At 70.9% G+C, this 82,582-nt stretch carries 74 protein-coding genes and 3 tRNA genes; 26 read left to right on the top strand and 51 right to left on the bottom strand.

Translation table 11 applies throughout. From position 1 onward, the window contains the following. Positions 1-288: 288 nt before the first annotated feature. The 5 genes from AC07FN_RS29175 to AC07FN_RS29155 all read right to left on the bottom strand — a co-directional run bounded on the left by AC07FN_RS29175 (position 289) and on the right by AC07FN_RS29155 (position 6,893). Positions 289-1,737, bottom strand: a complete 1,449-nt coding sequence (locus tag AC07FN_RS29175) for a sensor histidine kinase (RefSeq protein WP_478398495.1) — start codon at positions 1,735-1,737, stop codon at positions 289-291. Then, a complete protein-coding gene (locus tag AC07FN_RS29170) occupies positions 1,734-2,450 on the bottom strand; it encodes a response regulator transcription factor (protein WP_478398494.1) in 717 nt (238 codons plus the stop codon). Before AC07FN_RS29170 ends, AC07FN_RS29175 begins: the two co-directional genes overlap by 4 nt. A 195-nt stretch (positions 2,451-2,645) precedes the next feature. Next, a complete protein-coding gene (locus tag AC07FN_RS29165) occupies positions 2,646-4,781 on the bottom strand; it encodes an ArnT family glycosyltransferase (RefSeq protein ID WP_478398493.1) in 2,136 nt (711 codons plus the stop codon). After that, positions 4,778-6,031 carry a bifunctional glycosyltransferase family 2/GtrA family protein gene (locus AC07FN_RS29160; RefSeq protein WP_478398492.1) on the bottom strand — a complete coding sequence of 418 codons (1,254 nt, stop codon included), beginning with the start codon at positions 6,029-6,031 and terminating at the stop codon, positions 4,778-4,780. The genes AC07FN_RS29165 and AC07FN_RS29160 overlap by 4 nt, the downstream gene beginning before the upstream one ends. A 262-nt stretch (positions 6,032-6,293) precedes the next feature. Continuing rightward, positions 6,294-6,893 carry a CGNR zinc finger domain-containing protein gene (locus AC07FN_RS29155; RefSeq protein WP_478398491.1) on the bottom strand — a complete coding sequence of 200 codons (600 nt, stop codon included), beginning with the start codon at positions 6,891-6,893 and terminating at the stop codon, positions 6,294-6,296. Between the two features lie 56 nt (positions 6,894-6,949). Between AC07FN_RS29155 and AC07FN_RS29150 the strand changes: the two genes are divergently transcribed. Continuing rightward, positions 6,950-7,351: an SRPBCC family protein gene (locus AC07FN_RS29150; protein ID WP_478398490.1), complete on the top strand. Its 402-nt coding sequence runs from the start codon at positions 6,950-6,952 to the stop codon at positions 7,349-7,351. A gap of 49 nt (positions 7,352-7,400) precedes the next feature. Here the strand turns inward: AC07FN_RS29150 and mutM are convergent, their stop codons facing one another. The 8 genes from mutM to rsmD form a co-directional block, all read right to left on the bottom strand. Further along, positions 7,401-8,291: a bifunctional DNA-formamidopyrimidine glycosylase/DNA-(apurinic or apyrimidinic site) lyase gene (gene mutM, locus AC07FN_RS29145; RefSeq protein WP_478398489.1), complete on the bottom strand. Its 891-nt coding sequence runs from the start codon at positions 8,289-8,291 to the stop codon at positions 7,401-7,403. 53 nt (positions 8,292-8,344) lie between these two features. Then, a complete protein-coding gene (rnc, locus tag AC07FN_RS29140; protein WP_478398488.1) occupies positions 8,345-9,043 on the bottom strand; it encodes a ribonuclease III in 699 nt (232 codons plus the stop codon). Positions 9,044-9,105: 62 nt separating this feature from the next. Next, positions 9,106-9,288, bottom strand: coding sequence for a 50S ribosomal protein L32 (rpmF, locus tag AC07FN_RS29135; RefSeq protein WP_093262685.1), 183 nt, complete (start codon positions 9,286-9,288; stop codon positions 9,106-9,108). A gap of 2 nt (positions 9,289-9,290) precedes the next feature. Further along, positions 9,291-9,863, bottom strand: coding sequence for a YceD family protein (locus AC07FN_RS29130; RefSeq protein ID WP_478398487.1), 573 nt, complete (start codon positions 9,861-9,863; stop codon positions 9,291-9,293). A gap of 155 nt (positions 9,864-10,018) precedes the next feature. Further along, the gene (locus tag AC07FN_RS29125; RefSeq protein ID WP_478398486.1) at positions 10,019-10,753 is read right to left on the bottom strand and encodes a DivIVA domain-containing protein; all 735 of its coding nucleotides are present in this window, start codon (positions 10,751-10,753) and stop codon (positions 10,019-10,021) included. 197 nt (positions 10,754-10,950) lie between these two features. Next, positions 10,951-11,376: a guanyl-specific ribonuclease gene (locus tag AC07FN_RS29120; RefSeq protein WP_478398485.1), complete on the bottom strand. Its 426-nt coding sequence runs from the start codon at positions 11,374-11,376 to the stop codon at positions 10,951-10,953. 346 nt (positions 11,377-11,722) lie between these two features. Further along, positions 11,723-12,205, bottom strand: coding sequence for a pantetheine-phosphate adenylyltransferase (coaD, locus tag AC07FN_RS29115; protein ID WP_478398484.1), 483 nt, complete (start codon positions 12,203-12,205; stop codon positions 11,723-11,725). Between the two features lie 104 nt (positions 12,206-12,309). Continuing rightward, positions 12,310-12,870, bottom strand: coding sequence for a 16S rRNA (guanine(966)-N(2))-methyltransferase RsmD (rsmD, locus tag AC07FN_RS29110; protein ID WP_478398483.1), 561 nt, complete (start codon positions 12,868-12,870; stop codon positions 12,310-12,312). A 225-nt stretch (positions 12,871-13,095) separates the two neighbouring features. Between rsmD and AC07FN_RS29105 the strand changes: the two genes are divergently transcribed. From AC07FN_RS29105 to AC07FN_RS29085, 5 genes are all read left to right on the top strand, one after another. After that, entirely contained in the window at positions 13,096-15,150 is a 2,055-nt protein-coding gene (locus tag AC07FN_RS29105; protein ID WP_478398482.1) for a HelD family protein, read from the top strand. A gap of 87 nt (positions 15,151-15,237) precedes the next feature. Further along, on the top strand, positions 15,238-16,653 hold the full coding sequence (locus AC07FN_RS29100) for an alpha/beta fold hydrolase (protein ID WP_478398481.1): 1,416 nt from the start codon (positions 15,238-15,240) through the stop codon (positions 16,651-16,653). 1 nt (position 16,654) lies between these two features. Beyond that, complete coding sequence (locus AC07FN_RS29095; RefSeq protein WP_478398480.1) at positions 16,655-17,737, top strand: sensor histidine kinase; 1,083 nt, start codon at positions 16,655-16,657, stop codon at positions 17,735-17,737. After that, positions 17,734-18,387 carry a response regulator gene (locus AC07FN_RS29090; RefSeq protein WP_478398479.1) on the top strand — a complete coding sequence of 218 codons (654 nt, stop codon included), beginning with the start codon at positions 17,734-17,736 and terminating at the stop codon, positions 18,385-18,387. The genes AC07FN_RS29095 and AC07FN_RS29090 overlap by 4 nt, the downstream gene beginning before the upstream one ends. A gap of 402 nt (positions 18,388-18,789) precedes the next feature. Beyond that, positions 18,790-19,947, top strand: coding sequence for a cytochrome P450 (locus AC07FN_RS29085; RefSeq protein WP_478398478.1), 1,158 nt, complete (start codon positions 18,790-18,792; stop codon positions 19,945-19,947). On the opposite strand, the gene AC07FN_RS29080 is transcribed toward AC07FN_RS29085, so the two are convergent. Continuing rightward, a complete protein-coding gene (locus tag AC07FN_RS29080) occupies positions 19,948-21,372 on the bottom strand; it encodes a M28 family peptidase (protein WP_478398477.1) in 1,425 nt (474 codons plus the stop codon). Positions 21,373-21,504: 132 nt separating this feature from the next. On the opposite strand from AC07FN_RS29080, the gene AC07FN_RS29075 reads away from it, so the two are divergent. Continuing rightward, complete coding sequence (locus tag AC07FN_RS29075; protein WP_478398476.1) at positions 21,505-21,720, top strand: hypothetical protein; 216 nt, start codon at positions 21,505-21,507, stop codon at positions 21,718-21,720. A gap of 53 nt (positions 21,721-21,773) precedes the next feature. Here AC07FN_RS29075 and AC07FN_RS29070 read toward each other — a convergent pair whose 3' ends face one another. From AC07FN_RS29070 to AC07FN_RS29040, 7 genes are all read right to left on the bottom strand, one after another. Further along, entirely contained in the window at positions 21,774-25,151 is a 3,378-nt protein-coding gene (locus AC07FN_RS29070) for a pyruvate carboxylase (protein ID WP_478398475.1), read from the bottom strand. Between the two features lie 605 nt (positions 25,152-25,756). Next, positions 25,757-27,994: an ATP-dependent DNA helicase RecG gene (gene recG / locus AC07FN_RS29065; protein WP_478398474.1), complete on the bottom strand. Its 2,238-nt coding sequence runs from the start codon at positions 27,992-27,994 to the stop codon at positions 25,757-25,759. Positions 27,995-28,078: 84 nt separating this feature from the next. Then, complete coding sequence (locus AC07FN_RS29060) at positions 28,079-28,540, bottom strand: hypothetical protein (protein WP_478398473.1); 462 nt, start codon at positions 28,538-28,540, stop codon at positions 28,079-28,081. A gap of 99 nt (positions 28,541-28,639) precedes the next feature. Continuing rightward, positions 28,640-29,524 carry a lysostaphin resistance A-like protein gene (locus AC07FN_RS29055; RefSeq protein ID WP_478398472.1) on the bottom strand — a complete coding sequence of 295 codons (885 nt, stop codon included), beginning with the start codon at positions 29,522-29,524 and terminating at the stop codon, positions 28,640-28,642. 11 nt (positions 29,525-29,535) lie between these two features. Then, complete coding sequence (locus tag AC07FN_RS29050; protein ID WP_478398471.1) at positions 29,536-30,486, bottom strand: DUF1648 domain-containing protein; 951 nt, start codon at positions 30,484-30,486, stop codon at positions 29,536-29,538. A gap of 50 nt (positions 30,487-30,536) precedes the next feature. Next, entirely contained in the window at positions 30,537-30,875 is a 339-nt protein-coding gene (locus tag AC07FN_RS29045; protein ID WP_452618730.1) for a GntR family transcriptional regulator, read from the bottom strand. Between the two features lie 179 nt (positions 30,876-31,054). Continuing rightward, complete coding sequence (locus tag AC07FN_RS29040; RefSeq protein ID WP_478398470.1) at positions 31,055-32,605, bottom strand: DAK2 domain-containing protein; 1,551 nt, start codon at positions 32,603-32,605, stop codon at positions 31,055-31,057. A 288-nt stretch (positions 32,606-32,893) separates the two neighbouring features. Between AC07FN_RS29040 and rpmB the strand changes: the two genes are divergently transcribed. Then, positions 32,894-33,085, top strand: a complete 192-nt coding sequence (gene rpmB, locus AC07FN_RS29035) for a 50S ribosomal protein L28 (RefSeq protein WP_093262649.1) — start codon at positions 32,894-32,896, stop codon at positions 33,083-33,085. Between the two features lie 59 nt (positions 33,086-33,144). Here the strand turns inward: rpmB and AC07FN_RS29030 are convergent, their stop codons facing one another. Then, positions 33,145-33,732, bottom strand: a complete 588-nt coding sequence (locus AC07FN_RS29030) for an Rv1733c family protein (protein WP_478398469.1) — start codon at positions 33,730-33,732, stop codon at positions 33,145-33,147. 353 nt (positions 33,733-34,085) lie between these two features. Then, a complete protein-coding gene (locus tag AC07FN_RS29025; protein WP_478398468.1) occupies positions 34,086-34,760 on the bottom strand; it encodes a uracil-DNA glycosylase in 675 nt (224 codons plus the stop codon). 368 nt (positions 34,761-35,128) lie between these two features. Between AC07FN_RS29025 and AC07FN_RS29020 the strand changes: the two genes are divergently transcribed. Further along, positions 35,129-36,466 (top strand): MFS transporter, encoded by a 1,338-nt coding sequence (locus AC07FN_RS29020; RefSeq protein WP_478398467.1) that lies wholly within the window; start codon positions 35,129-35,131, stop codon positions 36,464-36,466. Positions 36,467-36,548: 82 nt separating this feature from the next. On the opposite strand, the gene AC07FN_RS29015 is transcribed toward AC07FN_RS29020, so the two are convergent. Then, positions 36,549-37,538 carry a thiamine-phosphate kinase gene (locus AC07FN_RS29015; protein ID WP_478398466.1) on the bottom strand — a complete coding sequence of 330 codons (990 nt, stop codon included), beginning with the start codon at positions 37,536-37,538 and terminating at the stop codon, positions 36,549-36,551. Between the two features lie 73 nt (positions 37,539-37,611). On the opposite strand from AC07FN_RS29015, the gene AC07FN_RS29010 reads away from it, so the two are divergent. Then, positions 37,612-37,845, top strand: a complete 234-nt coding sequence (locus AC07FN_RS29010) for an Lrp/AsnC ligand binding domain-containing protein (RefSeq protein ID WP_452618736.1) — start codon at positions 37,612-37,614, stop codon at positions 37,843-37,845. A gap of 92 nt (positions 37,846-37,937) precedes the next feature. Beyond that, entirely contained in the window at positions 37,938-38,591 is a 654-nt protein-coding gene (locus AC07FN_RS29005; protein ID WP_478398465.1) for a DUF3515 domain-containing protein, read from the top strand. Between the two features lie 319 nt (positions 38,592-38,910). Here the strand turns inward: AC07FN_RS29005 and AC07FN_RS29000 are convergent, their stop codons facing one another. Further along, entirely contained in the window at positions 38,911-40,002 is a 1,092-nt protein-coding gene (locus AC07FN_RS29000) for a D-alanine--D-alanine ligase family protein (protein ID WP_478398464.1), read from the bottom strand. A 96-nt stretch (positions 40,003-40,098) separates the two neighbouring features. Then, positions 40,099-41,511, bottom strand: a complete 1,413-nt coding sequence (gene pdxR, locus AC07FN_RS28995; protein ID WP_478398463.1) for a MocR-like pyridoxine biosynthesis transcription factor PdxR — start codon at positions 41,509-41,511, stop codon at positions 40,099-40,101. Between the two features lie 60 nt (positions 41,512-41,571). On the opposite strand from pdxR, the gene AC07FN_RS28990 reads away from it, so the two are divergent. Together AC07FN_RS28990 and AC07FN_RS28985 are read left to right on the top strand one after the other, a co-directional pair. Next, positions 41,572-42,234, top strand: coding sequence for a pyridoxamine 5'-phosphate oxidase family protein (locus AC07FN_RS28990; protein ID WP_478398462.1), 663 nt, complete (start codon positions 41,572-41,574; stop codon positions 42,232-42,234). Then, positions 42,231-42,656: a GNAT family N-acetyltransferase gene (locus AC07FN_RS28985; protein WP_478398461.1), complete on the top strand. Its 426-nt coding sequence runs from the start codon at positions 42,231-42,233 to the stop codon at positions 42,654-42,656. The genes AC07FN_RS28990 and AC07FN_RS28985 overlap by 4 nt, the downstream gene beginning before the upstream one ends. Before the next feature lie 84 nt (positions 42,657-42,740). Here AC07FN_RS28985 and AC07FN_RS28980 read toward each other — a convergent pair whose 3' ends face one another. The 4 genes from AC07FN_RS28980 to AC07FN_RS28965 form a co-directional block, all read right to left on the bottom strand. Beyond that, the gene (locus AC07FN_RS28980; protein ID WP_478398460.1) at positions 42,741-43,211 is read right to left on the bottom strand and encodes a cysteine dioxygenase; all 471 of its coding nucleotides are present in this window, start codon (positions 43,209-43,211) and stop codon (positions 42,741-42,743) included. Between the two features lie 417 nt (positions 43,212-43,628). Continuing rightward, complete coding sequence (locus tag AC07FN_RS28975; protein WP_478398459.1) at positions 43,629-44,747, bottom strand: cystathionine gamma-lyase; 1,119 nt, start codon at positions 44,745-44,747, stop codon at positions 43,629-43,631. A gap of 68 nt (positions 44,748-44,815) precedes the next feature. Beyond that, positions 44,816-45,823 carry an NAD(P)H-dependent glycerol-3-phosphate dehydrogenase gene (locus AC07FN_RS28970; protein ID WP_478398458.1) on the bottom strand — a complete coding sequence of 336 codons (1,008 nt, stop codon included), beginning with the start codon at positions 45,821-45,823 and terminating at the stop codon, positions 44,816-44,818. Continuing rightward, positions 45,810-46,586 (bottom strand): lysophospholipid acyltransferase family protein, encoded by a 777-nt coding sequence (locus AC07FN_RS28965; protein WP_478398457.1) that lies wholly within the window; start codon positions 46,584-46,586, stop codon positions 45,810-45,812. The genes AC07FN_RS28970 and AC07FN_RS28965 overlap by 14 nt, the downstream gene beginning before the upstream one ends. Positions 46,587-46,722: 136 nt before the next feature. Here AC07FN_RS28965 and cofC point away from each other — a divergent pair, with 136 nt between their 5' ends. From cofC to AC07FN_RS28950, 3 genes are all read left to right on the top strand, one after another. Next, positions 46,723-47,343: a 2-phospho-L-lactate guanylyltransferase gene (gene cofC / locus AC07FN_RS28960; RefSeq protein WP_478398456.1), complete on the top strand. Its 621-nt coding sequence runs from the start codon at positions 46,723-46,725 to the stop codon at positions 47,341-47,343. Between the two features lie 114 nt (positions 47,344-47,457). Beyond that, positions 47,458-49,737, top strand: coding sequence for an RNA degradosome polyphosphate kinase (locus AC07FN_RS28955; RefSeq protein WP_478398455.1), 2,280 nt, complete (start codon positions 47,458-47,460; stop codon positions 49,735-49,737). Between the two features lie 5 nt (positions 49,738-49,742). Continuing rightward, positions 49,743-50,720, top strand: coding sequence for an NUDIX hydrolase (locus AC07FN_RS28950; protein WP_478398454.1), 978 nt, complete (start codon positions 49,743-49,745; stop codon positions 50,718-50,720). A gap of 591 nt (positions 50,721-51,311) precedes the next feature. On the opposite strand, the gene AC07FN_RS28945 is transcribed toward AC07FN_RS28950, so the two are convergent. From AC07FN_RS28945 to leuC, 3 genes are all read right to left on the bottom strand, one after another. Further along, positions 51,312-51,974 carry an HU family DNA-binding protein gene (locus tag AC07FN_RS28945; RefSeq protein WP_478398453.1) on the bottom strand — a complete coding sequence of 221 codons (663 nt, stop codon included), beginning with the start codon at positions 51,972-51,974 and terminating at the stop codon, positions 51,312-51,314. Positions 51,975-52,206: 232 nt separating this feature from the next. Continuing rightward, complete coding sequence (leuD, locus tag AC07FN_RS28940; protein WP_478398452.1) at positions 52,207-52,809, bottom strand: 3-isopropylmalate dehydratase small subunit; 603 nt, start codon at positions 52,807-52,809, stop codon at positions 52,207-52,209. Positions 52,810-53,051: 242 nt separating this feature from the next. Next, complete coding sequence (gene leuC / locus AC07FN_RS28935) at positions 53,052-54,455, bottom strand: 3-isopropylmalate dehydratase large subunit (RefSeq protein WP_452618750.1); 1,404 nt, start codon at positions 54,453-54,455, stop codon at positions 53,052-53,054. Positions 54,456-54,543: 88 nt separating this feature from the next. Between leuC and AC07FN_RS28930 the strand changes: the two genes are divergently transcribed. Beyond that, positions 54,544-55,245 carry an IclR family transcriptional regulator gene (locus AC07FN_RS28930; RefSeq protein ID WP_165968088.1) on the top strand — a complete coding sequence of 234 codons (702 nt, stop codon included), beginning with the start codon at positions 54,544-54,546 and terminating at the stop codon, positions 55,243-55,245. Between the two features lie 708 nt (positions 55,246-55,953). On the opposite strand, the gene AC07FN_RS28925 is transcribed toward AC07FN_RS28930, so the two are convergent. From AC07FN_RS28925 to gltX, 7 genes are all read right to left on the bottom strand, one after another. Further along, a tRNA-Glu gene (locus AC07FN_RS28925) sits at positions 55,954-56,026 on the bottom strand. Between the two features lie 105 nt (positions 56,027-56,131). After that, positions 56,132-56,833: a DJ-1/PfpI family protein gene (locus tag AC07FN_RS28920; RefSeq protein ID WP_478398451.1), complete on the bottom strand. Its 702-nt coding sequence runs from the start codon at positions 56,831-56,833 to the stop codon at positions 56,132-56,134. 38 nt (positions 56,834-56,871) lie between these two features. Further along, positions 56,872-57,888 carry a GlxA family transcriptional regulator gene (locus AC07FN_RS28915; RefSeq protein WP_478398450.1) on the bottom strand — a complete coding sequence of 339 codons (1,017 nt, stop codon included), beginning with the start codon at positions 57,886-57,888 and terminating at the stop codon, positions 56,872-56,874. Positions 57,889-58,319: 431 nt separating this feature from the next. After that, a tRNA-Glu gene (locus AC07FN_RS28910) sits at positions 58,320-58,392 on the bottom strand. A gap of 33 nt (positions 58,393-58,425) precedes the next feature. After that, positions 58,426-58,497: transfer RNA gene (locus AC07FN_RS28905), tRNA-Gln, on the bottom strand. A gap of 175 nt (positions 58,498-58,672) precedes the next feature. Continuing rightward, positions 58,673-59,446, bottom strand: coding sequence for an HAD family hydrolase (locus AC07FN_RS28900; protein WP_478398449.1), 774 nt, complete (start codon positions 59,444-59,446; stop codon positions 58,673-58,675). A gap of 235 nt (positions 59,447-59,681) precedes the next feature. Continuing rightward, positions 59,682-61,178 (bottom strand): glutamate--tRNA ligase, encoded by a 1,497-nt coding sequence (gene gltX, locus AC07FN_RS28895; RefSeq protein WP_478398448.1) that lies wholly within the window; start codon positions 61,176-61,178, stop codon positions 59,682-59,684. A gap of 103 nt (positions 61,179-61,281) precedes the next feature. On the opposite strand from gltX, the gene AC07FN_RS28890 reads away from it, so the two are divergent. Beyond that, a complete protein-coding gene (locus AC07FN_RS28890) occupies positions 61,282-62,511 on the top strand; it encodes an FAD-dependent oxidoreductase (RefSeq protein ID WP_478398447.1) in 1,230 nt (409 codons plus the stop codon). A gap of 89 nt (positions 62,512-62,600) precedes the next feature. Here AC07FN_RS28890 and AC07FN_RS28885 read toward each other — a convergent pair whose 3' ends face one another. From AC07FN_RS28885 to AC07FN_RS28840, 10 genes are all read right to left on the bottom strand, one after another. After that, positions 62,601-63,383, bottom strand: a complete 783-nt coding sequence (locus AC07FN_RS28885; RefSeq protein ID WP_452637583.1) for a fumarylacetoacetate hydrolase family protein — start codon at positions 63,381-63,383, stop codon at positions 62,601-62,603. A 165-nt stretch (positions 63,384-63,548) separates the two neighbouring features. Further along, positions 63,549-65,183 (bottom strand): citramalate synthase, encoded by a 1,635-nt coding sequence (cimA, locus tag AC07FN_RS28880; RefSeq protein ID WP_478398446.1) that lies wholly within the window; start codon positions 65,181-65,183, stop codon positions 63,549-63,551. A gap of 225 nt (positions 65,184-65,408) precedes the next feature. Beyond that, positions 65,409-65,735, bottom strand: coding sequence for an ArsR/SmtB family transcription factor (locus AC07FN_RS28875; protein ID WP_478398445.1), 327 nt, complete (start codon positions 65,733-65,735; stop codon positions 65,409-65,411). Then, positions 65,732-66,175 (bottom strand): SRPBCC domain-containing protein, encoded by a 444-nt coding sequence (locus AC07FN_RS28870; protein WP_478398444.1) that lies wholly within the window; start codon positions 66,173-66,175, stop codon positions 65,732-65,734. The genes AC07FN_RS28875 and AC07FN_RS28870 overlap by 4 nt, the downstream gene beginning before the upstream one ends. Before the next feature lie 129 nt (positions 66,176-66,304). Continuing rightward, positions 66,305-67,348 carry a 3-isopropylmalate dehydrogenase gene (locus AC07FN_RS28865; RefSeq protein WP_478398443.1) on the bottom strand — a complete coding sequence of 348 codons (1,044 nt, stop codon included), beginning with the start codon at positions 67,346-67,348 and terminating at the stop codon, positions 66,305-66,307. Between the two features lie 215 nt (positions 67,349-67,563). Beyond that, positions 67,564-69,159: a phosphoglycerate dehydrogenase gene (gene serA, locus AC07FN_RS28860; protein WP_358575678.1), complete on the bottom strand. Its 1,596-nt coding sequence runs from the start codon at positions 69,157-69,159 to the stop codon at positions 67,564-67,566. A 357-nt stretch (positions 69,160-69,516) separates the two neighbouring features. Continuing rightward, positions 69,517-69,762, bottom strand: a complete 246-nt coding sequence (locus AC07FN_RS28855; protein ID WP_452617572.1) for a DUF397 domain-containing protein — start codon at positions 69,760-69,762, stop codon at positions 69,517-69,519. A gap of 173 nt (positions 69,763-69,935) precedes the next feature. After that, complete coding sequence (ilvC, locus tag AC07FN_RS28850) at positions 69,936-70,931, bottom strand: ketol-acid reductoisomerase (RefSeq protein WP_132484696.1); 996 nt, start codon at positions 70,929-70,931, stop codon at positions 69,936-69,938. A gap of 145 nt (positions 70,932-71,076) precedes the next feature. After that, on the bottom strand, positions 71,077-71,583 hold the full coding sequence (gene ilvN / locus AC07FN_RS28845) for an acetolactate synthase small subunit (RefSeq protein ID WP_478398442.1): 507 nt from the start codon (positions 71,581-71,583) through the stop codon (positions 71,077-71,079). Between the two features lie 139 nt (positions 71,584-71,722). Continuing rightward, positions 71,723-73,465: an acetolactate synthase large subunit gene (locus AC07FN_RS28840; protein ID WP_478398441.1), complete on the bottom strand. Its 1,743-nt coding sequence runs from the start codon at positions 73,463-73,465 to the stop codon at positions 71,723-71,725. Positions 73,466-73,964: 499 nt separating this feature from the next. Here AC07FN_RS28840 and AC07FN_RS28835 point away from each other — a divergent pair, with 499 nt between their 5' ends. The 4 genes from AC07FN_RS28835 (at position 73,965) to AC07FN_RS28820 (ending at position 77,716) form a co-directional block, all read left to right on the top strand. Continuing rightward, entirely contained in the window at positions 73,965-74,510 is a 546-nt protein-coding gene (locus tag AC07FN_RS28835; protein WP_478398440.1) for a PH domain-containing protein, read from the top strand. 331 nt (positions 74,511-74,841) lie between these two features. Further along, on the top strand, positions 74,842-76,686 hold the full coding sequence (gene ilvD / locus AC07FN_RS28830) for a dihydroxy-acid dehydratase (RefSeq protein ID WP_478398439.1): 1,845 nt from the start codon (positions 74,842-74,844) through the stop codon (positions 76,684-76,686). Positions 76,687-76,800: 114 nt separating this feature from the next. Beyond that, complete coding sequence (locus tag AC07FN_RS28825; protein WP_478398438.1) at positions 76,801-77,205, top strand: sigma-70 family RNA polymerase sigma factor; 405 nt, start codon at positions 76,801-76,803, stop codon at positions 77,203-77,205. Positions 77,206-77,278: 73 nt separating this feature from the next. Further along, a complete protein-coding gene (locus AC07FN_RS28820; protein ID WP_478398437.1) occupies positions 77,279-77,716 on the top strand; it encodes a hypothetical protein in 438 nt (145 codons plus the stop codon). 69 nt (positions 77,717-77,785) lie between these two features. On the opposite strand, the gene AC07FN_RS28815 is transcribed toward AC07FN_RS28820, so the two are convergent. Continuing rightward, a complete protein-coding gene (locus AC07FN_RS28815) occupies positions 77,786-78,565 on the bottom strand; it encodes a DoxX family protein (RefSeq protein WP_478398436.1) in 780 nt (259 codons plus the stop codon). A 112-nt stretch (positions 78,566-78,677) separates the two neighbouring features. Here AC07FN_RS28815 and AC07FN_RS28810 point away from each other — a divergent pair, with 112 nt between their 5' ends. The 4 genes from AC07FN_RS28810 (at position 78,678) to AC07FN_RS28795 (ending at position 82,454) form a co-directional block, all read left to right on the top strand. Further along, positions 78,678-79,643, top strand: coding sequence for an alpha/beta fold hydrolase (locus AC07FN_RS28810; RefSeq protein WP_478398435.1), 966 nt, complete (start codon positions 78,678-78,680; stop codon positions 79,641-79,643). 188 nt (positions 79,644-79,831) lie between these two features. Further along, positions 79,832-80,974 carry a PQQ-dependent sugar dehydrogenase gene (locus AC07FN_RS28805; protein WP_478398434.1) on the top strand — a complete coding sequence of 381 codons (1,143 nt, stop codon included), beginning with the start codon at positions 79,832-79,834 and terminating at the stop codon, positions 80,972-80,974. A 182-nt stretch (positions 80,975-81,156) separates the two neighbouring features. Then, positions 81,157-81,642, top strand: coding sequence for a hypothetical protein (locus tag AC07FN_RS28800; RefSeq protein WP_478398433.1), 486 nt, complete (start codon positions 81,157-81,159; stop codon positions 81,640-81,642). A gap of 59 nt (positions 81,643-81,701) precedes the next feature. After that, positions 81,702-82,454, top strand: coding sequence for an SDR family NAD(P)-dependent oxidoreductase (locus AC07FN_RS28795; protein WP_478398432.1), 753 nt, complete (start codon positions 81,702-81,704; stop codon positions 82,452-82,454). Positions 82,455-82,582: the final 128 nt, after the last annotated feature.

Raw genomic sequence — 82,582 nt, 5'->3', positions numbered from 1 at the left:
GATAGGTAATCACGTGGGGTCCTGGCTCTGCGGAAGACGATCTTGTGGTGAGACCTCTTCTACCAGGACCCCACGCCCACTCTCTTCAAACCCCCGGGCACACACCACCTCAAGACCTCAGCCCCCATCCCACTGAGATCACCTCAATGGAAATCGAAGGTCCGATTTCCAATTGAAATTGCGGAAGTGGAACCAGGGTTCCGCGATGCGGGACGGCACGATCGGTACCGGGACGTCCCGGGGCGTGGTGTCCCGGGACCTACCGGGGCGTTGTGTCCCGGGTGGCGGTCAGGTCAGGGGCAGGAGGAGGCGGAAGGTGCTGCCGCCGTCGGGGTTGGCGTGCAGTTCCACCCTGCCGTTGTGGGCCTCGGCTATCGCCGTCGTGATCGCCAGGCCGAGGCCCGTTCCGCCGGCGTCGCGGTGCCGCCCGTCGTCGACCCGGTAGAAGCGGTCGAAGATCCTCGGTGCGTGCTCAGGTGGGATGCCCGGGCCGGTGTCGGTGACCGAGATCAACGCCACCGGGGTGCCCGCCGGCAGCTCCGCGCCGGCCGCCGCGATCGCCCCTCCCCCGGCCGAACCCCGCGCGACGTCGACGGTGACCGGCGAGCCCTGCGGGGTGTGCATCAGGGCGTTGTTCACCAGGTTCGTCAGCACCTGGCGGATCCGGGGGCTGTCGGCGAGCACCCGCAGCGGGCGATCCCCGTCCCGCAGCTCGATCTCCCGCTCGGGGTCGCGTGCCCGCCCGTCCTGCACGACGTCCTGCACCAGCGGCACCACATCGACGTCGACCAGGTCTATGGTGCGTTCCCGGTCCAGCCGGGCCAGCAGCAGCAGGTCGTCGACGAGGCCGCCCATGCGCACCGCCTCGGACTCGATGCGCCGCATCATCATCCGCACGTCCTCCTCGCGGTGCTGATCGCTGCGCCGGTACAGCTCCGCGAAGCCCCGGATCGACGTCAACGGCGTCCGCAATTCGTGCCCGGCGTCCGCGACGAACCGCCGCAACCGGAGCTCGGAGTGCTCCCGCTGCTGCAACGCGTCCACCAACCGCCCGAGCATCGTGTTCAGCGCCGCGCCGAGCCGACCCGTCTCGGTGCGCGGGTCCTGGTCGGGCACGCGCCGGTCGAGCTGCCCGGCCGCGATGGCGTCGGCGGTGTGCTCGATCCGGTTCAGCGGCCGCAGGCTCAGCCGCACCGTCAGCGCCGCCGCGACGGCCAGCACGAGCAGCACCGCGCCGCCGACGACCAGCTCGATGACGATCAGCTGGCGCACGGTCGCCTCGACGTTCGCCAACGACAGCGCGAGCACCACGAACCGCCCGTTGGGCAGGCCGACCGTCCGCACCCGCCAGTCCGAGCCGCCCGCCCGGTCGGGCACGGTCTTGATCGCCGGGCCGTGCTGCGGATCCCGCAGCACCGGGCCGCCCTGGTCGGTCTGGGGCTGCCCGATCACGGCGCCGACCTGGCCGCCACCGGGATCGAACATCAGCACCCGGAACTCGGTGGGCAGATCGCCGCGTTCGAGCGCCGGGCCCGGTGGAGGCCGCAGCGGGTCCGGCGGCGCGACCAGCCCGTGCTCCCACGGCTCGGACAGCGCCGCCAGCCGGTCGTCGGTGCGCTCGACCAACGACCGGCTCAGCAGGGCGGTGCTGGTCACCCCCATCAGGAACAGGCCGACGACCAGCGCGCCGACCAGCACGAGCACCAGCCGCCCGCGCAGCGTCCGCAGCACCGTCATCGCTGCTCTGGCGGCAGGCGCAGCACGTAGCCGACGCCGCGGATGGTGTGGATCAGCGGCGGCGCGGCGGAGTCGACCTTGCGCCGCAGGTAGCTGATGTAGGACTCGACGATCCTGCTGTCCCCGCCGAACTCGTAGTTCCACACCCGGTCCAGGATCTGCACCTTGCTGACCACCTTCTCCGCGTTGATCAGCAGGTAGCGCAGCAGCTTGAACTCGGTCGGCGACAGGTTCACCAGGCTGCCGCCGCGGCGGACCTCGTAGGTCTCCTCGTCCAGCTCCAGGTCGTGGTAGCGCAGCCGCGAGTCGTTGGCCTGCGCGGGCTGCACCCGGCGCAGTATCGCGCGAAGCCGCAGCACCACCTCGTCGAGGCTGAACGGCTTGGTGACGTAGTCGTCGCCGCCGGCGGTCAGCCCGGCGATGCGGTCCTCGACGGCGTCCCGGGCGGTCAGGAACAGCACCGGCACGGCGTTGCCGTTGGCGCGCAGCTCGGAGGCGACCGAGAACCCGTCCCGGTCCGGGAGCATCACGTCGAGCACCACGATGTCCGGCCGGAACTCCACGGCGGCCCGCAGCGCGTCGGCACCCGTGCCCGCGCCGTGCACGTCGAATCCGCTGAGGCGCAGCGCCGCCGTCAGCAGCTCCAGGATGTTGGGCTCGTCGTCGACGACCAGGACGCGCGCGCTGTTGGTATCCGCCACGCCGTCAAGCATCGCCCACCTCCCTGGGAAAGGCCTGGAAGAAGTCTGGGAACCGGATGGGCCGGTGTTTCCGCAGGTGCGGTGCCGCGGGTGGTTCGGGTTGCTATAGCGCCCCGAACCGCTCACGGCACCTGACCAGGCAGAACAGTACCCGCCGCGGAGCTCCCCGGGGTGGGTGCGCGACTCGGCCGCGCACCCACCCGCGGGTCAGTTGCACCGGTAGAGCTGCACCGATGTGTCCGCCGCGCCTCCCCAGGCGGCCGGGTCGACGGGGGCGCAGTTCTGCTTCACCCACTCGTCGCGTTCCTGCCTGACCTCGCCGCCCGTCATGCCGCCGGGAGGCTGCGCGCCATCCGGTGCGCCGTCGCCCATGCCGTCCCGATCACCCGTGCCGCCGCGACGCGGCATGCCACCCGGGCCGCCCATGCCGCCGAGCTGGACGAAGCCGAGCTGACCGGTCCGCTTCCACTCGGTCAGCCGGGCCACCGACGGGGCCTCGTCGCCGCCGCTGAATCCGCCCATGCCGACCACGGTCACGTCCGATTCGATGATGTACGACGAGGCGCCCATCGAGCCGCCCTCCACCGCCAGCGGCACGTCGAGATCACCCGCATTGGCCTGGACGTAGTCGAGCATCTTGCGCTGCTCCGCGCTCAGCGACTCGCCGCCGCCCGCGCCGCCGACGAACAAGATCTGCCCTTGCTCGGCGCCGCCCGGCTCGACCGAGTTCTGCCCGCCGTCCTGGCTCTGCCCGTCCGGGGGCCCGCCGTCGCCACCCGCAGCCGGGAACCGCGTGGCGCCCGGTGGGCGCATGCCCGTCTCCGGCCCGGCCATCGGGTTCGTACCGCCCATGCCCTTCGGAGCGCTGACCGCGCCGATCGCCGACCACGCCGTCGGCACTGCCAGGGCCGCGGCCAAGCCCAGCACCAGGCCGCTCCTGGCCAGCGCCGCCTTGCCGCGCCGCCCGATCAGCAGCACGACCAGCGCGAGCACGCCCAACCCGGCGGCCGCGAACCCGGCCCACGCGTGCCAGCTCAGGTCGCGCGCGACGATGGCCACCGCCCACGCCACCGTGATCGCGACGCCGACCGGAAGCAGCAGCCACGCCTTGCCCTGCGGTTGGCGGTACCAGCGCCAGAACCGGACGACACCGGCCCCGGCGATCGCGCCGACCGCGGGCGCGAGCATCGTCGTGTAGTAGGGGTGCATGATGCCCTGCGCGAAGCTGAACATGATGCCGATGACCACCAGCCAGCCGCCCCAGAGCACCCAGCCCGCGGCCTGCTCCCGGTCCAGCGGCCGGCCGCCGCGCCACCGCCGCACCCCGGCGACCAGCATCGCGACCAGCACCAGCGCGCACAGCGGCAGCAGCCAGCTGATCTGACCAGCGAGCTGCTCGTTGAACAACCGCAGCAAGCCCGACGAACCGGAGAAACCACCGCCACCGCCCGAGGGTTGGAAACCACCGCCCGGCGGCTGGCTGCCGCCACCTGACGGCTGGAACCCGCCACTGGGCGGTTGAAAGCCCCCACCACCGCCGAAGATCCGCCCGAAGCCGTTGTAGCCGAACACGAGATCCCAGGCGGAACCGTCCTCGCTGCCACCGATGTACGGCTTCGGCGACGGCCACAGCGCGGTCGCGACGACCCAGAAGAACGAGCCGACCAGGACCACCCCGGCCGCCGCGCCCAGGTCCAGCAAGCGCCTCCCCCAACCGGCGCGGCTGCCGACCAGGTAGGCCGCGATGAAGGCGGGCAGCACCATCCACGCCTGCAACATCTTCGTCAGGAAGCCGCAGCCGACCAGGAACGCCGCCGACGCGACCCACCCGGTGGCCTTGCGGGACTCGAAGGATCGCGTCATCGCGTACGCGGCCGCCACGACCAGCAGGACGAGCAGCGTGTCCGGGTTGTTGTCCCGGTTGATCACCACCGTGATCGGGGTCAGCGCCAGCACCAGCGCGGCGATCAGCGCGGCGTGCTCCCCCGCCCACCGCCGGACCGCGCGGTGCAGCAGGAAGACCGCGGCGACCCCCGCCACCACCTGCGGGAACAGCACGGCGAACTGGTTGAACCCGAACACCTTCACCGAAAGCACCTGCAACCACAGGGCCATCGGCGGCTTGTCCACGGTGACCACGCCGGCCGGGTCGAAGGAGCCGAAGAAGAAGTTCTCGAAGCTCTGCGACATCGACTTCACGGCCGCCGAGTAGTACGAGTTCCCCCAGGACCCGCCGATTCCCCAGCAGTACAGCACCCCGGACAGCACGCAGATCGCGGCCAGCGAGATCCGCTGCCACGGCGCGGCCGCGCGCTGCGCGTTCGTCGCATCGACCGACATCATCCCTGTTCCTCTTCCTCCGGCAGTGCCGCGGGCCGGAAGACCCACGACCTCAGCAGCACGAACCGCAGCCCGGTTCCGATCATCGAAGACACCACGAGCACGAGAACTTCCAGCCACCGCGACGAATCCGGCTGCCAGGCGTCCAACCCGAGCAGCGCGCCGGAGGTGACGACGTAGTAGAGGGCGAACACGACCAGCCCCTGCAGGTGCACGCGACCGGACGAGCCCGCCCTGCCGAGGAAGGTGAACCGGCGGTTGGCCTCGGTGTTCCACAGCGTGGTGACGGTCAGCGCCGCCAGGTTCGCCAGCAGCGGCGGCCACCAGGAGCGCAGCAGGGCGTACAGGACCGAGGTGAGCACTGTGGACACCAGGCCGATCACGCCGAACGAAACCAGCTGCCACAGCAGGCCGTTCTCCCGCTTCGCCAGCACCGCCTGCGGGTGCGCGGCGCGCGGCGCGGGCCGCTGCGGCAGGCCGGGAACCTTCGCCGCGCCGGTGATCTTGGCGCGGGCCACCCGGACCAGGCCCGCGACGTCGTCGACGGCGGTCCGCACCACGTTGACCCGGGTGTCGACGTCCTCGACCCAGTCCACCGGCACCTCGTGCACCCGCAGCCCGTTGTGCTCGGCCAGCAGCAGGAGTTCGGTGTCGAAGAACCAGGAATCGTCGCTCACGTGCTTCAGCAGCGGCTTCACCACATCCGCGCGCGCCGCCTTGAAACCGCACTGCGCGTCGGTGAACCGGGCACCGTGCGTCCAGCGGATCATCTTGTTGTAGCAGCGCGAGATCAGCTCCCGCTTGCCGCCGCGGACCGTGCGGGCCCCGGTCGCCAGCCGGGAACCGATCGCCAGGTCCGAATGCCCGTTGACCAGCGGGGCGACCAGCGGGAGCAGCGCGTCCAGGCCGGTCGACAGGTCGACGTCCATGTAGACCACGACATCCGCGTCGCTGTAGCCCCACGCGGTGCGCAGCGCCAGGCCGCGCCCCTTGCGGTCCAGGTGCAGCACCCGCACGCCGTCCATCGAACGGGCCAGCTCGCGGGCGACGCCCAGCGTGCCGTCCGTGCTCGCGTTGTCGACCACCGTGATGGTCCAGGAGAACGGAAAACCTTCGGACAGGTGCTCGCGCAACACCTCCAGACATCCCGGGAGCGTTCGTTCCTCGTTGAAGACCGGGATCACCACGTCGATCGTCGCGGTCCGGCGAACCACGCGATGCGCGTCGACGCCGAGCTGCGGCACAGCATTCATCTCCCACCACCTCGTTTCCGGCGTCCATCAAGCCGGGGCGAGGTGCGAGTGCCGTGGAAACAGGCTGGGAAATCACTGGGAATCGGCGGCCGCGACCGGACCCGATCGCATTTCCGCAGCTCAGCCGGGCCCGTTCCGGCAACGATCAGCGGCCTTCCGGCAATTTTCCGAAGATTTCCCAGAAACGACCGCTCGCCGCAGGATCCGTCAGCGACCACTGTGGACGCCGAGTCCGCGGCCCGGAAGCTCCCGCCCGCGGAAGTCAGGACTGGCGGGCCCGGTGGGCGTTCACCTTGTGGCGGTTGCCGCAGCGCTGCATCGAGCACCACCGGCGGGAGCCCGGCCGGGAGGTGTCGAGGAAGAGCAGCGAGCAGTCGTCCGCCGCGCATTCCCGGAGCCGCTCGACTCGATCGCCGCCGAGCAGCTCGATGGCCTCGCGGGCCGCGGCGCCGAGGATCTGGCTGCCGGTGACGGGCGAGGCCCACCGCCGGACACCCGTCGCCGGGTCCAGCCTCGGCCGGGGCGGCGGTTCCGCGCTGTCGTTGACCACCTCCAGGTCGGCGCTCGACGGGCGCTCGCCGTGCGCCACGGCCTTCGCGACCGACCACATCGTGTCCCGGAACCGCTTGATGCGGCGGAGTTCGGCGGGCTGGATGCGGATGTCGTCGCCGGACAGCGGCGCGACCTCGGCCAGCCGCGAGCCTTCCAGCCAGCGCGCCAGATCCGCGGGCTCGTGCAGGATCTCGTAGCGCTGGTACGGCCCCGGCCCGCCGGTGATCAGCAGCTCCAGGCAGAAGCATCCGGCGTCGAACCGGAACCGTTCGCCGGTCACCGCGGTCAGCAGCCTTGTTCCCACCCGCATGTAACCACTATATTCGGTTCTCTTCCGCTTTAACCGGTTACATCGAGGACGGGGACATGATCGGGCAGACCAAGGACGCCGGCTTCCAGATCGGGGTCTCCAAGACCGTGCCCCACCTGCCGGAAGCGGTCTGGCGCTTCCTCAACAGCCCGGCGGGCATCGCGCTGTGGCTCGGCGCGGGCGCCACGCTGGAGAAGGGCGCGACCTACCGGACGGCGGACGGCACGACCGGCGAGATCCGCAGCCACCGCGAACTCGACCGGGTCAGGCTCACCTGGCGACCGGCCGACTGGGACCACGACACGACGGTGCAGGTCGCGATCGTGGGCAAGGGCGACCGCACGCAACTGCGCTTCCACCAGGAGTGGCTGGCCGACGCGGACGAGCGCGCCCGCCAACGAGACCACTGGCAGCGCACGATCACCGCCGTGATCACCGCCCTGGCAACGGAGCCGTGAGCCCTTGCTGGGTGGCGCTTTCGCGCGAAAACGCCACCCGACGAGCCTGTCAGAGGTGGGCGTTGCGGGGCTTGGGCTGGCACACCGGGCAGGTGTAGGACGAGCGGTTCATGAACGGATCGCGTCGCACCGACGCCCCGCACCGCGGGCACGGGTGCCCCGCCTGCCCGTACACCGCCAGCGACCGGTCGAAGTAGCCGGATTCGCCGTTCACGTTGACGTACAAGGCATCGAACGACGTGCCACCCGCGTGCAGCGCCTGCTGCATGACATCGGTGACGGCGCCGAAAAGCTCGCGGATCTTGGGCCGGGTCAGCGTCGCCGTGGGCCGGGCCCAGTGCAGCTTCGCCCGCCACAGCGCCTCGTCCGCGTAGATGTTGCCGACGCCGGACACCAGGCTCTGGTCCAGCAACGCCCGCTTGATCCCGGTGCGCCGCGTCCGCAACCGGTCGGCCACCGCTTCGAGGTCGAACACCTGCTCCAGCGGGTCGGGCGCGATGTGCGCCACCGGCTTCGGCAGCGCGATCCCGTCCACCTCGACCAGATCGGCCAGGTGCAGGCCGCCGAAGGTGCGCTGGTCCACGAACCGCAGCTCCGGACCGCCGTCGGAGAACCTCATCCGCACCCGCAGGTGCTTCTCGTCCGGGACGTCGCCGGGCTGCACGAGCAGCTGACCGCTCATCCCCAGGTGCACCACGAGCGCTTCGCCGCCGGACTCGGGTGCACCGGCCTCGTCGCCGAGCTCCAGCCACAGGTACTTGCCGCGCCGCCGCGCCGCGCTCAGGCAGCGACCAGCGAGCCGACCGGCGAAATCCTCCGGACCGGGCACGTGCCGGCGGACAGCGCGCGGATGCAGGACCTCGACGCCGGACAACGTCCGGCCGACAGCATGATCGGCGACACCGCGCCGGACGACCTCGACCTCAGGCAACTCGGGCACGAAAACATCTTCGACCACCCGCGCCGGACCCCGGCGCGCGGCCCCGGATTCCGCTACGCGGAAGGGGTCTCGGCGTCTTCGGTGGTCTGTTCGGAGAGCTGGCGCCAGGCCGCTTCGGCGGCCTTCTGCTCGGCTTCCTTCTTGGTGCGGCCATCGCCGCGACCGTAGGTCTGCCCGCCGACCGCCACGTAGGCGCTGAACTCCTTGCGGTGGTCCGGACCCTGCTCCTCGACCCGGTACTCGGGCACGCCGAGCCCCGCCGACGCGGTCAGCTCCTGCAGGCTCGTCTTCCAGTCCAGCCCGGCCCCGCGCTGCGGCGCCTCGGCCAGCAGCGGCTCGAACAGCCGGTGGACGACGCCGCGGGCGACGTCGATGCCCTCCGCCAGGTACACCGCGCCGAGCACGGCCTCCAGGCCGTCCGCGAGGATGCTCGCCTTGTCCCGGCCCCCCGTGAGCTCCTCGCCCCTGCCCAGCAGCAGGTACTCGCCCAGGCCGCCCTCACCGAGCCCGCGAGCGACGCCGGCCAGCGCGTGCATGTTGACCACGCTGGCGCGCAGCTTCGCGAGCTGCCCCTCGGGCAGGTGCGGGTGCTCGGTGTACAGGTGATCGGTGATCACCAGGCCGAGCACCGCGTCGCCGAGGAACTCCAGCCGCTCGTTGGGCGGCAGGCCACCGTTCTCGTACGCGTACGAGCGGTGGGTGAGGGCAAGGGTGAGCAGCTCGGCGTCGAGTTCGACGCCGAGCGCTGCCAACAGCGGAGCCCGATCGACCTTCCGGACCCGCGACTGCTTTCCCCCCACTGCGCGACCGCCGATCAGGCGGGCTGGACGATCTGGCGGCCGTCGTACTGGCCGCAGGCCGGGCAGACGACGTGCGGCAGCTTCTGCTCGCGGCAGGAGCGGTTGGAGCACTGCACCAGCGTCGGCGCCGAGGTCTTCCACTGCGACCGGCGGTGACGGGTGTTGGCCCGGGACATCTTGCGCTTCGGGACGGCCACGACTACTTCTCCTCCTCGGTCCCGCCGAGCCGCTCTTGCAGCGCAGCCCAGCGAGGATCAATGGTCTCATGCGTGTGATCCGGGGCGAGTTCGGCCCACTTCACGCCGCACCCGGAGCACAGCCCCTGGCAGTCCGGCGAGCACAACGGCGCCGAGGGCAGCGACAGCAACATCGCGTCCCGCACCACCGGTTCGAGGTCGATCAGGTCGTGCACGACCCGCTCCACCTCGTCGTCATCCGTGCTGACGTCCGTGGCGCTGTCCGGGTAGGCGAACAGCTCCCGCACCTCCACCTCGACCTCGTCGGAGATCGGGTCCAGGCACCGGACGCACTCGCCGGCCAGGGTGGCCACGGCGGTGCCGGACACCAGCACGCCCTCCACCACGGACTCGGCCAGCAGGTCGAGCTGCACCGGATCGCCCTCCAGCACCTTGATCATGTCCAGCCCGAACCCGGTCGGCGCCGGGGCACTGCGCGTGTAGGCACGGCTGCTGCCGGCCCGGTGGCCGACCTCCCGGGTGTCGATCACCCAGGGGCCGACGTGCGCGGCGTGCGCTGAATGGTTCTGAGACATCACAAGTTTCGGTGGTCAATTCGACAGGGCGGTGCGGCATAGGCGGATGAGAAACTGCGCATCATCCCCAGCCAGCTTTCCCAGGGTACGCGACACCCTTCCAGCCGCGACACCAGGGCCTTCCACCACCGAGGACGGGCCCGGTGGCGCGGAGATCAGTTGGCGCCGGTGTTGTTGCCGGCGTGCCACTCCTCGTAGTCGAAGGGGGCGCCCATCGGGCTGCGCAGCTGCTGGCGACCCTTGCCGACCGTGCGCAGCGTGCGGCTGAGCAGGTCCTCGAAGTCCGCGAGCCGGGAATCGACGTACGCGTCGCACTCGCTGCGCAGCCGCTCGCCGTCCTCGTTCGCCTCGTCGACGATGCGCTTGGCCTCGGCGTTCGCCGCCTGCACCACCTCGGTGTCGGCCACCAGCCGGGCCTGCTCCGCCTTGCCCTCGTGCACCGACTGCTCGTACGCGGCGCGGCCGGCCTGCACCATGCGGTCGGCCTCGCTCTGGGCGCGGCCGACGTACTCCTCGTACTCGCGGCGGCCCGCGGTCACCGCCTGCTCCGCCTGCGCCCGCGCCTCGGCCAGCAGCTCGTCGGCCTGCTCCCGGGCGTCGGCGAGCAGCTGCTCCGCCTCGGCGCGCGCCGAGCCGACCGTGCGGTCGGCCTCGTTGCGGGCGTCGGTGACCGACTTGTCGGCCTGCGCCGCCGCGGTGGACACCACCTCGTCGCGGTGGTCGAGCACGTCCTGGGCGTCGTCGAGTTCCTGCGGGATCGCGTCCCGCACGTCGTCGAGCAGCTCCAGCACGTCGCCGCGGGGCACCACGCACCCCGACGTCATGGGCACGCCACGCGCTTCCTCGACGATCGTGACCAGCTCGTCGAGCGCCTCGAACACCCGGTACACCTTGATCTCCCTGCCGTCGTAGCCGCCGCAGCGGCAAGCATCTCAGAACACCCGCAGCCGCCGATCACGGGTTTGTCCTGCTACCAGTCTGCCCGGGCCGGGCAGACTGGCGGGGGAAATCCAGTTCCGCGTGTCAAGCCCCCGAACGCGCTCGTGCGCGTCCCGGACGGCCCGGAACGCGCACGGCTCTCGGTGGACTACGCGTTGATGTTGGTCAGCTGGAAGCTGTCGTAGTGGTCCTGGGTGTAGAAGTACTCGCCGCCGTCGCCGACCACGAACCGGCGGGCGCCGCGGTCGTCGCTGCCGGGGGTCTTGACGGTGTACTCGTGGTAGTAGCCGCTGGCGCACTGCGGCAGGATGCCTTCCCGGTTCTCGAAGACCGTGCCGTCCTGCGGGTACGGGTAGGGGCCGCCCTTCTTGATCAGGTTGACCGTGTCGGTCGCCTCCTTCGGCAGCGCCGACAGGTCGACCTTCTGGAAGCCCGAGGTGTCCCCGCACGGCGCCTGCGCGACGGCAGCCGTCGGCGCGGCGGACAGGGCGCTCGCCTGGAACCCGATCAGCCCCACCACGGCGATCAGACCGGCCAACAGGACCTGGAGTGTCTTCGACGTGATCCGCTTCATGGTCGAGCACGCTACGTCGATGACGTGGTCACGCGCTGACGCTGACGTGAACCCGAAATGTCACGTGGCACCATCGTGGGACGCGATTGAGCCGATCGGCCCAACTGCTTTGTTTCCAAACTCGTTCTGCGTGGCGGTGCCGGTAGCAGAACCTCAGAGGCCTTCTCACTGTGGGATCCCCGACACACGTATGACCAATACGACGCGTCGGGGCTGTCCTCGCGAGAAAACCTCTGAGAACCCGCGGCGGTGCGAGTTGCGAGGGTGGGCTAAGCGGCTACGCCGCTTCGAAGACCCGCCCTACCGAACCTGACGCCACCACTCCAAAACGGTCTCTAAGCCGCGGTCAGTTCTGCTCGGCGAGCCGGTCGAGGAGCCGGCGCTCGATCGTCGGCGGCAGCAGGTTCGACACGTCGCCGCCGTAGGTGGCGACCTCCTTGACCAGCGAGCTGGCCAGGAAGCTGTACAGCGGGTTGGTGGACATGAACATCGTCTCGACCCCGGACAGCTGCTGGTTCATCTGCGCCATCTGCAGCTCGTAGTCGAAGTCGCTGACCGCGCGCAGGCCCTTGACGATCGCGCCGATGTCGTGCGCCTTGCAGTAGTCCACGAGCAGGCCGTGCCAGGCGTCGATGCGCACGTTCGGCCACTGGGCGGTGACCTCGCGCAGCATCTCCAGCCGCTCTTCGACGCTGAACAGGCTCTTCTTGTTCTTGTTGATGAGCACCGCGACGACGACCTCGTCGAACAGCTTCGACGCTCGCTCGATGATGTCCAGGTGACCGTTCGTCACCGGGTCGTAGGAGCCAGGACACGCGGCACGCCTCATGAGCTGGCACGTTAGCAGCAGGCAGGGGCTGCCCCCACGATCACGTGGCGCGGGTCACCGCATGGGTCGTGAGTGCGAAAACGGGCTCCAGCCCGGCTTCGCGCTCACGACTCCTCGTGCGCGGCCCAGTGGACGGCGGTGTCGCCGTAGCGCTTGGTGCGGAAGGCCCGCAGCGGCGGCGGCCAGCCCGGTTCGCCGCTGCGCACCGCGCGCTCGACGATGACGAGGCTGCCCGGCGCAGTCCAGCCGTTCGGGGCCAGCCCGGCCAGCACGCGCTGCAGCAGCTCGGGCGCGAGGTCGTAGGGCGGGTCGGCCAGCACCACGTCGAACGGCTGCGCCGTCGGGGTGCCGATCAGGGTCTCGGCCTTCGCCTGTTCCACCCGGACGTCGCGGAACCCGAGCGACGCGGCGTTGCGGCGCAGCAGCTGGGCGGCGCGCCGGTCGGATTCGACGAACGTGGCGTGCGCGGCGCCGCGGGAGAGGGCTTCGAGGCCGAGCGCCCCGGAGCCGCCGTAGAGGTCGAGCACCCGCGCGCCGGCCAGCTCGATGGCCGATTCGAGCGCGCTGAACAGGGCTTCCCGCACCCGCTCCGAGGTGGGTCTGGTGCCTCGCGGGGGCACGTCGATGCGCCGCCCGCCCACGCTTCCGGCCACGATCCGAGTCACCCGACCATCGTCGCGCACCCGCGTCCGACCGGTGCTCCGCGGGCCTGGCAAGCGGCACCGCGACGCAAAACGCCCGCCGGGCGCTCTCGCGCGGCGGGCGTTGGTGTTCGGCTCAGTTTACGCCTGGGTATTCGGGTTCTTAGCTCCTGGGAGCAGCAAGCAGCTGCCGCGACGGGCCGTAGGCTGATTGGTCTGCCCACTGCACCACACGGGAGAACGACACAGGTGTCCGAAGCGTCCACCAAGCAGGCCGAGATCGCGGTCGAGCAGCAGCACGTCGACCGGGTTTACGCCCGGCTCGACGAACTGCGCGCCGAAGCCGAGGCGATGCGCGACAAGAGCTACGAGTACGGCCTGGAGGCCACTCCCGAAGCGCTGAACGAGCGCGACGTGATGCTGTACCACGCGAACCGGACGCTGCAGGCGCTGAACGCCGAGTCCGAGGGGCTGGTGTTCGGCCGCCTGGACTTCGCCGGCGGCGACGCCGTGCACATCGGCCGGCTGGGCATCCGCGATCCGCAGTTCGACAACCTGCTGGTGGACTGGCGGGCCCCGCTGGCCGCGGCGTTCTACCAGGCCACTCCCGAGCAGCCGCTGGACGTCGTGCGGCGCCGGGTGATCCGCTCCTCCCGCGAGCAGGTCGTCGATCTCTCCGACGACCTGCTGGACCCGGACCGGGCGCCGGCGGACATGCGGGTGATCGGCGACGGCGCGCTGATGGCGGCGCTGACCCGGTCGCGCGGCGACTCGATGCGCAACATCGTCGCCACCATCCAGAAGGAGCAGGACGACGCGATCCGGGCGCCCGAGGGCGGGGTCACCGAGATCACCGGCGGCCCGGGCACCGGCAAGACCGCGGTGGCGCTGCACCGCGCCGCCTACCTGCTCTACCGCGAGCAGCGCCGGCTCGGCGGCCCCGGGGTGCTGGTGGTCGGCCCGTCCCCGGTGTTCATGTCCTACATCTCCCGCGTGCTGCCGTCGATGGGCGAGCACAACGTCGAGCTGCGGGCGCTCGGCGAGGTGCTGGACGGCATCGGCACGGCCAAGATCGACGATCCGCGCACGGCGGAGGTCAAGGGCTCCTCGCGGATGGTCAAGGTGCTCCGGCGGGCGCTGCGGCTGCCGCCGCCGGACGCCCCGGACCACCTGCAGATGTTCTACCGGGGCACGGTGCTGAAGCTGCAGGCCGACGAGCTGAAGCGGATCCGCCGCTCGCTGCACAACAAGGGCGGGCAGCCCAACCGGTACCGGATGCGCGCGGCCGACGCGCTGCTGGAAGCCCTGTGGCAGCAGGCGAAGCAGGCCGCCGACGAGGACTTCCAGCCCGAACGGGAGCGGCTGATCAGCGAGATCGGCGAGCGCATCGAGTTCCACCGGTTCCTGGTCGCGTGGTGGCCGCCGCTGTACCCGATGCAGGTGTTGCGCTGGCTGTCCGACCCGGCGCGGCTGTCCCAGGCCGCCCGCCGGTTGCTGTCGGCCGAGGAGGTCGACCTGCTGGCGAAGTCGTGGTCCGAGGTGACCGAGTGGACGGTCGCCGACATCGCGCTGATCGACGAGCTGCGGGTGCTGGCCGGGCCGCCGCCGAAGCGCCGCCGCACCGTTCCGGAGGCGGAGCAGTCGCGCCGCGCGGTCAACTACGACGAGTACGCGCACGTGGTGGTCGACGAGTCGCAGGACCTCTCGCCGATGCAGTGGCGCATGGTGGGCCGCCGCGGGCGGCACGCGAGCTGGACGATCGTGGGCGACCCGGTCCAGTCGTCGTGGCCCGATCCGGCGGAGGCCGCCGCGGCGCGGCAGGAGGCGTTGAGCGCGCAGCGCACGCACCGCCGGTTCACGCTGCGCACCAACTACCGGAACTCGGCGGAGATCTTCGCCGTCGCCGCCGACGCGGTCCGCGACCTGGTCCCGGCCGACGACCTGCCGGTCGCGGTGCGCACGACCGGCATCGAGCCGGCGGTGCGCGAGGTGGCCGCCGACGAGCTGCCGCAGGCGGCGCGGTCGGCCGCGGTGGAGCTGGTGGCGGCGGCCGAGGGCACGGTGGGCGTGGTCACCACGATGGCCCGCCGCGACGAGGTCCGCGAGTGGCTGTCCACTGTGGATGGGTCCGACTCGGACCGGCTCCGCGTGGTCGGCAGCCTGGAGGCCAAGGGCATGGAGTACGACGCGGTGGTGGTCGTCGACCCGGACGGCCTGGCCGCGGAATCCAGCACCGGCCGCCGGGCCCTCTACGTGGCGCTCAGCCGGGCGACCCAGCTCCTGACGGTCCTCAAGACGCCGTAGGAGCGGTCGCCTGAAACGACCGCTTGGCCCGCGAAGATCTATCGAAAGTTGGACGCCAGGCCACCGGGTTCCCGAAAGCCTGGGCGCATGAAGAAACTGCTCACCATCGTGCTCGGCGCGGGGCTGCTCGCGGCGGGAACGGTGCCCGTCGCGTCCGCCGAACCGGGGCCGTCCTGGCAGGACTGCGGGGACGGCCTGCAGTGCGGCCGGATCGACGTGCCGGTCGACTGGGCCGATCCCGGCGGCGACCGGATCGACCTGGGACTGGCCAGGCTCCCCGCGCAGGATCCGGCCAACCGCAAGGGCACGCTGCTGGTCAACATCGGCGGGCCCGCCCAGCAGATCTCGGTGCTGCGCCAGTCGAAGGCCGCCTTCGCCGACCTCACCCGGTGGTTCGACGTCGTCGTCTCCGACCCGCGCGGCTTCGAGGAGAGCGCCGGGGTGCGGTGCCCGGATCCGATGCCCATGCCGGAGAACGCGGAATGGGTGTTCCCGGACCAGGCCACCTACGACGCCTACGCCGCCGAGAACCGGCGCTTCGGCACCGGCTGCGCCGAAGCGGCCGGGCCGCTGGCGGGCAGGCTGAACACGTGGCAGGTCGCCCGCGACATGGACGCGATCAGGACCGCGTTGGGCGAGGAGGAGCTGAACTACTACGGCAACTCCTACGGAACGGTCTTCGGGCAGGCCTACGCCGAGTTCTTCCCGGACCGCATCGGCCGGATGTACCTGGACAGCGTCATGGACCACACCAACCGGTCCTGGCCCGCCTGGCTGCTGCCGCGCGCGAAGACCATGGAGGCGAACCTCGACCGCTTCGCGCAGTGGTGCGGCGCGGAACCGGCATGCGCGCTGCACGGCCGGGACGTGCTCCAAGTGTGGGACGAGGTGTTGGCGCGCGCCGAGCGCGATCCCATCCCCGCTCCCGGCGCCGGGCCGAACGCCACCGCCGGCGCGACGCTGATCGTCTCGCGCGCCAATCCCGGCTACGAGGGCCGGTGGCCCGAACTGGCCGCGTCGCTGCTGGAGGCGCACGCCGGTGACGCCACCAGATTCGCCAAAGCCCCCACCGGCGGGATGGATCCCGCGCTGAGCCGGATCATGTTCTGCGCCGATTTCCCGTATCCGACCGAGTACGGCGAGGTCAAGGCGCTGGAAACCGCTCTGCGGAGCCGAACTCCGCGAATCGGCTGGGCCACCGCGTGGCAGATGTCCTACCACTGCGCCGGTCTCCCCGCGACGGCGAACTTCCGGCCGCATCCGATCCGCCCGCACGGCCTCCCGCCGATCCTCATCGCGAGCGGCGAATACGACAGCACCACCCCGCCGCAGGACGCGCGCCGGGTGACCGCACAGCTCGACGGCGCCCGCTACCTGCCGGCCAAGGGCGCTCACGCGCTCTACCTCAGCGGGCACCCCTGCGTGCGGGACCGGGTGCACCGGTACCTGACCACCGGCGAACTGCCGCCGGAAGGCACCGCGTGCGGTGCTGCATCCTCTTGACATGCGCTACGTGCGGGAAATCCTGCTCATCGCGGGCGTTTCGGCCGCGCTGATGCTGGTGGCGTGCCTGGAGCGGCGGGTCCCCGTGGACCTGCCGCTGCTGGCCGCCTTCAGCATCGGCGTTTGCCTCCCGCTGCCGGCCCGCCGGGCGCTGCCGCTGACCGTCGCGGTGGCGTCCGCGGTGATCGCGCTGCTGGGCATGGCTTTCCTGCCGAACTGGCCCGGAATGCTCGTCGCGATGGGTGCGTTCTGCGCCGCCGTCTACCACCGGCCGCGAAACCCGTTGCTGGTGCTGGCGATCGCCACCTGCTGGTCGGTGGGCACGCTCCTGATCGCCGGCGGGCCGGTCCAGGTCTTCACCGCGACCGACCTGATCGTCATGGCCATTGCCCCGGTCGCCACGGGCTACGCGTTGCGGCTGCACCGCGAGCGGGCGGGCCAGGCGCTCCGGCTGCAGCGCGCCGAGTCGGACCGCCTGCTGGCCGAAGAACGGGCGTGGCTCACCAGGAACGTGCACGACAGCGTCGGCCACCACCTGACCGCGATCAGGTTGCAGGCCACCGCGACCCGCCGGGCGCTCGACGGGGCTTCGCCGGTCGCCGACCGTGCGCTGGGCACGATCTCGGAGCTCTCGCGGACCGCGCTCGGCGAAGTGCGGAACCTGCTGCGGGAATTGCGGGAGGAACCGGCCTGCGGTCAGCCGGGCCTGGCCGACCTGGACCGGCTCGCCGACCGGCTCTCCTCCCCGGAGCGCGAGGTCAGCCTGCACCGCACCGGCATCGCGGCCGCGCTGCCGCCGGCCGTCGACCGGACCGCGTACCGGGTGGTGCAGGAGGCCCTGACGAACGCCGCGCGCCATTCCGGTGCGGCGGAAGTCGTCGTCCACCTGCGGCGGGACGAGCGGAGCCTGCACATCGAGGTCACCGACGACGGCCCGCCGACCGCCGCGGGAGCCGAGGGCCAGGGCATCCGCGGCATGCGGGAACGCGTGCACCTGCTCGGCGGCACGCTGTCGGCGGGCCCGGCCGATCCGGGCGGCTGGCGGGTCGCGGCGGGACTGCCCGTGGAGAGGACGGACCGGTGACGATCCGGGTGCTGGTGGCCGACGACCAGGAGGCGGTGCGCGACGCGCTCCGCCTGGTCCTGGACGGCGAGCCGGACATCGAGGTCGTCGACGTGGCGGCCAACGGAGCCGAAGCGGTCCGGCTCGCGCAGTGGCGACGGCCCGACGTCGTGGTGATGGACCTGCGGATGCCGCACCTGGACGGGATCGCGGCGATCCGCCGGCTCATGGGCGCGCGACCCGCGCCGCGGGTGCTGGCGCTGACGACCTTCGACCTCGACGAGTACCTCTTCGGCGCGCTGCAGGCGGGCGCGGCCGCGTTCCTGCTCAAGGACAACGAACCCGACGTGCTGGTGGCCGCGGTCCGCGAGCTGCACCGGGGCCGGGGGCTGGTCGACCCGCAGGTCACCGGGCGCCTGATCAGCCGCTTCGCGGCGCTCTCGCCGCATCCGGCGACCCCGGAGCTGGACCGCCTCACGCCCCGCGAGCACGACGTGCTGCGGCTGGTGGCGCGCGGGATGAGCAACGCCGAAATCGCGGCCGCCTGCACGATCGAGGAAGGCACGGTGAAGACCCACGTGAACCGGATCCTGGCGAAGCTCGGCCTGCGAACCCGAGTGCACGCGGTGATCTACGCCTACGAACACGGCCTCGTCTCCCTCGACCGGTGAAAGCCTGCCTTTCCGGGGTTCCGGTGTTCCCGTTTTCCTCCTGCGCTGAATGGGAATTCCACACTTTCTCCAGAAGGTGCGCCGATCAGGCGGACTTGCTGGAAGGCGGGCGCGCCCGGGAGTAGCCTCGCCTTCGAACGCGGGGCGAATCCGCGTTGGGTCCGGAGAATTCGGCGGCGCGACCGCACTCAGGTCCGAACTTCGCACGAGTCCGAATTCGCTTCTTCCACCCGCGCGTCCGCACGCCACCGGTTCGGTTCATGCACCGCCTTCTGATCACGTGAGCGATGGGAGGTCCGCCATGTCCTACGTCCACTGAGAACAGTCGCGAAGCTGAGCAATGGTCGGTGCCTCCGCGAAGCACGGGAGGCACCGGCTTTCCAGTCGTGCCGAGGAGTGCCGATGACCGCTTCGCCCACCGACACCGGTGAGATCTTCCGCCCGCTGTCCCCCGAGATGCTCGCCGACCCCTACCCGGTCTACGCACGGCTGCGGGCCACCGACCCGGTGCACTGGCACGAACAACTGCAATCCTGGGTGCTGACCGGCCACGACGACTGCTCTCGCGTGTTGCGCGAGCCGACCGTCTTCGGGTCCGACCCGCGCCGGCTCGGGCTGCCGATCCCGGACTCAGTGATCAGCCTGCAGACGATGGACGCCCCCGAACACCCGGAAGTGCGGCACCACTTCGTGCGGGCGTTGCGCGGGCAGGACCTGGACCGCTGGGCCGCCGAGGTCCGCACGACCGCCGACGAACTGCTCCGCCGCGCCGCCGGCGGTCCCTTCGACTTCGTCGCCGACATCGCCGAACCGCTGGCGCTGCACGCGATGTGCCTACTGTGCGAGGTCCCGTACCCGGACGACGACCGACCGCTGCGCGGAGCGTCCCGAACGATGGTGCTCGGCATGGATTCCGGCCTGGACCCGCAACGCCGGGAACCGGCGCTGGCGGCCCGCGAGGTGCTCAACGACATCGTGGCGCGGTGGGTTTCCACCGCGCGGACCGGGCTGTTCGCCGGGTTCGCCGAAATCGGTTCGATCGACCGGCGACACCTGGTGAACTCGGCGAAAGCGGTGTTCGACGCGGGTTATTCCTCGACCAGCAACATGCTGGGCAACGTGGTGCACCGGCTGGTGCGCCGGCAACCGCTGGAAACGGGAAGACTGCGCGGGCTGGGCACCGACGGGGTCGCCGAACTCGGCCGCCTCGACCCGGTGGTGCAGGCGGTGAGCCGGTTCTGCCTGGCGGACGTCGAACTGGGCGGACGCCCGCTGCGGCGCGGTGACGTCGTGATCGCCATGCTCGGCGCGGCCAACCACGACCCGGCCGTCTTCCCGAACCCGGACGAGCCGGACCTCACCCGCCCCGCAGGCCCGAACCTGCTGTACGGGCGCGGCGCTCACTCGTGCCTGGGCGGACACCTCGCCAACCGGATCGGCGTCGCGCTGCTGCACGCGATGGCGGACGCATTCGATCGCATCGAACCGGCCGGAGCGGCGCGGCAACGCCCCACTGCCACCCAACGCGGCCTGGACGAACTGCCGCTGCGTGCGAGCTGATCAGCGCCCCGATTCGGCGCGGACGTCCGCGGCGTACACCGCGAACCGGCCGACTGCCCATGCCACCGCACCGGCGCTCTGCCGCATCGCATCCCGGTTGATGTGCGCCAGGTCGTCGCACGGCTGGTGGTAGCACGGGTCGTAGAACTGCCCCGCGGTACCGCCGAAGATCGCCGCCTCCTCCGGCGTCTTGATGCCGCGGATGCCACCGTGCGCCCCGCCCGAGGGCACCCCGGCCGCGATGAAAGCCTCGCTGTCGGACGGCATCGTGGCGAAGTCGGCGCTGAGCACGGGCGCGTGCTGCACGCGGTACCCCTGCGTCATCACGCCCTCCACCGCACCGGAACCGGGCGGCGCGCCCGGGCCCCCGGTGTCCGGGTGCTCGCTGTCGTCGCCGTCCATCACGAAGTGCGCGTGGTTGCCCGAGGCGAGCATCTCGAAGTTCAGGTACAGCGCGATGTCGCGGATCTCCTCCGGCGTGAGCGAGTCGACGTAGTGGTGCGACCCGACGTTGATCAGCTCCTCCGCGCCCCAGAACGCGAACCGGACCTTGTTCGGCACGACCTGCTGGTAGGGCGCGAGCCGCAACGCCGCCTGCAACACCGCCGCAGCGCTGGACCCGTTGTCGTTGACGCCCGGGCCGTCCTGCGCGCTGTCCAGGTGGGCACCGACCATCACCACGTTGCCGGCAGCGCCGCCGGCGGTCTCGGCGAACACGTTCACCGTCGTGCCGTACTCCTCGTGCCCGCGCAGATCCACTGTGACCGGTCGCCCCGCCTGGCCCGCTAGTTCCTCGGCGACGAGCTGCGTGACGTGCCCGACGGGGATCGCCGAATCCGGTGCGCGCAACCGCAGGACCGCCCACGGCGCGGGCGAAACGTCGTGCAGCACAAGCGCTGCCGCACCGGCCGCGCCGGCGGCCCGGGCCTTGTCCGGGGTGGTGCAACCGCCGGTGCGCACCAATGCGACCGCGCCTCGGACGTCGGGCGGGAAATCGGCGGCCTCGCAACCGGGGGTGGCGTCGTCGGCGGCGCCGAGCACGAACAGCGGCGCGGTGATACCGCCTTCCGGGGTGGACGGCGCGTACTGGGACATCAGGATGCGCACCGCCGATCCGTCCGGCGCGGTCAGACGCTCCACATCGGCGCGGAACCCGTGGTACGGCACGTCCTGGTAGGTCACTTGGTACCCGGCCGCGCGGAGCTGGTCGGTGAAGTAGCGCACCGAAGCGTCGTACCCGGGGGTGCCCGTAGCGCGGTTCCCGCCGTTGGCGGCGGCGATGCCGTCCAGCGCGGCCAGGTGCGCCACGCTTTCGTCGTCCCCTGCGGCGATCCGGTCGGCGAGCCATTCGCGGTCCACCGCACCTGCGCTCGGCGCCGTCGCGAGGACCAGCAACACCGCCAACGCAACACCCAGCCGTCTCATGCCGAACCTCCCGGATCAGTAACCGGATCATGGCACGGAGCCGATCTCCCCGGCAGCGACGAACGGACCAACCCAGCCCACCCCGTCCGGTCGACCCGAAAGACCAAGCTGACCCGCGAAACCGCGCGCCAGGTGGAGGCGAAGTACGCCGAGTGGGACCCGGTTCGCACCGACCCGCTGTTGATCGTCTTGGCCGGCAAGCTGGAAGAGGACCACACGGTCGCGTTCTACGACGCGCTCATCGTCGAAGCAGCGCTGAGAGCCGGGGCGACGAAGCTGCTCACCGAGGACATGCAGCACGGTCGGCGGTTCGGGAATCTCCTGATCGAGAACCCGTTCCGCCCCTGACACGCCGAGAGCGGGCCGCCTCCTGGGGAAACGGCCCGCTCTCGTGGTTCCGATCAGCCGAGTTCGATGATCAGGTCGCCGCCTTCGACCTGCTGGACCGCGCCAATCGCCAGGCGCTTCACCCGGCCGCCCTGCGGGGCCGTGATCGCCGCCTCCATCTTCATCGCCTCGATGGTGGCGATCGTCTGGCCCGACTCCACAGCGTCGCCTTCGCCGACCGACAGCGTCACCACGCCCGCGAACGGCGCCGGCACGTGGCCGGGGTTGGACCGGTCGGCCTTCTCCGCGACCGGCAGGTTCGTGGCCACCGAGCGGTCGCGGACCTGGATCGGCCGCAGCTGCCCGTTCAGGATGGCCATCACGGTGCGGATGCCGCGCTCGTCGGGCTCGCTGATCGCTTCCAGGCCGATCAGCAGCCGCACGCCCGGCTCCAGGTCCACCGAGTACTCCTCGCCCGCGCGCAGCCCGTAGAAGAAGTCCTTGCTGCGCAGCAGGGAGGTGTCGCCGTACGCCTCGCGGTGCTCGGTGAACTCCTTGGTGGGCTTGGCGAACATCAGCCGGTTCAGGGTGCCCCGGCGGTTCGAGACGAGCCCCTCGCGGTCCTCATCGGACAGTTCCGCGAGCTTGCGCACCGCGGTGCGGCCCGCCAGCGCGCGGGTGCGGAACGGCTCCGGCCAGCCCGCCGGCGGCTCGCCGAGCTCGCCCTGCAGGAACCCGATCACCGAGTCCGGGATGTCGAACTTGCGCGGGTCGGCCTCGAAGTCGGCCGGGTCCACGCCGGCGCCCACCAGGTGCAGCGCCAGGTCGCCGACCACCTTCGAAGAGGGGGTCACCTTGACCAGCCGGCCGAGGATCCGGTCGGCCGCGGCGTACATCGCCTCGATCTCCTCGAACTTGTCGCCCAGCCCGAGCGCGACCGCCTGGGTGCGCAGGTTCGACAGCTGGCCGCCGGGGATCTCGTGCTTGTACACGCGCCCGGTCGGCGACGCCAGGCCCGCCTCGAAGGGCTGGTAGACCTTGCGCACCGACTCCCAGTACGGCTCCAGGTCGCACACCGCCTGCAGGTCCAGGCCGGTGGCCTGCTCGGTGTAGTCGGTAGCGGCCACCACCGACGAGAGCGCGGGCTGCGACGTGGTGCCGGCCAGCGACGCCGTCGCGGCGTCCACCGCGGCCGCCCCGGCCTGGACGGCCGCCAGGTAGGTGGCCAGCTGGCCGCCCGGGGTGTCGTGGGTGTGCACGTGGACCGGCAGGTCGAATTCCTTGCGCAGCGCGGAGATCAGCTTCGCCGCCGCCGGCGGCCGCAGCAGCCCGGCCATGTCCTTGACCGCCAGCACGTGCGCGCCGGCGTCGACGATCTGCTCGGCCAGCCGCAGGTAGTAGTCCAGCGTGTACAGCTTCTCGTCCGGGTTGGACAGATCGGCCGTGTAGCACAGCGCGACCTCGGCGACCGACTTCCCGGTGGCCCGCACCGCCTCGATGGCCGGGCGCATCTGCTCGACGTCGTTGAGGGCGTCGAAGATGCGGAAGATGTCGATGCCGGTGTCGGTGGCCTCCTGCACGAAGTGCTCGGTCACCTCGGTCGGGTAAGGCGTGTAGCCGACCGTGTTGCGGCCGCGCAGCAGCATCTGCAGGCAGATGTTGGGCACCGCCTCGCGCAGCTTCGCCAGCCGCTCCCACGGGTCCTCGGCGAGGAACCGCAGCGCCACGTCGTAGGTCGCGCCGCCCCAGCACTCCAGGGACAGCAGCTCCGGCGTCAGCCGCGCCACGTGCGGCGCGACCGCGAGCAGGTCGCGGGTGCGTACTCGGGTCGCCAGCAGGGACTGGTGGGCGTCGCGGAAGGTGGTGTCGGTGACGCCGACGGCCTTGGATTCCCGCAGCCAGCGGGCGAAGCCCTCCGGGCCGAGCTCGGTGAGGCGCTGCTTGGAGCCGGCCGCCGGCGGCACCGACAGGTCGATCGCCGGCAGCTTGTGCACCGGGTCCGGGGTGGTCGGGCGCTCGCCGTTGGGCCGGTTGACGGTGACGTCGGCGAGGTAGTTCAGCAGCCGGGTGCCGCGGTCGGCCGAGTGGCGGGCGGTGAGCAGGTGCGGCCGCTCGCCGATGAACGACGTGGTGACCTTGCCCGCGGCGAAGTCCGGATCGTCCAGCACCGCCTGCAGGAACGGGATGTTCGTGGACACGCCGCGGATCCGGAACTCGGCGACCGCGCGGCGGGCGCGGGCGACGGCGGTGGCGAAGTCGCGGCCCCGGCAGGACAGCTTCACCAGCATCGAGTCGAAGTGCGCGCTGACGCTGGTGCCGGCGAACGCGGTGCCGCCGTCGAGCCGGATGCCCGCGCCGCCCGGCGAGCGGTAGGCGCTGATCATGCCGGTGTCCGGGCGGAACCCGTTGGCCGGGTCCTCGGTGGTGATGCGGCACTGCAGGGCCGCGCCGCGCAACCGGATCGCGTCCTGCGTCATGCCGAGGTCTTCGAGCGTCTCGCCGGCGGCGATGCGCAGCTGCGACTGCACCAGGTCGGCGTCGGTGACCTCCTCGGTGACCGTGTGCTCCACCTGGATGCGCGGGTTCATCTCGATGAACACGTGGCGGCCCTGCTCGTCGACCAGGAACTCCACGGTGCCCGCGTTGACGTAGCCGATCTTGCGGGCGAAGGCCACGGCGTCGGCGCAGATCCGCTCCCGCAGCCGCGGGTCCAGGTTCGGCGCCGGGGCGATCTCGATGACCTTCTGGTGGCGGCGCTGCACGGAGCAGTCGCGCTCGTAGAGGTGGATCACGTTGCCCGCGGCGTCGGCGAGGATCTGCACCTCGATGTGCCGCGGGTTGATGACCGCCTGCTCCAGGAAGACCGTCGGGTCGCCGAAGGCCGATTCGGCCTCGCGCATCGCGGCTTCCAGCGCCTCGCGCAGCCCAGCGGGGTTGTCGACGCGACGCATGCCGCGCCCGCCGCCACCGGCGACGGCCTTGACGAACACCGGGAACGTCATGCTCTCGGCGGCGGTGAGCAGCTCGTCGATCTCTCGGGACGGCGCCGAGGAGTCCAGCACCGGCACGCCGGCCTCGCGGGCGGCGGCGACCGCGGTCGCCTTGTTGCCGGTCATCTGCAGGATCTCGTGGCTGGGGCCGACGAAGGTGATCCCGGCTTCCCGGCAGGCGCGCGCCAGCTCGGGGTTCTCGGAGAGGAAGCCGTAACCGGGGTAGACGGCGTCCGCGCCGGCCTCCCGCGCGGCCTTGACGATCTCCTCGACGGACAGGTAAGCGCGGACGGGATGCCCAGGCTCGCCGATCTCGTACGACTCATCGGCTTTCAGGCGGTGCAGCGAGTTGCGGTCTTCGTGGGGGAACACCGCGACCGTGCCCGCGCCTAGTTCGTACGCGGCGCGGAACGCGCGGATCGCAATCTCGCCGCGATTCGCGACGAGGACCTTGCGGAACATGCCGGCTCCTCCTGGGCAGGTGTCGGTCGGTGTGAGCACCGTACCGCGAAAATTCCCCTAACCGGGAGAACCTCTCAGGTGATGGACACCTCGCTACCTTTATGACCTGCCCAAATACCCATTGATGCAAGGTCTAGACCAAAAGAAATCGGCGCTAATTTTTCTTCTGCCGAATTTTCGATCTCTTACTAGCGCTCAGGCGTGGCGCCCGCTCCGGACTGCCGCCCGATCGGCGGCCGGCGGACCCCAGAAGACCACAAGACCGTGGAGGGCGCTGAAAACCCGACCGCGACGCCGCACCGGGGAGCCACCGATGCCACCGCGCCCTCACGTTCTCGACACCAGGGCAGCCGACGTCCACGCCCAGACCGCCACCCTGCGGGCCCGGCCGAGCGCCCGGGCAGGGCTGCGCACGGTGGCCCCTTGTTCCTCTCCATCGACCACCGGGAACAACCGGCCACTCGACGCCCCAAGCCCCGCACCTGACCCCGGCGCTGACACCGGCACGGCCCGCATCGCATCCCCGAGGCGAACGGACCGCTCACCTCACCAACCGAAGCGAACGGACCATTCACCTCACCAACCGAGACGAACTGGCCGTTCGCTCAGGTCTTCTCCAGGTACTCCGCGCGTTCGGCGTCGACGACCTCCGCGACCATCCGCGCCAGACCCGGGTGGTTCCGCAGCTGCGGGTCCTCGCCGACCACCCGGTCCGCCTCCTCACGGGCCTGGGCGATCACGTCCTCGTCGCGCAGCAGCGACAGCATCTTCAGCCCCGACTTCCGGCCCGACTGCGCCGCGCCGAGGATGTCGCCCTCGCGGCGCAGTTCCAGGTCCAGGCGGGCCAGCTCGAAGCCGTCCGTGGTGGAGGCGACCGCGTCCAGCCGGTCCCGCGTCGTGGTACCCGCCATCGCCTCGCTGACCAGCAGGCACAGGCCCGGCGCGCTGCCCCGGCCGACGCGGCCGCGCAGCTGGTGCAGCTGGCTGACGCCGAACCGGTCGGCGTCCATGATCACCATGACGGTCGCGTTCGGGACGTTGACGCCGACCTCGATGACGGTGGTGGCGACCAGCACGTCGAGCTCGCCCGCGGCGAAGGCGCGCATCACCGCGTCCTTGTCGTCGGCGGGCAGCCTGCCGTGCAGGATGCCCAGCCGCAGGCCCGCCAGCGGCCCGGCCGCGAGCTGCTCCGCGACGTCGAGCACCGCCAGCGGCGGCCGCCGCTCCTCGCCGTCCTCCGGCGGCGGCTCCTCGCCGCCGCCGTCGCTGTCGTCCACAGCGGACTTCGCCGCTTTCTTCTTGCCCTTGCCCGGGTTCTCCTCGTCGTCGCCGATCCGCGGGCACACCACGTAGACCTGGTGCCCGGCCGCGACCTCCTCGTGGATGCGCGCCCAGGCCCGGTCCAGCCAGGCCGGCTTCTCCGCCACCGGAACGACGCTCGTGCTGATCGGCGAGCGGCCGCGCGGAAGTTCCCGCAGCGCCGAGGTTTCCAGGTCGCCGTAGACCGTCATCGCCACCGTGCGCGGGATCGGCGTCGCGGTCATGACGAGCACGTGCGGCGACGCGTCGTCCCCGCCGCGCGCCCGCAGCGCATCGCGCTGCTCGACGCCGAAGCGGTGCTGCTCGTCCACCACGACCAGGCCGAGATCCGCGAACGACACCCGGTCCTGGATCAGCGCGTGCGTGCCGACGACGATCCCGGCTTCGCCGGAAGCCGCCTCCAGCAACGCCTTCTTGCGCTGCGCCGCGTTCAGCGAGCCGGTCAGCAGCGTGACGCGGGTGGCGTTCCCCGCGCCGCCGAGCTCGCCGGCCATCGCCAGGTCGCCGAGCAGTTCCCGCAGCGATCGGGCGTGCTGCGCGGCGAGCACCTCGGTCGGCGCGAGCATCGCCGCCTGCCGGCCGGAGTCCACCACCTGCAGCATCGCGCGCAGCGCCACCACCGTCTTGCCGCTGCCGACCTCGCCCTGCACCAGGCGGTTCATCGGGTGCTCGGCGGTCAGGTCGGCGGCGATCTGCTCGCCGATCTCCTGCTGCCCCTTGGTCAGCTCGAACGGCATCCGCTGGTCGAACGCCGCCAGGACGCCGTCGTCGCGCATCCGGCACACCGGCGCCGGGTGCGACTTCGCCGCGCCGCGCAGCTGCGCGAGCGCCAGCTGCACCGCCAGCGCCTCGTCCCACTTCAGCCGGTCCTGCGCGGCCTGGACATCGCCGAAGTTCTGCGGGCGGTGGATCTTGCGCAGCGCCGACTCGAGATCGGCCAGCCCCATCCGGTCGCGCAGCTCCTCCGGCAGCGGGTCTTCGGCGCCGTCCCAGACGTCCAGCACCTGGCCCACGCACCGCGCGAGGGACCACGACGGCAGCCCCTGCGCGGCCGGGTAGACCGGGAGCACTGCGGAGGCGAATTCCTCGGCCGCCGAACCGAGATCGGTCTTGTCCGCGTCGAAGAGCTGGTACTCGGGGTGCGCCAGCTGCAGCTGGTCGCGGAAGGCGGTGACCTTGCCCGCGAACATGCCGCGCCGCCCCGGCAGCAGCTCGCGCTCCCGCCACGCCTGGTTGAAGAACGTGCAGCTCAGCGAGCGGTGGCCGTCGGTGATCCGGGCCTCGACGATGGTGCCGCGGCGGGACTTCATGGTGCGCTTGCTGACCCGCTCGACCTTCGCGAGCACCGTGGCGTGCTCGCCGAGCTCCAGCCCGGCGATCGCGGTCAGCTCGCCGCGCTCGGCGTAGCGGCGGGGGTAGTGGCGCAGCAGATCCCCCACCGTGACGAGGCCCAGCGCCGAATCGAGCGCCTTGCCGGTCTTGGCGCCGAGCACCCGGTCGAGCTTCGCGTCCAATGTGGTCACTGCATGTCCTCCGCCGTGCGCATCGTCACCGGTCGTCCCGCCGGGCAGGCACCCGCAAGTTATCGGACGGCACCGACGCGTCGATCAGTCGGTGGCGGCGACCCGCGCGCTCTGGCTGCCCAGCCGCCAGCCGAGCCAGCCCGCGAGCGCACCGCCCAGCAGCAGCCAGCCCTGCGCGTGGAGATCGACGGTGTCCCGGAAGTCCGTGGCATTCAGGTTGGTGAGCGTGGTCAGCACGACGGTGCCGAGCATCAGCGAGCCGAAGACGCCCAGCGCCGCCCCAGCCCAGGCCAGACCGCGCCGCCGCAGCACCCCGCGGACCCCGAACACGCTCCACACCGCGGCGACCGCCAGCCACCAGACGAGCTTGTCGAACAGGAAGTCGCGCAGCGAGCTGGAACTCTTCGGCGCCCCCGACGACGTCCACTCGATCGCGATGGGCTCCGGCAACCGGGCGCGCAGCAGCAGCGGGACGGCGATCATCAGCAGCGCGATGAGCACGGTCCAGCCACCGACGAACCACAGATACCGGCTTCGGACACTCACTGGACGCTCCCGGGACAGTCGACGACCAGTAACGACAGTAGCGCCAGGCCGCCGCCACCGGTCGGCCCGGCCGGGCATCGCCGACCGGGCCGGGGCTGGTCAGGCGGCTGCGACCGGCTGCGGGGCCCGAGCCAGGCGCCACCGGCGCGTCACGAACAGCGCCAGCGCGGCCATCAGCACCCAGCCGACCAGGCCGGTGGCCCCGGCGATGACCACGTTCGGCGGCCCGGCCGCGGAGCCCAGGATCATCGGCAGACCGGCGGACGCGTTGAACGAGCCGTGGCACAGCACCGCGGGCCAGACGCTGCCCGAGTACAGCCGCAACCAGCCCATCAGCACCCCGTAGATCACGCAGAACCCGGTGAACAGGACCGCCGCCCAGGGGCCGAGCTGCGGGTAGTTGTAACCGAGCAGCGTCAGCGGTGCGTGCCAGACGCCCCAGATCAGACCGGAGAGCAGCAGCGCGGGCCAGGTGCCGAACTCCATCAGGCGCGGCAGCAGCCAGCCCCGCCAGCCCCACTCCTCGCCGAAGGCGAGCACCGAGTTGATCAACGGCGCGAACAGGACCATCGCCACCAGCTGGATCAGCACGACGGTCCCGACGCCGATCGGCGGGGCGCCGCCCATGGCCTCGCGCATCAGGCTGAAGTCGAAGTCCACCGCGAGGACCCCGACGGCCGCGCTCAGCACGACGGCCGCCGCGCTGATCAGCGGCGTGCCGAGCCAGGCGGCCAGCAGCAGCAGGACCGTGCGCCCCTTGCGCGGCCCGAAGGTCAGGCCGGTCGCGCGGGCCCATTCGCGGGCCGGCACGCGGCGGTCCAGCAGCCGCACCGCGAGCACGCCCAGCGTCGGCGTGAACATCATGACTCCGGCGAGCCACGGGATACCGCTGCCCAGGCCGCCCGCGAGCCACAGCGGCAGCGCCACCAGCCACGCGCCGCCCAGCGCCACCAGCAAGTACACCCACAGATCGCGACGTCCCACGTCGTCTCCCCTCACAGTGCCGAGCGTTCGGTGATGAGCGCGTTGACCAGTTCCGCGCCGCGTTCGGCGTGGTCGACGCTGATGTAGAAGTCGCGGCCGGAGGTCAGCCGCAGGACCAGGCATTCGCCGCCGCGCAGCATGATCGCGGTGCTGCTCGGCCGGACCCGGTAACCCCAGCCGCCGACCTCCAGCGGCCGCCGGGTCTCGACCCGCGCGCCGTCGATCTTCGCCAGCGGGATCAGCCGGGCCGGCCAGCGCTGCGGCCCGAACGCGACCCGGACCCCGCGCTCGTCGATCTGCACCCGCGCCGAGGACAGGGCCAGGCAGGCCGCGCCCGCCAGCAGCGGGGCCAGCACGATCGGCCAGGGCTGGAAGACGGCGGTCGCGGCCGCGGCCAGCAGCACGAGCCAGCCACCCGCGCGGAGCGCCGGGCTCGACACCGACGCCAGCCACACCGCCCGCTGGCCCGGCTTCAGCGCCAGCTCCGGCCCCTCGGCCGCGTCTTGCGCGCCCTCGTCCGGCCCCCGGTGGCAGGCGGACCAGCCGAGCCGGCCGGCGAGCGCCGCGATCAGCAGCACCGGGATGATCTGCCAGTTCATCGACCGCGCCTGCCGCCACTCGGCGACGTCGAGGTTCGCCCACACCGTCAGCGCCGCCAGGCCGATCATGAACACCGCGCCGGCGGCGAGGATGGCGCCCGCGGCGGCGCGGGTGCGGCGTTGCCGCCAGCCGCGCGCGGCGTACCCGGCGACGGCCGACCCGAGCACCAGCCAGCCGATCGGCACGAAGATCAGGAAACCCGCGACCGACGTCGAATCGTCCGGCGCGCCGGCGAAGCCCCAGTGCGACGCGATCGGATCGGGGAGCCGGTCGCGGAAGGCCCGGATGCCGAAGTGGAGCACCGCCGCCACGGCCACGACCCAGAGGCCCGAGGCGGCCAGGAACCGGGTGCGGTACGTCATTTCGCCTCCTGCGTCTGGTGGGCCACCCGACTCCGGCCCGGATGAATCCCTCATCTCTCCCCCTGCCTGATCCACTCGATGACGTCGTCCGGCCGATAGCCGTGGCGCTCAGCCTCGGCCAATAGGTCGCCGACCTTCCGCTGCAGCGCGGCCTTCGCATCCGGGCGGCGCAGCACCGTGACGCCGCGCCCGCGGCGGAACTCCAGCAGCCCCTCTTCTCGCAGCTCGCGCAGCGCGCGGAGCACGGTGTTGGGGTTGATCTGCAGCGCGACCGCCAGGTCCCGCGCGGGCGGCAGCCGATCGCCCGGCGCGACCTCGCCGTCGGTGATGGCGCGCCGGATGGCGTCGGCGGCCTGCTCGTGCAGCGGCCGCTGATCGTGCAAATCCAACGAAAGCAACATGGTGCTAATGACACTAGCACCATTCACTTCTTACGTGCCAGCAGCCTCACCGTTCGCGCAGGTCAGGACCCGTGCGTACTTTCGTCGCCATGGCAGCAAGAAGCGCACACGGGCCTGACCAGGCAAAACGCGAACACATCGGAGTGATGCGAGTGTCGGCGGAGGTGCTACTCGACGCCGATGAGGAGCAGTGCGTCGAGGTTCCCGCCCGGGTAGTGGGCGAACTCGACCTCGGGATGGGCGTGGCGGAGGTGTCCGGCCAGCGCATCCGGCAGGCCGTCCGGGGCATCGGCCCGGATCAGCGCCGTGAGCAGCTCGCCACCGGTGGCGAGCATCCTGGTGGCGAGCTCGCGGGCCGCGGCGGGCACGTCGTCGCCGATGAGCACGACCTCGCCGTCGATCAGCCCGAGCACGTCGCCGGGCAGGCAGCGGCCGACCCAGGTCAGCGCCTCGGCATCGGCGATGCGCAGCTCGCCGCGCCGCGTCGCGGCCGCCGCCTCGGCCATCGCCACCTGGTCTGCGGCCCGGCGCCGGGTCGGATCGTGCACCGCGAGCGCGGCCAGACCCTGCACCGGCGACGCCATCGGCACCACGACCACGTCCTGCCCCTCGCCGACCGCGCCGACCCGCTCCACCGCGGCGGCCGTAGCCGCGTCGTTGGGCAGCACGACGACGTGCGCGGCGCCGGTCGCGACGAACGCCTCGCGGAGCCGCTCCTCGGTCAGCTCCGCGCCGCCGACCAGCACATCCGCACCCTCGGCGGCGAACAGCTCCCCCAGGACTTCGTCGGTGACGCAGGCGAGCACGGCGACGTCCCGCGCGAACGCGGCCTGCTGGTCGGCGAACCGGGTGACCTTGATCTTGTGCACGCGCCCGGTCCCGATGCCCGACTCGATCGCCGCCCCGATGTCGCCGCAGTGCACGTGCACGGCCCAGGAATCCGCGCCGTCACCGACCACCGACACGCAGTCGCCGAGCGCGCACAACGCAGCGCGCAGCGCCGCGACCCGGTCCTGATCGGTGTCGGCCAGCAGGTACATGACCTCGTACTCGTGCTGCGACTCGTGCTCCAGCACAGCCGAATCGCCCGGCACCGGCGCCTCCGGCGCGAGCCGCTCGCCCTCGCGCACCACCGCGTGCAACGCGTCGAGCATGATCACCAGGCCCCGCCCGCCGGCATCGACGACGCCGGCGTCGGAGAGCGCCGCGAGCTGGCCCGGAGTGGCGGCCAACGCGTCGACAGCCGCCCGGGTCGCGCGGTGCACGACCGCGTCGAGCTCGCCGGAACCGGCCGCGAGCGCCGCGGCGCGCAACACCGACAGCACCGTGCCCTCAACGGGCTCGGCGACGGCCTGCCTGGCCAGCTCGTCCGCGCGGGCCAACGCCGCACCGAACGCCCCGCCGTCGGCTTCGGCGACGTCGCGCAACGACTCGGCGATACCGCGCAGGGCCTGTGAGAGCAACACACCGGAGTTCCCGCACGCGCCGCCGAGCGCGCCCTTCGACAGCGCGGCGAGAACACCGCCGAGCGTGTCCGGCTCGACCGCGTCGAGCGCTTCCACCGCCGCGCGCATCGTGTGCAGCAGGTTGGTGCCGGTGTCGCCGTCGGCGACCGGGTAGACGTTGATCCGGTCGATCGCGTCGCGCTCGGCCGCCAGCCCGGCCAGCGCCAGATCGGCCCACCGGCGGGCAGCCGCCGCAGTCAGCGTCCGCAACACCCGCGACCTCCCACGCCGCCACCTACGATCGGATTGTCCGAGACTAGTCGCTGTCCGCGCCGGGTTCGGCACGCATCGGCACTCGCCCCCACCGCCGGGAGCGCCTTCGCCGGTGGGCTACACTGATCCGGTCCCAGGGTGGCGATGACCCCGGGCAACCGGGTTCTCCGGGCTGAGACCGCCGGTCACGGCGGTGGACAGTGAGCGCTCACGCGAGGCTGATGCGGCCGTGGTGCGCTTGCGGCTCTCATCGCTGTAACCGTCAAGCAAAGTTAAGGGGTGTCTGACGTGGCTGCCGTCTGCGACGTCTGCGGTAAGGGACCAGGCTTCGGCAACTCGGTCTCGCACTCCCACCGGAAGACCAAGCGCCGGTGGAACCCGAACATTCAGACCGTGCACGCCAAGATCGGCCTTTCGCAGCGCAAGCGCATGAACGTGTGCACCTCTTGCCTGAAGGCCGGCAAGGTCGTCCGCGGCTGAACTCGACTGCGCGCAAAACCCCGGGGCCCAGCGCCCCGGGGTTTTCTGCGTTCACGGCCTCACGAGGCGTGGTTGCGCCACTGGGGGCCGACCTTTTCCCACTCCGCGGCCCAGGCCGCGAGTCGCCTGCGGGTCACGATCAGCCGGGCCCCCATCAGGGCCACCGTGGTAACCAGCGCAGATCCGAGCAGCACGCTCGCCCCGGCCATGCCTGCTGCCTGGGTCGCCTCGGCGCGGGTCAGCGGCGGCGAGGTCGGCCCGCCCTGCTGGTCCAGCCACACCGGGACGGTTCCGGCCGCCGGGGCGCGGGCCGGTAGTTCGATGACGGCGAAGCGCTCGTCCGGCGGCTGCCCCCAGCGCACCGCGACCGGCCTGTGCGCGTTCCCGGCGCCGTCGCCGAGCTCGGCGACGACCGTCGCCACCACCTGGTGCTTGGCCACCTGCTCACGATCCACGTCGGCGAGCCGGCCACGCAGCTCGGACTGCGCCACGAACAGGGCCGCCACCACGGTGGCGACCGCGATCAGCGCGACCAGCAGCAGCGCGGCGGGCTCGAAGTAGTCGGTGCGCCGCCGCAGCGGGTTCGCGCCCGGAAATATCCTGCGGATCAGGCACCGCAGCTCGCTGCCGTTCCGGCCGGCTCTCATGACGAGCCTTCTTCCGCCCTGAACGCATCATCCGGCAAGGGCCAATGTACGACCGGGCGGAACCGAAATCCATACGCCGCGAGCAGCCAAAACGCGCCTGCGCCGGGGCTTGCTCGGCGGTGCTGGGCGGCCAGGCAAGCGGCGCAGCCGCTTTCTCCTTCGCCACGCACGCAGCTTGCACCGCCGCGGGTTCTCAGACGGTGCCCGCCCCTTCCGGGCTACTGGGCGAGGCCAGTCCCCGATGCCGCGTATTGGTCATACGCAAGTCGGGGCTCCCACAGTCCAGGCGGCGTCTGTAACTCCCGCAGGGGGCCGCTACCCGCACCGCTGAGCAAGGCGAGCAGAAACCCCTTCTACGGCAGCTTCCAGTCGATGGGGTCCATGCCGCGGCGTTCGAGGATCTCGTTCACCCGGCTGAACGGGCGGGAACCGAAGAAGCCGCGGTCGGCCGACATCGGGCTCGGGTGCGGCGATTCGACGCACTCCACGCCGGGCATCAGCGGGCGCAGGTCGCGGGCGTCGCGACCCCAGAGGATCGCCACCAGCGGCTCCTCCCGCGCGGCCAGCGCGCGGATGGCCTGCGCGGTGATCTCCTCCCAGCCCTTGCCCCGGTGCGAACCGGAGTTGCGGGGCCGGACCGTCAGCGCCCTGTTGAGCAGCAGCACCCCGCGCTCGGTCCACGGCGTGAGGTCGCCGCCGGAGGGCGTGGGGTGGCCGAGGTCCTCGGTGTACTCGCGGTAGATGTTGACCAGGCTGCGCGGCGGCGCGACGCCGGGCGCGACGGAGAAGCTGAGGCCGACCGCGTGCCCGGGCGTCGGGTACGGGTCCTGGCCCACGATCAGCACCCGCACGTCGTGGAACGGCTGCTGGAAGGCGCGGAGCACGTGCTCCGGGGCGGGCAGGTACGTCCGGCCCTCGGCTACCTCGGTGCGCAGGAACTCGCCCATCTTCTTGATCTGATCGGCGACCGGCTCCAGGGCTCGCGCCCAACCGGCCTCCACGAGCTCGTGCAACGGACGTGCGACCATGCGAGCACCCTAGCGAGCTACCAAGATCGCCCGCCGGACAGCCCCGAGATCGACTTCGAACGGTCAACGTGTCGCACGTCACACTCGATGGAAGTAACATGCCGGGCGATATGGCGCACACCCGTATCCGGCTGTCACACGAAAGCACCATTTCCGCTAGTCATCCGCCGAATTCGGCTGTCAAATCGGCGACACTCCGGCACAACGCGCGGACCGCTCGATCGGTGACCTTTTGCATATAGGAAATAACATCGGAATAACGCAATCCACGGCTTTTGGTGGCCTCCACAAGGCCGCTCGGCTAGGTTCACCGGAGTTCTGAAGACCGCAAGGGTGGATGGCATGACCCGGAGGTGGGCCGCAAACTCATGACTTCGCAGGAATCAGCCGAAACATCAGCCGAGCAGCGCTCTCTGCTCCGTCGCGCGGTCGGCGCAGCGGCAATCGGCAACTGCACGGAGTGGTACGACTTCGGCGTATATGCATATGTGGCCGCATACGTGGGCCACCAGTTCTTCCCCGGCCCGCTGGAGACCATCTCGGCCTTCGGCGTCTTCGCGATCTCCTTCCTGTTCCGGCCGCTGGGCAGCCTGTTCTTCGGCCCGCTGGGCGACCGGATCGGCAGGCAGAAGGTGCTGGCGCTGACGATCCTGCTGATGTCCGGATCGACGTTCGTGATCGGTCTGTTGCCGACTTACGAGGCCATCGGCGTCTTCGCGCCGATGCTCTTGCTGCTGTGCCGGTTGCTGCAGGGCTTCTCGACCGGCGGCGAATACGGCGGCGCGGCGACCTACATCGCCGAGTTCGCGCCGGACCGCCGCCGCGGCTTCTGGGGTAGCTGGCTGGAATTCGGCACGCTCGTCGGATTCGGATTCGGCGCGCTGGTGCCGACGATCCTGATCTTGAATCTGGACACCGCCTCGATGGAAAGCTGGGGCTGGCGCATTCCGTTCCTGATCGCCGGTCCGCTCGGCGGCGTCGGTCTCTACCTGCGGAGCAAGCTGGAGGACACGCCGGCGTTCAAGAAGCTGGAAGCGACGCACCAGGTGGCCAAGTCGCCGCTGAAGGACCTGATCAAGGAATGGTGGCGGCAGCTGCTGATCCTGATGGGCATCGTGGTGCTGATCAACATCGCCAACTACACGATCCTGACCTACATGGAGACGTACCTCAAGAACACGCTCCACGTGGAGGACGGCCAGGAATACCAGGTCCTGGTCCCGCTGCTGCTCACGGTGCTGTTCATGATGGTGATCATCACGCCGGTGGGCGCGCTGTCGGACCGGGTCGGCCGCAAGCCGCTGTTCCTGTCCGCGGCGATCTGCTTCATCGTGCTGCCGATCCCGGCGTTCATGCTGATCTCCCAGGGCACCGTGCTGACCACGATCCTGGGGCTGGGCCTGCTGGCGATCGGGCACGTGCAGCTGATCGGGCCGCTGGCGGCGACGCTGCCGGCGATGTTCCCGACGAAGGTCCGCTACGCGGCCTTCTGCATCGGGTACAACATCTCCACGGCGGCCTTCGGCGGGACTGCGCCGCTGGTCAACGACGCCGTGGTCACCTCGACCGGCAACACCATGTTCCCGGCGTTCTACCTGATGGCCGCGGCCCTGGTGGCGCTGGTGCCGATCCTGCTGATGAAGGAGACGGCGAACAAGCCGCTGATGCAGGACGCGCCTGCCCCGGCAGGTTCCCCGGCGAGCTGATCGACCCGAACGCGGAGAACCCCGATGCGCCAGTGGCGCATCGGGGTTCTCCGCGTTCGGGGAAGTCCTCGGCGATCCCGCCTCAACGCCAGTGCTCCCAGCCCGCCGGGCCCTCGTACTCGCCGCCGTCCACCGTGACACCGGCCCCCTCGGCGACCACGCCAATCGCGCGCCAGCCCTCCGGCAGCGGACGTCCCGGTGGGAACGTCGCGGCCAGCGCCTGGTCCTCGCCGCCGGTGAGCACCCAGTGCCGGGCGTCCGCGCCCAGCGCCGAGGCGACCTCGGTCAGCCGCTGCGGCACCTCGACCTGCTCGGTCCGGACGTCGATGGCCACCTGCGACGCCTCGGCGATGTGCCCGAGATCGGCCAGCAGCCCGTCCGAGGTGTCCACCATGGACGTCGCGCCCGCGACGGCCGCCTGCGGCCCCGCCGCGTACGGCGGCTCCGGCACGCGGTGCGCGCCGACGACCGCGACCGGCGAGCGGAAACCCCGCCCCAGCACGGCCAAACCGGCCGCCGACCAGCCCAGCCGGCCGGCCACCGCGACCACGTCCCCCGGCTGCGCGCCCGACCGCGTCACCGGCTCCCGGCCCTGCAGGTCGCCCAGCGCTGTGATCGAGATCGTCAGTGAGGTCGCCGACACCATGTCGCCGCCGACGATGCCGATGCCGACCCGCTGTGCTTCTTCCCACATGCCCGCGGACAGCTCGTCGGCCACGTTCGTCGGCAGGTCCGGGGAGCAGGCCAGGCCCACCAGCAGGCCGGTCGGCACCGCGCCCATCGCGGCGATGTCCGAGAGGTTCACGGCGACGGCCTTGCGACCCACCTGCTCCGGTGTCGACCAGTCGAAACGGAAGTGCACCCCTTCGACCAGCACGTCGGTGGCGGCCACCACCCGGCCGTCCGGGGCCGCTAGGACCGCGGCGTCGTCGCCCGGCCCGATTAACGTGCCAGGTGACTGCGGCCGCCCGGCCGTAACCCGATCGATGAGGCCGAACTCACCCAACTGGGAAACGGTCTGTGCGTCCTGCGATGAATCAGGACCCAACTGGGACCTTCCTTCCTTGAGCATCCGCTCGGTCCGATGGGGTAGCTTTCTGCCAGTTTCCTACCCCGAGCACATCGGCCACACGAAGGGGCACGCCGTGGTTCAGGCATACATCCTCATCCAGACCGAAGTCGGCAAGGCCGCCGCGGTCGCCAGCGAGATCAAGGACTTCGCCGGCATCATCAGCGCCGAAGACGTCACCGGCCCGTACGACGTGATCGTGCGCGCCGAAGCCGAGAACGTCGACCTGCTCGGCAAGATGGTCGTGGCGAAGATCCAGAACGTCGAAGGCATCACCCGCACCCTGACCTGCCCCGTGGTGCACCTGTGACGATCCGTCACTGAACTGGTTCCGCGTCGCCGGGGATCTCCCGCAGCGGCGCGAGCCACCCCGGGCGGCGGCGCCGCTCGAGGAAAGCGCGGGTGGGCAGCCCGCACCAGAGTGGAGCGGCCGGGCCGGTGACCGCACCCGGCGGCGGCCGTGCTGTAGTGGACGACGTGGTTCACCAATCAGCGCCCGGATTGCCCCGGCCGGTGTTGATCGTGGCGATCACGCTCGGCGCACTCCTCGCCCTGGCGGTCGCCGGCGTCGGCGCGTACGGCTGGTACGGCGAGCACCAGGCGCAGCAAGCCCAAGCGGAAGCGGAGGCGGCCCGGCGAAGCGGGCCGCTTCCGCTCGCGCCCGTCCCGGCGCCGAAGGCGTCGTCGCCGGAGTGCGCGGCGGTGCTCGAAGCGCTGCCGCGCGAGCTCGCCGTGGGCGACGCGCGCGTGCCGCGCCGCGCCCTGGCGGAGCCGGCGCCGGCGGGAACCGTCGCGTGGGGAGATACGAAGCACGACCCGCTGACCGTGCGGTGCGGCATCGACGCCCCGCAGGAGCTGACGCCGACGGCGCAGCTGCTGGACGTCTCCGGCGTCAGCTGGCTGGAGATCAACCAGGGCGGCGACACCTCGTGGCTGGCGGTCGACCGCCCCGTGTACGTCGCGCTCACCGCCCCGGAGGGCACCGGGACCGGCCCCATCCAGGACCTCTCCGAGATCCTCCGCAACACCTTCCCCAAGCAGCCGGTCTTCCCCTGACGAGCCAAAAGGCCCGTGCACGTTTTGCGCTCCTCCAGCGACAGCTTTGGAGGTGGTGCAGTCGGGTGTGGTAGCGCGGGCTTTGTTCTTTGAAGCGGCGAAGCCGCTTATCCCGCCTACGCAACTCGCACCGCCGCAGGTTCTCAGGCTGTGCCCACTCCGAAGGGGTTCTTGGCGAGGCCAGTCCCCGATGCCGTGTATTGGACATACATAAATCGGGGAACCCACAGCCAGGCGGCGCCTGCAACTCCCGCAGGGGGGCCGCTACTTGCACCGCCGCGCAAAACGAGTTTGGAAACAGGCTCTGGATACCGCCGGGTCAGCGGAGGCCGGTGCCCCGGGAGATCGCCGTTTCGACGAGGGTGGTCAGCAGGGTCCGGTAGTCGACGCCCGTGTCCGCCCACATCCGCGGGTACAGCGAGATCGCCGTGAAGCCCGGCATCGTGTTGACCTCGTTGACGATCAGCTCGCCGTCCTCGGCGAGGAAGAAGTCGACCCGCGCCAGGCCCTGGCAGTCCAGCGCGCGGAAGGCCCGCACCGCCGCGGCGCGCAGCTCCTCGATCGCGTCGTCGCCGATCTTGGCCGGGATGTCGAACTCGGTGACGTCGTCGAGGTACTTGGACTCGTAGTCGTACCAGTCGGATTCGCCGGTGACCCGCAGCTCGGCGGGCAGCGACGCCTCGATCCGGCCGTCCGGGAACTCCAGCACGCCGCACTCGATCTCGCGGCCCACCACCGCCGACTCGATGATCACCTTCGGGTCGGTGCGCCGCGCCTCCGCGATCGCCGCGTCCAGGTCCGCCCAGTCGGTGACCTTGGTGATGCCCAGCGACGATCCGGCCCGCGTCGGCTTGACGAACACCGGCAGCCCGAGCCGTTCGCGCTGCCGCTCGTCCAGCGTGGCCTGATCGCGGCGCAGCACCTCGAAGCGCCCCACCCCCAGGCCCTCCGCGGCGAGCAGCTTCTTGGTGTACTCCTTGTCCATCGACACGGCGCTGGAGAGCACGCCCGCCCCGACGTAGGGCACGTCGGCCATCTCCAGCAGCCCCTGGATGGTGCCGTCCTCGCCGAACGCGCCGTGCAGCACCGGGAACACCACGTCGACCGACGACAGCACCTCACCGCCGCGGCCCGATTCCAGCAGCACCAGCTCGCGGCGGGTGGGGTCGCCGGGCAGCGCGAGCGCGGTGTTCGGCGCGACCTCGGGTGCCTGGCGGTCCCGGATCTCCAACTGCTTCGGGTCGTCGGTGCCGAGCACCCAGGCGCCCTCTCGGGTGATGCCGACCGGCAGGATCTCGAAGCGGTCCTGGTCCAGGTGCGCGAGCACGCTACCGGCGGACACGCAGGAAATGCCGTGCTCGGTGCTGCGCCCGCCGAAGACGACGGCCACCCGGGTCTTGCGCTGTGTCATGCGCCGGACCCTACCTGCCGTGCCGAAGGCCCGTTTCACAAAGGTTGACCGGTTCGCAGTGGAACCGATCGACTCCCCCGCCGCGAGCGAGCTGTTTCACGCGTTCCCGCACAGCCGGGCCAGAATCGGCAGCGCGCGCTCCAGTTCATCGCGCGAGCACGCGGCGTAGCCGAGCGCCAACCCGAACCACTGCTGCGGACCGCAGTGGTGCCGCCGCAGGCCGTCGAGCACCAGTCCGTGCTCCGCCGCCATCGCGACCACGTGCTGCTCGGTCTCCGCGTCCGGCAGTGGCAGCACCACGTGCGCCCCGGCGCGGTCGCCGAACACCTCGACGCCTTCGGCGGCGAGCTTCTCCACGACGAACGCCCGGCGCTGCGACAGCTCCCGCCGCAGGCGTCGCAGGTGCCGTCCGAGGTCGCCGTGGCGGGCGAGCTCCACCAGCACGCGCTGCCCCGCCGGAGCCGGGCTGGTCCCGGTGCGATCGCGGTGCTGCAGCACGCAAGCCGCGACGTCGTCGGGCGCCAGCATCCAGCCCACGCCCAGGGTCGGGGTGAGGATCTTGCTCGTCGTGCCGAGGTGCACGACGACGTCCGGGGCCATCGACGCGAGCACCGGCAGCGGCGCCACGTCGTAGCGGAGCTCGCCGTCGTAGTCGTCCTCGATGATCAGCCAGCCCTCGGCACGCGCCCGCTCCACCAGCGCGATCCGACGCTCCGCCGGCAACCGGCCGCCGATCGGGTACTGGTGCGCGGGCGAGCAGTAGACCGCTTGCACGCCGCGCGGAATGGCGTCGACCACGATGCCCGCGTGATCGACCGGTGCGGCCACCACCCGCACGCCCACCGACCGCAGCGCGCCGACCGCCCGCTGATATCCGGGCTCCTCCACGGCGACCGCCGCGCCGCGGCGGAGCACCGAGCCGGCCAGCTCGACGACCGCCGCCGTGGTGCCGCCGGTGGCCAGCACGTTGTCCACCGTCAGCCCGCCGACGACCAGACCGCGGTGGCGCAGCAGGTGCTCGGCGATGGCTTCGCGGTATTCGATCGACCCGCCGCGATGCGGCTTCGAGTCGGGCGGGGTGTCCGCCGCCGCGCGCCAGGCCCGCCGCCACGCCGCCCGGTCGACTCCGCCCGCCCACGGCACGCCGGGCGTCAGCACCACCATCGGCTCGTCCGCCTGCCGCGCGCCGCGGTCGGCGCCGGCGGGGGCCCCGGTCCGCGATCCGGGCGGGCTGGTCGTGACGTAGGTGCCCGAGCCGTGCCGTCCGGCGATCCAGCCCTCGGCGTGCAGCTGCTCGTAGGCCGCGGCGGTCACCGTGCGGCTCACTTCGAGGTGCCGCGCGAGCGCGCGCGTGGACGGCAGGCGGTCGCCGCCTCGGAGCTGGCCGAGGGTGGCGGCGTGCCGCAACGCGTCGGCGAGCTGAACGGCGAGCGGGCGCGGATCGTCGCGGCGCAGGTCGATGGCCAGCTCCAGCAGCGGGGAGCTGGCTGCGGGCACGGAATGTGGCATTTCGAAATTCTCCCTGATTGGCACTTCGATAATGCCACTTGCTGAAAGATCCTGTTCCTCGTGACCCGACAGCTCTCCACCACAGAACGGACCACCATCCGCCGCGGCAGCGACCGGGCCCGCACCGAGCGCAGCGAGCTGCACGCCGCCCTGGACGACGGCCTGATCTGCCACCTCGGCCTGCTGGTCGACGGCTCACCCCGGGTCGTGCCCACAGGCTACGGACGCAGCGACGACACGCTCTACGTGCACGGCTCGACCGGCGCGCGCAGCCTGCGGGAGGCCGCGGAGGGCGTCGAGGTGTGCGTCACGGTGACCCACCTCGACGGGATCGTCTACGCGCGCTCGCTGTTCCACCACTCCGTGAACTTCCGCTCCGCGATGATCCACGGGCGCGCCCGGAACGTCGTCGACGACGACGAGAAGCTGCGGGCGCTGCGGGTGATCACCGAACAGCTCGCGCCGGGATCGTGGGACCACGCGCGGCAGCCGAACAAGCGGGAGCTGGCCGCGACGGCGGTCCTCGCCGTCGACCTCGCCGAAGCCGCGGTGAAGGTCCGCAGCGGCGGCCCCAGCGACGACACCGAGGACGTCGACGCGGGCAAGGCGTGGGCCGGGGTGCTGCCGCTGCGCATGCACTGGGGTGCGCCGGAATCCGCGCCGGACCTGCCGGCGGGGTTCGAGGTGCCGCGGCACGTCGGCGAGCGGCAGTACCGGGCATGAGCGTCGTGGAACTGGAAGACGTCGAGCCCGCCTACCCGGTGCTCCGCGAGCTGCGCCCGGATCTGGCTTCGCCGGAGGAGTTCCGCGCGCAGGCGGAGCATCAGCGGGCGGCGGGTTACCGGCTGATCGCGTCGCTCGACGGCGACGGCGAGGTCGCCGCCGTCGCCGGATTCCGCACCGGGCGGTCGTTCGCGTGGGGCCACTACCTGTACGTCGACGACCTCGTCACCCTGCCGACGGCCCGGAAGCAGGGGCACGCGAAGGCGCTGCTCGACTGGATCGACGCGGAGGCACGCAGGCTCGGAATCGGGGAAATCCACCTGGATTCGGGCACGCACCGCCACGACGCGCACCGCCGCTACCTCGGGACGGGATTCGCGATCGCGTCCTTCCACTTCTCGAAACCCGCGCCCGGGGCCTGAGCCCCCGCGGCCGGGTCGATTGTGGACACAGCGCGAAAGCCGTTGCGGCGCGGGGCGCCCGGTCCCCCGGGTGCCCCGCGCGCGTCACCGCGCCTGGTGGAGGCCGGTGACCGGGTCGTGGGTGTAGAGGGTCATCCCGGCCCGGGCCGGGCGGTAGACGTGGACGCTCACCGCCGGGTCCGGCCCGTTGTTGTGCACCTGGTGCACGTAGTTCGGGCCGAAGACGCGGGACTGGCCCGCGGTCAACGGGTGCAGCACCTCGGTGCCCCGGGGTTGGACGACGCGCTCGGTCAGGTTGCCGGTGATCACGGTGAAGGCGCCGGTGGCGCCGCCGTGGTCGTGCAGTTCGGTGTGCTGGCCGGGCAGCCAGCTCAGCAGCCACGCCTCGTAGCTCTCGGTGCGCGCGAGCAGGCCCGACCAGCGCTGGTCCGGGTCGTAGCGCAGCAGGTGCGTCCACGAGCCGCGGTCGGCGGCGAGTTCCCGGGCGATGCGGACCGGGTGCGCGATGGAGAGATCGGCAGGTGCGGCAAGGGTATTCGGCGGAACGGCGAACACGGCAGATGTCCTTCGGGATCGTGATGAGCCCCGGGCCGTCGGCACGCGTGCGCGCGCCCGGAAACGCCCGGGAATTACGGGAGAACGATCAACACGAAGAACACAGACAGAGCGCGCTGGCGACGCGGCGCAGGTCGATGTGACCCCGTCGATCGGTCATAGCACGCAGCAACACGTGGAGAACTGAACCAGTCCGCGGGGACCCGCGTCAACTCGAACCCGCAAGATCTCACACCACGGTGACGAATCCGGCCCGCCCGCAAGCACTGGAGCGGCCGCCGAGGCTGACGACTCACTCTGGACAGCGGCGCACCTCGCGGGCCGCCGCGAAGTGAACGGCCTGTTCACCTCGATAGACGAGACGAACAGGCCGTTCACCTCACCGAAACAACGGCGCGAGGTGGGTCCGGACAGCGGCTACGCCAGGGCTTGGAGGACGTCGGCGACCAGGTCGGCGGGGTCTTCGCAGCCCGCCGAGAACCGGACGAAGCCCTCCGGCACCGGGTCGCCCCACTGGGCCCGGCGGTCGACCGTGCTGTGCAGGCCGCCGAAGCTCGTCGCCGCCACGACCAGCTCGCTGCGCCGGACAAATTCCTCGACCGCCCGCGCATCGGCCAGCTCGAACCGGAACACCCCGCCCCAGCGGCGCATCTGCCGCCGGGCGAGCTCGTGCGACGGGTCGCCGGGCAACCCCGGCCAGCGCAGCCCGGACACCGCCGGGTGCTCGCGCAGCGCCTCGACGAGCGCCGCCGCGTTCTCGGCCTGCCGCGCCAGGCGCAGGTCCAGCGTGCCCATGCTGCGGTGCGCCAGCCAGGTCTCGAAGGGGCCGGGGATCGAGCCGGAGAGCGTCCGCGCCCGCACCAGCCGCTGCGCCAGCTCCTCGTCGCGGACCGACACGTGCCCCATCAGGATGTCGCTGTGCCCGGACAGGGCCTTGGTGTCGCTGGCCACCACGATGTCCGCGCCCAGCTCCAGCGGCCGCTGCCCGAGCGGCGTCGCCGTCGTGTTGTCCACCGCCAGCAGCGCGCCCGCCGCGTGCGCGCGCTCCGCGAGTTCGGCGATGTCGCAGACGTCCAGCCCCGGGTTCGACGGGGTTTCCAGCAGCACCAGGCGAACCCCGGCGAAGACGTCGTCGTGCCAGGGGCCGGGCGTGTCGATCTCGCGGACGTCCAGCTCCAGCTCGGCGAGCTCGTCGCGGACGAACTGGCGCGTCGCGTAATACCCGTCGCCGGGCAGGATCAGCGCGTCGCCGGGGCGGAGCACCGCGCGCAGCAGCGTGCTGATCGCCGCCATGCCCGACGGCAGCAGGACGCAGTGCCCGCCGTCCAGGTCGCCGATGGCCGACTCCAGCGCCCGCCAGGTGGGATTGCCCGCCCGGCCGTAGAAATCGGCGGCCTGGACGTCCTCGCCCAGGTGGAACGGCGCGGCGAAGACCGGGCCCGGCAGCAGCGGCGTCCCGCCGGCCGGCTCCGGGTGCCCGCCGCGCACGCAGCGCGTGCCGTCGCCAAGATCCGATGTGCTCACAAGTTCTCCCATCGCGAGTTCGGCGCGGTAGCGGTTGTCGTGAGCGATGATGACCGCTCACGGCCTCGGGAAGCCGCCCGTCACTCCGGCTTGCGCTCGCGGCCGAGCAGTTCGGCGGCCGCGGGCGCGGGTGCGAGTCCTTCGTGGCACACCCGGTGCACCACGTCCGTGATCGGCATCTCGACGCCGTGCCGCGCCGCCAGCTGGCGGATCGACGAGCACGACTTCACGCCCTCGGACACCTGCCCGTGCGCGGCCTCCTGCGCCTGCGCCAGGGTTTCGCCGCGCCCCAGCCGCTCGCCGAAGGTCCGGTTGCGCGACAGCGGCGACATGGCGGTGGCGACCAGGTCGCCCAACCCGGCCAGGCCCGCGAACGTCATCGGGTCGGCGCCCAGCGCGACGCCGAGCCGGGTCGTCTCGGCCAGGCCGCGGGTGATCAGCGAGGACATCGTGTTGTGCCCGAAGCCCAGCCCGGCGGCCATCCCGCAGGCCAGCGCGATCACGTTCTTGCACGCCCCGGCGATCTCGATGCCGACGAGATCCGTGTTGGTGTAGGGCCGGAAGTACGGCGTCGAGCAGGCGTGCTGCAGCGCGACGGCCCGGTCGTGGTCCGGGCAGGCCACCACGGTCGCGGTCGGCTGCTCGGCGGCGATCTCCTTGGCCAGGTTGGGGCCGGAGACCACCGCGACGTGCTCCATCGGCACGTCCGCGACCTCGCCGATCACCTCGCTCATCCGCTTCAGCGTGCTCAGCTCGACGCCCTTGGCCAGGCTCACCAGCGTCGCCTCCGGCGGCAGCAGCGGCTGCCAGCCGGCGAGGTTCTCGCGCAACGTCTGGCTGGGCACCGCGAGCACCACCGCGCCGGCGCCGTGCACCGCCTCGGCGGCGTCATCGGTAGCGCGCAACGTCGACGGCAGCCGGATGTCCGGCAGGTACCCGGCGTTGCAGCGGGTTTCGTTGATCGCCGCGGCGACCTCCGCGCGCCGCGCCCACAGGACGACGTCGTTGCCCGCGTCGGCGAGGACCTTCGCGAACGTGGTGCCCCAGGATCCTGCGCCTAGGACGGTGATCCGCTCAGGCCGCGCCATCGTCGCCCCGGCTCTTGCGGGCGCTGCTGTAGAAGTCGGCGGGCGGCTGCTCGCCGCGGATCTCGCCGAGCAGCTCCCGCACGCGGGTCATCGCCAGCTGCGTGACCTCGCGCAGCGCCTGCGTGTCGTGCTCCATGCCGCGGTAGGCCGACAGGTCCAGCGGCTCGCCGAAGATGAGCTCCACGGTCTTGCGCGGGAACGGCCGGAACCGCTTCTTGTAGTGGTCGTAGACGTCGCGGGTGCCCCACCGGGCGGCCGGGATCACCGGGATGTCGTGCGCCAGCGCCAACCGCGCCACCCCGACCTTCGGCGTCATCGGCCAGCCGTCCGGGTCCTTGGTGATGGTGCCGTCGGGGTAGATCACGATCGCCTTGCCGCGCTCCAGCGCGTTGTGCGCGTCCTGCAGGCTCTTCTGCGCGTCGGCGGTGCCGCGGTAGACGGGGATCTGGTCGACCCCCACCAGGACGCTCTTGAGCACCGGCACGTTCCAGAGCGTGTTCTTCGCGAGGAACCGCGGCACCCGGCCGGCCCGGTGCACGGTGACGGCGTCGAAGATCGGGTCCAGGTGCGAGACGTGGTTGAACACCAGCAGCGCCGGGCCCTCGGCGGGGATGCGCTCCAGCCCGGTCACCTTGGTGCGGGCCAGCGCGGCGGTCAACGGGTAGAAGACACCGCGGGCGAGGCCGAGCCAGACCTTGCCCATGCCCTGCGCCTTTTCGCTGGTCTGCCTCCGCTGGCGCCGGAGGCTCTTCGGTTCCGCCACGGCATCTCCTTCAACTGGTCGCAAGCGCCCCGACAAGTTACCTGCCGGGCCGGGCCGCCGGACATCCCGCACGGCGGAAGCCGAATGCCGCCGGAGCGGTGCCGGTCCGGGGCCGCGCGACGGCAAGATGGCAGACGTGACCGCAGGTTTGTACCTCATAGTGCCGATCAAGCCGCTGCACCTGGCGAAGTCGCGGCTGCTCGGCGCCGCCGACCGGGGCGCGGCGCACGCCGACCTGGTCACGGCCGTGGCCTTGGACACAGTGACGGCCGCGCGCCGGGCGGCCGGTGTCGCCGGAGTCGTCGTGGTGACCTCCGACCCGACGCTCACCGAGACGTTCGCCGCCGAGGGCGTCGAGGTGCTCCCGGACACCCCGGCGGCCGGGCTGAACGCCGCGTTGCGGCACGGCGACGCCGAGTTGCGGCGGCGCGGGGTCGCGACGCGGGTCGGCGCGCTGCAGGCGGACCTGCCCGCCCTGCGCCCCGCGGAGCTCGCCGCCGCGATCGCCGCCGCCGGTGACGACCGCTCGTTCTGCCCGGACCGGCACGGCACCGGCACCACGCTGCTGCTGGCGGAGCCCGGCGGGCCGCTCGCGCCCCGGTTCGGTCCCGGCTCGGCGGACGCGCACGCCGACTCCGGGGCGAAAACGCTCCTCGGGCAGTGGGACTCGCTGCGCTGCGACGTCGACACGGAGGCCGACCTGGCCGCCGCGGCGGCGCTCGGCCTCGGCCCGCACACGGCCCGCCGGGTGTCGTGACGACGCCCTCCGAGCTGGCGCGAGAGACGCGGCGTTAAACGGCTCGTACGTGAATGTTCATCCACAACCGTGAACATCACACGCACACCTCAGAAGTCGAGGAGAACCGCCCGGATGAGCGACAATGGGAGGGTGAGCACCGACAGCAGCGACCGGATCCCGAAGCCGCCAGCCAAGCGGACCTCCAGCGGCCGGACGCGTCGCGCGCCTCGCGCGGCCGGACGCGCCGGAAACCCGGTCGCTGCCGAAGCGCCGGCGACCGCCGACCTCGCCGCCGCCGACGGTGCCCGGGTGCCCTCCGCCCCGCCCGCGGTGACCCGCGCGGCGGCCACCACCGACCTGCCCGAAGACCGCTACCTCAACCGCGAACTGTCGTGGCTCGACTTCAACGCGCGGGTGCTGGCGATCGCCGAGGACCAGTCGCAGCCGGTGCTGGAGCGCACCAAGTTCCTCGCGATCTTCGCGTCCAACCTGGACGAGTTCTACATGGTCCGGGTCGCCGGACTGAAGCGCCGCGAGGAGACCGGCCTCTCGGTGCGCAGCGCCGACGGGCTCACCCCGCACGAGCAGCTGGTGCGGATCGCCGCCCGCAACCAGGACCTGATGGAGAAGCTGAGCCGCGTCTTCCTCGACGAGCTGCTACCGGAACTGGCGGCGCACGGCGTCCGGATCCTGCGCTGGGCCGAGCTGGAAACCGCCGACCAGGACAGGCTGACCCGCTACTTCGAGGACCACATCTTCCCGGTGCTCACCCCGTTGGCGGTCGACCCGGCGCACCCGTTCCCGTACATCTCGGGGCTGTCGCTGAACCTCGCGGTCACCGTCGCCGACCCGGACGCCGGGCTGCGGCGCTTCGCGCGGGTCAAGGTCCCGGACAACGTGCCGCGGCTGATCCGCGTCGAAACCGACCGGGAGAACGAGCACGCCACCTTCCTGCCGCTGGAGGAACTCATCGCCGCGCACCTCGGGAAGCTGTTCCCCGGGATGCGGGTCGCCGAGCACCACATCTTCCGCGTCACCCGCAACGCCGACCTGGAGGTCGAGGAGGACCGCGACGAAGACCTCCTGCAGGCCATGGAGCGGGAACTCGCGCGCCGCCGCTTCGGGCCGCCGGTGCGGCTGGAAGTGACCGACACGATGAGCGAGAACATGCTCGAACTCCTGCTGCGCGAGCTGGAGGTCGACCAGCACGACGTGGTGGAGGTCAAGGGACTCCTGGACCTGTCCTGCCTGTTCCAGCTGGACCGGTTGCAGCGCCCGGACCTCAAGGAGTCGCCGTTCGTGCCCGCGACGCACCCGGCGTTCGCCGAAGGCCAGACGCCGAAGAGCATCTTCTCCACGCTGCGCGACGGCGACGTGCTGGTGCACCACCCCTACGACTCGTTCTCCACATCGGTGCAGCGGTTCATCGAGCAGGCCGCGGCGGATCCGCACGTGCTGGCCATCAAGCAGACGCTGTACCGGACCTCCGGTGACTCCCCCATCGTCAACGCGCTCATCGACGCCGCCGAGGCGGGCAAGCAGGTGGTGGCGCTGGTGGAGCTGAAGGCGCGGTTCGACGAGCAGGCCAACATCCAGTGGGCGCGGACCCTGGAGCGCGCCGGCGTGCACGTCGTCTACGGCCTGGTGGGGTTGAAGACGCACTGCAAGACGGCGCTCGTGGTGCGCCAGGAGGGTTCCACGATCCGCCGCTACTGCCACCTGGGCACCGGCAACTACAACCCGAAGACCGCGCGGATCTACGAGGATCTGGGCCTGCTGACCGCCTCGCCGGAGATCGGCGCGGACCTCACCGACCTGTTCAACGTGCTCACCGGCTACGCCCGGCACGGCGAGTACCGCCGGATCCTGGTGTCGCCGCAGGGCATCCGCAACGGCATCGTGGAGCGCGTCGAGGACGAGATCGAGCGGGCCCGGCAGGGTTTGCCGTGCGGCATCAGGATGAAGGTGAACTCGCTGGTCGACGAGCAGATCATCGACACCCTCTACCGGGCTTCGCTGGCCGGTGTGCCGGTGCGCGTGGTGGTGCGCGGGATCTGCTCGCTGAAGGCCGGTGTCGAGGGGCTCAGCGAGAACATCGAGGTGCGCTCGATCCTGGGCCGCTTCCTGGAGCATTCCCGGGTGTTCCACTTCATCGGCATCGACGAGCACTGGCTCGGCAGCGCTGACATGATGCACCGGAACCTGGACCGGCGGATCGAAACCCAGGTCCGGGTGACCGACGTGAAGCTCACCCGCCAGCTCGACGCGATGCTGGATTCGGCGCTGCACCCGGCGACCCGCTGCTGGGTGCTCAACGCGAAGGGCGACTGGGAGGCGTCGCCGCGCAGCGGGGAGCAGGTCCGCGATCACCAGGTGGAAATGCTGCGCATGCACGGTGCGAAGGTGTCCTGAGGAAGATGAGCACGACCGAGAACCAGCCGGTGCCCGGCGGAATCGACGAAGAAGCGTCCGCACCGGTCCGGGCGGCCGGCGCCGTGCTGTGGCGCGCGGGCGCCGGCGGTACCGAGGTGGCGCTGGTGCACCGGCCCCGCTACGACGACTGGTCGCTGCCGAAGGGCAAGCTCGACCCGGGCGAGCTGCCCGCGCACGCGGCGGTCCGCGAGGTGGCCGAGGAGACCGGGTTTCCCTGCGTGCTGTCGCGATTCCTGACCCGGGTGGACTACTCGGTGCCGGTGGCCGGCGGCGGCCGGGCGCCGAAGGTCGTCGACTACTTCACGGCCCGGGCCGGCGACGGGGCGTTCGCGCCGAACGACGAAGTGGACGAGCTGCGCTGGCTGCCCACCGGCCGGGCTCGGGAGCTGCTGAGCTATCCGCACGACGCCGGGGTGCTCGACGCATTCGAGGAGTCGCCCGCCGAATCCGCGACCGTGTTGCTGGTGCGGCACGCGAAAGCAGGCAAAAGGTCCGAATGGACCGGAGACGACAACCTGCGCCCGCTCACCGAAGCCGGACAGCGGCAGCGCGACGCATTGCATTCGCTGTTGTCGTTGTTCGGTCCCGCCCGCATCTATTCCGCGCCGCGACTGCGCTGCGAACAAACGGTGGCGCCGATCGCGGCGGACCTCGGAATCGGGATTGCGACCGAGCCGCTCTTTTCCGAAGAGGGCTATCTCGGCGATCCGGACGCGGCCGCCGACGTGCTCCGCAGGGTGGCCGGTGGCCCCGGCACGGCGGTGGTGTGCAGCCAGGGCGGCGTGATCCCGGACCTGGTGGCGCGGCTGGCCGATTCCGCCGACCTGTCGCTCGGCGAGGTGGCCAGCCGGAAGGGCAGCGTCTGGACGCTGACGTTCGCCCGGGACCGGTCTTCCGGGAACGGCTGCGCCCCGGCGCTGCGACTGGCCGCGGCCGACTACCTCGCAGACCCGCTGGCCTGAGAGCTCGTATTGCTCCTCTTGCGTGGCGGCGGCCAGTGGCGGCGGCCAGTGGCGGCCCCCTGCTGGAGTTACAGACGCCGTCTGGACTCCGGGATCCCCGAACCAATACGCGGCTTCGGGGACTGGCCTCGCCCAGCAGCCCAGAAGGGCGGGCACAGCCTGAGAACCCGCAGCGGTGCAAGCTGCGTAGGTGAGCTAAGCGGCTGCGCCGCTTCAAGAGCAAAACCAGGCTGTGCAGGAGACGGATGCGTCGGCGAATTCGGTGCCGGCGAATGATCCGCCGACGCCCCGGCTCCCATTGACGACCGCGACCGCACCAGCACCGAACCGGCCGGGCCGGTGGTGTGCTGCGCGGGCGCTGTCCGGCGCTGATCGCGCCGTGTGGACGTTGCGCGCCGTCCACGGGTGGAATCTGTGCGACCGCCGGCGCCCCGGCGGTCACGGCCTTCTCAAGCGGTTTTCCGGGCATCGCCTGACGTCGGGGCGATGACCGGACGACCGGGGAACGCCGTGAGCGGGCGGCTGGTGACCCCTTGCCGGGTCATCTCGCCGCCCGCTCGGTCCACTGGTGCTCGCTGCAGCAGCGAGCAGTCACTTCTTCGTGGACTTGCGCGTCGTCGTCGCCTTCTTGGTCGCCGGACGGGTCGTCTTGGCCGTCGACTTCGTGGCGGCCTTGGCCGTCGTCGCCCGCTTCGCGGTGGACTTGGCCGGGGTCGCCTTGGCGGTGGACTTCGCCGGGGCCGCCTTGGCCGGGGCCGCCTTGGCGGTGGTCGCCTTGGTGGCGGTCCGCTTCGGGGCGGCCTTGGTGGCGGTCGCCTTCGCCGTGGTGGCGCGGGTCGCGGTCTTCGTCGCGGCGGCACGCGTGGTGGTGGTGGCGGCCTTGGCGCGAGTACCGGCGGGGGCCTTGGCGGCGCCCGCGGTCTTCGTGGTGGCACCACGGGTGGTGGCCGCCTTGGCCGTGGTGGCGCGCGGCAGTTTCCGCTGTCCGCCCACGACTTCCTTGAACTGGGTGCCGGCGCGGAAGGCGGGGACGTTGGTCTTCTTGACCTTCACGCTCTCACCGGTGCGCGGGTTGCGAGCGGTGCGTGCGGCGCGGGCCCGCTTCTCGAAAACGCCGAAGCCGGTGATGTTGACCTTTTCGCCCTTGTTGACGTTGCGAACGATGATGTCCACAACGCTTTCCACAGCCTGGCTGGCGGTCTTCTTGTCTCCGAGGCGTTCTGCCAGAGCCTCGATGAGTTGGGCCTTGTTCACTTCAGTCCCTCCCAGGACACAACAACGGCCCCGTTGGGCCGACTCAATGTCAACGGTAAAGCCCCGGACAAACAAATGCCATTCGCCACGCCTCATTTTTTCGTTGGGGCGTGGGCATTCGCGTCCGGGCAACGGGGTCCGCAGAGCTCCTGGAGCAACTGTTCAGTTGTCCCCCGGCGGGCGAGTTTTTCCCTTCACAACAGGAAAAACTCGCCCCCGAAAGGCACTTCGATCAGCCCTGGTGGGCGGGCAGGGTCGCCGGTTTGAAGCTCGGCCGGGCCTGCTCAAAAGTGTCGATCGTCTCGGCGTGCCGGAGGGTCAGACCGATGTCGTCGAGCCCTTCCAGCAGCCGCCAGCGCGTGTAGTCGTCGATGCTGAAGGGCACCGTGAGGTCCTTGGCTTGCACCGTCCGCTGCTCCAGATCCACCGTCACGGCGGTACCCGGCTCGTTCTCCAGCAGCTTCCACAGCAACTCCACATCGGACTGCTCGCACTGGGCCGCCAGCAGCCCCTGCTTGCCCGAGTTGCCGCGGAAGATGTCCGCGAAACGGCTGGAGATGACCACCCTGAAGCCGTAGTCCTTCAACGCCCACACGGCGTGCTCGCGCGACGACCCGGTGCCGAAGTCGGGCCCGGCGACCAGCACGCTGCCGGCGCGGAAGGGCTCCTGGTTGAGGATGAAGTCCTCGTCCCCGCGCCAGGCGGCGAACAGGGCGTCCTCGAACCCGGTCCGGGAAACCCGCTTGAGGTAGACGGCCGGGATGATCTGGTCGGTGTCCACGTTGGACCGGCGCAGCGGGACGCCGACCCCGGTGTGCGTCTTGAACGGTTCCATCGTCACTGCTCCTGGTGGGATGTGGTTCAGGTCTTGTCTTTGAAGCGGCGGAGCCGCTTGGCCCACGCACGCACGGTGACCACCCGCGGGTTCTCAGACTGTGCCCACCCCGCCGGGGTTCTCTGGGAGAACCTGCCCCGACGCTGTGTTTTGGACATGCACGAGTCGGGGATCCCGGACCGGGAAGGCGTCTGAGGTTCCGCTGCGGGACCACCTGCGCAGGCCGAGTTCAACGTCGGCGTTCAGCTCAGGTCTTCGGGGGAGGACAGGGTTCCGCGCACGGCGGTGGCGGCGGCGACCAGCGGGGAGACCAGGTGCGTGCGGCCGCCCTTGCCTTGCCTGCCCTCGAAGTTGCGGTTGGAGGTCGACGCGCTGCGCTCGCCCGGCGTCAGCTGGTCCGGGTTCATGCCCAGGCACATCGAACAACCGGCCGAACGCCATTCCGCCCCGGCCGCGGTGAAAACCTCGTGCAGCCCCTCGGACTCCGCCTGCTTGCGGACCTTCATCGAGCCGGGCACCACGAGCATCCGCACGTCCGCGGCCACCTTGCGGCCCTTGAGGACCTCGGCGGCGGCGCGCAGGTCCTCGATCCGACCGTTGGTGCACGAACCGAGGAAGACGGTGTCCACGGAGACCTCTCGCAGCGGCGTCCCGGGCGTCAAGCCCATGTACGCCAAGGCCTTCTCGGCGGCGAACCGGGCGCCCTCGTCGGCGATCTCCGCCGGGTCCGGCACCCGCTCGCCCAGCGGCAGGCCCTGCCCCGGGTTGGTGCCCCAGGTGACGAACGGGGTCAGTTCGTCGGCGTTCAGCGTGACTTCTGCGTCGAATGTGGCGTCGTCGTCGGTGCGCAGCGTCCGCCAGTACTCGACGGCGGTGTCCCAGTCCGCGCCCTCGGGGGCGTGCGGCCGCCCCTTCAGGTAGGCGAAAGTCGTTTCGTCGGGCGCGATCATGCCGGCCCGCGCGCCCGCCTCGATCGACATGTTGCAGACCGTCATGCGGGCTTCCATGGACAGCTTGCGGATCGCCTCGCCGCGGTACTCCAGGACGTAGCCCTGGCCGCCGCCGGTGCCGATCTTCGCGATGACGGCGAGGATCACGTCCTTGCTGGTGACTCCCGGCCGCAGCGTGCCCTCGACGTTGATGGCCATGGTCTTGAACGGCTTCAGCGGCAGGGTCTGGGTGGCCAGCACGTGCTCGACCTCGGAAGTGCCGATGCCGAACGCCAAAGCGCCGAACGCACCGTGCGTCGAGGTGTGGCTGTCGCCGCAGACCACGGTCGTGCCGGGCTGCGTCAGCCCGAGCTGTGGCCCGACGACGTGCACGATGCCCTGCTCGGCATCGCCCATCGGGTGCAGCCGGATGCCGAATTCCTCGCAGTTCTTCCGCAAGGTGTCGACCTGGGTGCGCGACACCGGGTCGGCGATCGGGAGGTCGATGCCGGTGGTGGGCACGTTGTGGTCTTCGGTGGCCAGCGTCAGGTCGGGCCGCCGGACGGGCCGCCCGGCCAGCCGGAGCCCTTCGAATGCCTGCGGACTGGTGACCTCGTGCACCAGGTGGAGATCGATGTAGAGCAGGTCTGGCTCGTGCCCTTCACCACGGCGCACGATGTGCGCTTCCCAAACCTTCTCCGCGAGCGTTTTTCCCATCGCTGCTCCCAGTCGAGCCTGCCGAGACCCGGATCGGGTCTCTCCCACAGAGTGGACTTCCCAGATGCCGGGAAGTTAGTATCGGTACGTGGGACAGCATAGCGGCATCGGAGTACTGGACAAGGCAGTGGCCGTCCTCCAGGCGGTAGCGGCCGAACCTTGCGGCCTGGCCGAACTGTGCAGCCGCACGGGGCTGCCAAGGGCAACGGCGCACCGCCTGGCGGTGGGACTGGAGGTCCACCGCCTCCTGCGGAGGGGCTCGGACGGTCGCTGGCGCCCGGGTGCGGCGCTGGCGGAACTGGCGGGCGGAGCGGTGGATCCGCTCCTGGAGGCGGCGGCGACGGTCCTACCGAAGCTTAGGGACGTCACGGGCGAAAGCGTCCAGCTCTACAGGAGGGACGGAATGCAACGCCTGTGCATAGCGACGGCGGAACCGCCGAGCGGCTTGCGGGACACGGTCCCGGTGGGAACGGCGCTGTCGATGACGGCGGGCTCGGGGGCGAAGGTCCTCGCGGCCTGGTCCGACCCGGCGACCCAACGCGCGGTCCTGGCGGAAGCGGTCTACGGGGAACGAACGCTGATGGAGGTCCGGAGAAGGGGCTGGGCCCAGAGCGTCGCGGAGCGGGAGTCGGGGGTGGCGAGCGTCTCGGCGCCGGTCCGGGACACCCAGGGCAACGTCGTGGCGGCCATATCGGTTTCGGGCCCGATCGACCGGATGGGAAGGCGCCCGGGGGCCCGCTGGGCGGCGGACCTGCTGGCGGCGGCGGACGCCCTCCAAAACCGCCTGTGAACCGGTGCGATGCGGGCCAACGGCCCGCATCGCCAAAACCCACGCGCCCCACCAACCGAGAGGCGCGACATCCACCGGCCCCAAACGAAGAACGCCGAAGGCATCCGCCCCCGGCACAAGCAAAGGTGCCCGCGCAGCACGAGTTCCCACCACTGCCGACCCGAAGCAGAACCAACAACGCCCAGCGATCGCGCGGAAGCCACAGCCCCAACTCGGCCACGATCACACCGGCAGAGGACGGCAAACCGACCCAAGCGAACCGCAGAACGGACCAACCCAAACCCCAAAGCGAGCAGGCCAACTCGCGAACCCCAAGCAAAGCACAGAGCCGCCCAACCCCAAACGCCCAAGCGAAGCGCAGGGCGAACCCCCAACCCCCAAGCGAAGCGCAGGCCCAACTCCGAAGGCCCAAGCGAAGCGCAGGGCCGCCCAACCCCAAACGCCCAAGCGAAGCGCAGGGCCGCCCAAGCGAAGCGCAGGGCAACCCAACTCCGAAGGCCCGGATAGGGGCAACCCAGCTCCAAAGGCCGAGATGAGGCTGTGTCTTCTGGCTGGTCGGCAACCCAGGCCGGGTACGCCCCCGAAAAGCGATGGAGCCCACAAAAAGCAACCCCCGCACCGTGGGGGGCATGGGGGGCTCGGCCCCCCAATCAAAAAACGAAAAGGGCCCCGTCTACGCGAAGCGTAGACAGGGCCCTCCCACCCTTGTAGTCCCGACGGGATTTGAACCCGCGCTACCGCCTTGAGAGGGCGGCGTCCTAGGCCGCTAGACGACGGGACCTTGGAACGAGAAGAACTTTACAGCACCCCGGAATCACCTCGAACACCCACCCCCGGCAAGCGGGGTCCAACGCCCCGGAGGCGTCGCTTCCGGGGCGTTGACGAGCTACTTCTGCGAGTCGGCGAGCAGCCGGAGGGCGAGTTCCTTGAGCTCCGGGCTCGCGGTGGCGGCGTTGCCGGAATCGAACGGCGGGTGCGGGTCGTACTCGACGGCGAGCTGGATGCCGCGGGCGATCTCGTCGCCGGCGAGGCGGGCGGCCAGGAAGAGCGCCATGTCGATGCCCGCCGAGACGCCTGCGGCGGTGATGACCTTGCCGACCTGGACGTACCGCTCCGGCGCGTACTTCACGCCGAACGTGCTCTCCAGGTAGCTCGCCGAGGCCCAGTACGTGGTCGCGCGGTCGCGGAGCAGACCGGCCGCGCCGAGGATCAGCGAGCCGGTGCAGACCGATGTGGTCCACGTCGTGCGCCGGTCCACGCGGCGGATCCAGTCGATCAGAGCCGGGTTCTCCATCGCGGCGACCGTGCCGCGCTCACCGGCGCCCGGGACGAGCAGCACGTCCAGCCGGTCGACCTCCGCGATCGACCGCTCGGCCACCACCGAGATCTGGCGCGTGTCGGTGCGAACCGGGCCGCGGCGCTCGGCGATCATCGTCACGGTCGCGCCGGGCAGCCGGGACAGCAGCTCGGCCGGACCGGTGGGGTCCAGCAGGCTGAAGCCGTCGTAGAGCAGGATTCCGATCCGCGGGCCACTGCCTTCCGCGACGGCGGTGCCGGCCGGGATGCCGAACGCGGCTACGGCAGCCATGCCGGCGAGCACTGTCCGGCGGGTCGTTGGTTGACTCCTCATGCCCGGGGAGTCTTAGCGGTTTCCGGGTCGAGCGGACGCGGCATGTCCGCCATCCTGCGAATCTTGTCCCCGCTGACCCCGTAGTGGTCGAGGAAGGCCTGGCGCAGCGTCGTCGCCGACCGGAACCCGCACCGGCGCGCGACAGCGGCCAGCGACAGCTCACTGGCGCGCACCAAGTGCGCGGCGGCCTCGGTCCGCGCTACCCGCACCGCGCGTGCCGGAGTGGTGCCCAGGTGCGTGGCGAAAAGCCGGTTGAGGTGCCTGCTGGTAACTCCGGCGCGCGCGGCCAGAGCGGAAGGGCTCAGATCGTCGGCGAGGTTGGCGGTGATGTGCGCGAGCAGGTCCCGAACCAGCCGGTTGCTGGGCGGCGGAGCGGCCAGGAAGGTGCTGATCTGCGCCTGATCGGCCGGACGGTGCAGGTAGGTGACGAGTTCGCGGGCGACTTCACGAGCCAGGGTCGGGCCGTGGTCGTCCTCGATCAGAGCGAGCGTGAGGTCCAGTGCGCTGGTGACTCCGGCGGACGTGTAGACGTTGCCGTCCCGGATGTACAGCGGAGCGGGATCCACGGTCACGGAAGGGAACTCGGCGGCGAGGGATGCCCCGTACCCCCAGTGAGTGGTGACCCGCCGATCGTCGAGCAACCCGGCGGCGGCCAGCACGAAGGTGCCGGTGCAAACGGAAGCGATCCGCCGGCTCCGCTGAGCCAACCGCCGAACCTGCCCCAGCAGTCGCTGATCGGTGGCGGCAGCCCGAGTCCCGGCCCCACCAACAACGAGCAAGGTGTCGACCTCCCCGGTCAAGGAGGCCAAGCGCCGAGCGCCCCCAACGACGACCCCGGAAGAACTACGTGCCCCGGCCCCGGAAACGGTGGCCAACTCGACGACGTAAGGAGGAGAGGCCCCATGAGAGTTGGCAACCTCCAAAGCCCCGAAAGGACAAGCGACATCAAGGATCTGAGCCCCGTCATAAGCAACAACGACAAAGCGACGCCCAAGCCCCCCACCAAGACCCACAAGAAAAAGCTACCGCCCCAAAAAAGAAGAACCCACCCCAAACCCCAAGAAACCAACAACCACCCAAACAAAGCCCAAGCAACCAACCCAACAAAGCAAACCCCAAGCAAGCCAAGCGAAGCGCAGGCCCACCCCACCAGCCCAAGCGAAGCGCAGGGCGAACCCCCCAAGCGAAGCGCAGGGCCGCCCAAGCGAAGCGCAGGGCAACCCAACTCCGAAGGCCCGGATAGGGGCAACCCAGCTCCAAAGGCCCAGATGAGGCTGTGTCTTCTGGCTGGTCGGCAACCCAGGCCGGGTACGCCCCCGAAAAGCGATGGAGCCCACAAAAAGCAACCCCCGCACCGTGGGGGGCATGGGGGGCTCGGCCCCCCAATCAAAAAACGAAAAGGGCCCCGTCTACGCGAAGCGTAGACAGAGCCCTCCCACCCTTGTAGTCCCGACGGGATTTGAACCCGCGCTACCGCCTTGAGAGGGCGGCGTCCTAGGCCGCTAGACGACGGGACCGCGTTGTTGAGTGGTCACGAGGTGACCAGCTCGCTGGGGTACCAGGACTCGAACCTAGACTAACTGAACCAGAATCAGTCGTGCTGCCAATTACACCATACCCCATGGTGTCGGATGGCCAGCTCGGTTTTCCGATCTCCTCTGGGAGAAGTTCGGGCTCCGGGCCGCTGCCCTCCGTGTTGATAAGAATATTAGACCATCCCTTCAGCGGCCCGGAAATCGCCCCCCTCTTTTGGGGATCGTCGCAGGTGGCAGCGGCTGCACCGGCCCGGCGGCAGGGTCAGCGGCCGACCAGCTCGGCGGTCCGGCGCGGTGGTTGCGCGGGGGCTGGGACGGCAGGCAGGTCGGCGATGAGGAGTTCGGGCAGCTGGTCGAGGCCCGCGATGGTCGGCACGTTCGCGGCCGGGTCCTGGTTGCCGCCGCGGTTGAGCCAGATGCCGTGCAGGCCGGCGCGGGCGGCGCCGAGGGCGTCGATGTCGAGCTTGTCCCCTACGTGGGCGACTTCTTCGGGGCGCAGGCCGAGCGCGTCGCAGGCGGTGCGGAAGATGCGCGGGTCCGGTTTGGCGACGCCGATCTCGGCGGAGATGATCAGTTCGTCGAAGACGTCGGCGAGACCGACGGCGGCGATCTTCTTGCGCTGGTAGACGCTGGGCGCGTTGGTGATCACGGCGAGCCGGAGACCGCTGGCGCGGAGCCAGTCGAGGCACGGCCAGGCGTCGTCGTAGAGGGCCCAGGCGCGCTGCATGGCGGCCATTCGCAGGGTTTCGCGGCGCGCCGCTTCGGCGGTGTCGAGTTTCTCGCCGAAGGCCGCGAAGAACGCTTGGGTGCGTTCGACGCACATCGCGTCGAAGTCGACCTCGTTGGTGACGTACCGCGCGTAGTGCTGGTCCGTGGTGCGCTGCCACACCGGCCAGGCACGGTCGCTGCCGACGAGCTCCCGCAGGCTGTGCCGCGCCGCTCGTCCGCTGTCGAGCAGGGTGTCGTCGAAATCGAGGCAGACCGCCTTGATCTGTCCGAGTTCGTGGGTGGTCGGTGCTTCAGGCGCGGATGTCACCCCGAGAGGCTAGGCGCTCACCCGCTGCGTCCGACTCGGCCAACACGGTGATCCTGTTGGCCTGTTTCGGTTGAGTCCGGTTGGCGGCGGCGGCCGTGAGCGCGAGGTGTGTTCTCGCACTCACGACCGACCGCTCAGAGGCCGGCAGGCCGGCTTGTTGCCGTTGAAGCGGCGCAGCCGCTTGGCCCGCCCTCGCTACCCGCACTGCCACGCGAACGAGCCTGGAAACCGCTTCTCAGCCGAGGGCCTTGCGCAGGCGTTCGAGGGAGATGTCGCGGCCGAGGAGTTCCATCGACTCGTACAGCGGCGGCGACACCGTGCGGCCGGTGATCGCCACGCGGACCGGCGCGAAGGCCTTGCGGGGCTTGATGCCGAGGCCGTCGACGACGGAGTCCTTCAGCGCCTGCTCGATGGCCGCCGTGGTCCATTCGGGCAGCGCGTCGAGGGCGTTGATGGCGGCTTCCAGGACCGGCTTGGCGTCTTCGCCGAGGGCCTTCTCCGCGGAGGCGGGTTCGGGCGCGAAGTCGTCGCCGGCGAACAGGAAGGCCATCATGCCGACGGCGTCGGAGAGCACGATCAGCCGCTCCTGCACCAGCGGCGCGGCGGCGCGCACGGTGGCGAGCTGCGGCTCGGTCGGCTCGGCCGGGAGCACGCCGCCCTGGACGAGGTAGGGCACCACGCGGTCGACGAATTCGTCGGGCGCGAGGGCGCGCAGGTGCGCGGAGTTGATCGCGTCGGCCTTCTTCTGGTCGAAGCGCGCCGGGTTGGCGCTGACGCGACCGATCTCGAAGGCGTCCACCATCTCGTCGAGGCTGAACACGTCGCGGTCGTCGGAGATGGACCAGCCGAGCAGCGCGAGGTAGTTCAGCAGGCCTTCCGGCAGGAAACCCCGGTCGCGGTGGTGGAACAGGTTGGACTGCGGGTCGCGCTTGGAGAGCTTCTTGTTGCCTTCGCCCATGACGAACGGCAGGTGGCCGAACTCGGGGGTGAAGTCGGTGACCCCGATGCGCTGCAGCGCCTCGTAGAGCGCGATCTGGCGGGGCGTGGAGGACAGCAGGTCTTCGCCGCGCAGCACGTGGGTGATGCGCATCAGCGCGTCGTCGACCGGGTTGGTGAGGGTGTAGAGCGGGTCGCCGTTGCCGCGCACCAGCACGGGGTCCGGGACGCTGCCCGCGGGGAAGGTGATCTCGCCGCGCACCAGGTCGGTGAAGGCGATGTCGCGGTCGGGCATCCGCAGGCGCAGCACGGGCTTGCGGCCCTCGGCGCGGTGGCCGGCGATCTGCTCGTCGGTGAGGTCCCGGTCGAAGTTGTCGTAGCCCAGCTTGGGGTCGCGCCCCTTGGCCTTGTGGCGGGCTTCGACCTCTTCCGGGCTGGAGTAGGACTCGTAGAGCTCGCCGGCGGCCAGCAGTCGCTGGGCGACGTCGGCGTAGATGTCGCGGCGCTCGCTCTGCCGGTAGGGGCCGTAGGGGCCGCCGACCTCGGGGCCTTCGTCCCAGTCGAGGCCCAACCAGCGCAGCGCGTCGAGGATCGCCTGGTAGGACTCCTCGGAGTCCCGGCTGGCGTCGGTGTCCTCGATGCGGAACACCAGGGTGCCCTTGTTGTGCCGGGCGAACGCCCAGTTGTAGAGGGCGGTGCGGATGAGGCCGACGTGCGGTGTCCCGGTCGGCGAGGGGCAGAACCGGGCGCGAACGGTCCTGGCATCGGCTTGTGCTGCGGCTTCTGGCGTGCTCATAACACATCCAGCGTAGTCACTCGCCGTCGCCGGTTGACGGGCGCATCCGGGGAGGGCATCCTGAGCTTATTCAACACCCGTTGAAATACTGGAGGGGATCGCAATGGAGCGGACCACCTGCTGCGTGATCGGCGGCGGACCGGCGGGCATGGTGCTGGGGCTGCTGCTCGCCAGGGCCGGCGTCGAGGTGACCGTGCTGGAGAAGCACGGCGACTTCCTGCGGGACTTCCGGGGCGACACGGTGCACCCCACCACGCTGCAGCTCCTCGACGACCTGGGGCTGGCCGAGCGGTTCGCCGAACTCCCGCAGCGCCGCCTGAGCCAGGTGCGGCTGCCGATCGGCCCGGCGGGCGAGCTGTTCACCATCGGCGACTTCAAGGCGCTCAAGGTGAAGTACAACTACATCGCGATAGTCCCGCAGTGGGACTTCCTGGACATGCTGGCCGACGCGGGCAAGCAGGAGCCGACGTTCACCCTGCGGATGAACACCGAGGCGACGGAGCTGATCCGGGAAGGCGGCCGCGTCAACGGGGTGCGCTACCGCACCGCCGACGGCGAGACCGGCGAGCTGCGCGCCACCATCACGGTGGCCTGCGACGGCCGGAAGTCGTTCGTGCGCGAGATGCCCGAGCTCGGGCTGCAGGACTTCCCGACCCCGATGGACGTCCGGTGGTTCCGGGTCCCGCGGCAGGCCGGCGATCCGGCGGGCGGCATCGGCCTGATCCGGGAACGCACCTTCACCGTCATGTTCGACCGCGGCGACTACTTCCAGGTCGCGTCGATCATCGGCAAGGGCACCGACGCGGAGGGCCGCAACCGGCCCGTCGAGGAGTTCGGCGAACGCCTGACCCGCTTCTTCCCGTGGCTGGCCGGGCGGGACCTGGTGCGCAGCTGGGACGACGTCAAGGTGCTGCACGTGACCCTGGACCGGTTGCGCAAGTGGCACGTGCCGGGCCTGCTGTGCATCGGCGACGCGGCGCACGCGATGTCACCGGTCGGCGGCATCGGCATCAACCTGGCGGTGCAGGACGCCGTCGCCGCGGCCCGCCACCTGGCCGGGCCGCTGCGCGACGGTCGTCTGGAGCGCAGGCACGTCGCGGCGGTGCAGCGGCGGCGCTGGCCGACGACGGTGCTGATCCAGCGGCTGCAGCGGCTGATCCACGAGAACGTGATCGCCCCTGCACTGCGCGGGGAAATCGACTTCGGCCACACCGCGCGCCTGCCGCTGCCCCTGCGGGCGGTCTCGAACGTCCCGTGGCTGCGCAGGATCCCGGCGTACGTCCTCGCCTACGGCGCGGTCCGCGAGCGCCCGCCCAAGGCGGCCCTCCGCTGAAGACCGAGCCGCGGACCCCCGCCCCCGCAATTTCCATTGAAATCGAACCTTCGATTTCAAGGGAAATTGCGGATCCTGGGGGTCCGGCGTCAGCCCTGCTGGACCGGGTTGGTCAGGGTGCCCAGGCCGTCGATGGAGACCGAGACCTTCTGGCCCGCCTGCATCGGGCCCACGCCCGCCGGGGTTCCGGTGAGGATCACGTCTCCCGGCAGCAGCGTCATCACCCGCGAGATCCACGACACGAGCGCCGCGATGTCGTGGATCTGCAGCGACGTCCGCGAGTTCTGCTTGAGCTCGCCGTCCAGTTCGGTGCGGATCGCCAGGTCCGCCGGGCTCACCGAGGTGTCGATCCACGGGCCCAGCGGGCAGAACGTGTCGTAGCCCTTGGCCCGCGTCCACTGCCCGTCGGCCTGCTGCTGGTCGCGCGCGGTCACGTCGTTGGCGATCGTGTAGCCCAGCAGTACTTCGGTGCCCCGCGCCTCCGGCACGTCCTTGCACGGCTGCCCGACGACGGCGGCGAGTTCGCCCTCGAAGTCCACCCGCTCGGAGTTCGGCGGCAGCTTGATGGCGGCGTTGGGGCCGATCACCGTGGTCGACGGCTTCATGAAGATCACCGGGTTCTCCGGCGGTTCCGAGCCCATCTCGCGGGCGTGCTCGGCGTAGTTCTTGCCCACGCAGATGACCTTGGTGGGCAGGATCGGGGCCAGCAGCCGGACATCGGCCATCGGCCACTTGCGACCGGTGAACGTCGGGTCGCCGAACGGGTGCTGGTCGATCTCGACCGCGAGCACCTTCTCCTGCGGTGCGGCCGGATCCGGCTCCAGTGCGACGAAGGACACCCCGTCGGAGTGGGCGACACGTGCCAAGCGCAAGACGAACCTCCGGAATCGAAAGTGGACTGGGGTGGATGGCACCCATGACCAACATACTTGGACACGCACGCCCTGACCTGCCGCGGTCCGTCCTCGTCGGATCGCAGTTTCAATTGAAACTGCGATCCGACGAGGACGGCCGGACCTATCTCGCCGCTTCCCGGCTCAGCGGGCGCTGATCGCGTTGCGCCGCAGGGCCTTGTACACCAGCGCGTCGCAGAGCGCGAGCCAGCTCGCCTCGACGATGTTGCCGTGCACGCCCACCGTGGTCCACTCCTCCTCGCCGTCGCGGGATTCCACGAGCACGCGGGTGACCGCGTCGGTGCCTGGCGCGTCGATGAGGATGCGCACCTTGTAGTCGGCCAGCTCAACGGATTCCAGCCAGGGCAGGTGCGGGACCAGTGCCTTGCGCAGCGCCGCGTCGAGAGCGTTGACGGGCCCGTTCCCTTCGGCGGTGGCGATCACGCGCTCCCCCGCGACGTGCACCTTGACCGTCGCTTCGGAAACCATCTCGCCGTCCGATCGGTGGTCGAGCACGACGCGATAGGACTCCAGCTCGAACGGCGCCTCGACCGGATCGCCATCGGCCACGGCGGCCATTTCGCCGCGCAGCAGCAGTTCCAGCGACGCGTCGGCCGCTTCGAAGGACCAGCCGCGCGCTTCCAGTTCCTTCACCCGGCGCACCGCGCCGGTGACGGCGGCCGGCGACTCCGCGAGGTCGAGGCCGAGCTCGGCGCCCTTGAGCTCCAGGCTGGCGCGCCCGGCCATCTCGGTGACCAGCACCCGCATCCCGTTGCCCACCAGCGCCGGATCGATGTGGTTGTACAGCTCGGGGTCCACTTTGATCGCGCTCGCGTGCAGCCCCGCCTTGTGCGCGAAGGTCGACTGGCCGACGTAGGCCTGGTGCGTGTCCGGCGCGAGGTTGGCGATCTCGGCCAGCGCGTGCGAAACCCTGGTCAGCTCGCGCAGCTTTCCCGCCGGCAACACCGGCATCTCCAGTTTCGCGGCGAGATTGCCGATCACGGCGAACAGATCCGCGTTGCCCGCCCGCTCCCCGTAGCCGTTGGCGGTGCACTGCACGTGGGTCGCGCCGGCCTGCACGGCGGCGACGCTGTTGGCCACCGCGCAGCCGGTGTCGTCCTGGCAGTGGATGCCGACGCGGAATCCCGTGCGCGACACGACTTCGCGGACGGTCTCGGCCAGTTGCAGCGGCAGCTGCCCGCCGTTGGTGTCGCACAGCACGACGACGTCGGCGCCCGCGCCGGCGGCGGCGTCCAGCACGCGCAGCGAGGTGTCCGGATCGAAGGCGTAGCCGTCGAAGAAGTGCTCGGCGTCGAGGAACACCCGGCGCCCCTCCCCCACCAGGTAGCGCACCGTGTCGGCGACCATCGCGCAGTTCTCCGCCACATCGGTGCGCAGCGCCCGCTCGATGTGCCGTCGGTCCGATTTGGCCACCAGGGTCACCACCGGGGCGCGCGACTCCAGCAGCGCCCGCACCTGCGGATCTTCGTCCACTTTGGTCCCGGCTCGCCGGGTGGAGCCGAAGGCGACGAGGGCGGCGTGCCGGAGTTCGAGTTCGCCTTCGGCGGCGCGGTGGAAGAACTCCGTGTCCTTGGGCAGCGCGCCGGGCCAGCCGCCTTCGATGAAGCCGACGCCCAGCGAATCCAGCAGCCGCGCGACGGCGAGCTTGTCGGTGACGGAGTAGGAAATGCCCTCGCGCTGCGCGCCGTCCCGCAGGGTCGTGTCGTAGACGTGGAAGTCGTCGCCCAGCGGCGTTCCGGCCGGGTTGGTGCGGGTCACTGGATTTCTCCCGTCGGCGTCGGAGATGGGGTGGAGCGGCAGCGCAGGCAACAAAAAAGACCCCCCGCAGAATGCGAGAGGTCAGCGCGCCGGGGTGCGGAGTCGTCTACCCGGCGCGCTTGCCAATAATGATCACACTGCGGAAAGCCACGCACCCATGCTGCCACAACCCGGCACCGGACCACCAGGTGACCGCGCCTTCCCACCATCCGGAAGGGAATCGGCCTACTGCCCGGATTCGGCGCGGCGCTTGATCGCCGCCAGCCGCCGGTCCCACCGGGCGGCGCGGGACGCCAGCCAGCGCGCCGTCGCCGCCAGCGGCTCCGGCCGGATCGCAAAGCGGACCTCCCGCCCCACCCGGGTCGAGGTCACCAGGCGCGCGTTCTCCAGCACCGCCAGGTGCTTGACGACCGCCTGCCGCGACACCGGCACCGCGGCGGCCAGCGCCGTCGCGCTGGCCTCACCGCGCTCGCCGAGCAGGTCCACGAGCTGCCGCCTGGTCGGGTCGGCCAGCGCCGCCAGCACCTCGTCGACGTCACCGTGCTCCGTCACGCCTGCTGCTTCTCCACCTTCTGCTTGACCTCGTCCAGCACCTGCTCCCAGCCGCCGGTGTTGTCGTCGACCGCGCCGCGCCGCGTCTCCTCCGATGCGGCGAGCGTGGCGAACCCGCTCTCGACCACGCGCAGCCGGGTCGTTCCGCCCTCTTCGGTCAGGGTGAACTCGACCAGCGTCGAGTTGCCCGCCGCGGGGTCCTCGCCGGGGAAGGCGCTCGCCCAGCGGTAGGCGAGGTAGCGGTGGGGTTCCAGCTTCTCGATCAGCTGCGGGAAGTTGCCGTACTCGGCGTGCTCCGAGACCAGCCGGCTGCCCTCGCCGACCTCGACGCCGGTCGGATCCGCCTCGCCGAGCCAGAACTCGGGTTCCAGCAGCGCCGCCCACACCTGCTCCGCAGGCGCCTCGATGACGATCTCGCGTTCGATCCGGTCGGGAACCATGCCCACTCCAATCCACGGTTGTGCAACCCCAGGGTTGCACTCCATCGCCCCATGTGCAACTCGTGGGTTGCACATGGGGGCAACGAAGAGGGCGCCCCACCCGGGACGCCCTCAACGCGATGAACGAGATCAGGACTGCGGAGCGACCTCGCGGGAGGAGACCAGCGCCGCGAGGCGGTCGCCGATCGCGAAGGTCGCGCCCGGCGCCGAGTGGTCGCGGGTGGCCAGGTCGAACGCCACCGACGCCTCGACCCGCCTGGCGGCCTCGGTCAGGCCGACGTGGTCGAGCAGCATCGCGACCGACAGCACCGCCGCGGTCGGGTCCGCCACGCCCTGCCCGGCGATGTCCGGCGCGCTGCCGTGCACCGGCTCGAACATGCTCGGGTTGCGGCGGGTGGCGTCGATGTTGCCGCTGGCCGCCAGGCCGATGCCACCGGTGATGGCGCCGGCCAGGTCGGTGATGATGTCGCCGAAGAGGTTGTCGGTGACGATCACGTCGAACCGGGACGGGTCGGTGACCAGGTGGATCGTGGTGGCGTCCACGTGCTGGTAGGCCACGGTGACGTCCGGGTACTGCAGCGAGACCTCTTCCACCACGCGCGACCACAAGGATCCGGCGTGGGTGAGCACGTTGGTCTTGTGCACCAGCGTCAGGTGCCTGCGCGGCCGGGAGGCGGCGCGGGCGAACGCGTCGCGCACCACCCGCTCCACGCCGAACGCGGTGTTGATGCTGACCTCGGTCGCGATCTCGTGCGTGGTGTCCTTGCGGAGCAGACCACCGTTGCCCACGTACGGACCCTCGGTGCCCTCGCGGACCACGACCATGTCGATCTCGCCGGGATCGGCCACCGGGCTCTTCACACCCGGGTAGAGCCGGGCCGGCCGCAGGTTCACGTGGTGGTCTAGCTCGAAGCGCAGCCGCAGCAGCAGGCCGCGCTCCAGGATGCCGCTGGGCACCGTCGGGTCGCCGACGGCGCCGAGCAGGATCGCGTCGTGCTGGCGGAGTTCACCCAGCACGGACTCGGGCAGCAGCTCCCCGGTCGCGTGCCAGCGCGCCGCTCCCAGGTCGTAACGAGTGATCTCGGTATCCGGCACCACCTCACCGAGGACCTTGAGTGCCTCGGCAATAACCTCCGGCCCGATCCCGTCGCCGGGGATCACAGCGAGCCGCATCTACACACCTCCCGAGAACCACCCCGACCCGCGGGGCTCGAACTGTTGAGCCGAAGGCTACCGGCACGACTGCGGGCAGCGGCATGCCGGGCCCACCAAGTGGATGATATGTCCCGGAGTGTGGGACACCCATTGGAGTGAGATGACCATCGGTCCCTGGTACGACATGGGGGCCGTCCCACATCGTGGAACGGCCCCCGGGTCACTCGTCCGAGTTACTCGAAGCTGACGGTGCGCACGATGCGCGCACCGACCGCGGCGCCGATCGGCTCCAGCACGCCCGGCTCGACCGGACGGTCCACGCGCAGCAGCATGATCGCGTCCGAGCGCTCCGTGGTCTGGCTGACCATCGCCGCCTCGATGTTCACGCCGACCTCACCGAGCAGGGTGCCGACCCGGCCCATCACGCCCGGCCGGTCCGGGTACTCCAGCAGCAGCACGTTGCCCTCGGCCCGCAGGTCGAAGTGCCGGCCGTTGACCTCGACCAGCTTCTCCACCTGGTTCGACCCGGACAGCGCGCCCGAGACCACGGCGGTGCGGCCGTCCGGCAGGCCCGCGCGCACCGACACCACGCTGCGGTGGTTCGGGCTCTCCGAGGAGGTCTTGACCTCCACCTGCACGCCCAGGTCCTCGGCCAGCTGCGGCGCGTTGACGAAGGTCACCTGGTTCTCCACGGCGCCGGCGAAAACGCCGCGCAGCGCCGCCAGCTGCAGCACCGAGACGTCCTCGTCGGCCAGCTCGCCGCGGGCCTCGATGGTCACCGAGCTCGGCGTGCTGCCGACCAGCGCGGCCAGCACCTGGCCCAGCTTCTGGGTCAGCGACAGGTACGGGCGGACCTCCTCGCCGACCACGCCGCCCTGCACGTTGACGGCGTCCGGCACGAAGTCGCCGCGCAGCGCCAGCCGCACCGAGCGGGCCACGTCGGTGCCCGCGCGGTCCTGCGCCTCCACGGTGGACGCGCCCAGGTGCGGGGTGACGACCACGTTGGACAGCTCGAACAGCGGGCTCTCGGTGGTCGGCTCGGTCTTGAAGACGTCGATGCCCGCGCCGCCGATCTGGCCGTTGCGCAGCGCGTCGACCAGCGCGTCCTCGTCGATCAGGCCGCCGCGGGCGGCGTTGACGACCAGGAGGCCCGGCTTGGCCTTCTTCAGCTCCTCGGCGCCGATGAGGCCGAGCGTCTCGGCGGTCTTGGGCAGGTGGATGGAGATCGCGTCGGCGCGGGCCAGCAGCTCGTCGAGCGTGACCAGCTCGATGCCCAGCTGCGCGGCGCGGCCCGCCGACACGTAGGGGTCGTAGGCGATCAGCTTGGTACCGAAGGCGGCGACGCGCTGCGCGAACAGCTGGCCGATCTTGCCCAGGCCGACCACGCCGACGGTCTTGCCGTTGAGCTCGACGCCGGTGTAGGAGCTGCGCTTCCACTCGCCGTTCTTGAGGCTGGCGTCGGCCTGCGCGACATTGCGCGCCACCGCGAGCAGCAGCGCCATCGCGTGCTCTGCGGCCGAGACGATGTTGGAGGTGGGGGCGTTGACCACCATCACGCCGCGCTCGGTGGCGGCGGGTACCTCGACGTTGTCCAGGCCGACCCCGGCGCGGGCGACGACCTTGAGCTTCTTCGCCGCCGACAGCACCTCGGCGTCGACCTTGGTGGCGGAGCGGACCAGCAGCGCATCGGCGTCGGCGACGGCGTCGAGCAACGCCGGCCGGTCGGTGCCGTCCACGTTGCGGATCTCGACCTCGTCCCCGAGGGCGTCGATCACGGACGGTGCCAGCTTCTCGGCGATCAGGACGACAGGACGGCTTGCGTTGGTCACGGGCGAACTCCATTTTTGAAGATCACGGTCGGCACGGCGATGTGCCCGGACGGGGTCGAAGTTTAACGGGAGTTTGAGAAAGCGTTCACAAGGGTGTTGCCCGGATCACCGGCCCGGAATCCCCCGCCCGTTAAACCCGATTCTTCGGCATTGTCGCAGATCAACCAGGCTGCGGACACAACGCGCAACGCCGCGGGGACGCGTTGTCACCCATGCGGCTGCCGGGCCGCCGGTTGCCCGAAGGCACGGCTACCGCGCGCACCTGCCCGTGCGCGTTTCGGGGTGCTCTCGCGCCCCGAAGCACTCGCGGAACCACCCGCGCAACGTAGCTGCCGCGCGAGACGCTCCGTGCTCGGATCACGGCTCGTCGAACTCGCCGTCCTTGGCTCCGGCGACGAACGCGTCCCACTCCTCGGGAGTGAAGACCAGGACCGGGCCCTCCGGTTCGGCTCCGTTGCGCATGCCGATGTAGCCGTCCACGAAGGCGATCTCGACGCCCGGCTCGTCCGGGTCGTCCGTGCTGGTGATCCACTCCGCGTCGGCGAAGTCGAGCTTGTGCCGGATGTGCGCCTTGTTGTCGACGATCTCGTTGTCTGCACTCACGATGCGTACCTTATCCCTCACCCGCAGCGACCGGTTTCCCCCTTTGGCAATGAGGAAAGCCAGTCCGGGAACCTACCGGGAAGGCCGAGGCCCGGTGATCCCTCGTGGGGCTCACCGGGCCTTTTCCCATCGGCCGGACGCGCGGTCGGCGCGCCGCCGAGGATCGCGGGTCCTTACTTGTTGGTCCAGGACATCAGCGAACGCAGCTTCTTGCCGACCTCTTCGATCTGGTGGGCGTTGCCCTCGGCCTGCAGCTTGGTGAAGTTCGGGCGCCCGGCCTCGTCCTCGGCCACCCACTCCTTGGCGAAGGTGCCGTCCTGGACCTCGCTCAGGATCTTGCGCATCGACTCCTTGACGTGGGCGTCGATCACCCGCGGGCCGCGGCTGAGGTCGCCGTACTCGGCGGTGTCGCTGATCGAGTACCGCTGGCCGGCGATGCCGCCCTCCCACATCAGGTCCACGATCAGCTTGAGCTCGTGCAGGACCTCGAAGTAGGCGATCTCCGGCTGGTAGCCGGCCTCGACCAGCACCTCGAAGCCGGTCTGCACCAGGGCGCTCGCGCCACCGCAGAGGACCGCCTGCTCACCGAACAGGTCGGTCTCGGTCTCCTCCTTGAAGGTGGTCTTGATGACGCCGGCCCGCGCGCCACCGATGGCGGCGGCGTAGGACAGCGCCAGCGCCTGGGCGTTGCCGGAGGCGTCCTGCTCGACCGCGATCAGGCAGGGCACGCCCTTGCCGTCGACGAACTGGCGGCGCACCAGGTGGCCCGGGCCCTTCGGGGCGACCATCGCGACGTCGACGTCCGCCGGCGGCTGGATCAGGCCGTAGCGGATGTTGAAGCCGTGGCCGAAGAACAGCGCGTCGCCCTGCTTCAGGTTCGGCGCGATGTCGTTGGCGTAGATCTCGCGCTGCTTGGTGTCGGGCGCGAGGATCATGATCAGGTCGGCTTCCGCGGCGGCCTCGGCCGGGGTGAGCACCCGCAGGCCCTCCTCCTCCGCCTTGGCGCGCGACTTGGAGCCCTCCGGGAGGCCGACCCGGACGTCGACACCCGAGTCCCGCAGGCTCAGGGCGTGGGCGTGGCCCTGGCTGCCGTAGCCGATGACCGCGACCTTGCGACCCTGGACGATGCCCAGGTCGGCGTCCGCGTCGTAGAAGATTTCAACTGCCATGGTGATTCAGCGTTTCCTTTCGGGACTTCTTCGTACCCGCCGCCGAATGCGGTGGTCTTTCGCCCGGGGTACCCGCCAGGACGGCTCCGCGGACGAATTCGGCGACAGGTTCTTCGGTTTTCGGCCCTGTGGCGGGGGCGCCGGATCAGCGCACTGCAGTGGCCGTGATGGAACGCGGGCCACGCCCGATCGCGATCGTTCCCGACTGCACCATCTCGCGAACGCCGTAAGGTTCCAGCATTCGCAGCAGCGCGTCGAGCTTATCGGCGGTACCGGTGGCCTCGATGGTCAGCGCCTCCGGCGAGACGTCCACCACTTTCGCGCGGAACAGCTGCACCGTCTCCAGCACCTGGCTGCGCACCGACGCGTCGGCGCGGACCTTGACCAGCAGCAGCTCCCGCTGCACCGCGGCATCGGTCTCCAGCTCCACGATCTTGATCACGTTGACCAGCTTGTTGAGCTGCTTGGTGACCTGCTCGAGCGGCTGGTCGGAGACGGCGACCACGATCGTCATCCGGGAGATCTCCGAGTGCTCGGTCGGGCCGACCGCGAGGGACTCGATGTTGAAGCTGCGCCGGGAGAACAGGCCGGACACCCGGGCCAGCACCCCGGGGACGTTCTCCACCAGCACGCTCAGCGTGTGTCGGGTCATGGGCGCAGTCCCGCCTCTCCGAGATTTGCAGTTGTGGTTGCGTCCAGCTCGATCGCTCGTTTCGAGGTTTCTCGTGGCTGGCTCGCATCACGGTCCCCTGAGGTGCGGTTGAGCAGCATCAGAGTTGACATAGGGCTGCTCATTCGTCCTCCTCGAACAGCGGGCGGATGCCGCGCGCCGCCATGATCTCGTCGTTTCCGGTGCCCGCGGCCACCATCGGCCACACCTGGGCGTCCTTGCCCACCACGAAGTCGATCACGACGGGTCGGTCGTTGATCTCCATCGCCCGCTGGATGACGCTGTCGACGTCCTCTTTGGACTCGCACCGCAGGCCCGCGCAGCCGTAGGCCTCGGCCAGCAGTTTGAAGTCCGGGATGCGGTGCTTGTGGGTGCCGAGGTCACTGTGTGAGTAGCGCTCGGCGTAAAACAGGTTCTGCCACTGACGGACCATACCGAGGTTGCCGTTGTTGATGACGGCCACCTTGATGGGGATGTCCTCGATCGCGCAGGTGGCGAGCTCCTGGTTGGTCATCTGGAAGCAGCCGTCGCCGTCGATGGCCCACACGGCCTTGTCCGGCACGCCGGCCTTGGCGCCCATCGCGGCGGGCACCGCGTAGCCCATGGTCCCGAGGCCACCGGAGTTCAGCCAGGTGCGCGGGTTCTCGTAGCCGACGAACTGCGCGGCCCACATCTGGTGCTGGCCGACGCCGGCGGCGTAGATCGCTTCCGGCCCGACCAGCTTGCCCAGGCGCTCGATGACGTACTCCGGCGACAGGCTGCCGTCGGTCGGCCACTGGTAGCCCAGCGGGAACCGCTCGCGCAGGTCGTCGAGGTTCTCCCGCCAGGTCGTCAGGTCCGCGGTGCCGTGCTGCTCGGTGGCCGCGGCGACCGCGTCGATCAGCTCGGCGATGACCTCCTTGCAGTCACCGACGATCGGCACGTCCGCGTAGCGGTTCTTGGAGATCTCCGCCGGGTCGATGTCGGCGTGCACGACCTTGGCCTCCGGCGCGAACGACGACAGCTGGCCGGTGACCCGGTCGTCGAAGCGGGTGCCCAGCGCGATCAGCAGGTCGGCGCGCTGCATCGCGGCGACCGCGGCGACCGTGCCGTGCATGCCGGGCATGCCCATGTGCTGCGGGTGCGAGTCGGGGAACGCGCCGCGCGCCATCAGCGTGGTGACCACCGGGATGCCGGTGCGCTCGGCCAGCTGCCGCAGCTCGGCGTGCGCCTCGGCCTTGATGACCCCGCCGCCGACGTAGAACACCGGGCGGTGCGCCTCGGTGATCAGCTTGGCGGCCTCCCGGACCTGCTTGCCGTGCGGCTTGCTGGTCGGCCGGTAGCCGGGCAGCTTCATCTCCGGCGGCCAGGAGAACGACATGGTCGCCTGCTGGACGTCCTTGGGGATGTCCACCAGCACCGGGCCGGGGCGGCCGCTGGCGGCGATGTAGAACGCCTCGGCGATGACCCGCGGCAGGTCATCGGGATCGGTGACCAGGAAGTTGTGCTTGGTGATCGGCAGCGTGATGCCGCAGATGTCGGCTTCCTGGAAGGCGTCGGTGCCGATCAGGCCGGTGCTCTGCTGACCGGTGATCGCGACGATCGGGACCGAGTCCATGTTGGCGTCGGCGAGCGCGGTGACCAGGTTCGTCGCCCCCGGGCCGGACGTCGCCATGCACACGCCGACCTTGCCGGTGGCCTGCGCATAGCCGGTGGCCGCGTGCCCGGCGCCCTGCTCGTGGCGCACCAGGACGTGCCGGACCTTCTTCGAGTCGAGGAGCGGGTCGTAGGAGGGGAGGATCGTGCCGCCCGGAATCCCGAAGACGATCTCGCAGCCGACGGCCTCCAGCGAGCGCACCAGTGCCTGCGCACCGGTCATCTTCACTGGAGCACCGCTGGGCGGCGCGGGCTTGGGACGGCGTCCTGGCGGGGGCGCCGGGACCGGATTCTGCCGAGTATTGGCGCTGGTCATCGGGTCTGCCTCGGGGTCGGGAGTTGGACCGGACACGAAAAAACCCCCGCAGACCCCAATAGGCCTGACGAGGGTTGGCGCGTCGACGCTGCGAACTTCCTAGGCGTCGACGCGCCGGGGAAGTACGAGAATGTCGTGCAGTCGCAGCATGGCAAGGACGTTAATCAAAGCGACCCGCGACGTCAAACCATGCGGGACGATCTTCCCGCATCGTGGACGCCTCAGATCGCTCAGCGCGACCCCGATCGCGACGATAATCCCAGCTCAGCGATGCCGTCCGGGGTGGTCCGCGCGGTGAGATGTGACGTGCGACGCGTGGGCCGTGCGCGTCGCGGCGGTCACGCGGACGGCGGGTCGCCGGCGGCGTTCGGCCGCTCACGGGGCCGGGAACCGCAGGTGAGACCATCGGGACGTGAGCGAGACCCCGCAGGAGCCCGAGCAGCCCGACGCCAAGCAGCCCGCCCCGGAGCCGTCCGACACCCAGTCCTCCGACGCGGAGCAGGCCGCTGAGCGCTCCGATGAGGAGCGGACCGCCGAGGCCGCCGACGCGGAGCAGGCTGCCCCGGCGGAGCCCGAGGGACCGAAGTCCCTGACGTTCCGGATCACGCCGGTGGCGCTGCTGGGCGTGCTGGCGGTCATCATCTGCGCCACCCCGCTGGCCACCACCGCGGGCACCTGGGCGCTGCTGATCTACCTGATCCCGCTCGGGCTGGCCTTGTGGATCCTGCGCACCCGCACCACGTTCGACGCCGAGCAGGTGGTGGCGCGCACCATGTTCGGCCGAACCAAGTTCGGCTGGGACGACGTGGTGTCGCTGCGGCTGGACGAGAAGCGCTGGCTCAAGGCCGTGCTGCGCTCCGGCAAGGAGGTCCAGCTCCCCGCGGTGCGGGTGCGCGACCTGCCGCGAGTGGCGGCGATCAGCGGTGGGCGGCTGCCCGACCCGACCACGCAGGAGTAATGTCGGCCGCACCGCAACTTCCCGCGCCCACAAGGCGCGGTCCGGGGGGCGGGCTCGCAACGCCTCGCCGTCAGGCAAGTGGCGAAGCCACTTCCGGCGGTAGACCGCCGCCGCGACGCCCGACTCGCAAGGCCGAAAGCGGCCGCAAGCGGCGAAGCCGCTTAGCCCGCCTGAGCAACTTGCACCGCCGCGGGTTCTCAGAAGTCTTCTCGCGAGGACAGCCCCGACGCCGCGTATTGGTCATACGCAAGTCGGGGATCCCGGAGTCGAGAAGGCTTCTGAGGTTCCGCTACCGGCACCGCCACGCAAAACGAGTTTGGAAACCTTCGATATGCCTCAGTTGCGTTCCCGCACTACGACACACGGGCGGAATGCCGCCGGCGCCCGCTCGCTGTGGCGTGCCACCGGCATGACCGACGACGACTTCGGCAAGCCCATCGTGGCGATCGCCAACTCCTACACCCAGTTCGTGCCCGGCCACGTGCACCTGCGCGACCTCGGCGACGTGGTCGCCGCCACCATCCGCGAGGCGGGGGGCGTGCCGCGCGAGTTCCACACCATCGCAGTGGACGACGGCATCGCGATGGGCCACAGCGGGATGCTCTACTCGCTGCCCTCGCGCGAGCTGATCGCCGACTCGGTGGAGTACATGGTCAACGCGCACCAGGCCGACGCGCTCGTGTGCATCTCCAACTGCGACAAGATCACGCCCGGCATGCTCAACGCCGCGATGCGGCTGAACATCCCGGCGGTGTTCGTCTCCGGCGGGCCGATGGAGGCCGGCAAGGCGGTCGTGGTGGATGGCGTGGCGCAGGCGCCGACCGACCTGATCACGGCGATCTCGGCGTCCGCGAGCCCGGCGGTGGACGAGGAGGGGCTCTCCGAGGTCGAGCGGTCGGCCTGCCCGACGTGCGGTTCGTGCTCGGGCATGTTCACCGCGAACTCAATGAACTGCCTCACCGAGGCCCTCGGCCTGGCCCTGCCCGGCAACGGGTCCACGCTGGCGACCCACGCCGCGCGCCGCGCCCTGTTCGAGGAGGCCGGCCGCACGGTGGTGCGCATCGCGAAGCGCTACTACGGCGAGGACGACGAGTCGGTGCTGCCGCGCTCGGTCGCGAACAAGAAGGCGTTCGAGAACGCGATGGCGCTGGACATGGCCATGGGCGGGTCCACGAACACGGTGCTGCACACGCTGGCGGCGGCGCTCGAGGGCGAGATCGACTTCTCGCTGGACGACATCGCGGAGACCAGCCGCCGGGTGCCGTGCCTGTCGAAGGTGAGCCCGAACTCCGACTACCACATGGAGGACGTGCACCGGGCCGGCGGCATCAGCGCGATCATGGGCGAGCTCGACCGGGCGGGCCTGCTGCACCGCGACGTCTCGTCGGTGCACAGCGCGAGCCTGACCGAATGGCTGTCCAAATGGGACATCCGCGGCGAGTCGCCGTCGGCGGAGGCCATCGAGCTGTTCCACGCGGCGCCGGGCGGGGTGCGCACCACGAAGGCGTTCTCCACGGAGAACCGCTGGTCCTCTTTGGACACCGACGCCGCGAACGGCTGCATCCGCGATGCCGCGCACGCCTACACCGCCGACGGCGGCCTGGCGGTGCTCAAGGGCAACCTCGCCGAGGAAGGCGCGGTGATCAAGACCGCCGGTGTCGACGAGGAGCTCTGGCACTTCCAGGGGCCGGCGCGCGTGGTGGAGAGCCAGGAGCAGGCCGTGTCGGTGATCTTGAACAAGGAGATCCAGCCAGGCGAGGTGCTGGTGGTCCGCTACGAGGGTCCGGCCGGCGGGCCGGGCATGCAGGAGATGCTGCACCCGACGGCCTTCCTGAAGGGCTCGGGCCTGGGCAAGAAGTGCGCGCTGATCACCGACGGCCGGTTCTCCGGCGGTTCGTCGGGCCTGTCGATCGGTCACATCTCCCCCGAGGCGGCCAACGGCGGCGTGATCGGTCTGGTGGAGAACGGCGACGAGATCCTGATCGACGTCCGCGAGCGCAAGCTGGAACTGCTCGTCCCCGAAGAGGTCCTGGCCGAGCGCCGCGCCAAGATGGACGCCAGCGAGCAGCCGTGGCAGCCGGTGGGCCGCGACCGCAAGGTGACGGCGGCGCTGCGCGCCTACGCCCGCTTCGCCACGTCCGCCTCCTACGGAGCGGTCCGCGACGTCAACAAGTGATCGACCTGCGGAACGCGAGGGGCACCCGTCACCGGGTGCCCCTTTCGTTTTGCCCTGAACGGGTGGACGCCGCTTTGTACTGTTGGTCCGTCTGGGGCGGTCTGGGAGGGTGCGGTGGTTTCGGGTGAGGTTGCCGAGCTGGTGAGCGCGGCGCGGTCCGGCGACGAGCGGGCGTTCGGCGAGTTGGCCGGGCGCTACCGCCGGGAACTCCGGGTGCACTGCTATCGGATGCTGGGCTCGTACGACGACGCCGAGGACGTCGTCCAGGAGACGCTGCTGCGGGCGTGGCACCGGCGGCACACCTACGAGGGCCGGTCGACTTTCCGCGCCTGGTTGTACAAGATCGCGACGAACGCCAGCCTCGACCTGATCGACCGGAACAAGCGGCGGGCGGCCCCCTACCAGGTCCCGCCGCTGGCCGGTTCGGGCGAGCCGCCCGCCGATGTCTCCTGGCTCGGCGCCGTGATGATGGCGCCCAAGGAACTCGCCCCCGTGCTAGCCGAATTCCTGCGCGGCTGAGCCGATTCCTTTCTCTCCGCCGAACCGTCACACGGGCAAGAACACCGAATCCGGAAGAACTGTGGAGATCGTCATGTCCGAGAACAACACCGCGCAGCACACCGACAACGGGATCCGTTCACTCGACCGGCTCGTCGGCACCTGGGAAGTGAGCGGCGAGGCCACCGGCCGCGTCACCTACTCGTGGTTGCCGGGCGGTCACTTCCTGAAGCAGGAGATCGACCTCGAACAGGGCGGCAGGCGGGTGACCGGGATCGAGATCATCGGCCGGGAGAAGCCCTTCGGCGCCGAGGAACCCGGCCCCGACCTCAAGTCCCGGTTCTACGGCAACGAGGGCGAAACCCTCGACTACGTCTACGAAATCGAGGGTGACGTGCTCACCATCTGGGGCGGCGAGAAGGGGTCGCCGGCGCACTACCGCGCTCACTTCAGCGCCGACGGCGACACCATCGCCGGGGACTGGGTCTGGCCGGGCGGCGGCTACCACGCCGAGCAGACCCGGATCCGGTAGCGCCTCGCGAAAGACGAAGCGGGGGCGTGCACTCGGCGTGCGCGCCCCCGCTTCCGGGTCGTCCCGCGGTCAGGGGCGGTGGAACAGGATCAGGACCGCTGCGGACGCGGCCGCCGCGATGATCAGGGCGATGAACCCGAAGATCAGCGGACGGCGGAACCACACCCGCCCGTAGTCCAGCGCCACCCGGCCGGGGCCGGTGAACATCAGGCCGAGGCCCAGCACACCGAGCGTCGCCTCCAGCTCGAAACCACCGGAGGCGGCGAAGAACCCGGCGCCGAGCTTGAGGAATACCGCGTTGCCCATCACGCCGACGATGCCGGCGGCGGCCAGCGGCGTGAACAGGCCCAGCACCAGCAGCGCGCCCGCGCCGAGCTCGGTGCCGCCGGTGATCAGGGCCAGCATGGCGCTGTTCTCGAAGCCCATCTTGCCCAGTGCCATGGCGAAGCCGTCCGGGCCGGGACCGCCGAGGATGCCGAAGAGCTTCTGCGCGCCGTGGGCGAGGAAGATCCCGCCCAGCGCCAGCCGCAGGATCAGCAGACCGAGGTCGGTGCCCGCGTTCCAGCCGAAGGGCTTGCGCGGGTCGCCGCCGAGGTCGTCGTAGTAGTCGCTCGACGCGCTGCTGCGGTCGACCATGGACGTGGCTTCGGCGTCGCTGTAGCCGTCATCGTCGTCGTAGTAGTTGTACTTCTGCGCGCTGAGGCTCTGCGTGCTCCGCGCACTTGGTGCGCCTTGCGCGGCACTCGGTGCACCCTTCGAACCCGCTCCGGGTTGCTGGGCGTGCGCGCCGTAGTTGCGATCGTCGGGGTAGCCGCCCGCACCGCCGGGGCGATCGTCGTGAATGCTCACGCCGGACGAGGCTAGGGCATGGTCACCCCAACGTGCGAGTCTTTCCGGCAAAAGCTTCCCGACACGTGATTTGTTCGATACTGCGCACACCCGGCTGGGGGAAAATGGTTCGATGGCCGATCAGCTGTTCCGGGAGTTCGACGTTTCCGCAGGTGGCGCGCGGCCCCGGGAATGGGCGTCCGCGCATTGGACGCCGGTGACCGCAGCGCCGCAGGCGGTCCTGATGTGCCCGGAGCTCGGTGCCGCGCCCGAAATTCTTCCGGTGGATTCGTCGGCCCGAATGCTGGGCTGGACACCGGAGAACAACCATTCGAGCACACTCGGTGATCAAGTGGACGACGCTTTGGCCGTGCTCGACGACGCGGAGGTGAAGGACTGCACCGTCGTCGGCTGGTCGGCGGGCACGGTGGTGGCGGTCGAGCTCGCCCGGCGGTTCCCGGACCGGGTCCGCGGCCTGATGCTCCTCGCCGGGCCGCCGACGGCGGCCGCGGACGCGCTGCTCGGGGCGCTCGGCGTGCCGGAGCTCGCCCGGCGGCTGCTCGCCGCGGGCGGCTCCGCCTCGCTGCAGGTCTTCGGTGGCTTGTTGACGTCGATCACGTCCCGGCTGCCGGTCACGGAACTCGCGGCGCAGCTCGTTCGGTGCAGCGGTCTGCTGCGCCCCGAGGTGGACCGGGAGGTCGCCGCGGCGGTGCTCCGGCAGCTGCTGCCCCAGGACTGGCAGTGGCACCTGGCGATGGGCCTCGCGTGGAGCGCATCGGCCCGGACCCAGGTGACGGGGCTGAGCTGCCCGCTGACCGTCCTCACTGGACGGCACGACGTGCTGGCGGACTTCGCCGGCGCCGCCAGGGCGGTCGCGGCGCTGCCGCAGGCGAGGGTGCGGCAGCTGGCGACGTCGCACTTCATCCCGTTCGAAGCTCCCGACGTGGTGCGCGAGGAGCTGGCCCTGCTGCTGCGCCGGGTGGAAGCGGTCGAGTGCGCCCGGCTCGGCATCGACCCGCCACCGCCGCCGGTCCGGCGGATCAGCCTGCGCCTCCCGGCGCCGGGCCCGCGCCGCCGCGCCGAACACCCCGACCACTGAACCTCGAACTTCCGCATCCCGGAACCCGAGACCCGTTTGCCGCAATTTCCATTGAAATCGAAGGTCCGATTTCCATTGAAATTGCGGACCGGCACCGCGGGCGGAGCCGGGAAGCGTGTTGAGCACCGTCTCACCCCGGGTTCACCCGTCGGCCGATAGGGTCGGACGTCGTGGCCGCCTCGTTTCGCATGCGTCGTCTTCTGCTGGGCATGACCGCCGTGCTCGGCACGCTGCTGGCCGGCTGCGCGCAGTTCCCCGACGAGCACCCCCGGCCGTGGGGCGACCCGCCCTCGCTGGAGCCGCAGGCCGGCCCCCAGCCCTCCTTCGAGAACGAGTCCTCGCCGCCGCCGGAATCCGGCAGCTCGCCGCAGCAGCCGAACGCGCCGGTCGGGTGCGAGGACCCCGATCCTGCGGTGGTGGCCACCTGCCTGGATCCGGTTGGCGCGATCGCGGTGCTGCCCGGCGGCCAGGCCGCGCTCGTCGGCGAGCGCGCCACCGGACGGGTGCTGCGCGTGCAGCGCGGCACGAAACCCGTTGAACTGGCCCGCATTCCGGTCGATCCGAGCGGCGGTGGCGGGCTCACCGGGCTCGCCCTCTCCCCCACGTACCACGAGGACGAGCTGTTCTACGCCTACGTCACGACCCGCAGCGACAACCAGGTCGTCCGGGTCGCGGCCGGAGACCGGCCCAAGCCGGTGCTGACCGGCATCCCGAAGGGGGCGACGGGCAACGCGGGGGCGATGCTCGACGACGGCCAGGGCTCGCTGCTGATCGCCACCGGCAACGCGGGCAGCCCGGCCAACGCCGCGAATCCGCAGTCGCTGGCCGGCAAGGTGCTGCGCATCGACAGTTCCGGCAAGCCCGCGGCGGGCAACCCGAACCCCACGTCGCCGGTGGTCGCCGCCGGACTGACCTCGCCGGGCGGGCTGTGCGGCACGCCCGCGCTGGGCATGTACTGGGTGACCGACCGCAGCGGCGGCCAGGACGCCCTGTACCGGGTGCAGCTCGGCGAGCCGCTGGGGGCGCCGGCGTGGACCTGGGCGGAGCGGCCCGGGGTGGCGGGGTGCGCCGCCGACCCGGCGCAGGTCGTGGTGGCGCTGACCGACGCCGCAGCGTTGTACACGCTGCACCCGGCGCCGGACGGCAGCTTCACAGGCCAGCCGACGAAGGTCATGGAGAAGACCTACGGGCGCTTCTCCGCCGCCGCGCTCGGCCCGGACGGCCTGATCTGGCTGGGCACGGCGAACAAGGACGGCGGCCAGCCGATCTCCAGCGACGACCGCGCCCTGCGCATTGAGTCCCCGTCCGCCGGCTCCGCGGGCAAGGACTGACCCCGGCAACCCAAGGCCCGTGCGTACTTTCTGCTGCTGCAGAGGCCGTTTGAATGTCGTGGTGGTAGCGCGAGGTCTTGTCTTTGAAGCGGCGCAGCCGCTTAGCCCACCCTCGCGACTCACACCGCCACGGATTCTCGGGAACCTCTCGCGAGGACAGCCCCGACGTGGTGAATTGGCTGATGCCGGGGACCCCACAGCGAGAAGCACCTGAACCTCCGCCACCCGCACCGCCACGCCCGGTCGCCGCCTCGGCGCTCGGGATCAGCACGGCGCTCCTGCGCAAGCACACCGATGGCCACGAGGACGCGTACCGCCGCGGGACGGAGACCCGGCAGCTGGACATCTCCTACCACACCGGGCCGCTGGCGCACGACGAGCGGGCGGAGCGCGGCCGCGTGCAGGCCGGCGACCGGGCGCCGGATTCGCCCGTGGGCGACGGCGTGCGCCTCTTCGACCAGTTCCGGGGCCCGCATTGGACGCTGCTGGCATTCGGCGCGGAGCCGCCGGAAACCGGCACCGACGTGCCCGCCCACCGGATCGATCGGTCCCATGTGGACGCTTGGCGGGTCTACGACGTGGCCGCCGGGACGCTCGTGCTGGTGCGGCCGGACGGCCACATCGGCCGGATCACCGAGGCCGCGGGCGCTCGCCCATCCGGCCGGTGACGGGCCCCGCCGCGCCGTGCCACCCTTCGTTGAACGATCGTTCAGCGAAGGGTGGAGAGATGTTGCGGTTGCAGGACAGGGTCGCGCTGATCACCGGCGGTGCGGGCGGAATCGGCCTGCAGACCTCCCTCAGACTGGCCGCGGAAGGCGCAGCGGTCGTGGTCACCGACATCCAGGACGAGGCCGGGGCCGCCGTCGCCGCCGAGATCCGCGACGACGGCGGAAGGTCGCTTTTCGTGCACCACGACGTCGCCGACGAGGTCGCGTGGACGGCCGCGGTCCGGGCCGCCGTCGAGGAGTTCGGCGGCCTGGACATCCTGGTCAACAACGCCGGGATCGCCGACCGCGGCACCATCGAGGACACCACGGCGGAGAGCTACGAACGCACCATCGCGGTCACCCAGACCAGCGTGTTCCTGGGCATGCGGGCCGCCGCCGAGGCGCTGCGCGCCTCCGAGCACGCGTCGGTGATCAACATCAGTTCGATCTTCGGCTCCAGCGGCGGCTTCGGCACCAGCCCGGCCTACCACGCGGCGAAGGGCGCGGTCCGGCTGCTCACCAAGAACGCCGCGCTGCAGTGGGCCGATGCAGGGATCCGGGTGAACTCGGTGCATCCCGGGTTCATCGACACCGCAATCCTGGACGGCGTCCGCGGCACCGACCGGGAGGCGGCGATGCTGGCGGTGACGCCGCTGGGCCGCCTCGGCCGCCCGGCCGAGGTCGCGGCGGCCGTCGCCTACCTCGCCAGCGACGACGCGTCCTTCACCACGGGTTCCGAGCTCTACGTCGACGGCGGCTACCTCGCCCGCTGACCCCAGCCCGCAGTTTCAATGAGGTTTTTCCAACCTCGTTTTGCGTGGCGGTGCGGGTGGCGGAACCTCAGAGGCTCCCTGGTCTGTGGGTGCCCTGACTTATTGATGCGTAACTCAAATGTGGCGTG

This window comes from Saccharopolyspora sp. NPDC045941, assembly GCF_056431445.1.
The sequence above is the reverse complement of the archived record's forward strand: the minus strand, read 5'-3'. Positions and strand labels throughout refer to the sequence as shown.

Coding starts and splice junctions, on each gene's coding strand:
- AC07FN_RS29175 (WP_478398495.1), bottom strand. CDS start 1,737: ATGACGGTGCTGCGGACGCTGCGCGGGCGGCTGGTGCTCGTGCTGGTC.
- AC07FN_RS29170 (WP_478398494.1), bottom strand. CDS start 2,450: ATGCTTGACGGCGTGGCGGATACCAACAGCGCGCGCGTCCTGGTCGTC.
- AC07FN_RS29165 (WP_478398493.1), bottom strand. CDS start 4,781: ATGATGTCGGTCGATGCGACGAACGCGCAGCGCGCGGCCGCGCCGTGG.
- AC07FN_RS29160 (WP_478398492.1), bottom strand. CDS start 6,031: ATGAATGCTGTGCCGCAGCTCGGCGTCGACGCGCATCGCGTGGTTCGC.
- AC07FN_RS29155 (WP_478398491.1), bottom strand. CDS start 6,893: ATGCGGGTGGGAACAAGGCTGCTGACCGCGGTGACCGGCGAACGGTTC.
- AC07FN_RS29150 (WP_478398490.1), top strand. CDS start 6,950: ATGATCGGGCAGACCAAGGACGCCGGCTTCCAGATCGGGGTCTCCAAG.
- AC07FN_RS29130 (WP_478398487.1), bottom strand. CDS start 9,863: ATGTCTCAGAACCATTCAGCGCACGCCGCGCACGTCGGCCCCTGGGTG.
- AC07FN_RS29120 (WP_478398485.1), bottom strand. CDS start 11,376: ATGAAGCGGATCACGTCGAAGACACTCCAGGTCCTGTTGGCCGGTCTG.
- coaD (WP_478398484.1), bottom strand. CDS start 12,205: ATGAGGCGTGCCGCGTGTCCTGGCTCCTACGACCCGGTGACGAACGGT.
- AC07FN_RS29100 (WP_478398481.1), top strand. CDS start 15,238: ATGAAGAAACTGCTCACCATCGTGCTCGGCGCGGGGCTGCTCGCGGCG.
- AC07FN_RS29095 (WP_478398480.1), top strand. CDS start 16,655: ATGCGCTACGTGCGGGAAATCCTGCTCATCGCGGGCGTTTCGGCCGCG.
- AC07FN_RS29085 (WP_478398478.1), top strand. CDS start 18,790: ATGACCGCTTCGCCCACCGACACCGGTGAGATCTTCCGCCCGCTGTCC.
- AC07FN_RS29080 (WP_478398477.1), bottom strand. CDS start 21,372: ATGAGACGGCTGGGTGTTGCGTTGGCGGTGTTGCTGGTCCTCGCGACG.
- AC07FN_RS29070 (WP_478398475.1), bottom strand. CDS start 25,151: ATGTTCCGCAAGGTCCTCGTCGCGAATCGCGGCGAGATTGCGATCCGC.
- AC07FN_RS29050 (WP_478398471.1), bottom strand. CDS start 30,486: ATGACGTACCGCACCCGGTTCCTGGCCGCCTCGGGCCTCTGGGTCGTG.
- AC07FN_RS29030 (WP_478398469.1), bottom strand. CDS start 33,732: ATGAGAGCCGGCCGGAACGGCAGCGAGCTGCGGTGCCTGATCCGCAGG.
- AC07FN_RS29025 (WP_478398468.1), bottom strand. CDS start 34,760: ATGGTCGCACGTCCGTTGCACGAGCTCGTGGAGGCCGGTTGGGCGCGA.
- AC07FN_RS29020 (WP_478398467.1), top strand. CDS start 35,129: ATGACTTCGCAGGAATCAGCCGAAACATCAGCCGAGCAGCGCTCTCTG.
- AC07FN_RS29015 (WP_478398466.1), bottom strand. CDS start 37,538: ATGCTCAAGGAAGGAAGGTCCCAGTTGGGTCCTGATTCATCGCAGGAC.
- AC07FN_RS29000 (WP_478398464.1), bottom strand. CDS start 40,002: ATGACACAGCGCAAGACCCGGGTGGCCGTCGTCTTCGGCGGGCGCAGC.
- pdxR (WP_478398463.1), bottom strand. CDS start 41,511: ATGCCACATTCCGTGCCCGCAGCCAGCTCCCCGCTGCTGGAGCTGGCC.
- AC07FN_RS28985 (WP_478398461.1), top strand. CDS start 42,231: ATGAGCGTCGTGGAACTGGAAGACGTCGAGCCCGCCTACCCGGTGCTC.
- AC07FN_RS28975 (WP_478398459.1), bottom strand. CDS start 44,747: ATGGGAGAACTTGTGAGCACATCGGATCTTGGCGACGGCACGCGCTGC.
- AC07FN_RS28970 (WP_478398458.1), bottom strand. CDS start 45,823: ATGGCGCGGCCTGAGCGGATCACCGTCCTAGGCGCAGGATCCTGGGGC.
- AC07FN_RS28955 (WP_478398455.1), top strand. CDS start 47,458: ATGAGCGACAATGGGAGGGTGAGCACCGACAGCAGCGACCGGATCCCG.
- AC07FN_RS28950 (WP_478398454.1), top strand. CDS start 49,743: ATGAGCACGACCGAGAACCAGCCGGTGCCCGGCGGAATCGACGAAGAA.
- leuD (WP_478398452.1), bottom strand. CDS start 52,809: ATGGAACCGTTCAAGACGCACACCGGGGTCGGCGTCCCGCTGCGCCGG.
- leuC (WP_452618750.1), bottom strand. CDS start 54,455: ATGGGAAAAACGCTCGCGGAGAAGGTTTGGGAAGCGCACATCGTGCGC.
- AC07FN_RS28920 (WP_478398451.1), bottom strand. CDS start 56,833: ATGGCTGCCGTAGCCGCGTTCGGCATCCCGGCCGGCACCGCCGTCGCG.
- gltX (WP_478398448.1), bottom strand. CDS start 61,178: ATGAGCACGCCAGAAGCCGCAGCACAAGCCGATGCCAGGACCGTTCGC.
- AC07FN_RS28890 (WP_478398447.1), top strand. CDS start 61,282: ATGGAGCGGACCACCTGCTGCGTGATCGGCGGCGGACCGGCGGGCATG.
- AC07FN_RS28870 (WP_478398444.1), bottom strand. CDS start 66,175: ATGGTTCCCGACCGGATCGAACGCGAGATCGTCATCGAGGCGCCTGCG.
- AC07FN_RS28865 (WP_478398443.1), bottom strand. CDS start 67,348: ATGCGGCTCGCTGTGATCCCCGGCGACGGGATCGGGCCGGAGGTTATT.
- ilvC (WP_132484696.1), bottom strand. CDS start 70,931: ATGGCAGTTGAAATCTTCTACGACGCGGACGCCGACCTGGGCATCGTC.
- ilvN (WP_478398442.1), bottom strand. CDS start 71,583: ATGACCCGACACACGCTGAGCGTGCTGGTGGAGAACGTCCCCGGGGTG.
- ilvD (WP_478398439.1), top strand. CDS start 74,842: ATGCCTCAGTTGCGTTCCCGCACTACGACACACGGGCGGAATGCCGCC.
- AC07FN_RS28820 (WP_478398437.1), top strand. CDS start 77,279: ATGTCCGAGAACAACACCGCGCAGCACACCGACAACGGGATCCGTTCA.
- AC07FN_RS28810 (WP_478398435.1), top strand. CDS start 78,678: ATGGCCGATCAGCTGTTCCGGGAGTTCGACGTTTCCGCAGGTGGCGCG.
- AC07FN_RS28805 (WP_478398434.1), top strand. CDS start 79,832: ATGCGTCGTCTTCTGCTGGGCATGACCGCCGTGCTCGGCACGCTGCTG.
- AC07FN_RS28800 (WP_478398433.1), top strand. CDS start 81,157: ATGCCGGGGACCCCACAGCGAGAAGCACCTGAACCTCCGCCACCCGCA.
- AC07FN_RS28795 (WP_478398432.1), top strand. CDS start 81,702: ATGTTGCGGTTGCAGGACAGGGTCGCGCTGATCACCGGCGGTGCGGGC.